Here is a 115,343-nt window from a genome sequence, read left to right on the forward strand (position 1 = left end):
TTACTTCCAGGCGCTGGGCCAGGATATGGCAATGCCGGAGGACGGCTACCACGGAAAAGATATCATCGGCATCGGACAGGCGATTGCGGATGAGTTTGGTGACCGCTTTGTTCATGAATCGGAAGAGGATCGCCGCAGCTTTTTCCGTGAATACGGCTTGAAATATGAAATGAAAAAATTACAGCAGGATCTGGAGGAGTTCCGTGTACGCTTCGACGTATGGTATTCCGAAACTTCCCTTTACAATAACGGCAAAATCAATGAAGCATTGTCGACGCTGCGTGAAAAAGGCCATATTTATGAAGAAGAAGGCGCGACATGGTTCGGATCCATGGAATTTGGCGATGACAAGAACCGTGTGTTAATCAAAAACGATGGCTCTTACACATACCTGACACCCGATATCGCGTACCATCAGGACAAGTTGAAGCGCGGTCATGATAAGTTGATCAACATTTGGGGTGCCGACCACCATGGCTATATCCCTCGTATGAAGGCGGCAATTGAAGCGCTTGGATACGGAAAGGACGCCTTGGAAGTGGAAATCATCCAGCTGGTTCACCTTTTCCAAAACGGGGAAAAAATGAAGATGAGCAAGCGTACAGGTAAAGCGGTAACGATGCGTGACTTGATGGAGGAAGTGGGCCTTGATGCGGTTCGTTACTTCTTCGCAATGCGCAGCGGTGACACACATCTTGATTTCGATATGGATCTGGCAGTTTCCCAGTCCAATGAAAATCCGGTATTCTACGCGCAGTACGCACATGCTCGTATCTGCAGCATGCTTCGCCAAGGAGAAGAGCTTGGATTGGACCTGAACGGTTCTTTCGCACTGGAGCATATCAATTCCGAAAAAGAAATCGACCTGTTGAAAAAGCTGGGTGACTACCCGCAAGCGGTGGCAGAAGCGGCACAAAAACGCATTCCGCACCGTATCACCAACTATATTTTCGAGCTTTCCTCCGCCCTGCACAGCTTCTACAATGCAGAAAAGGTATTGGATCCGGAAAATATGGAAAAATCCAAAGCGCGTCTCGGCCTGATGAAAGCTGTTCAAATTACGCTGAAAGACACACTCAACCTGATCGGAGTATCCGCTCCAGAAAAAATGTAATAGAAATTTAAGAAAAGGCTCACTTCCATTACGAGTAGTGAGCCTTTTTTTGGTGAAAAATAGAGAAATAAATACAGAACACAAAAGGAGTTTTTCAACTATGAAAGAAAGCATCTTAGCACTCATCACCGGCATGGTCGTCGGATTCATATTCGCCCTATTCCGCCTGCCAATACCGGCACCACCAGTATTCTCCGGCATCATCGGGATCGTCGGCATCTACCTTGGCTACAAACTATTCTCCTGGATCGCACCAATGTTCCAGAGTACAGGCAGTTGACATAACAACAGGGGTCTGGCCCAATTTGGGTAAAACATCCAAATGGGGCCAGACCCCTCTTTGCCTTTAGGAATAGGTTAAAGGGAAGGATGGTGTAATTCTGTTGATTTGTTCTTTTAAGGTGCCTGAAATGGCTGTGATAAGGTACGAAAGCAAGCGCTTCGTACCGTCACAGCGAGCAAACCCCCGAAGAGACGGCATCGACCCCCATCCTCATCACAATCTACCACTCCACCGTCGCCCCGCCCATCCGCTTCACCCCGCGAATCGCCGCCACATCCTCGACCAGCTGCAGGGCCGCTTCGTCCTTGCGCTTGGCCTCGATCATGAAGTCGACATCCTGACCAAGTCCAACGACGACCTTCAAAAACTCCGCTAAGAACTGCAGATCCACATAGTCCGCGTGATGCCGCAACTTTTTTTCGGAAATAGGGGAGGAAACATGGATTTTCGGGATAATGCCGATCCCGCGCCACGTTTCATACACCCTTGGCAGAAGCTCCTCCCAGGATACTGCGCTCGGGTTTGCATATTCATGGTGATAGTCGAAAGCAAGCGGTATGCCGAGCTTTTCGCACAGTACCAGTGTTTCCTCCGTCGTGTAGGTTTTATCATCGTTTTCCAGCGTCATCCGCTTGAACACATCAGGAGGAAGCTGCTTGATATTCTCATAAAAGCGCTCCAAAGCAGCCTCCTTATTTCCGTAAGCCCCGCCGACATGAATATTGATGGTTCCGCTGTCCGCGAGACCCATTGCCTCAAGCATTTCATAATGGTACACCATATCCACGACTGCATTCTCGGTAATGTGAGGCTTGTCGCTTGTGAAGAGGGTGAACTGGTTCGGATGGAAGCTTGTACGCATCCCATACCGCTTCACCAGGTCACCGATCTCCCTGAACTCCGCGCCGAACTCCGAAACGAAATCCCATTTCACCTCAGGATGCGTCGCAAGTGGCACGATGGAGGAGGAGAAGCGGAACACCTTGATTTCGTTCGCGATGCAGAGATGGATGGTGCGCAGTGTATTCTCCAGGTTTTGGCGAGTCACCTCAAGCAGCTTGGCACGTCCTTCCTCAGGTGACATCTGCTTGAATCTTGTATAGGTCAAAGTCTTGCCAGGTGAGGCGTCCCAAAGTTTCCAAGATTGTGAAACAAAGCCAAAACGTATTCGCAATGGGAATACCTCCTTTCTTTTACAGCAATGGTGAAACAAGTTTTGCTAGCTGTTCACGCCCTTTATCCAGGAAGGACCGCTCCCGGATGTATTCAAGCGTCAGTTTCTCGGAATTTTGAATATCTTTCTGGATTTCGTGGATCGTCGCTTTTACAAACTCCGGATCGTAAATCAGGCAGTTGATTTCATTATTTAAAAAGAGACTGCGTTTGTCAAAATTGGCTGTGCCGATATCGCACATCTCCTCATCGATGACTATCACTTTTGCATGATAAAAGCCTATATAGAATCGGTAAACCTCTGCACCAGCCTCCAAAAGGGATGGGAAATAAAGAAATGCAGCATCCCTTACTAACGCATGGTCTGCTTTGTCTGGCAGAAGGACCGTTACCTTTACACCGCGCCCAAGCGCCTTCATCAGCTCGTCAAAAAGCTGCTGATCCGGAATGAAGTAAGGCGTACAGATAATCACGGACCGCTGTGCCTTCTGGAGCAACTCGATGAATGTTTCCTTCAGAAAGCCGCCGTTTGTCGGAACGAATTGATGCAAGCTTTTTCCCGGTTCCAAGGGAGGATAATAAGCCGCTGTTTCCGAGCGGGTTTTTGATGTGCAATCATCCCAGTTCTCGAAAAACTGCGATTGAAGATCCTGCACCCCTTCGCCTTTCAGCTTCAGGTGGTAATCGCGCCAGACCCCGAACTCCGGATCCTGGCCGAGATACTCCTTGCCGATGTTAAATCCGCCGACATAGCCGATTTTCCCGTCAACAACCGTGATTTTACGGTGATTTCGCTGGTTGATGCTGAAAAAGATGAAGGGAAAGGAGGGCTTGCGGCAGTATTCCACTTCAATGCCATGTTCACGCAGCTCTTTCACCTGTTTTCTTTTCATCTTATGGGAACCGAGATAATCCAGAAGAAGGCGAACCTCGACGCCTTCCTGGGCCTTTTGTTTCAGGATGGTGAAGAATTCCTCACTGACATGGTCCCCATTAACGAGATAAAAGAGGGAATGGATGTGATGGGTGGCGCGCTTCATCTCCGCAAAAAGATCCTCATACAGCTTGTTGCCGTCGGAATAGAGGAGGAAGTCGCTCCTTCTTTTCGGGAACTCGAGTCTTGTAACTTTCTTTAAATGCATCTTTCGTCCCAGCTGAAAATCAATGACAATCCAAATAAGAATAAGAAGAATTGCTAAACCGATATATAATGCGATAGTCATGTTTACCCCTCCGTCATCCGACTGTTTCTAGTTTCTACCGAACGGCCCTGACTTATCCTTTTTACAGGTCCATAGGTACAGGTTAGGCCCAAGTTCCTAATGCCGTCTCCAATCCATACCCACCACACATAAAGCATAAGCAAAATTTTCATCAAATGTGTTGACTGAATGCTCATTCACAAATAGAATAGAGTTAAAATAAAGTTCTGAAAATTAGATTCTTTCCAAACATTGAGGCTCTTCGCATAAAACAAACAATGATTTTCGCGAATGCAGCCGACATCAAAAAGGGACATACGAAAGGAGTGGAGAGATATGGGGAACGGTTTGTTAATAGCCAATTGGATTTTAACGATAATTGTAACCGCTTACGCAGTATCGCTATTTGTTTATTTGATCAGAACAAGAATACAATTCATCAAGCTCGGCAAGAAGGTCGAGTTTGATAAAAAGGTAAAAGAAAGATTGGATAAGGTCTGGGTCAATGTTTTTGGCCAGAAGAAGCTCTTGAAGGATAAGAAGAGTGGAATCATCCACGTTATGTTCTTCTATGGGTTCCTGATGGTTCAGCTTGGCGCGATCGACCTGATCATCAAAGGGCTGTTCCCGGGATCGCACCTGCCGCTGGGACCGCTTTATCCTGCGTTTACGTTTTTCCAGGAGCTTGTAACCTTGATGATTCTAGTTGCAGTCCTCTGGGCGTTCCATCGCCGTTATGTGGAAAAGCTTGTCCGATTGAAGCGCGGCTTTAAATCGGGTCTTGTCCTTATTTTTATCGGAGGATTGATGGTTTCCGTACTATTCTCCAACGGTATGGGACTTATCTGGCACGACCATGGCCAGACTTGGAGTGAACCTGTTGCAAGCGGCGTGGCATTCCTGTTCGGCTGGATCAATACGACAGCTTCCATCGCCCTGTTCTATGTCGGCTGGTGGATTCACTTATTATTCCTGCTTGCATTCCTTGTTTATGTACCGCAGTCCAAGCATGCGCATTTGATTGCAGGCCCGGCGAACGTGTTTTTCCATCGCACGACAAACCCTGGCAAGCTTGAGAAGATCGATTTTGAAGATGAAACACAGGAATCCTTCGGGGTCGGGAAGGTCGAGGACTTCACCCAATACCAATTGATCGATATGTATGCCTGTGTGGAATGTGGGCGCTGTACGAATATGTGTCCGGCAACAGGAACAGGGAAAATGCTCTCTCCGATGGATCTTATTTTAAAAATCCGAGATCACCTGACAGATAAAGGAGCGGCGATTACGTCCAAATCCCCTTGGGTTCCGACGTACGCGTTCAACAATACGCAAGGCAATCAGCTGGCATTGGCTTCTGCCGGAAAAGGTGCAGAGGAAAGTGCGGCAACGATCGAGTACAGTCCTTCCTTGATCGGCGATGTCATCACGGAGGAAGAAATCTGGGCATGTACGACCTGTCGAAACTGTGAGGACCAGTGTCCGGTTATGAACGAGCACGTTGATAAAATCATTGACCTGCGCCGTTATCTTGTACTGACGGAAGGTAAAATGGATGCCGATGCACAGCGTGCAATGACCAACATCGAGCGTCAGGGAAATCCATGGGGCTTGAACCGCAAAGAACGCGAAAACTGGCGTGAAGCGGCACCGGAAGTGAATATCCCTACAGTAAAAGAAGTGAAAAAAGCGGGCGAAGAGTTCGAATTCCTATTCTGGGTCGGCTCCATGGGCTCCTTTGACAACCGTTCCCAGAAAATCGCGATTTCTTTTGCAAAATTGCTAAATGAAGCAGGCGTGAAATTTGCGATTCTTGGAAACAAAGAGAAAAACTCCGGAGATACGCCGCGCCGCCTTGGTAACGAATTCCTGTTCCAGGAGCTTGCGACAGGCAATATCGCCGAGTTCGAGAAAAATGAAGTGAAGAAAATTGTTACGATCGACCCTCATGCCTACAACATTTTCAAAAACGAGTATCCGGATTTCGGACTTGAGGCAGAGGTTTATCATCATACAGAACTATTGGCTCAGCTTGTAAAAGAAGGGCGCCTGAAGCCGCAGCACGCGGTGAACGAAACGATCACCTTCCACGATTCCTGTTACCTGGGAAGATACAACGAAGTCTACGAGCCGCCTCGTGAAATCCTGAAGAGCATCCCTGGTGTGACGCTTGTCGAGATGAAGCGCAACCGCGAAACAGGCATGTGCTGTGGAGCAGGTGGGGGTCTGATGTGGATGGAAGAAGACACAGGAACGCGCGTCAACGTCGCCCGTACCGAACAGGCACTCGAAGTGGCACCAAGCGTCATCAGCTCCGGCTGTCCTTACTGCCTGACGATGCTATCCGACGGAACGAAAGCGAAGGAAGTCGAAGAAAAAGTCAGTACCTATGACGTTGCCGAGCTCCTCGAGAAATCGATTTTCGGAGATGTAAAAGAAACTGTAGCATAAAGAGATTACTAGCTTCATAGAAAATAAATGGGTGTACGCGATATATCAATTGCGTACACCATACCCTTTTAACGGAACTGAGCGAGCGTTCAGTCGCTATTTTTGAAAGCGTTGTCAAGTTTTTGGGGTAAAGGTAAAAGTAGATGTCAAATCCAAACGATCTCCCCTGTTGATTGAAGTGCAAGGGGTGAGACTCCTGCGGGAGCAGCGTGTCAAGGGAGACCCCACAGGCGCATTAGCGCCGAGGAGGCTCTCGAGGCCGCCCGCGGAAAGCGAACCCCTGGAACGGAAATCAACAGGGTGTTTAACAGATTCATTTTATTTTCAGGTTCGATATACAAAAATAGAGGAGGAACAAAAATGGGAAAAACAGTGATCGTCAGTGGAGTACGTACGCCAATCGGAAAGTTTGCCGGAGGATTAAGCTCCTTGACCGCTTCAGAACTTGGGGCTGTTGCAATCAAGGAAGCGCTGAAAAGAGCCAACGTTTCAGGTGACGAGGTTGGCGAAGTGATTCTTGGTACAGTGCTCCAGGGAGGCCAGGGTCAGCTTCCTTCCCGTCAGGCATCACAAAAAGCAGGGCTTCCTTGGAACGTCAAAACAGAAACCATCAACAAGGTATGTGCATCAGGGATGAGAAGTGTAGCGCTTGGCGATATACTGATCCGTTCAGGTGAGGAAGAGGTCATCGTCGCAGGAGGCATGGAATCGATGAGCAATGCGCCATACATCCTCCCAAAAGCGAGATGGGGACTTCGCATGGGCGACAGCAGCGTGAAGGATCTGATGGTTCATGACGGACTGACTTGCACCTTTACAGGCGTGCACATGGGAACATACGGAAACAGTGTTGCCAAGGAAATGGAAATCTCCCGCGCGGACCAGGACGCTTGGGCATACAGAAGTCATCAGCGTGCAGTCGAAGCAATCGAAAAGGGCATTTTTGCAGAGGAAATCGTGCCTGTTGAAGTTCCGCAGCGCAAAGGGGAGCCTGTTGTCGTGAGCAAGGACGAATCGCCGCGTAAGGACACATCCATTGAAAAGCTGGCAAGCCTTAGACCGGCATTCGACCATGACGGAAGCATTACAGCCGGAAACGCACCAGGAGTGAATGATGGGGCAAGTGCGCTTGTCCTGATGAGTGAGGACCGCGCAAACAGGGAAGGCAAGCAGCCGATCGCAACGATCCTTGGGCATGCATCCATCGCCGTAGAAGCAAAGGATTTTCCGAAAACGCCTGGACTGGTTATCAACGAGCTACTTAAGAAAACAGGTACTCAACTTGAAGAAATCGATCTTTTTGAAATAAATGAAGCTTTTGCAGCAGTGGCATTGGCATCTGCCAACCTTGCCGGGTTGGATCTGGAAAAAGTGAATGTAAACGGCGGGGCAGTAGCACTTGGCCACCCGATCGGAGCTAGTGGTGCACGCATCATAGTATCCCTGATCCATGAGCTGAAGCGCCGTGGCGGCGGGCTTGGCATCGCGTCAATCTGCTCAGGCGGCGGCCAGGGCGATGCAATCTTGATTCAAGTTTAAAACTGAAGGGGGACTACAAACATGACAATTCAAAAGGTAATGGTAATCGGAGCAGGACAAATGGGATCTGGCATCGCGCAGGTTTGTGCGATGGCGGGCTTCAACGTATATATGAATGATTTGAAACAGGAATTCCTGGATCGCGGGCTTGCATCCATCACGAAAAACCTGACAAGAGCGGTGGACAAAGGACGTATGACAGCGGATGAGAAGGAGCAGGTGCTTGGAAGATTGACCCAGACAACCGCTCTTGAAGACGCAAAGCATGTTGATATCGTCATCGAAGCGGCAGTGGAGAACATGGACATCAAGAAAAAGATTTTCGCACAATTGGACACTATCGCTCCAGCACATGCGATTTTAGCAACAAACACATCCTCCTTGCCGATCACGGAAATCGCCGCGGCGACAAACCGACCGGAAAAAGTGATAGGGATGCATTTTATGAACCCTGTACCGGTGATGAAACTGGTAGAAATCATTCGCGGACTGCAAACAGCGGATGAGGTATATGGCGCGATTGAAGATATGACGAAAAAGCTTTCCAAGGTGCCGGTTGAGGTTAATGATTTCCCAGGCTTCGTGTCCAATCGTGTGCTTATGCCGATGATCAATGAAGCGATCTTCACGGTATATGAAGGGGTGGCAACACCGGAAGCGATCGATGAAGTGATGAAGCTTGGCATGAACCATCCGATGGGGCCGTTGACATTGGCTGATTTTATCGGACTCGATACTTGCCTATACATTATGGAAACATTGCACGAAGGCTTTGGCGATGACAAATACCGCCCATGCCCATTGCTTCGAAAATATGTAAAAGCTGGCTGGCTGGGACGTAAGACAGGACGCGGATTCTACACATACGAGACATAAGGACAGCAGGAAAGGGGTCGAGCAGAATGAACTTGAGATTCACGGAAGAACAGGAAATGGTACGGAAAATGGTGCGCGATTTTGCGGAAACGGAAATCGCCCCGTTTGTGGAAAAGATGGAGGACGGCGAGTTCCCGAGGGAGATTCTGAACAAGATGGCCGACCTTGGCTTGATGGGCATGACAATCCCTGAGGAGTACAGCGGAGCGGGCATGGACTTTCCATCCTACATCATTGCGATCAATGAGCTGTCACGCGTCAGTGCAACGGTCGGCGTCATTTTATCCGTTCATACGAGTGTCGGAACGAACCCGATTCTTTATTTTGGAACAGAGGAACAGAAGCAGAAATACGTCACCAAGCTTGCTTCGGGAGAGTACCTTGGCGCTTTCGCCTTGACTGAGCCAAGTGCCGGATCGGATGCGGGAAGCCTGAAGACGCGCGCTGTGAAAAAGGATGACCATTATGTGCTGAACGGAGCGAAGGTGTTCATCACAAATGGCGGCGAAGCGGATACGTATATTGTGTTTGCCGCGACCAATCCGGAGCTTGGAACGAAGGGCATCAGCGCATTTATTGTGGAAAAGGACACTCCAGGATTCATCATCGGAAAAGACGAGCACAAAATGGGCTTGTATGGTTCCAAAACGGTGCAGCTGACATTTGAAGATGCGAAGGTGCCGGCAGAAAATCTGCTTGGTCGGGAAGGCGAAGGATTCAAAATCGCGATGGCAAACCTTGACGTCGGACGGATCGGGATTGCTGCGCAGTCACTTGGAATCGCAGAAGCGGCCCTGCAGCATGCAACCGCCTATGCAAAAGAGCGCGAGCAGTTCGGCAAGCCGATCGCACTTCAGCAGGGAGTCGGCTTCAAGCTGGCTGATATGGCAACGGCGGTAGAAGGGGCAAAGCTGTTGACCTATCGTGCGGCGAACCTGCGTGCACTTGGTAAGCCTTGCGGCAAGGAAGCGTCGATGGCAAAGCTTTTCGCGTCACAGACGGCAATGAATGTCGCAACGGAAGCAGTACAGGTATATGGCGGCTACGGCTACACGAAGGACTATCCGGTCGAGCGCTTCTTCCGCGATGCGAAGGTATGTGAAATCTACGAGGGTACAAGTGAGATACAGCGATTGGTTATTGGAAAACATTTACTAAACTAAAGCTCTTTTCAAAAAGTTAGTTGCATTTGTCCGTAAAAAATCGGCTTTTGGATTTTTTACAGCGATAAGAACAAAAAATCGAAATAAGAAAAGATGCTTTCAAACCGGAAAAAAGCACGAAAGTAAAGAATGTAGCGTGTGTATGTTGCATACGTCAAAAGCAACAATGTATGCGAAAACAACTTAAACTAACAAACTTGGGGGATGAAACAGATGAATTTTTTACTTAGCGAAGAACATGAAATGATTCGTAAAATGGTGCGCGATTTTGCCAAAAATGAAGTGGAGCCTACAGCAGCTGAGCGCGACGAGGAAGAGCGCTTTGACATGGAGATATTCCGCAAAATGGCCGATCTTGGATTGACAGGGATTCCTTTTCCGGAAGAGTACGGCGGAATCGGCAGTGATTATCTGGCATATTGCATCGCAGTCGAAGAACTTTCCCGCGTATGTGCATCAACTGGGGTTACATTATCCGCTCACACGTCACTTGCGAGCTGGCCGATCTATAAATACGGTACAGAAGAGCAGAAGCAGAAATACTTGGTGCCACTTGCGCAGGGAACTAGCATCGGCGGCTACGGCTTGACTGAGCCAGGCTCCGGTTCAGATGCGGGCGGAATGAGAACGACGGCGAAGCTTGATGGCGATCATTATGTGCTGAACGGTTCGAAAATTTTCATCACAAACGGAGGCATTGCCGATATCTATGTGGTGTTCGCGGTAACAGACCCATCCAGCAAGCATAAAGGTACAAGTGCATTCATCATTGAAAGTGGTTTTGAAGGCTTCAGTGTCGGGAAGAAGGAAAAGAAACTCGGGATCCGTTCCTCACCGACAACGGAAATCATTTTTGAAGACTGCCGTGTGCCTGTAGAGAACATGCTCGGTGCAGAAGGGGAAGGCTTCAAGATCGCGATGACGACGCTTGACGGCGGACGTAACGGAATTGCCGCGCAGGCTGTCGGAATTGCACAAGGTGCCTTGGATGCAGCGGTTGGCTATGCAAAAGAGCGCGTGCAGTTCGGGAAGCCGATTGCCGCTCAGCAGGGTGTAAGCTTCAAGCTGGCAGACATGGCGACTTCGGTCGAAGCTTCCAGACTATTGACCTATCAGGCTGCTTGGAGAGAGTCCGAAAATCTTAGCTACGGAAAAGAGTCCGCCATGTCGAAGCTTTTTGCAGGAGACACGGCAATGAAGGTGACAACCGAGGCGGTTCAGGTGTTCGGCGGCTATGGCTACACGAAGGACTATCCGGTAGAGCGCTATATGAGGGATGCAAAAATCACGCAAATCTATGAAGGAACACAAGAAATCCAACGTCTCGTCATCTCTAGAATGCTTACCAAGTAAGTAGGTGGAAAAAGGGATGAAAAAACGTCAAGTACATGCATCCGTCAAAGATGAAAAGCTGATTGAAAAACGGCGCGACCAGATGATCAAGGGTGCGGTGAGCCTTTTTAAGGAAAAAGGCTTTCACCGCACGACCACCCGTGAAATTGCCAAGGAAGCGGGCTTTAGCATCGGTACGCTTTACGAATATATCCGCACGAAGGAGGATGTGCTCTACCTTGTGTGCGACCGCATCTATGACCAGGTGGGGGAGCGGCTGCAGGAGGAGCTCGATATGAAGCGGGGCAATCTTGAAAGCTTGAAGGCTGCCATCTCCTTCTATTTTCGTGTAATGGATGACATGCAGGATGAAGTATTGGTGATGTATCAGGAGGCAAAATCGCTATCCAAGGATGCCTTGCCATATGTTTTGAATAAAGAGCTTGAAATGGTCGCGATGTTCGAGCAGGTGATCCGCAACTGCATGGCAGCAGAGGGGATGAAGCTTGCGGAACGCGAAATCCAGCTGATGGCCCATAACATCTTTGTCCAAGGGCAGATGTGGGGCTTCAGACGCTGGGTGCTCCATAGGCATTTCCAGCTCGAGGATTATATTGCTGGCCAGATTGAACTGTTATTAAACGGACTTACAAAGGGGGAGAACGTGAAGCATGGAAGTATATCGTCCAACTAACCATATCCGATTTGTCACGGCTTCAAGTCTATTCGATGGGCACGACGCATCGATCAACATCATGAGACGCATTCTGCAGGCGAGCGGGGCAGAGGTAATCCACCTCGGCCATAACCGTTCGGTGGAGGAGATCGTCAACGCCGCAATCCAGGAGGATGTCCAGGGAATTGCGATTTCATCCTATCAGGGCGGACATGTCGAGTATTTCAAGTACATGTTTGATTTGCTGAAAGAAAAAGGTGCTTCTCATATAAAAATTTACGGCGGTGGCGGTGGCGTTATCATCCCGAGTGAAATCAAGGAACTGCATGAGTACGGAATCGCCCGCATCTTCTCTCCGGAGGACGGCCGCGAGCACGGTCTTCAAGGCATGATCAATTCGATGCTGAAGGACTGCGATTTTGTGACAGCCAAGAGTTTGGGAGATGAAGTCGTGCGCCTGACCGCAGATGACCACCAGACAATTGCCAAGCTGATCACGCTTGCCGAGCTTCAGGTAACAACGAACGAAGAAGTGGCAGCAACCGCACAAGCTGCCTTAAGCAAGGTAAAAGAAATGCAGAAAACGGTACCGGTACTGGGAATCACGGGTACTGGGGGAGCAGGGAAAAGCTCGTTGACCGATGAACTGATCCGCCGCTTCATCAATGAAGTACCGGACAACAAGGTCGCGATCCTTTCCATCGACCCGACCAAACAGAAAACAGGCGGCGCACTGCTTGGGGACCGCATCCGCATGAACGCGATTTTCAACCCGCGCGTCTACATGCGCTCCCTTGCAACCCGCGGCTCCCGTTCCGAGCTGTCCTTGGCAATCCAGGACGCGATCGCTGTTACGAAGGCGGCTGGTTTTGACCTGATCATCGTCGAAACAAGCGGAATTGGGCAAGGGGATGCAGGAATCACGGAAATCTGTGACATCTCGATGTACGTCATGACAAGCGAGTTCGGTGCTCCTTCCCAGCTTGAGAAAATCGACATGATCGACTATGCCGACCTGATCGTCATCAACAAATACGAGCGCAAGGGCTCCGAGGACGCCAAGCGCCAGGTGCAAAAGCAGTACCAGCGCAGCCGTCTTCTATGGGACAAAGAGCTCGACGAAATGCCGGTATATGGAACCATCGCGAGCCAGTTCAACGACTTGGGCACCAACACGCTTTTTGCAGCGTTGCTTGGCCTGATCAATGAAAAAACAGGCTCAAGCCATACAACGAATCTGCCGACTTCCAAGGACGTGGAAAAGCAGAACGTCATCATCCCGAACGACCGCCGCTACTATTTACGCGAGATCAGTGACACGGTCCGCAACTACCATAAAGAAGCACAGGAGCAGGTGGAGCTTGCTCGCAAGCTATTCCAACTCGATGGTGCGATGGAAGCAGCGATGGATAAGGCGGAGCTGGTCGACGCGCTTCAGGTGATTCGCAATGAGTACGATGAAAAGCTGACCGCCGACTCCCGCAAGATTTTGGCAGGATGGGCCGAGAAAAAAGAAAAATACAGCGGCGACCAATTTGTCACAGTGATCCGCGATAAGGAAATCATCACGAAATTGACGACCAAGAGCTTATCGGGTCTTGCGATTCCAAAAGTGGTCCTTCCGAAATATGTGGACTACGGGGAGATTTTGAAGTGGGTGTACAAGGAGAACGTACCAGGCGAATTCCCTTACACTGCCGGCGTATTCCCGTTCAAGCGTGAAGGCGAGGATCCAAAGCGACAGTTCGCAGGAGAGGGCACACCTGAGCGTACCAACCGCCGTTTCCATTATTTAAGTAAGGATGACGACGCAAAACGCTTAAGTACCGCATTCGATTCGGTTACTCTATACGGCGAAGATCCGGCACCTCGTCCGGACATCTACGGAAAAGTCGGAAACAGCGGCGTAAGCATCTGTACGCTTGATGACATGAAAAAGCTTTATGCAGGCTTTGACTTGTGTGCACCAAGCACCTCTGTATCCATGACAATCAACGGACCGGCACCGGTCATCCTGGCAATGTTCATGAACACGGCCATCGACCAGCAAGTGCAAAAGCGCGAGGAAGAGCTGGGCCGCGTCTTGACAGTGGAGGAGTTTGCCGAGGTGCGTGCGGTGACGTTGCAGACGGTGCGCGGAACCGTACAGGCAGACATCTTGAAAGAGGACCAGGGCCAGAACACCTGCATCTTCTCAACAGAGTTCGCGCTTCGCGTGATGGGCGACATCCAGCAGTATTTTATCGATAAAAAGGTACGAAACTACTATTCCGTTTCGATCTCCGGCTATCATATTGCCGAAGCGGGAGCGAATCCGATCACGCAGTTGGCATTTACGCTTGCGAACGGCTTCACCTATGTTGAGTACTATCTGAGCCGCGGCATGAACATCAACGACTTTGCACCAAACCTGTCGTTCTTCTTCAGCAACGGACTGGATGCAGAATACACCGTAATCGGCCGTGTGGCGCGCCGCATCTGGGCTACTGTTATGAAAAATAAATACAAAGCCAACGAGCGCAGCCAAAAGTTGAAGTACCATATCCAGACATCCGGTCGTTCCCTGCACGCACAGGAAATCGACTTCAATGATATCCGTACGACGCTTCAGGCTTTGATGGCATTGCAGGACAACTGTAATTCGCTTCATACGAATGCCTATGATGAAGCAATCACGACACCGACAGAGGAATCCGTTCGCCGCGCGATGGCCATCCAGATGATCATCACAAAAGAGCACGGCCTCGCGAAAAACGAAAATCCGCTGCAAGGATCGTTCATTGTCGAAGAGCTGACAGATCTAGTTGAAGAAGCAGTACTGCAGGAATTCGAACGCCTGAACGACAGAGGCGGCGTACTTGGTGCCATGGAAACACAATACCAGCGCGGCAAGATCCAGGACGAATCCATGTATTACGAAATGAAAAAGCACACTGGCGAACTGCCGATCATCGGCGTGAACACATACCAAAATCCAAATCCTCCATCCGAAGACGAGCTCAACGACATCGAGCTGGCCCGTTCCACGGAAGAGGAAAAAGAAACACAAATCAAAAACCTGCGCGCCTTCCAGGGCCGCAACTCAGACAAAGTAGAAGAAGCCCTGAACCGCCTCAAACAAGTAGCCATCAACGGAGAAAACATCTTCGAAGAACTCATGGAGACAGTAAAAGTAGCGAGCTTGGGCCAGATTACAACTGCTTTGTATGAAGTAGGCGGGCAGTTTAGAAGGAATATGTAGTAGGTATTAGTGAAGGGCAGGAATAGAAGTTTCCTGTCCTTTTATGTAGGCTTTTATTAGAAAGACCAGCAATATCATTCCACTCTCCCCTGTTGGTTTCAGCGCAAGGGGTGAGACTCCTGCGGAAGGAGCGTGTCAAGGGAGACCCCACAGGCGCTTTAGCGCCGAGGAGGCTCCCGAGGCCGCCCGCGGAAAGCGAACCCCCTGAAGCAGAAACCAACAGGGTGTTTAATGTGGACACCTTATTTTCCAGGTTGCCTAACCACGTTCATCAAAAATTTCCCCAAAGAATTAATTTATACTGGATTAAACATAAAGGATTTGTTTATAATGAATGGTATGGATTTTTCTAGAAATCTTTAATATTATAGACCTTTTACATATACAGAAAGGATGTGCAGACATTGGCATTAAACCACTTAACGGCAGAAGAAGTAAAAGAAATGTCGCTTATCGAAATCACGTACGCATTATTCCAAGACCAGAAACAATCTGTGACATTTGGAGAACTACTTACGGAGATCAAAAAGCTTACAGGCTTCACTGATGAAGATCTTCGCAGCAAACTATCACAATTCTACACGGACTTAAACGTTGACGGCCGTTTTATTTGTATTGGAGAAAACCAATGGGGACTACGTGCATGGTATCCTTATGATCAAATAGAAGAGGAAACGACTCCTCAGGTTAAAACGAAGAAGAAGAAGGCAAAGAAAGCATCCGACGATGACGATCTTGATGCGGACGAGTTCGAGGAGCTGGATGAAGAAGAGCTTGAGTTCGACGACCTTGACGACTACGAAGAGGATGAAGCCGAAGAGGAAGACTTTGACGACGTCGATGAAGATGATGCAGACGACGATGACGACGAAGAATTCGAAGAGGACCTTATCGAAGACGAGGATTACGACCTTGAAGACGATGAGGAAGAAGAGGAAGAAGATTTTGATGAAGATGACGAGGAAAAGTTGTAACAAATCTCTCATCCTTGCTGAACCCCCTTGCTATTTGAGGGGGTTTTTATTTTTGGTCTTCTGATGGCTGGTTATTGATGGGGACGGGCCTCATTTTTTGCAATAAAAGGTGAGAATTCGTTCACTTTGTGGCATAGGTGCGCTGCACGGGGGGGGGGCTCTCGCTCCATTTTCATCAGAATTTGAGGCTTTCGCCCGGAAAATAAAAAATACGCCGGTAATTGAGATTTGCGCCCGAAAAATAAAAAATACGCCCGGAAATAATGATTTGCGCCCGAAAATCCATTGTTTTCGCCCGAACTACTTATTTCGGCAAATTTCGCCAGCCGAAGCCAACCAAAAATCCTCCTTGACTTTTCCCCTCAAACTGAGTAGAATCTTTTTTGGGCTCCTTTTAAAAGGACATGAATGATTCGGTATATCAGATACACGCTCCCTTTGCCAGAGACACTGGCAGGAGGAGCGTTTTTTTATTTTATTGGTCAAAAAACAGAAGATGGAAATTCCATGCTGTACCTAAACCATATTAGGAACAGCTTCATTTTTTAGTAAATGATTTTCGCACTTTTGACTAATGATAAAAACATTAAATGCCTCTCTAGAATCAGGGTAGTTATGTAAATATCAGTAAAATACATTTAATCGAGGGGGAGACAGCATGACAAAGTATATTTTTGTAACAGGTGGGGTTGTGTCATCTCTAGGTAAAGGGATCACAGCAGCATCTTTAGGAAGATTATTGAAAAACAGAGGATTGAGTGTAACGATCCAGAAGTTCGATCCATACATTAACGTGGACCCGGGTACAATGAGTCCTTATCAGCATGGGGAAGTATTCGTAACGGATGATGGCGCGGAAACGGATTTGGACCTAGGCCACTATGAGCGTTTCATCGATATCAACCTGAACAAATTCAGCAACGTGACTACTGGGAAAATCTATTCCACGGTCTTGAAAAAAGAGCGTCGCGGCGATTACTTGGGTGGAACGGTGCAGGTTATTCCACATATCACAAATGAAATCAAAGAGCGCGTATTCCGTGCCGGCAAAGAAACGAATGCGGATGTTGTCATCACGGAAATCGGCGGAACAGTAGGGGACATCGAGTCCTTGCCATACTTGGAAGCAATCCGTCAGATCAAGAGTGATATCGGCCGCGACAACGTTATGTACATCCACTGTACGCTTGTTCCTTACATCCGTGTTGCAGGTGAGCTGAAAACAAAGCCGACTCAGCACAGTGTAAAAGAGCTTCGCGGTTTGGGAATCCAGCCGAACATCATCGTATTGCGTTCCGAAATGCCGATCTCTCAAGACATGAAGGACAAGATTGCTTTGTTCTGTGATATCGATGAGAAGGCGGTTATCGAGTCCATCGATGCGGAAACGCTATATGAGGTTCCATTGGCGTATCAGGCGCAAAACATGGACAACATCGTTTGCGAACATTTGAAGCTTGATGCAGCAGCGCCTCAGGCGGACATGACGGAATGGACGAAGCTTGTTGACAAGGTGAAAAACCTTTCCAAGAAGACAACAATTGCGTTGGTCGGGAAATATGTCGAGCTTCAGGATGCGTACCTCTCTGTGGCAGAAGCGCTTCGCCATGCAGGCTACCAGTTCGATGCAGATGTAAAAATCAACTGGATCAATGCAGAGAACGTGACAGCCGAAAATGTTGACGAACTGCTTGAAAACGCAGATGGAATCCTGGTTCCTGGTGGTTTCGGAGATCGTGGTGTGGAAGGTAAAATCGAAGCGATCCGCTATGCTCGTGTCAACAAAGTGCCATTCTTCGGGATTTGCCTAGGCATGCAGCTTGCATCAGTAGAATTTGCACGCAATGTTCTTGGAATGCAAGGTGCGCACTCTGCTGAGTTGAACCCGGAAACTCCATTCCCGATCATCGACCTATTGCCGGAACAGAAGGATATTGAAGATCTAGGCGGTACGCTTCGTCTTGGCCTGTATCCATGTAAACTGAATGACGGTTCCCTTGCACAAGCGGCATATAACGACGGCGTTGTGTACGAGCGTCACCGTCACCGCTATGAGTTCAATAATCAGTATCGCCAGCAGATGGAAGAAGCAGGATTTACGTTCTCCGGTACAAGCCCGGATGGCCGCCTGGTTGAAGTAATTGAGATCAAAGACCACCCTTGGTTCCTTGCATCCCAATTCCATCCGGAGTTTACGTCTCGACCTAACCGTCCGCAGCCGTTATTCCGTGACTTCGTGGAAGCTGCAATCAAGAACACAACAGTGTTAGCTTAATTTTATAGATAGAAAAAAGGAGAAGCCGTCTCAATTGGGAACGGCTTCTCCTTTTTTAATGCACATGCCATTCAAACAGATAATGGTCATGAACCTCTTTTACTAAAATGAATCCATGCTTTTCGTAAAAAGGTCGAAGGTAGGAACTGTAGGCGACACAGTCCAGACGGATCGTATCCACCTGCATGGACTTGGACTGATCCTTGATCCAGTGCATCATAAAATCCCCGACATGCGCTCCTTTCCTATCAACAGACACGGCAAGCTTATGCAAATAGACGATGGACCCGTCATTGCCATCCTCCTTGCCCCACAGGTTCACATCCCATTCATCCTGAGCACGTGAAAGAAGGAACGTGGCGACTGTATTTCCTCCAGTTGGATCGACCACCTTGTAAAATAACCCCGCTTCCACGTTACGGACGATTTCTTCATCCTCGAGCCCTGTCAACAGAAAGTTCCACTGCGTTGATCCTTGTTCCTTCAGCAAGGTCGCGCGATCTTTCAAAATTTTTATGATAGCGGCACTATCCGCGGTGGTTGCCTTTTTAACCTCATAGAATATTGTGTTATTCAAAGAATCCCGACCTCCCAAAATGTTGTACGAAATATGATTCGATATCCGGGGAAGTTTTTCCTCTATAGCTCGTCCTGTTCCTCCAGAATTTCTTTGATGGTAAAAGAGAGACCATAATAGACATATAGCGCCGTCATGCTGCTCGGAAAGCCGAAGCGTTCTCCATCATCACCGGGAATAAGCGGCTTTTTCAGCTTCATGTCGATATGTACATCTGCGATGGAATCCAGCGTTTCGTTCGCATCGTCCTCCATCACAGTGGATATCCCGACAATCTCGATCCCAAGCTCCTTTAAAGCCTTCGCCGTCTCTATCGCCTCTTCATCCGTCGAAAAGCGTGACACAATCAACGCACGGTCCGTATCGGTAAGCTCATGATAGCTGTCCAGATCGGATAGCAGCGTCGACTTAGGCAGCGGCTCCGCTCCCTCGGTCGCTTCAAACTCCACCGCCTTCATTTCCTTCACCCCATGTATGTAAATGCGCCCATCACCGACCGCAGCCTGTGCAAGCAGCCGCGCACCATCCTCAAAGGAAAAATCCTCATTACCAGCAATCCTCCCGAACACACCCTGAAGCTGCGTCGTAAAAATCTTCAACATAAAAAAACCTCCTATACTTACTACCTGCAGTATGACACAAGTGGGGAAATTCCTGCCGGGGTCTGGCCCCAAAATGTACAATTTAACGGGACATTTTACCCATAAAATTCCCCCAACCTAAATTCTATTCCCTAAACGAAAAACTCATATAAAATGAAAGGTATGATATAAGTAGGGAATTCCTGTGGGGATCGATTATCCCGAAAAATATTTTTTATTATCCCCAGCTATAGAACTTATTAAAATCCTACTAATTGTTAAAATAGAATTCGTTATAAGTTAATATGTAGTCGTAATAAAAAATAATTGTTGGGGAAAAGCAGGAAATAAGTCTATTATAGTAGAAATAGGTGGATGGGTGGAAACGGATTTACTATTTTCTAGGAATGAGGTGGAATGATGGGTCAAAAATTGCTGATTGTGGATGACCAGTATGGGATACGCATTTTGTTAAATGAAGTATTTCAGAAAGAAGGGTACCAGACGTTCCAGGCTGCAAATGGTTATCAAGCGTTAGATATCGTAGAAAAGCATTCACCTGACTTGGTCTTGTTGGACATGAAAATTCCTGGAATGGATGGAATTGAAATCTTGAAGAGGCTGAAGGCGATCAATGCAGATATCCAAGTGATCATTATGACAGCGTATGGAGAACTGGACATGATCCAGGAGTCCAAGGATCTGGGTGCCATCACGCACTTTGCGAAGCCTTTCGATATTGACGAAATACGGGATGCCGTTAGAAAAAATATGCCGCAGTCTACCGAAAAATAATCGGGTTTGTGACTGAAAATTAAAACATTGATAGTGTTACCGCTTACAACGAAAAAGGGGAATGTTCAGTAGTTGTAGTTTTCTTTCAGAGTTGGTATGCTAGGTACTGGATAATATCTTCCGACAAGTTTTACAGTTTGTTTCACTCTCATACATAACTAGTTTTTCATTTGGTCAAGCTAGATTTGATATTGGTGAAACTGTTACATATAAGAAGGGGTATCCGTAATGCGAGCGGAATTCCATGTGTTTTCCTGGCTCGGAATGTGGGTTTGCCATCTTGTAAGAACGGGAAAAACTTTTCGGAGTGAGTATAATACGAAGGAGGATTTTACCATGCCTTTAGTTTCCATGACAGAAATGCTGAAAAAAGCAAATGCAGAAGGCTATGCAGTAGGTCAGTTCAACTTGAACAACCTCGAATTCACACAAGCAATTCTACAGGCGGCACAGGAAGAAAAATCACCAGTGATTCTTGGTGTTTCTGAAGGTGCAGCTCGTTATATGGGTGGCTTCAAAACAGTTGTTACAATGGTTAAAGCGCTAATGGAAGAGTATAAAGTGACAGTTCCGGTTGCGATTCACTTAGACCACGGTTCAAGCTTTGAATCTTGTGCAAAAGCGATCCACGCTGGATTTACATCAGTTATGATCGATGCTTCTCATCATCCATTTGAGGAAAACATCGAAACAACTTCCAAAGTAGTAGAATTGGCACACTTCCACGGAGTATCTGTTGAAGCAGAGCTTGGTGTAGTCGGTGGACAAGAAGACGACGTTATTGCTGACGGCGTAATCTATGCAGACCCTAACGAGTGTGAAGAGCTTGTAAAACGCACTGGTATTGATTGCTTGGCTCCTGCATTAGGTTCCGTACACGGCCCTTACAAAGGCGAACCGAACCTAGGCTTCAAAGAGATGGAAGAAATCAACAACCGTGCTGGTGTTCCTCTAGTATTACACGGTGGTACTGGAATCCCTACACATGACATCCAAAAGGCGATTTCTTTTGGAACTGCGAAAATCAATGTAAACACGGAAAACCAAATTGCGTCTGCAAAAGCAGTGCGTGAGACTTTAGCGGTGAAAACGGAAGAGTATGATCCACGTAAATATCTTGGACCAGCTCGTGACGCAATCAAGGCTACAGTTCAAGGCAAAATGCGCGAATTCGGTTCTTCCAACAAAGCATAAGACAACATAACACATTTCAACAACAACAACCATTCAACCAACAACAAGGCAACAATAGTGCAAAACCGCCACCTCAGGCGGTTTTGTTTATTTCTTATATGAAAGCGTGCACACTATAAAAAGGCAATGCTAAAACAGATTAAAAGGAGAGAATAACATGAAATTTTTCATCGATACAGCCAACCTGGAAGAAATTAAAGAGGCACATGAACTTGGAATCCTTTCAGGAGTAACAACGAACCCAAGTCTGGTTGCAAAAGAGAACATCACATTCGAAGACCGTCTTCGCGAAATCACTTCTTTTGTAACAGGATCAGTTTCTGCAGAGGTTATCGCGCTTGATGCGAAAGGAATGATTGAAGAAGGCAAGGCGCTTGCTGCGATTGCTCCGAATATCACGGTAAAAGTTCCAATGACTCCAGACGGCTTGAAGGCGGTAAAAGTGTTTTCCGAGCTGAACATCAACACGAACGTAACCCTGATCTTCAACGCAAACCAAGCACTATTGGCAGCTAGGGCAGGAGCAACTTATGTATCCCCATTCCTGGGTAGACTTGATGACATCGGACAGAACGGCATGGACCTGGTTTCCACCATCGCTGACATTTTTGCGATACATGACATCCCGACAGAAATCATCGCAGCATCAATCCGCCATCCAATGCATATCACGGATGCAGCATTAAAAGGTGCTCATATTGCAACAGTTCCTTACAAGGTCATCATGCAACTGTTCGGTCACCCTCTGACAGACCAGGGAATCGAGAAGTTCCTGGCAGATTGGAACAACCGCCAACAATAATCCTTGTGTAAAAATTAGGAATAAAGTACGAAATATTACGTTTCGATAAAGAATTAAGCTTTTCCATATAAGTATTCAAAAATATCGTGTAAACTAATGTATAATGAAAATTTTAAGATTGGTAATAATTGTGTATAATGAAAATAACACTCTTGGAAACCAACCTCGCCTTGAAGGGAGACCTATATGGAAAAGTTAAAAATTCTTGGTGGCAATAAGTTAAATGGAACAGTGCGTGTAAGTGGTGCGAAAAACAGCGCAGTTGCACTTATTCCTGCAACAATCCTAGCAGATTCACCCGTAACAATTGAGGGATTACCGAAAATATCAGATGTAGAAATTTTAAGCAGCCTGCTTGAAGAGATTGGTGGAACAGCATCCATGGACGGGGAGGACTTAACAGTCGACCCATCCAAGATGATCGCCATGCCTCTGCCTAGCGGAAAAGTGAAAAAGCTTCGTGCTTCCTATTACTTGATGGGAGCGATGCTCGGCAGATTCAAAAAAGCGGTGGTAGGTTTACCAGGTGGATGCCATCTTGGCCCAAGACCAATTGATCAGCATATCAAAGGTTTTGAGGCATTAGGGGCAGAAGTAACGAATGAACAGGGTGCAATCTATTTGCGTGCCGATGAGCTTCGCGGTGCACGCATCTATCTTGATGTCGTGAGTGTTGGTGCAACCATCAACATCATGCTTGCTGCAGTAAAAGCAAAAGGCAGAACGATCATCGAAAATGCAGCAAAAGAGCCGGAAATCATTGATGTTGCAACCCTGCTGAGCAGCATGGGTGCGAAAATCAAGGGAGCAGGAACAGATGTGATCCGTATCGATGGAGTCGAAAGCCTTCATGGATGCAAGCACACCATCATCCCGGACCGTATCGAAGCAGGTACATATATGATTATGGCCGCTGCAACAGGTGGAGAAATGATTATCGACAACGTTATCCCGACTCACTTAGAGCCATTGATTGCCAAGCTGCGTGAAATGGGCGTACGCATTGACGTCAATGACAACCAGGATCAGCTGCTTATCGTCCCGGGCGAAAAACTAAAGTCGGTCGACGTGAAAACGCTCGTTCACCCTGGATTCCCGACAGACCTGCAACAGCCGATGACGACCCTTTTGACAAAAGCGGAAGGGACAAGCATCGTTACCGACACCATCTATTCTGCGCGATTCAAGCACGTTGATGAACTTCGACGCATGAATGCCCAGATCAAAGTCGAAGGTCGCTCAGCCATCATCAACGGACCTGTACAGCTGCAAGGGGCAAAGGTAAAAGCAAGTGACCTGCGTGCAGGTGCTGCGCTTGTCATAGCTGGCTTACTGGCAGATGGACTAACCGAAGTGACAGGCCTAGAGCATATCGACCGTGGCTACAGCCATCTCGAAGAAAAGCTCGAGGGACTTGGAGCAACTATCTGGCGTGAATCCATGACCGAAGAAGAAATCGAGCAGATGCAGAATTCTTAAGATGTTTTTGTATTCTCACAAGTAGACAATAGAAAATATCACAGGTAAAACTAGCTGGTGATTGGAGCAATAGGCGAAGACTCCTGCGGGAGGTAGCGGTAGACTGGAGACCCCACAGGGCAAAGCCCGAGGAGGCTCCAGCACCGCCCCGCGGAAAGCGCAGCCTAATGCGGAAATCACCAGCGGTTTTAGAACCGTCTAATAAAAACCAAAAGCAGAACCCCCACCTAACCCGGGAGTTCTGCTTTTTTCATGAAACCACTTTCTCTTTTCGTCAAATGTGATATACTATTAACGAAAAGTATATCACAATGCCATCTTTTGCACATGCGAATGATGGCTTGACAATAAATTGCTAGATTCATAGTGAACAGAAGGAGTGGGAAAAATGGAAAGAAGTTTATCCATGGAATTAATTCGAGTAACAGAAGCAGCAGCTCTATCATCAGCACGTTGGATGGGTAGAGGCGATAAGGACAGTGCTGATGGAGCGGCAACCTCTGCGATGCGCGATGTATTTGACACCATTCCGATGAAAGGTACGGTTGTGATCGGTGAAGGTGAAATGGATGAAGCACCGATGCTTTATATCGGCGAGAAGCTAGGAACAGGATATGGCCCGCGAGTGGACGTTGCGGTCGACCCGTTAGAGGGAACGAGCATCGTTGCTTCCGGAGGCTGGAACGCGCTTGCTGTTTTAGCGGTGGCGGACCATGGAAACCTTCTGCATGCGCCTGATATGTATATGGATAAAATTGCAGTAGGTCCTGCGGCGGTCGGTAAAATTGACATCAACGCTTCTGTGCTGGACAATCTGAAGGCGGTAGCGGAAGCGAAAAATAAAGAGATTGAAGACGTGGTTGCAGTTATTTTAAACAGACCTCGTCACGAAAAGATCATCTCCGAGCTGAGAGAAGCAGGAGCACGTATCAAACTGATTGATGATGGTGATGTTGCAGCAGCGATCAACACGGCATTTGACCACACAGGTGTAGACATCCTATTCGGTTCAGGCGGAGCACCGGAAGGCGTAATCGCTGCAGTTGCCCTTAAATGCCTTGGCGGAGAGATTCAAGGGAAGCTATTGCCACAAAATGAAGAAGAAATGCTTCGTTGCAAGAATATGGGAATTGAAAACATAGATGCAGTATTAAGAATGGAAGACCTTGTTCGCGGGGATGACGCCATTTTTGCAGCAACTGGAGTGACAGATGGTGAGCTTCTGCGAGGGGTCCAGTTCAAAGGCACCAACGCAACGACTCATTCCGTGGTTATGAGAGCAAAGTCCGGAACGGTGCGATTCATCGATGGACAGCATAATATCAAGAAAAAACCGAACCTTGTATTCAAGCCATAAACATCTTAGACCGTAAACGCGTTTGCCGTTTACGGTTTTCCTCTATTTATAGGTCAAAAAAATCCACCTCGTTACGAAATCTATAGGGCGTAGAGCTTTTATTCGACACAAATCGAGGGGATTGTGGAATATTCCCCAGAAAATAATAGAATTGCACTAAGCCTGTCTATAGAAAGTTGTTGCTTAAAAGTATAAAATGTGGGTAAAATATTATATGCTACGCGTTTTATGTTAAAATCTATCCTTTTCTTCCTAGCGATTCTTCTACAATTTCTTCAAAAGGAGAGTTTATCCCACATGTAAAACGGGAGTAAGTCCTCACCCTTTACCCAATTCATCCGATTTATCATGGTGCAGGAACTTACATTAGATCCGACTGCCGGATTTCCCATCCTTCGAACTTATTTCAGCTTGAATCAGTTTTGGAAGACAAATGAACAAACTTTTTCCCATTGATACTAAATAAAAGAATAGAGTGGTGTTTTCTTTTTATGGATTTAACTATTTCTCATTTAGAAAATTTAAAGCTTAAAGAATTATATGAATTTGCCCGTCAGCATAAAGTTTCCTACTACAGCAAACTGACGAAAAAAGAACTTATTTTTGCCATTTTAAAAGCACAGGCAGAAAAAGACGGCCTTCTCTTCATGGAAGGTGTACTTGAAGTAATCCAATCGGAGGGCTTTGGATTCCTGCGCCCAATCAACTACTCCCCAAGCTCGGAGGATATTTATATTTCGGCTTCCCAGATTCGTCGTTTTGACTTGAGAAACGGGGACAAGGTATCCGGTAAGGTACGTCCTCCAAAGGAAAACGAGCGCTATTATGGGCTATTGCATGTAGAAGCGGTGAATGGTGACGATCCGGAATCGGCAAAAGAGCGCGTCCATTTCCCTGCATTGACGCCTTTATATCCGGATAGACAAATTGTCCTGGAGACAAAGCCTAAAGGTCTTTCTACACGCATCATGGATCTGATCGCACCAGTCGGATTCGGTCAGCGTGGTCTGATTGTTGCCCCTCCAAAAGCGGGTAAAACAATGCTGATCAAAGAGATCGCCAATAGCATTACAACCAACCATCCTGAAGCGGAATTGATTGTCCTTCTTATCGACGAGCGTCCTGAGGAAGTGACGGACATCGAACGCTCTGTAGCAGGAGATGTAGTAAGCTCCACGTTCGATGAGGTTCCGGAAAATCACATCAAGGTGGCAGAGCTAGTACTTGAGCGCGCATTGCGCCTTGTCGAGCATAAACGTGATGTCATCATCCTGATGGACAGCATCACGCGTCTTGCACGTGCATATAACCTGGTCATTCCGCCAAGCGGACGTACACTTTCCGGTGGTATCGATCCGGCAGCATTCCACCGTCCGAAGCGCTTCTTCGGTGCAGCGCGTAATATCGAAGAGGGCGGCAGCTTAACCATCCTTGCGACAGCGCTTGTGGAAACAGGATCCCGTATGGATGACGTAATTTATGAAGAATTCAAAGGAACCGGAAACATGGAATTGCATCTTGATCGCAACCTGGCGGAGCGCCGCATCTTCCCTGCGATCGATATCCGTCGCTCCGGAACCCGTAAAGAAGAACTTCTTATCCCGAAAGACCATCTGGACAAGCTATGGGCCATCCGCAAAACGATGTCCGATACACCGGACTTCGCAGAAAAGCTCCTAAGACGCCTGCGCCAATCCAAGTCCAACCAGGAATTCTTCGATATGCTCGAAGAAGACCAAAAGGCAGGAACGGCGAAGCGATAAGTATGGGTATTTGAAAAAGTGTTACTTTGCCCCCTGTTGGTTGTAGCGCAAGGGGTGAGACTCCTTGAAAATGCAAGCATTTTCTGCGTGCGATGTATCGCTGTCGAAGCGTTCCTTGTCCTGCGGGAGAAGCATGTCAAGGGAGACCCCACAGGCGCAAAGCGCCGAGGAGGCTCCCGAGGCCGCCAAGGATAAGCGAACCCCTGGAGCGGAAACCAACAGGGGAGTTTAATGTTAACACTCATTTTCAAAAGCGTAACAAGTAGACATTCACGTTTCTTTTACATGGAAAATATTGCGTGCCGATTTGGTAAATATAAGTCCAAAAGTAAGGTTGCAAAACCAAACATTACTTGATATAATTTCATCAGTGTGTTTTTAAGATAAATGATGTCGAACTTTGTTTGGTATCATTTGAAACCTAACTCTGTTTCGAAAGACTCAGGGCAAAAAGGAGATGACAAGAATGAAAGCTGGAATTCATCCTAATTACCGTAAAGTTGTATTCATGGACATCAACACTAGTTTCAAATTCATCACTGGTTCTACGATGAAAACAAACGAAACTATCGAATGGGAAGACGGTACTACTTACCCTCTAATCAAAGTTGAGATCTCTTCAGATTCTCACCCATTCTACACTGGACGTCAGAAGCATGCTGCTGCTGATGGACGTGTTGAGCGTTTCAACAAAAAATACGGCCTTAAGTAATAAAGTAAAACAGGCAGGTTATCCTATATCTTGCCTGTTTTTTTTTACTTACCTTACATATTTGATAAAAATGTGCTTATGTCTCTCTTGCTTGGACTAAGCACTTTTTATACGCTTATAAACAGAAGGGGGAGGCCGTGCATGTACGTAATGAAACATTCGGGTTGGGTAGAAGTGATTTGTGGCAGCATGTTTTCTGGTAAATCAGAAGAACTGATTCGCCGCATGCGACGCTCCCAATTTGCCAAACAAAACATTCAAGTATTCAAACCAGCAATTGACAACCGTTATGCCGATGAGGCAGTTGTTTCTCATAATGGGACATCCATCATTGCGATGCCAGTTCCATCTTCAAAAGATATCCTCTATCAAGTGGAGGAGCAGACAGAAGTGGTGGGCATTGATGAAGTGCAGTTTTTTGATGAGCATATTGTGGAAGTGATTCAGGAATTAGCAAACAGAGGCTACTGTGTAATTGCTGCAGGACTTGACCAGGACTTCCGTGGAGAGCCATTCGGGAAAATGCCGGAGCTGTTGGCGATCGCTGAAACTGTGACAAAGCTGCAAGCGGTATGTGCCGTATGTGGATCACCTGCAAGCCGTACACAACGTCTGATCAATGGAAAGCCAGCATGCTACGATGACCCAATTATTTTAGTCGGCGCTTCTGAATCTTACGAACCTCGCTGTCGTCATCATCATGAAGTTCCTCTAAATGTGTCCGTGTTGCAAGAAGTGAAAAAATAAAGCTTTTGCGAACTAGCTAAAAATAACAACTTTTCCTATAATTTGTCCGAAGAAATTTTGAAGAAGAGGATACGCTAAAGGCAGGAGGTGTTTGCATGAAACATGCAATCCTGGCAATAGTCGTATGCTCTTTTTTAATAGCTGGATGCGGGGCGGACAAAGACCTCACAGGCCAGCGTGAAGTGGAAAATGGAACAAGGCTGATTGGAACATCCGGCGATGATGGCTTCTACGAACGCCACCAAGATTCCAATGATTTCAACACCAATCAAAACCCGAATTTCCTTGATTTGACGGAGGACCGTCCCGACTACGGGGATGATCAGGAGAAATTCGCCGAAGTCATCACCTTAAACAGTAACCTCGAGCCTGGCCCTGTCTACATTACCGGCGACAACGCCCGGGTGACCGCCTATTCGAACGGCTCCCTTTCAGATGAAGAAAAAGACAAACTCCACTCCAAACTTAAGCGCAAATTCATTGATGTCGTCCCCAGATACAGAGTACATTTAACAATTAAGGAGCGGTAGTGTGGTGGTGCCTGAGTCGTCAGGCACCTTTTCTTTTTGCATACATATTTATTTGTCCACTTTAGAAAACTAACAGGTACATATTACAAACAAGAGGAGTTCCGCTATGGATTTAAAACTGTTTCTGGCAATTAATAGGCTAGCTGGCCGCTCGTGGTTTTTGGACAGATGTATGATACTGGTCTCGCAAAAAATGCGGTATATTTATTTTCTTATTCTATTTTTTTTATGGTTGAAAAAGGGGCGAGAAAGAAAAATGGCGATCGATGCCGGTATTTCCGTTCTGATCTGCTTGGTTTCAAACCGTTTGATTAAGTTGCTCTGGTTCAGGCCAAGGCCATTTTTGAAAAGAAGGATTGGTATTCTTATCCCTTCCTTGATGGATTCCTCCTTTCCGAGTAAGCATACCATTCTTGCTTTCGCTGTCTCGACCATCATCTTTCTTCACCATCGCGTTCTTGGCATCATCCTGCATGGATTGTCATGGTTAACAGGCTTTTCCCGGATATGGATAGGGCATCATTATCCATTTGATATTATAGGGAGTGCTTTTTTAGGTACTTTCACAAGTGTATTGCTCCATCAACGTCGGGAATTGGAGGGATGGGAGGAATAACTTTTTCAAATACCTAGATGGAAGGAGGTGGATAGGTTGTTGGTACGTTCTTTACTTATCCTATTCATCAGTACAGTGATAATAGGGTGTGCGAATCATGAGGAAGGTAAGCAACAAATAGAGGCAAATCCAATTGCTTTCAAGAATTCTGATTCAAAAAAAGTGGTTCTTATCATGATGGACTCGTTGATGGATACCCCTTTAAAGAGAGCGATAGAGGAGGAAAAAGCCCCTGCATTGGAATTCCTGATGGAACATGGCAGCTATAGTGACAAGCTGGTGAGCTCTTATCCGACCATGTCTGTCGTAATCGACAGTTCGATCATTACAGGGGCCTATCCAGATCAGCATAGAATACCTGCCCTGATATGGTACAACGAAAAAAACAAGCAGATTGTCAGTTATGGTAACGGTTTATTCGAGATTTTGAAGCTCGGTCCGTCCAATGTTGCTGTAAACAGTCTGAATCACTTCAATAATAGGGATCTGGGCAAAGAAGTCTCCACCATTCATGAGGATCTCCACAAAGTGAAAAAGCAGTCGGCATCCATCAACACCTTCATCTATCGCGGCAATCAAGCTCATACCCTTCATGTACCGGATGCCATATCAAAAATGACCGATTTAAAGGAAGAATATCAGACCATGGGACCGAAATATCTCTCCATCGGTTCACTGGCCAAACTTGATCCTGAAAACAAGCACACAATCAAAAGGCTGGGAATAAATGATACCTTTGCAACGGAGGAACTGATTTATTTGCTGAAAGAAAATATCCTTCCTGATTTTACGATTGTTTATTTTTCTGAGAACGATCATACAGCCCATAAAAAACCAGCTTCCTTCAAGGGCGTTGTAAAGATGGATCGGCACCTCCAGGATGTGCTGAATGCTTTCCCATCCTGGGAGCAGGCACTCGAAGACATTGTCTGGGTCATCATCAGTGATAGCAATCAATCCTATGTGAAGAAAAAGAAAAAGGAAGCATTGATTGATTTAAGAAAACCTTATGCGGATTTTAACATTCTTGAACTAGGCGAACCTGTCCGTCAAAAGGACGACTTAGTGATTACAGCGAATGAACGAATGGCATATATTTATAAAATAAGTGATAAATCCACCTTAAAAAAACTGGCCCAAAGCCTTGAGGGCGACCCGCGAATTGCCTGGGTGGCGTGGAAAGAGAACCAGATGGTCCATGTGATATCCGAAGGCCATGATGGAATGCTTTCTTTTGATACCGGTGGGAGCCTTGTGGACATCTATCAACAAAAATGGACGGTTGAAGGCAATGCTGACATCCTTGATTTGAAAATGGAAAACGGCAAAATAGCGTATGGGGAATATCCTGATGCCCTTGCAAGACTTTACGGCGCTATGCATTCCCAAGATGGAGAATTCATCATTGCGGATGCAAAACCTGGCTACGAATTCGTAGGTGAAAGCTCCCCTGAACACTCAGGAGGCGGAGCGCACGGCTCCTTGCATCAAGTCGACTCCCTAAGCCCCATCATCGTAGCAGGTACCGATAAAAATATAGAAAACCTGAGGAGTGTCGACTTGAAAAAATGGGTCCTGGAGGTTTTGAGTGGGAAATGAGGGCAATGCCGGGAGTCCTGTCTCTAGCTGCAACAGGACTCCGCCTTCCACCCCCCTTTTCCATCTATTTGATTTTGACGCCTCGCCTAACCTATACTATAATTAGAATGTTATAGGTAGGGACAAAAATACAGATGCTGACCGATTAAGGTTTGCACACATTACATAGAGGTGAATGCACGTGTTTGATCGTTTGCAGGCAGTAGAAATGCGTTACGATAAATTAACGGAGCTATTGAGTGACCCGGAAGTTATCAGCGATACGAAAAAGCTTCGCGAGTATTCTAAGGAACAGTCCGATATCCAGGAGACCGTGGAAGCATACCGTGAATATAAGGATGTCAAAGAGCAGCTGGAAGGTGCGAAAGCGATGCTCGAGGACAAGATGGATGCGGACATGCGCGAGATGGTGAAAGAGGAGATTTCGGAGCTTGAGGAGCAGCAGGAAGCATTGGCTGACCGTCTGCATATCCTTCTTTTACCGAAGGACCCGAACGACGACAAGAACGTTATCATGGAAATCCGCGGTGCAGCAGGTGGAGACGAGGCGGCATTATTCGCAGGCGACCTTTACCGCATGTACAGCCGTTATGCGGAAGCGCATGGCTGGAAAACCGAAGTGATGGAGGCAGCATCAACAGGTGTTGGCGGCTATAAGGAGATCATCTTTATGATTACCGGAAAAGGTGCGTATTCCAAGCTGAAGTTCGAGAATGGCGCACACCGTGTACAACGTGTACCTGAGACGGAATCCGGCGGACGTATCCATACTTCCACAGCGACGGTTGCGGTATTGCCAGAGGCGGAAGAAGTGGAAATCGAGATTCATGACAAGGATATCCGTGTTGATACGTTTGCATCCAGCGGTCCTGGTGGACAGTCGGTAAATACGACAATGTCGGCGGTCCGTTTGACTCACATTCCGACAAACACAGTGGTTTCCTGTCAGGACGAGAAATCACAGATCAAAAATAAGGAAAAAGCTATGAAGGTTCTTCGTGCACGTGTGTATGATAAGTTTCAACGTGAAGTCCAGGCTGAATATGATGCCAACCGTAAGCAGGCTGTTGGTACAGGTGACCGTTCCGAACGTATTCGTACGTACAATTTCCCGCAGAACCGTGTAACCGACCACCGCATCGGCTTGACGATCCAGAAGCTTGACCAGATCCTGCAAGGGAAGCTTCAGGAAATCGTGGACGCCTTGATCATGGAAGACCAAGCGCTGCGAATGGAACAGATGGAGAAATGATGAAGGCCATGAAGGTTTACGAAGCCCTGAACTGGGCTTCTTATTTTTTAAAAAAGAATGAGCGCGACGAGAATGCGGGAGAATTATTGTTGCGCCATCATATGAAGCTCGATCGGGCCCAGCTTTTCAGCAGAATGCAGGAAATGATGCCGATGGACACTCAAAGCTCCTTCGTTTTCAATGTCCATAAGCATGCAGCGGGAATTCCAGTGCAGTATCTGATGGGAAAAGAAGAGTTTTACGGCCGCAGCTTTTTTGTAAGCGAAGAAGTGCTGATTCCAAGACCGGAGACGGAAGAATTGGTGGTCGGCTTGTTGGATAGAGTGAAGAGGCATTTTGCTGACACTACAGAAAAATTGAGTGTCGTCGATGTTGGGACAGGCAGCGGCGCAATTGCGGTGACGCTGGCGCTTGAAAATAGTAACCTGAACGTGATGGCAACGGATATTGCCGGTGAATCCCTGGAGGTCGCAAAGGATAACGCAGAGGCTCTTCATGCAGATGTGGAATTTTTGCAGGGTGATCTGCTCTTGCCGTTCATTGAGCAAGGCATCAAAGTGGACGTCGTGGTTTCCAACCCTCCATATATTCCGGAAAAGGAATACGAAGGCCTGTCAATAGTAGTGAAAGACTTTGAGCCGTATCGTGCGTTGGTCGGCGGTGTTTCCGGATTGGAATTTTACGAGCGGTTCATGGAAGAATTGCCACAGGTGTTGAAGGACCGTGCCATTGTTGCGTTTGAAGTGGGAATGGGACAAGGGGAAGCGGTGAAAAACTTGCTGCTTACGACTTTCCCTGATGCTCGTGCGGAAGTGGTACTGGACATCAACGGGAAAGATCGAATGGTATTTGCGGAAATTGGATGATGGTAGTTGGCGAGTCGGTACGATACGATCGCCATCATAATATATAAGGGAATAAGGAGCGGCACCTTGCAGCTTGGTGTGGGGCAAGGTGTTGATGGATTGCTTGGTTTAGATGATTGCTCCTTCTTCCGTATGGGGTCTGGCTAGGGTCAGCCCCCTATTTGTTTTTTCTTCCACATAACGGATGATGGCTTGGCGGATTTCTTCCTTCTGCTCCGCTTTTGCAAAGTTTATCAATTGGGATAGGTTGGAATCGTAAGAGATGCTGCGGTGATAATGATGGTAGAATGCCTTGCCATTCATCCACCGGCCGCCTACTAAGATTTCGAAATCAATAGGAATGCTGATATGGTTAAAAGCACTCTTCATTTCCCCAATGCGAAAAGATTCAATGTTGCACGTAAACGATCTCATATTGCGTCTTCCTTTCCTGAGAGTTGTATCCTTATCGTGCTCCGGAAACGGGATGCACGTCCTATTTCTATACCCCCTCATTCATGGTACAAAACCTCCAAACTAGCAAACTATCAAAAGAAAAATCTTCCTCAAAAAATTAAATTTGCTAGTTTAGGATTTTCAACTTTTGACCAGACTGTTTCCTAGAGGGGAGAGGGATTGAGATGAGAACATTAAAAAAGAATGTAATCTTTTTATATATAGTATTGCTGTTTATGGGCGCGTATGTGACGGTGGCCGGGGAGCAGGCTGCAGCCGGTGTGGAAGTGAAGAACGGGGCAATGGTCATTCCGGATGAGGCGATCAGGCTTCGCATCCTGGCCAACAGTGACAGCACAGAGGATCAGGAGCTGAAAAGAAAGATCCGTGACCGTGTGAACGAGGAGATCACGGTTTGGGTGGAGGGCCTCACTTCCATGGAAAATGCCCGTGAAGTCATCCAGGGGAACATCCCGGAGATCGAGAAGATTGTAGAGGAAGTCATGGTGGAAGAAGGTATGATTCAGGAGTATAATGTAGACTTCGGCAGAGTGGATTTCCCGACGAAAATGTACGGCAAGTTCATCTATCCTGCTGGTGACTATGAAGCGATTCTGATCACACTCGGTAAAGGAACGGGAGCTAATTGGTGGTGCGTGCTGTTCCCGCCATTATGCTTCCTTGACTTCTCCAATGGGGAAGCGACTGCGACACCTTTTGAAGAAGAAGAAACAGGTGCTGCTGCAAAAGAAAGCAAGTCCAAAAAATCAGCAAGAGCAAGCATCCTTGAAAATGAAACAGAAATGAGCGTAACAGCCGCATCAGTGGAACCAAAGGAATTTGTCGTCGATGAAGAGCCGGAGGAAGTGGAAGTGAAATTCTTCGTATTCGAGGCTCTATCATCTCTATGGGAAAAAATCACGGCATAATCGTTCTACTTTTTCATCCACCTCAATAGAGTAGTAGTATAAAAAATACTAGAAGAGGTGGATGAGATGAAAAAAATGCGCGCTGCAACAAAAGAAGATCAATGGGCCATGCAGGTCTTTTTAAGACAAGCAAATATTAGTACAATAGGATTGGAAGACAAAATTGAGGATTACATCATCTTGGAGGAAGAGGAAACTGGCATCTGCGGAACCATCGGAATTGAAACGATAGATGGTGACGGCCTGTTGCGCTCCCTTGTCATCGGTCCAACCGTCAAAAAGATGCACCTGCTGCAGCTATTCGAACACACTCAGCAGCATGCCCGCAGAAAAGAACTCGACCGATTATTCCTGGTGACCAACAAGACCGACTACATACAATTCTTCGAGCTCCTGGGCTTCTTTCAACAAGAAATCCACAACGTCCCGAAGGAAATCACCCAATCGGCCCACCTAAAAGAAACACTCGAACAACAAACCTGTACCTTTATGATGTGTAAACTATAAAAATGAGGGGGGCCAGACCCCATTTGCTTTAGTACGCTAATGCGGAGCGGGTCAGGCCCCCTATGATATTCACAAAGTTATCCACCGAACACACAACATTTATCCACAATTTGTGGATAAATGTTGTGTAATGTAGGTAATTTGTTTATATTTGATGGAACGAATCCTTTTCTATTCACATGTTGATAGATTTTTAAAAGAGGTAGATAAGATGTTGACGAAAAAGTGGACTGTGGATAACGTAGATCCTTTGAAAATGAATTATCCACAGCTGAAAGAGGCAGCCGCACTTCTTCAACAGGAAGAGGTTGTGGCTTTTCCTACTGAAACGGTATATGGTCTTGGGGCGAATGCTTTGTCAGATCAGGCCGTACAAAAGATTTTTGAGGCAAAGGGACGTCCAGGTGACAACCCTTTGATTGTGCATATCACGAAAAAAGAACAACTCACAGACCTTGTGGATAACCTGCCGGAAGTTGCGGAGAAATTGATGCAGGCTTTCTGGCCAGGGCCGCTTACGCTTGTGTTGAAAAGCAGGGATAGTGTTTCCAAGTATGTGACTGCCGGTCTGGATACGCTTGCAGTGCGGATGCCGGATCACCCGGTAGCCCTTGCTCTGATGGAAGTGTCAGGCCTTCCGCTTGCTGCGCCGAGCGCCAACCTTTCCGGCAAACCGAGTCCGACAACCGCTGCACATGTTGACGAGGATCTCGACGGAAAAATTGCCGGAATTGTGGATGGCGGACCAACAGGGGTCGGCCTGGAATCCACGGTGGTGGACTGCACAACGGAAATTCCGATCATTTTGCGGCCGGGTGGCGTGACAAAAGAGCAGCTCGAAGCGGTCGTCGGACAGGTCGAAGTGGATCCTGCCCTGACCTCGCAAGATCAGGCGCCAAAATCGCCGGGAATGAAATATACCCATTACGCCCCGGTTGCACCAGTCTTTTTAGTGGAAGGCGGGTTGGATTTTCTGAAAGAAACGATCCTCAGAGCACAGAAAGACGGCAAAAAGGTCGGCTTGCTCGTGACAGAGGAGACGAAATTCGAATTGGGTGAAGCAGGAGATGTGATGCTGACCTGTGGAACCAGAAGCGATTTATCCACAGTTGCCACAAACTTATACGATGTGCTTCGAGCATTCAATTCAACCGATGTGGATATCATTTTCAGCGAAACCTTCCCGAAGACAGGGGTAGGTGCAGCGATTATGAACCGTCTGGATAAGGCGGCAGGCCAAAAAATCATCAGTGAGAGGTAAGTTCCCATTTAGCGGAACTTGCCTCTTTTTTTGCCTTCTAATCGGGATTTCCCGTGCATATCTTGGAAGTAGACAAGTCCTAGGGAGGGGTATGCGGGGGATGGCAGTGATGGTTGGAGAATGGATGACACTCTTTTTAATGGCAATAGCTCTAGGAATGGACGCATTTTCAGTGGGTCTCGGCATGGGGATGATCAAACTGAGAGTGCGCCAGATCTTTTACATAGGCGTTACCATCGGGGTTTTCCATGTTATGATGCCACTATTCGGCATGAGTATCGGAAAAGTACTGTCGGAGCAGTTCGGCTCCATTGCCACGTTGATAGGAGGGCTGCTCCTCATCATGCTCGGTGTCCAAATGATGCTATCCTCGTTCAAGAAGGAGGACGGTCCGCTGATCACCCCGGTCGGAATGGGGCTGATCGTCTTTGCGCTCAGCGTCAGCCTCGACAGTTTTTCGGTGGGTTTAAGCCTTGGCATTTATGGGGCTCGGACGCTATTGACGATTCTCATGTTTGGTGCAGTCAGCATGATGCTCACCTGGATGGGGCTCTTTTTTGGCAGAAAGCTGCAGGGATGGCTCGGTTCGTATAGCGAGGCGCTTGGCGGGAGCATTTTGCTTGGTTTTGGATTGAAGCTATTATTTTTTACTTAATGGAGACCTTTTGTAGGTCTTTTTTCATTTCTGGGTTAAAGGTTGGAGAGGGATAGCCGAAATAAAACATGTAAACTATTTTTCTTCTCCATCCTTTTGTCTATAATGAGGTAAAAAGGAGGAGTAGGGACATGAATATTTTGTTTGTATGTACCGGAAATACGTGCCGGAGCCCGATGGCAGAGGCAATATTGGCAAGCAAAAAGCTTCCCGATGTAGAGGTGCGTTCTGCAGGGGTTTTCGCCATGCAGGGCAGTGCGGCGTCCCATCATGCTCAGGAAGTGCTAAAGGAAAACGGTATCCCGTCCAATCATGCTTCTTCTCTTGTGACGGAAGAGTCAATCAGCTGGGCCGATTTTATTTTGACGATGACAAGCCAGCACCGGGCATTGGTGGAGGAGCGTTATCCGCATGCTTCCGGTAAAACCTTTTCGCTGAAAGGTTTTGTCGGCGAACCCGGCGAGGTATCAGACCCTTATGGAGGCAGTGTCCATACATATCGCAACACGTTTGAAGAATTGCAGGAACTGATTGAGTTGGTAATGAAAAAAATCATATAAAGAAACCTTGGTGATGCTTTCTTTCTTTTGGACTGCAGCAGCAAGGGAGGAGGAAGCATCATGGGGGAAAAGCGAAAGTATAAGTTTGGGTTGCGCTATAAGCTGGTTTTATTTGCGACAATCCTTGCTGCAATTACGTATACAGTAAGCGGGATTTTTATCTATGTAGTCGTAAATTATGTGGAAAATTTTATAAATGCGAGTTTGTTTACGGTTATTACACTCGTACTTGGTGTGGCATGGTCCGGTATTCTTGCGTTCTTCGCTGCACGATTTATAACAAAGCCGCTGCAACAGCTTGAAGAAGTGGCGCAAAAGGTGGCGAATGGCGACCTATCCGAAGATGTGCCTGTCACGAATTCCCGCGATGAAATCAGTGCGGTAGGTGACGCGTTCAATCTGATGCTTCACAATCTGCGCGAAATGGTTACGTCGATCGACCAGCATTTCCAGCAGACGAACCGTAAAGTGGAAGAGATTTCCGACGTATCGATGCAAGCATCCGAGCAGGCGGATAATATCTCCATGACGATCGAGGAAATTGCAAAAGGTGCCGAGAGCTCCGCGGCCTCGATTCAGGATACTGCTGAATCGGTGGAAGAAGTAATCAAGATTGCGGACGAGGTGCATGAGAAGGCGACATCCTCCCAATCCTTATCCGAAGAAATGGTAAAAGACCTCGAAGAAAGTAAAGAGGTCATCCATTCCCTTGTTTCCGGCATTCAACGTCTCGCAGGGGAAAACAAGCAATCGCTCGATTCTGTAGAACGTTTGGAGAAGCATGCAAAAGAAGTCGAAAATATCATCTCCCTTGTTGGTGATATCGCTGGCCAGACTAACCTGTTAGCATTGAATGCTTCCATAGAAGCGGCGCGTGCAGGCGAGCATGGACGAGGATTTGCGGTTGTCGCAGAAGAGGTCCGTTCCCTGGCTGATGAAAGTGCCAAGGCGGTTCAGGGCATTTCCGAACTGATCAAGAACATCCAGGAAGAAGTGAAAAATGTGGTCACCCAGATCACAAGCCAGGTAAAAGCGGCAAATGTGGAAGCGGAAAAAGGCACCGCCACCAACACCGTCATCGCAGAAATGACAGATTCCGTTCTCGAAGTGGCAGCCGCGGTCAAGCAGATCGCAAGCCTCGTCGACCAGCAGATGGATAGCATCCGCGTAACGGCCCGACAATCCCAGGAAGTCGCAGCCATCGCAGAAGAAACATCAGCCGGAGCCGAAGAAGTAACAGCCACCACCCAAGACCAGGCCAGCATGATCGCAAATGTGGAGAAGATCTCGCAGGAGCTTGCAGCGCAGGCAAGTGAGCTGAAGCGTACGATTTCGAAGTTTCGGGTTTAGGTGTTTGGGGACAGGTTCCTTGTCCCACACGCCTGCATAATGGCGAAACGAATAGATAGCATTTTGCTTGGGGCCGAAGAGAACAATCTCTTCGGCTTCTTTTTTATCTTCATGTGGTAGTGTTGCGGCGCGGGTCGGCTCCGCTCCGTGTGAAGGGAATTGTAATTTTTTGTAAAGTGGATAGATTAAGGATTTCGCCAGTCTCCTTAATATTGAAAAGCTGCTAGGATCAGCCCAAAAACGGAACTCTAACCCAACATAATAAGTTAAGCCTTTTTAAAACAGGTAATTGATCTCTTTTTACTAGGATTCAGGCAAAATCCAACCACAACAATGGATTTTTTCGCAGAGCAAGGGTAAGATGTACATATAATAAATCTTCAAATTTGGAGGATGAAAAGATGAGAGTGGCAATTGCGTCAGATCATGGCGGAATCAATATTCGTGAAGAGATAAAAGGACTTTTAAAAGAGTTGAATATAGAATTTGAAGACTTTGGCTGTGAATGTGAAACGTCCGTAGATTACCCGGATTATGCATTACCGGTTGCGGAAAAAGTGGCAAGTGGCGAATTCGACCGCGGCATCCTGGTTTGTGGAACCGGGATCGGCATGTCGATTGCGGCAAACAAAGTGAAGGGCATTCGCTGTGCGTTGGTGCATGATCTGTTCAGTGCAAAAGCGACCCGTGAGCATAATGATAGCAACGTTCTGGCAATGGGCGAGCGCGTAATCGGGCCGGGCCTTGCACGTGAAATCGCAAAAGTTTGGCTGACTACGGAATATGAGGGCGGACGCCATGCGAACAGAGTACAAAAAATTCACGATATCGAAAAGTAATGAGGAGCCCATGGGTGTCAGCGGATAGGGACATTCGTGGGCTGTTTTGTTTATCCCAGTCGTGAAAGGAGAGGGATCTTATGCAAAATGAGTGGAAAGAGCAATTAAGTCAGGCGCTGACTGACCTGCAGGCCCAAGCGTCCTTGCGAAGTAGGCAGGTGCTTGTGATCGGGTGCAGTACGAGTGAAGTGATTGGCGAAAAAATAGGCACGGCGGGTACGGAAAACGTCGCGGAGACCATCTTTGCAGCTTTGGCAGAGTTTCGTGCCAGTACTGGGGTCGAGCTTGCCTTTCAATGCTGTGAACATTTGAATCGTGCGCTTGTCGTGGAGCGGGCTACAGCAGAGCGGCTCCAACTCGATGAAGTGACCGTCATTCCTGTTCGCCAGGCCGGCGGGGCCATGGCATCTTATGCGTATCATCAGCTGAACGATGCGGTAATGGTCGAGCACATCAGAGCCGACGCCGGCATCGACATCGGCGACACACTGATCGGCATGCACATCAAGCATGTTGCGGTTCCGGTCAGAAGTAAAGTCAAGTCCATCGGCGAAGCGCACGTCACCATGGCAAAAACACGGCCGAAGCTGATCGGCGGAGCGCGTGCGGTGTATTCGGTGACAGGTCCTTTGTCCCACTCATAAACGTTTTTTTCCGAAGGCTCCCAATCAACGGAGCCTTTTTTAGTAGTTGGGCGGGACGCGGGACCTGTCCCTCTGTCCCACGCTTCGGACCCGACCCCATGGGCAACTCGGGACAATGGACCTGTCCCCAATGTCCCAAACCGAAAGTTTTTCATAGTAAGCGCTACCAATCTTCCTTTTCTGTTTCTATTGTGTGGACACCGTGATAAAATGATAGAGGTAAAGGTTGAAAAACCGAATGAGAAGAAGTTGTGGCAATATTAAACTAATTAATAGGATGTTTATTTCTAAAGGGGGATACCGGAGTGAAGTTAGCGCAACAGGATCAACAAGTGTTTCAATCGATTCAAGATGAGTTAGGAAGACAACGTACGAAGATTGAGCTGATTGCATCTGAGAACTTTGTGAGTGAAGCGGTAATGGAGGCGCAGGGTTCTGTGCTTACCAACAAGTATGCAGAAGGATACCCAGGTCGTCGTTATTATGGTGGATGTGAACACGTGGACGTTGCGGAGAATATCGCCCGCGATCGCGCGAAGGAAATCTTCGGAGCGGAGCACGTCAACGTTCAGCCGCACTCTGGTGCCCAAGCGAACATGGCCGTTTATTTTACAATTCTTGAGCAAGGCGATACGGTTCTTGGGATGAACCTTTCCCATGGCGGTCACTTGACGCACGGTAGCCCGGTTAACTTTAGTGGAATTCAATATAATTTCGTCGAGTATGGAGTGGACAAGGATACTCATACGATTAACTATGAAGATGTGGCGGAAAAAGCAAGACAGCATAAGCCGAAACTGATCGTGGCTGGAGCGAGCGCGTATCCTCGTGTCATCGATTTTGCGAAATTCCGTGAGATCGCGGACGAAGTGGGAGCGTACCTGATGGTCGATATGGCGCATATCGCTGGCCTGGTTGCAGCAGGATTGCATCCAAACCCGGTTCCTTATGCTGATTTCGTGACGACTACTACGCATAAAACATTGCGCGGACCTCGCGGTGGGATGATCCTTTGCCGTGAAGAATGGGCGAAAAAGATAGATAAATCCATTTTCCCAGGTATTCAAGGTGGTCCATTAATGCACGTAATCGCAGCAAAAGCGGTGGCATTCGGTGAGGCGTTGCAGCCGTCATTCAAGGATTATGCGCAAAAAATCATCGACAATGCTGCCCGTCTTGCGGAAGCGTTGAAAAAGGAAGGCTTGTCCCTTGTTTCTGACGGAACGGACAACCATTTGCTATTGGTGGATGTGAAATCCATGAGCATCACAGGTAAAATCGCGGAGAAAGTGCTGGACGAAGTGGGAATCACAGTGAACAAGAACACAATTCCATTTGACACGGAAAGCCCGTTTGTAACTAGCGGAATCCGTATCGGTACTGCTGCAGTAACAAGCCGCGGATTTGGCTTGGAGGATATGGACGAGATTGCGTCCCTAATTGCCTACACGCTGAAAAACCATGAGGACGAGGCGAAGCTTGAAGAAGTGAAGTCCCGTGTAGAAGCACTTTCTGGAAAATATGAATTGTATCCTTCGCTAGGATAATAGCTTTATGGAAGAGGTCTGATGTTAGACCTCTTCTTTTTGCGTAAAAAAACGAAAGATTAACTTGAATCGCCCCCCCTTTTTATGTAGAATCAATGGAAGTGTGATTAAGAAGCCAGGCCACAAACCGGCTTATGAAACCAATTAAAAAGGAGAGATTTCGAATGGCAAAAGTGTACGTCTTTGATCATCCATTAATTCAACACAAACTTACATACATCCGAGACAAGAATACTGGTACGAAGGAATTTCGTGAACTGGTTGATGAAGTAGCAAGTTTAATGGCATTCGAAATTACTCGTGATCTTCCGCTTGAGGAAGTAGAAATTGAAACTCCTGTTTCTGTTTCAAAATCCAACGTTCTTGCAGGTAAGAAGCTGGGAATCATCCCTATCCTTCGCGCAGGCCTTGGAATGGTGGAAGGGATGCTAAAGCTGATCCCGGCTGCAAAAGTTGGACACGTCGGCTTATACCGTGACCCGGAAACATTACAACCGGTAGAATACTATGTGAAATTACCTTCTGATGTGGAAGAGAGAGACTTCATCGTGGTAGATCCAATGCTTGCAACAGGCGGATCTGCAGTAGAAGCCATCAACTCCCTGAAAAAGCGCGGAGCGAAGAACATTAAGTTCATGTGCCTCATCGCATCTCCAGAAGGTGTAGAAGTCGTAAAAGACGCTCACCCGGACGTAGACATCTACATCGCAGCCCTCGACGAAAAACTGAACGAAAAAGGCTACATCGTACCTGGACTAGGCGATGCTGGAGATAGATTGTACGGAACGAAGTAAATGGTAGGGGCCTGACCCTCAGTGCTTTAAAGCGATAAAACAACGGGGGCCTGACCCTCAACACTTTAAAGCATTAAAATAACGGGGCCTGACCCCCACCACTGTGAAGCACTAAAACAGTGGTGGGGGTCAGGCCTTTTTTTGTTCTCTATATAAATTAAATTTTTCGGCAAGAGGGATTGCGAGGTTGTTTGCGGTACCTTCTTGTGCATATTTCCGACCCTTAAGCAAATGCTATTTGTTAGAGGTGAGGGACGTGAAATTACGGAATTTGATGATGACAGTTTGTTTAGCGAGCGGAATCATATCGACTGCTCTGCCTACATATACGATTGCGTCAGATAGATTGCAGATAGATGCATTACATAATTTTATTCCGGCCCAGGTGGAGCCGTCACCGCAGCCCCAATATCCGGAGCGTCCGCCGCTACCTGCAGCTGGATCAGAAGAAATGGACAAAGAGCAGACAGTCATACTCATAGTGGAAGAGTCCGAGCATGAAAGAATGCGACGGAAGATAACTACCGACTATCCGAAACTCCATATCAAGCGGACCTACACCGCGGTGTTCAAGGGATTTGCAATCAAGGGTCCCACAAAGGATCTGGAGCGGTTGCAGCAGGAGGATGGCGTGGTGGAAGTGTCCCCGGTTACGAACTATACACCGATGATTGATGAGAGTGTGCCTTTCATCGGCGGCGACCGGATGCGGAGCTTTTACGATGAGGATGGCCATAGACTGACCGGAGAAGGCGTCAAGGTCGGAATCATCGATACGGGGATTGATTATACGCATCCGGATCTGAAGCATAGTTATGGTGGTGGCTATGATTTTGTCGATGAAGACGAGGATCCGATGGAGACGAAGAAGTCACAGGGTATCCCGACGCTCCATGGGACCCATGTTGCGGGGATCATTGCGGCGAACGGCCATCTGAAGGGAGTAGCGCCGGAAGCGAAGATCTATGCCTACCGGGTGCTTGGTCCGGGTGGCCATGGGACGAGTGAACATGTGATTGCCGCGATTGAAAAAGCGATTCATGATAAAGTGGATGTGCTGAATCTGTCGCTTGGCAATACGATCAACGGTCCGGATTGGCCGACAAGCCTGGCCCTCGACAAAGCGGTGGAGCATGGTGTAGTGGCGGTGACCTCAAGCGGCAATTCGGGACCGAATCTTTGGACGGTCGGGTCGCCGGGTACCTCGACACAGGCCATCTCGGTGGGTGCCTCGACGCCGCCCTTGAACATACCGCATCTTTCAGCGTTTCTTTCCAAAAAGGAAATAGAGATGCTTCCTCTTCAAGGGTCGGCGAAATGGATTTTCAACAACAGGCCGGTCAAGATGGAATATGTCGGACTTGGGGAAGATGACGATTTGAAGGACGTCGACCTGAAAGGGAAGATTGTCCTCATGGAACGGGGGAAGATCCCTTTTTCGGAAAAAGCGTGGAATGCAAAGGAGAAAGAAGCTGCTGCACTTGTCATCTACAATAATTTGGAGGGGAATTTTACAGGATCCCTCGAGGTGGAGATGGACCTGCCGGTTGTATCCATTTCAAGGGAGGACGGCCTTTATCTGAAAAAGCAGGTCAATAGGAAGTTTTCCTATGTGAGGACGACCTATAAGTGGCATAAAGACGACATCGCAAGCTTCAGTTCGCGGGGTCCGGTGACGCACAACTGGGAGATAAAGCCCGATGTGGTCGCACCAGGAGTCGCGATTGACAGCACAATCCCGAATGGCTATCTTGCCTTGCAGGGAACCAGTATGGCGGCGCCGCATGTGGCAGGTGCCAGTGCGCTGCTCAAGCAGGCACACCCAGACTGGTCCCCGAGTCAAATCAAGGCCGCGCTCATGAATACAACCAAGCCGCTTCAAAAAGAGGACGGCACCCGATATTCCGTCCTCGAACAGGGCACAGGGCGGATTCAGCTAGAGGAAGCCATGAACACAAACAGTCTCATCTACCCTGGAACGCTCAACTTCGGCATGTTTGAGAAAAAGGACACACGTAAGGAAAAAGAGATTGAGATCCAGGTGGAGAACGTATCGGACCGCGATATAAAGTACACCTTCACTCCGCCGAAAGCGTCAAAAGGAATCCAGTGGAAGGTCCCGATCTCTTTTACCCTAAAGCCTAATGAAAAAAGGAAGACGACCATAACACTCGATATCACCCCTAATCAGCAGAGCACCGGAATGCATGAAGGCTCGGTAACCGTAAAAGCGAACCACCAGGAGCTAAGGCTGCCTTTCCTCTATATAATAGAAGAACCTGATTATCCAAGGATCATGGGCTTCCAGTTCGGCTACGGCGACAAGGAAGGGGAGTACCAGTATGAAGTGTATCTACCCGAGGGGGCAGAGGAGCTTGGCATTGCCCTCTATGAGGCGGATACCCTTCATTTCATCAAATACCTAGACTGGGAACGCGACCTGCCAAGAGGACTCTTCAAAAAACAGATCTCAGCCGATAAAGTAAAAGTAAAAGGCCTCGTGAAAGCCGTTGTTTTCGCAAAAAAGCTCGAAAAGGAAGACTCGGTCGAAGCGGATCTTTATTTTGAATGAATACTTGGACACATTTCCCCAAACCGGTCAAGCAACCCGACCTAAAAACCGTGAATAGTCACATAATGTTCACAAACGACAAAGTTAAACCCGACAATATCTATGTTAAAATATTGATATACAACAGCCGAATGAGGAAAACGTTCATCATTTGGCTGTTTTTTTCTGGGTAATAATAGGAGAGAAATTGAAGCGCTTCACCTGCAAATCTTACCAAGAAAACTTTGTCGATTTTTTCCGTATAACACATTGACATTGAATTTTGGCTATTGTATGCTTACAAAGGGTATAAAATGATAAGGTTTTCATAAACCTTTTGCAACCATTTTTATACATATTTAGCATCGTTTTTGAAGCTAGACCTCAGTATTTTACCGCATGAAAAACGGGGTGTTTTCTATGAATGATAAACGCCGCCCATTCCAAGCAATGGCCTTGATGTCCGCGATCCTTTCCTACCTTGTCGGCCCAACCTTAGTCGGATTATTTGGAGGAAGATGGCTGGATGGAAAAATAGGCACAGAACCATTATTTCTGGTCATTGGACTTCTATTAGGACTAGCAGTCGGAGTTTACGGCGTGTTGTATGCAGTCCGCCAATTCTTCTCAGGAGAGTCATAATATGCCTGAATCAAAAGAAAATCTCTTAAGGCACATAAAGTACTTTTTGTTCTTATTAGCCTTATATGTTCTCGGTTGGGGTTTTACACCTTACCAGGACTGGTTTCTGGGGTTGATCCTCGGGACCGCGGTAAGCTTCTATAACCACTGGCTTCTGTACCAGAAGGTGAAAAAGTTCACAGACGCAGTTGCATCTGGGGCGAAGGCTTACACATTAGGATCATTTTCAAGAATGGCTGCTGCAGTCCTTGCTGTAGTCATCGCTGTGAGATTTCCGGAATACCTGAATCTCTACGGTGTCATCATAGGGATTATGACATCCTATATTGTCATTATCATAGATTCATTTGTTAAACTCTTTACAAGCAGTGGGGAAGAGAGGTGAGTAGTGTTGAATCACAGTGCTCCAATACGGACGCTTGAAATATTTGGCTTTGACCTACATTTCAATTTGTCTAATATTTTAATGACAACAATTGCGGCAACGATTGTGTTCCTGATAGCTGTACTGGCTACAAGAACGCTTGCGTTGAGACCTACAGGCATGCAGAACTTCATGGAATGGCTCGTAGATTTCGCAAAAGGAATCATTAGCAGTACAATGGATTACAAAACAGGCGGAAGATTTCTTGCGTTGGCATTGACTCTATTGATGTATGTATTCGTATCAAACATGCTAGGGTTACCATTCGCAATCATCCTGGGCGACGAACACACTTTATGGTGGAAATCCCCTACAGCCGACCCTGTAATCACACTTAGTCTCGCGGCAATGGTCGTTGCCTTGACGCACTATTATGGGATTAAGATGAAAGGCTTCAAGGAATACGGGAAAGACTTCTTCAGACCGATGAGTTTCTTATTCCCACTGAAGATCATAGAAGAATTTGCAAACACCTTGACGCTTGGTCTTCGTTTATACGGTAACATCTTTGCAGGGGAAATCTTGCTCGGGTTACTGGCAGGACTAGCAGTTACAGGCTATGAAACAGGTATCCTATCCGGGGTTCTTGGAACATTGGCAGCTTTCATACCGATGTTGGTATGGCAGGCCTTCAGTATTTTCGTAGGTACTATCCAAGCATTTATCTTTACCATGTTAACAATGGTTTATATGGCACACAAAGTGAGTCATGACCATTAATTTATAAATCTTCAATAACCAAAAAACAATTTTTTTAAACATAAGGAGGAAATAATCAATGGGTGCTTTAGCAGCAGCAATTGCAATTGGTTTAGCAGCACTAGGTGCAGGTATCGGTAACGGTCTAATCGTAAGTCGTACAGTAGAGGGTATCGCTCGTCAACCTGAGCTTAAATCCGTACTTCAAACTACAATGTTCATCGGGGTAGCACTAGTTGAGGCTGTTCCTATCATCGCGGTAGTAATCGCGTTCATGGTAATCGGTGGTTAATAACACCAAAATATTTCTTTTGGTTCAAAATGGCGAAGTCCGTCTCGGTAGAGAACCTTCGCCTTTCCTTTATATCACTATGAAGGAATGTTAGATTCAGCAAGTAAAAAGTAACTCTAGATAAAAGCAAAACGTTTAGCAAAAGCGCCATGTTTTGAATCTTTAACAATCGCAAAACATCTTAAGGTGCTTGCGCTTTTCTTATGTATTCCTTGAAGGGAGTGAAAGCATTGTATAGCTTAGATCACTTAGTTCTTGGTGCAGGAGCCCTTACTTTGGGGGACGCACTATACCAACTGATTGTATTTTTAATCTTACTATTCTTACTTCGTAAATTCGCTTGGGATAAGCTTATCGGGATGATGAAGCAGCGTGAAGATCACATTGCAACAGAAATTCAGTCAGCGGAACGAAGCAATGAAGAAGCTCGCGTTCTTGTAGAAGAGCAACGAGCATTATTGAAAGAAGCACGTCTTGAAGGCCAAGCGCTTGTAGAGAATGCCAAGAAAGTTGCAGAAGATCAAAAGGCAGACATCATCAGAGCTGCACAAGAGGAATCTGCACGTCTTAAAGAATCTGCAAGAAAAGAAATCGTACAAGAGAAAGAGCAAGCTGTCATCGCATTACGCGAGCAAGTTGCTTCCTTGTCTGTACTGATTGCTTCTAAAGTAATCGAAAAAGAATTAAACGAAAAAGATCAGCAGAAGCTTATCGATGATTATGTGAAACAGGTAGGCGAAGCGCGATGAGCAAAAACGTAGCAGCAAAGCGTTATGCACTCGCTCTTTTCGAACTTGCAAAAGAACATAATCTTTATGGGCAATTCGATTTGGAGCTTGCGGAAGTGAAAAAGGTATTTGAAAGTAACCATGATCTGATCACGGTGCTTGGCAATCCTAAGATCCGCAAAGATTCCAAAAAGCAGATCATCCAGGAAGCATTTGCAACTGCTTCTCCATTTATCGTCAATACGTTAAAGCTTTTAATAGATCGTCACCGTCAATCCATCGTGATCGACATGATTGATGCGTACCAAACGCTTTCCAACGAAGCCCGCAATGTGGCAAACGCTACGGTTTATTCCGTACGCGCGCTTTCGGATGCAGAACAGGCGACGCTTTCCTCTGTATTCGCTGCGAAGGTTGGTAAAGCATCCTTGAACATCAGCAATATTGTAGATTCCTCATTAATCGGCGGTGTGAAGATTCGCATCGGGAACCGGATTTTTGACGGAAGTGTCAGCGGAAAATTAGAACGTCTAGGACGTCAACTTACAACGAATAGATAGTAGATAGGGGTGAAATTCATGAGCATCAAAGCTGAAGAAATTAGTGCACTGATAAAAAAGCAAATCGAAAACTATCAGTCAGAAATCGAAGTTAGCGATGTTGGTACTGTTATCCAGGTTGGTGATGGTATCGCTCGTGCTCATGGTCTCGACAACGTCATGGCTGGAGAGCTAGTTGAATTTTCTAACGGAGTTATGGGTCTTGCCCAAAACTTGGAGGAAAACAACGTCGGTATTATCATCTTAGGACCATACCGAGAAATCCGCGAAGGCGATGAAGTACGTCGTACAGGCCGTATCATGGAGGTACCGGTAGGTGAAGCACTTATCGGCCGTGTAGTAAATGCTTTAGGACAACCGGTTGACGGATTGGGTCCTATCGAAACTTCAAAAACTCGTCCAATCGAAGCACAAGCTCCTGGTGTTATGGATCGTAAATCCGTTCATGAGCCGCTTCAAACTGGGATCAAAGCGATCGATGCGCTTGTACCAATCGGACGTGGACAACGTGAGTTAATTATCGGAGACCGTCAAACAGGTAAAACATCTGTTGCGATTGACACGATCCTTAACCAAAAAGACCAGGACATGGTGTGTATCTATGTTGCGATCGGTCAAAAAGAATCCACAGTTCGTGGAGTAGTTGAAACACTACGTAAAAATGGTGCCCTTGATTACACAATAGTTGTAACGGCATCTGCTTCTGCACCAGCTCCAATGCTATTCCTAGCACCTTACACTGGAGTAACAATGGGTGAAGAATTCATGTACAACGGCAAGCACGTTCTTGTTATCTATGATGACTTAACGAAGCAAGCTGCTGCATATCGTGAGCTTTCCCTACTATTAAAACGTCCTCCAGGTCGTGAAGCTTACCCTGGTGACGTATTCTACCTTCACTCCCGCCTTTTAGAGCGTGCAGCGAAGCTTAGTGATGCAAAAGGCGCTGGATCCCTGACAGCTTTACCGTTCATCGAAACACAAGCTGGTGACGTATCCGCGTACATCCCGACAAACGTTATTTCCATCACTGATGGACAAATTTTCTTACAATCAGACCTATTCTTCTCCGGTGTTCGTCCTGCGATCAACGCTGGTCTTTCCGTATCACGTGTTGGAGGATCCGCTCAAATCAAAGCGATGAAGAAGGTATCAGGTACATTACGTCTTGACCTTGCATCTTACCGTGAGCTAGAAGCGTTCGCGCAGTTCGGTTCTGACCTGGATAAAGCTACTCAAGCAAAATTGAACCGTGGTGCCCGTACTGTAGAAGTACTGAAGCAAGGTTTGAACAAACCGCTTAAAGTAGAAAAGCAAGTTGCGATTCTTTACGCACTGACTAAAGGTTTCATCGATGATGTACCTGTACAGGACGTTACTCGTTTCGAGGACGAAATGTTGACTTGGTTGGAGCACAACCGTAAAGAACTATTGGAAGAAATCCGCACAACTAAAGGATTACCAAGCGACGAAGCGATGGCTGAAGCAATCACTGCATTCAAAAAGACTTTCGTAGCTACTGAAAAGTAATAGATCGACAAAGCGAGTTTCGCACATAGTAATGGAGGAAACCGAATACCCTTCGATTCCTCCTTTCCATGTGTCTGACCGCTCTGAATAGGGTTAAAAAGGTGGTGAGAACCTTTGGCATCATTACGCGACATAAAAACGAGAATTACCTCGACGAAGAAGACAAGTCAAATCACCAAAGCCATGCAAATGGTATCCGCATCGAAATTAAATCGTGCAGAAACCAATGCAAAAGCTTTTGGTCCATATATGAATAAAATTCAAGAGGTTGTTGCAAGCATCGCACTGGGAAGCACAGATGTGACGCATCCAATGCTTCAGACCCGTCCGGTCAAGCGTACTGGATACATCGTCATCTCCTCTGACCGTGGACTTGCAGGTGCCTACAACAGCAACATCTTACGTACGGTTCATCAAACTATTCAAAAACGTCATAAGTCTCAAGATGAGTACGCAGTAATTGCCATCGGTCGTATTGGCCGCGACTTCTTCAGAAAACGCAACATTCCTGTGTTTTCAGAAATCACAGGCCTTGGAGACCAAGTCTCTTTTGCGGAAATCAAAGACATCGCAAACCGTGCAGTAAGCATGTTTGCTGATGGGACGTTTGATGAGTTATACGTGTACTACAACCACTTTGTAAGTGCCATCTCTCAAGAGGTAACGGAAAAGAAACTCCTTCCTCTTACAGATATCGCTCCTACAACAGGAAAAATCACATCCTATGAGTTTGAGCCTTCCCAGGAGGGCATCTTGGAAGTACTACTGCCACAATATGCAGAAAGCCTGATTTACGGCGCATTATTGGATGCAAAAGCAAGTGAGCACGCTTCTCGTATGACAGCGATGCAAAGTGCAACGGATAACGCGAAAGAGCTTATCCATGGACTTACACTTTCTTACAACCGTGCCCGTCAAGCAGCGATTACGCAAGAGATCACCGAGATCACAGCTGGTGCTTCCGCTCTGGAATAGAAACGAAAAGCGGAGGCGGCTCGCTCAGCCCCGACAAGCATAAGGCAGTTTTCGGAGGAGGTCGTTCTTTTGACCTCCGCAGAAAAATGACTTATGACCTCGAGGGGCTAGCCGCCGGAGCTAGACACCACGCAACATTTGAAGGACCGCTTTTAAATGCTGCCAAAAATTTTGCAAAAGTAAGTTAGGAGGGAATACGATGAAAGGTCGCGTTACTCAAATCATGGGTCCGGTTGTTGACGTTAAGTTCGACAGCGGACATCTTCCTGAAATATACAACGCTCTTCATATTAATCATAAAGCTCGTAGCGCTAACGAAGTTGATGTTACTCTAACGCTTGAAGTTGCTCTTCACTTAGGGGACAACACAGTTCGTACAATCGCTATGGCTTCTACTGATGGTGTCGTTCGCGGCATGGAAGTAGAAGATGCTGGTCATCCTATTTCTGTACCAGTAGGTGACGTAACACTAGGTCGTGTATTCAACGTACTTGGAGAAAACATCGACTTGGATGCTCCAATCCCAGCAGGTTCTCGTCGTGATCCGATTCACAGACAAGCTCCTACATTCGAACAATTATCAACTGCTGTTGAAATCCTTGAAACAGGTATCAAAGTAGTAGACTTGCTTGCTCCTTACATCAAAGGTGGTAAGATCGGTCTATTCGGTGGTGCAGGTGTAGGTAAAACAGTTCTTATCCAGGAATTGATCAACAACATCGCACAAGAGCACGGTGGTATCTCCGTATTCGCAGGTGTTGGTGAGCGTACTCGTGAAGGAAATGACCTTTACCACGAGATGACAGATTCCGGCGTTATCAAGAAAACTGCCATGGTATTCGGACAAATGAATGAGCCGCCTGGAGCACGTATGCGTGTTGCACTAACAGGTCTTACAATGGCTGAATTCTTCCGTGATGACCAAGGTCAGGACGTTCTTTTCTTCATGGATAACATCTTCCGTTTCACGCAAGCAGGTTCTGAGGTATCCGCGCTACTAGGCCGTATGCCATCTGCCGTTGGTTACCAACCGACTCTTGCTACTGAAATGGGTCAATTACAAGAGCGTATCACGTCTACATCCGTAGGTTCTGTAACATCGATCCAAGCGATCTATGTACCTGCCGATGACTACACGGATCCGGCTCCAGCAACAACTTTCGCTCACTTGGATGCAACAACGAACCTTGAGCGTAAGCTTTCCGAGATGGGTATCTACCCAGCGGTGGATCCTCTTGCTTCCACTTCCCGTGCACTATCACCGGAAGTAGTTGGAGAAGACCACTATAAAGTAGCTCGTGAAGTGCAATCCACTTTACAACGCTACAAAGAACTACAGGACATCATCGCCATCCTTGGTATGGATGAGTTGACGGATGAGGACAAGTTGATCGTTCAACGTGCTCGCCGTATCCAATTCTTCTTATCTCAAAACTTCCACGTAGCGGAGCAGTTCACTGGACAAAAAGGTTCTTACGTTCCTGTCCAAGAAACTGTGAAGGGCTTCAGGGAAATCCTTGACGGCAAATACGACCACCTACCTGAAGATGCATTCCGTCTAGTCGGCCGCATCGAAGAAGTAGTGGAAAAAGCGAAGCAAATGGGTGTAGAAGTTTAATTAAAGGGACCTAGGAGGGAATGAAATGAAGACGTTAAAAGTCAGTGTAGTTACTCCCGATGGCCCGGTTTATGAATCAGACGTAGAGATGGTAGTAGCACGAGCTCAAAGCGGAGAGCTTGGCGTCCTACCTGGACATATTCCTATGGTTGCCCCACTTCAAATCGGTGGCGTCCGCATGAAAAAAGGCGGAGTTACAGAACAAGTGGCTGTCAGTGGAGGATTTCTAGAAGTGCGTCCTGATAAAGTTACGATCCTTGCACAATCTGCAGAAGCAGCTGAGCAAATCGATCTTACTCGTGCTGAGGAAGCAAAAAAACGTGCGGAGCAAAGACTTCAATCCAAACAGGATGACGTCGACTACCGCCGCGCCGAGCTTGCACTCCAACGCGCAATCAACCGCATCAATGTAGCAAAAAGAGGGTAACTTCTGGTGACCCGTGTATAGATAGAGAGACCCCCACTTTTGGTAGTGGGGGTTTTTTGTTACGGGGGAGTGGGGGATGGAAGTGCATTGCGTGCGAAATTTGTAAAAGTGTGTAGCTTTTTGTCTATTCGTCGATATCCTGCTCCGATTCGTTGATAAATGAAAATTTTCGTTGATATGTGAGTAAAAACCTCTACGACCCCCTAATTCCTTTGGACACATTTGTACTGAAAACAGTACACTAGAGACATAAAATCACAGGAATTAGGGAGGGGGAATTTCAATGCCAAAGAAAAAGATTGAAGCCTTGGAGGAAGTCAAAAGAAACTATGTCCGAATGGCTTTAGAAAGTGGTAATTACTCGTCCATCGCCCGTCATGCAGGAATTTCTCGGACTACCCTTACGAAGTGGATCAAAGAGTATGAGGATGAGGTAAGGGAACAAATGGAGGATCCAACATCAGCTATTGTTTCTACTGAACCCACAAAAGAAGAGCTGAAGGCTAAATACGAACAGGCCATGAAACTCCTAGGTGAAAAAGAGCTGGAAGTTGCCATGCTTAGAAACATATTAAAAAAAACCCAGTACCGGCCCTGACGGTCTTGGAAGAGGTTCGACTATGGGCAAAGGAGGGGTTTCACATCACTAAACTTTCTGAGGTAACGGGGGTTAACCGATCCCTATATTACTACCATAATGGCATGGAAGAAGCTGCGGTAGCTAAGGAAAAAAGAGGACGTCCGATTCCAGGTTACTCTAAAACAAATAGAGGAGAAATCATTCCGGATGAGCAGATAGAAGAATTTCTAATGGAGGCCATCGAAGGGGACGGCGAAACATATGGTGTAAAAAATCTAACTCAATTTCTAAAAGATCACCACGACCTTCAAATTAATCATAAAAAGGTCGCTAGGTTATGCAGGAAATTAGGAATTCTCCTTCCCCAGCGAATGGGTAATCCGAAGTATCCAAAAAGATTTGTCCGCAATCGGCTCGTTACTGCCCCTAATCAACTTTGGCAGCTTGATATAAAATATGGGGCCATTTCTGGAAGCCGAAGGTTTTTCTTTGTCGCATGTGCGATTGATGTTTTTGACCGCGCCATTGTTGGATATTACAGAGGACCCAGATGCACAGCCAAGGATATAACGGGAATGCTTAATGAAGCCATTATTAGACGTGGGTTACAGGCTTTAGAGCAGACGGACGATCATTGTATTGTGATAAGAACAGATAACGGACCTCAATTTGTCAGTAATCTTTTTGGTGAATTTTGCGAGAGAAATAAGATTTTTCATGAAAGGATTCCTCCCAGATCACCAAATTATAATGCCTATATTGAATCGTTTTTTAGTATTTTAGAGAGAGATTTATTCAGGCGTTATGATTTCGAACTTTTTGAGGAGGCTTACTATGAAATTGATGAGTTCATGAAGTTTTATAATCACCGCCGATATCATGGTAGCCTGGGCAGAATGTCTCCCGTAAATTTCTATGAGAAATATAAGGATATTGGCTTCCCCGAAAAAATGGCCTTAAGCCTTTAAGAATGCAGGATTTCTCCTTCTTCACTTACTAATCCGCAAAGGTCAAAAGTGAAGAAGGAAATGAAAAAATGAAAAACTAAGAATCATTTAGCTTCTTGGAGAATTCGTCAGGAATTAGGGGGTCAAACCGAAACCGTTGATAAAAATAGAAAACCGTTGATATCCCGCCCAAAACCGTTGATATGTCAAAATGAGACTCCCTGCGGATACTATAAGACTAGAAAAATAATTCCCAAAATGAAAAATCACCCAGATTCATATCGTAAATAGACCCCGACCAACCAAAAATCAGGTAACTGTTCCTAAAAGATCTTCAATTACCTTGTTTTAATGAAAATCTGGTCAGTTTCTCCAACCTTACACATAGAGTGTAAGGAATTACACCACTTCAATTTAGAGAATTAGGTATTGCTATTTATTCATGTCAAATCTATAATTAATTGGTAAACTAATCCATTAGGGGGATATTACAGAATGAGTTCAATTTTACAAAAGCAAGGTTTGACGGCTGAGCAATTGGCCATGGTACAGTCTGAGATGGATAAAAAGAAAAAATCGAAGACGCTTGGTTACGTTTTATGGTGGTTTACTGGTACTTTTGCAGGACACCGCTTCTATGCTGGAGATACGGGCTACGCTGTTTGCATGCTATTATTCGGTATTTTTACTCTATTCATTTGGAATCTAGTAGACGTATTCTTCATTGGTCGTAGATTGGAAGAGAAAAACGATGAGATTGAAAGAAAGATCATCGAAAAAGTAAAGCTATATGCCAATGCACCAGGCAACGCAACTGCATAATAAACTATTGAAAGAAGCTCCTTATGGGGCTTCTTTCATTTGGAATCTCCAATCCTCCTACTCCATTAGACTCATTTTCACCCATTTACACAAAATTCATCCTAATTTTACAGCGGATGTTGTACGCTAAATATGCAGAACACACAAGGAGGCGGATTATTTGAACAGAAAAATCCTCAGCATCGTTGCTCTTCTTTTCTCTTTTACCATTGCCTGTGGCCAAATATCACCAAGTCAGATGAATGCAGATGGGTCAGGTTCCTGGACTTCTCCATTAACAGTCACCCAGGCAGTATCCAGTCAAAATGGTTCCACACAAACAGTGGAAGGATATATTGTGGGGCAGCCTACATCCACGACAACAGTCGTCACGAGTAATTTTCCGAACGACTATGCATTCGCATTGGCAGACACATCCACTGAATTGAATACCTCAAACATGATATATGTACAGATTCCTTCATCGTTCAGAACAAGCTTCGGTCTCAAAAGCAATCCCGACCTTTTAGGGGAGAAAATTAAAGTAACAGGCTCTCTTACGGCTTATTTCTCCCACCCTGGCCTGAAGTCGGCAACAGCATTCGAATTGATAGGAGAGGATGATCCGACTGATCCGCCGCCAACGGACCCTGAAGACCCGATAGATCCACCTCCTGTCTATGAAGAATACTATAGCGACGCAGAAGGCAAAACAGGCGCAGCGTTGAAAACGGCATTGCATAACATCATCGATGACCATCAGACTCTCTCCTATGACGCATTATGGGCAGCCTTGCGAGTAACAGATGAAGATCCAAACAATCCAAACAACGTCATTCTTCTTTATACAGGGCGCTCCCAATCGAAATCCTCAAACGGCGGGGGAGCAAATGATTGGAACCGCGAGCATGTCTGGGCAAAATCCCACGGTGACTTCGGTACAGCGAGAGGGCCAGGCACCGATCTCCATCATTTAAGACCGACAGATGCTTCTGTTAACTCCTCCCGAAGCAATCTCGATTTCGACAACGGAGGAAGGGAGCATTCTGAGGCACTAGGCAATTTTTACGACAGCGATTCCTGGGAGCCTCGTGATGAGGTGAAAGGGGACGTCGCGCGCATGTTGTTTTACATGGCAGTCCGCTATGAAGGGGACAGCGGGGAGCTTGATCTTGAGCTCAACAATCTAGTCAACAACGGAAGCGCACCGTTACACGGGAAAATGTCCGTCCTGCTAGAGTGGCATGAGGAGGACCCGGTGGATGCTCGGGAAATCAGACGGAATGATATCATTTTTGAAGATTACCAGGGGAACCGCAATCCATTCATCGACCACCCTGAATTTGCGGATATGATTTGGTAGAGGAAAGACGCTTGGGAATTGCCAAGCGTCTTTTTTCAATGGGTGTTGAGATTTTTATAGGTAATGAGACCACGACTGGTCGCTGGAAGGGATATCGCGGTCTCAAAAGGGCGGAATGAGACCACGATCGGGCGGAAACCAGGAAATGGTGGTCTCAAAGAGGCGGAATGAGACCACGATCGGGCGAAAAACAGGAAATGGTGGTCTCAAAACCACGATATGAACCCGCGATCGCTCACCAAAGAGGAAATCGTGGTCTAAAAAATAAATTTGGAACTACGGCCATCTAAATAATCATAAACAATACCTTATTCCCATTTAAATGTGAAATAACAAACAACAAACTTCCACTCCCGAAGCATTAATCATAATAAGGATATATGATGGTGACACAGATATTGGTATTTGATATAATTGTTATCGGTTACAAATTTAAATATTGAGAGCAGTCTGAAAAATAGAAAGCTTCGGAGGGGGCGGGCATGAATCTACTAAACTTATATCAAAATAACTATTTGATCGTGGTTGTATTCTTGGCTCTAGGGATTTTACTACCGGTCGTTGCGCTTGCGATAGGGAGACTGTTGCGTCCGCACAAACCGACTGCAGCTAAGCAAACGACCTATGAAAGCGGAATTGATCCCTTTCATGATTCACGTGTCCAGTTTAATGTTCGTTATTACATATTTGCTCTGTTGTTCGTCATTTTTGACGTAGAGACAGTTTTCCTTTATCCATGGGCGGTGGCATATGAGAAATTAGGTATCTTTGCATTGATTGAGATGCTTATTTTCGTAGTGATGCTGCTGATCGGATTAATCTATGCTTGGAAGAAGAAGGTGTTGAAATGGATCTAAATCTAGAGAGTATATCACCCGAGGAAATGGAAGAGCTCAAGCAGACCGTCTTCCTGACAACTTTAGAAGAGCTGAAAGCATGGGCGCGCTCCAACTCCATGTGGCCGATGACATTTGGACTTGCCTGTTGTGCAATCGAAATGATGGGGGTAGGTTCCTCTCATTACGATTTGGATCGCTTTGGGTCCTTTTTCCGTACATCCCCGCGTCAATCGGACTGTATGATCGTTTCAGGTACCGTGACGAAAAAAATGGCACCCGTCCTGAAACGCCTATATGATCAAATGCCTGAGCCGAAGTGGGTCATTGCAATGGGATCCTGTGCTACTGCGGGTGGTCCGTATATCAAATCCTATGCCGTTGTCAAAGGAGTGGACCAGATTGTACCTGTAGACGTGTACATTCCGGGATGCCCGCCAAATCCAGCGGCTCTTATTTATGGAATCAATAAATTGAGAGAGAAAATTCGCCACGAAGCTAAGACAGGGAAGCAGGTGATCTAGTAGTGAGCGATGAAAAAAGCCTAGAAGAACAAAAGAGGGAAGCCGCGGCGAAAGCGAAGGCAGCAGCCCTGGCAAAATTGAAAGCGAAACAGGAGCAGGAAGCGGGCGGCAACTCAGCTGACGACCAGGACCTTGCGAAAAAGAAAGCGGCAGCTGCGGCAAAAGCCAAAGCAGCAGCACTAGCCAAGCAAAAGGCGAAAGAAATGCAGGAATCTGCACCAGCGGAAGAAACCGCAGCACCAGCAGAAGATGACGCAAAAGAGCTTGCGAAAAAGAAGGCGGCAGCCGCAGCGAAAGCAAAGGCAGCTGCACTAGCGAAACAAAAAGCCAAGGAACAAGAAGCAGCCTCCGGAACAGCAGACGATTCAACCGACGATGCAAAGGAGCTGGCAAAAAAGAAAGCGGCAGCAGCAGCGAAGGCAAAAGCGGCAGCACTCGCCAAGCAGAAGCGTGACGAAGGCGGGGCGGAATCAGCCGACGCTGGAGCAGATGATGAAAAAGCAAAAGCGATCGCAGCCGCCAAAGCCAAAGCAGCCGCAGCCGCAAAGGCAAAGGCAGCAGCCCTGGCAAAGCAGAACCGCGAAGGTGGTGCCGGCGAAACAGCCGACGCTGATGACCTAGCCAAGGAAAAAGCGAAGGCAATCGCAGCGGCGAAAGCCAAAGCAGCAGCGGCAGCCAAGGCCAAAGCAGCTGCAGCAGCAAAAGCTGGCGGAGGGGCAGCAGAAGATGCAGACACACCACAAGCAGCGCCATCCCCGAACCAGAAGTACCTGGACAAGTACGTCAAAGTAATAAACGACCATCTCGGCGAGGACGTTTTAGAAGATTCCTATATCAATGCCCTGTCCAAAGATGTGCCGACTTTGGTTGCCAAACCGGAGACCTATTTTAAAATAGCAGAATTTTTAAGATATAATGAACAGCTGACGTTTGAATATTTGTCGGAGATGCACGGATCTGATTTTGAGACGCATATGGAGATCTACAATCATTTTTACTCCTATAAGAATCGTCAGTCGGTGGCATTGAAGGTGAAGATAGGTCGCGCGAATCCTGTCATTCCATCCCTGCAGCCATTGTGGGAGGGAGCAAACTGGCCGGAGCGAGAAACGTATGACCTACTTGGGGTCCAGTTCACCGGACATCCGAATATGACGCGAATCATGATGCCGGATGAGTGGGTCGGTCATCCGCTTCGAAAAGATTATGAGCCGTACGATGTGGAGGTGTAGCAGATGATTCGCACGGAGGAAATGCTTTTAAATGTAGGACCGCAGCATCCGAGTACGCACGGGGTGTTCCGTCTGGTGGTCAAGATTGATGGAGAAATAATCAAGGAGGCTACACCTGTCGTCGGATACCTGCATCGCGGGACAGAGAAGCTGGCGGAAAACCTGCAGTATACACAGATCATCCCTTATACGGACCGTATGGATTACCTGTCCGCGATGACAAACAACTATGTGCTCTGTCACGCAGTGGAGACGATGATGGGGCTTGAGATCCCGGACCGTGCCGAGTACCTTCGCGTGCTTGCAATGGAGCTTGGCCGTGTGGCGAGTCACCTTGTCTGGTATGGAACGTACCTCCTCGATATCGGGGCAGTCAGTCCATTCCTGTATGCGTTCCGTGAGCGCGAAATGATCATCAATCTTTTGAATGAGCTGTCAGGTGCCCGACTGACCTTCAACTATATGCGTGTTGGAGGAGTGAAGTGGGATGCGCCGGAGGGCTGGATCGAAAAAGTTGCCGAGTTTGTTCCTTATATGAGGGAGCAGCTGAAGGGCTATCACGACCTGGTGACAGGAAACGAGATTTTCATGAGCCGTGTAAAAGGGGTGGGCCGCTATACGAAGGAGGATGCTCTTGCATACTCACTTAGTGGTGCGAACCTGCGTTGTACCGGCGTAAAATGGGATCTGCGCAAGGATGAGCCGTATTCGATCTATGACCGCTTTGATTTTGATGTGCCGACCCGTGATGGCGGGGATGCATGGGCACGTTACCATTGCCGCATGGAGGAAATCGAGGAGTCCTTAAAAATCATCGAACAAGCGGTGGAACAGTTCCCGGCAGAGGGCGAGATCATGGCAAAGGTGCCTCGGATCATCAAGGCGCCAAAGGGTGAGGCGTACGTTCGAATCGAATCTCCTCGTGGGGAGATCGGCTGCTATATCGCCAGTGACGGTAAAAAAGAGCCTTACCGCCTGAAGTTCCGTCGCCCATCGTTCTACAACCTGCAGATTTTACCGAAGCTGCTTGAAGGGGAGAACATGGCGAACCTGATCACCATTTTGGGGGCAATTGATATCGTTCTTGGGGAGGTTGATGGTTAATGGTACAAAATCTGCTGGAATCATCACCGTCCTGGACGAATTTTTTCATATTCTTCGGACTGGCAACAGCCCTTTTACTTGCGGTGCTGGGCTTCGTTACATACGGAATCCTCGCTGAGCGTAAAGTAATGGGCTTCATGCAAGGACGTATGGGACCAAACCAGGTTGGGGGTTCATGGGGCCTCCTGCAAACTGTGGCGGACGTCCTGAAACTGTTAATTAAGGAAGATACCATCCCTAAGGATGCGGATCGACCATTATACATTTTGGCGCCAGTCATCGCATTTACACCGGCATTCCTGGTGTTGGCTGCGATTCCGTTCACCGACAAATTTCAATTTGCCGATATCGGGGTCGGCTTGCTGTACTACATCGCCATTTCCGGTATCACGACGGTCGGGGTTGTGGCGGCAGGCTGGGCGTCCAACAATAAATACTCGCTTCTTGGGGGCATGCGTGCTGCGGCACAGATGATTTCCTATGAAGTACCGCTTGTCATGAGTGTGATCGGGGTGGTTCTTTTAGCGGGAAGCTTGAACCTCAACGAAATCGTGGCAGCGCAAGGCGATACAACCTGGTTCATCCTTTTGCAGCCGGCGGCATTCCTGATCTTCATGATTGCTTCTGTCGCAGAGTTGAACCGTACACCATTCGACTTGCCGGAAGCGGAGTCGGAGCTTGTAGCGGGTTACCATGTCGAATATTCCGGCTTCCGCTGGGCATTCTTCATGCTTGCTGAGTATGTGTACCTGTTCGCAATGGCATCCTTGACAACCGTTCTTTTCCTTGGCGGCTGGCTGGCTCCATTCGGCGGATTCCTGGACTTCATTCCTAGTGCCATCTGGTTCGCGTTGAAGTTCAGCTTAGTCGTATTCTTCCTTATCTGGATTCGTGTTACGTTCCCTCGCCTCAGAGCGGATCAACTGATGGAATTCGGTTGGAAAGTACTACTGCCGGTTGCTTTGGCAAATATCTTTTTCACAGCGATCATTAAGGAAATCTTCTTTAAATAATGTTTTATTTGTTGCTTTAAACAAATTGATCTTCTGAAAATAAGGTGTCCACATTAAACACCCTGTTGATCTCCGTTCCAGGCTTTCGCTTATCCAGGAAGGCCTCGGGAGCCTCCTCGGCGCTTGTGCGCCTGCGGGGTCTCCCTTGACACGCTGCTCCCGCAGGAGTCTCAAGCCTTGCACTACAATCAACAGGGGAGAATAAATCAATAATGTGCTCTAAAAAAGCGCAACAAAGTATGCGAAAACAGCTTTAAAAAATGTTTAAAACCGTGAGTTGATTGTAGCGGAAGACACTTGACTCCTGCGGGAAAATAGAGGGCATGGGAGACACCACAGGCAAAGCCGAGGAGGCTCCCATCGCTCCCCGCGGAAAGCAAGTGTCTGGAGCGGAAATCAACGGGCAAACTTTTACCAATAACCAATAAAAATGCCTTTCTTACTTAGCGTAACGGAAGAATAGGGGTGAAGCGAAATGCGCGGTCTTGCAAAAGGTTTGAAATATACCCTACAAAACTTATCCAAGAAAAAAGTGACATACAACTACCCGAAGGAGCCGCTTCCACTACCGGACCGGTTCCGCGGTATCCAGAAATTCTACCCGGAAAAGTGTATCGTCTGCAATCAGTGTGCAAACATCTGTCCGACAGACTGTATCCAGCTTACCGGGAAAAAACATCCGGATCCGACGAAAAAAGGGAAAATCATCGATACGTACGATATCAACTTTGAAATCTGTATCCTGTGCGACCTTTGTACAGAGGTATGCCCGACAGAAGCGATCATCATGACAAACAACTTCGAGCTTGCGGAATATAGCCGCGATCGACTTTTCAAGAATCTCGAGTGGCTTGATGAAAACGATACGAACCTCAGAAGGGAGAATAAAGCATGAGTATATCCGGTGAATTTATTGCCTTTATAGGCCTCGCGCTTGCTGCGATTGCCGGTGGCGTGCTCATGCTGAACTTGACGAAGGTGGTGCACATGGTCGTCGCCCTTGTGTTCACCTTCATCAGCATCGCCGGCATTTATGTGATGCTTTCCGCTGAGTTCGTGGCGTTTGTTCAGATTCTCATCTACTCAGGTGCCATCACAATCATCATGCTGTTCGGGATCATGCTGACGCGCCATAACGATGAAACCGAAACTGCGGGACTCACTCGGAAAATCCTTGTGGGCCTCGGTGTCCTTGGTTTCGCCGGGTTGATGTATTTCGGCGTGTACAACCTGGACCTTGGCAGTGGTGCCGCTGACCTGCACGTGGATAACACAGAGCAGATCGGTCTTGCAATCTATGCAAAATACGTGATTCCATTCGAGCTGACATCGGTGCTATTACTAGTGGCGCTTGTCGGAGCGATCATACTGGCAAAACGTGATGATGAAGAAGAGGAGGCGACAAAGGAATGACAACAGTTCCATTATCGGCCTACCTGGTATTAGCGCTTATTCTTTTTTGTATCGGCCTTTACGGGGCACTGACGAAAAGAAACACGGTCATCGTGCTGATCTGTATCGAGCTGATGTTGAATGCGGTGAATATTAACCTAGTTGCATTTAGTAAATTTGGTATTAACCCGTCGATTACAGGGCAAGTGTTTTCTCTGTTTACCATAACGGTCGCAGCAGCTGAAGCAGCGGTAGGGTTAGCTATCCTGATTGCGCTATATCGCAACCGGAAGACGGTAAATATCGATGAAATGAATTCGTTGAAAAATTAAAGGAAGTTTAAAAAGTCCGGTAAAAAGCTATAGAATTTCTGCGTCAGCTTAGTCTCTCCGCTCCTCATGTATCTCAAAATACACTGCGGTGCTCGAGCCTTCGCTTCCTTGAACTTCTTTGCTCTTTTTATCCTCCTTTTTGAACCCGGAATTAACGAACTTGCTTGATAAAAGCGTGGGAATAATACAAGCCCGCGTAAGAGAAGGGGACTTGATACGATGATGGAAAATGCTTGGATCATCCCGCTTTTTCCGCTGATCTCCTTTATCCTACTCTTGTTCATTGGGAAAAAACTGAAAGAATCGAGTGCATTTGTTGGAATCGCGCTCATCGGACTTTCTCTCATTTTTTCGGTAATGGCACTATGGGAGCGGTTTTCGGCACCAACCTTCAAGGCCACATTCGAATGGCTTAAAATCGGCGATGTGACTTTGACGGCGGGATATGAAGTAAATCAATTGAATGCCTTGATGCTTGTCGTAGTATCACTTGTCAGCTTATTAGTACATATCTATTCCAAAGGGTATATGCACGGAGATGAGCGTTTCCACATCTTCTACGCCTACCTCGGGCTCTTTACCTTTGCCATGCTGGCTTTAGTGATTTCGCCTAACCTCATCCAGCTCTATATTTTCTGGGAGCTCGTGGGACTGGGATCGTTCTTGCTCATTGGATTCTATTTCTTTAAAGAAGATGCAAAAGCTGCTGCCAAAAAAGCGTTCATCATGACGCGTATCGGGGATGTCGGATTGTTCATCGGGATCATCCTATTATTCTGGCAGGTTGGAAGCTTTGAATATGATGCGATTTTTGCTGCTGTAAATGCAGGAGTGATCTCAGCAGGCATGCTGACCCTCATCGCGATCCTGATATTCATCGGGGCGATGGGGAAATCCGGTCAATTCCCGCTTCACTCGTGGCTTCCGGATGCGATGGAAGGTCCGACTCCGGTTTCCGCCCTCATCCACGCCGCGACAATGGTTGCGGCAGGGGTCTACTTGGTAGCCAGCCTGTTCCCGCTATTCGCAGCGAGTGAAACGGCCTTGATGACAGTTGCGATCGTTGGTGCGTTCACCGCGATTTTTGCCGCATCGATCGGCCTTGTTCAAAAGGATATTAAAAGAGTACTAGCCTACTCGACTGTGAGTCAGTTAGGCTTCATGATGCTGGCGCTAGGCTCTGCAGGCTATGTGGCTGGAGTCTTCCACCTGACCACACACGCCTTCTTCAAAGCCCTGCTATTCCTTGCAGCAGGTAGCGTCATCCATGCCGCACATACCCAGAATATCGATGAGATGGGCGGACTATGGAAAAAAATGCGTACAACCGGAATCCTGTTTCTGATCGGAACGCTCGCGATCACTGGGGTTCCATTGTTCTCCGGATTCTTCAGTAAGGAAGAGATTCTGATTGCCGCTTGGGTAAACGGGAATCCGTTCCTTTTTGCACTGGCATTGATTGCAGCATTCTTTACAGCGTTCTACATGTTCCGCCTCTTTTTCCTTGTCTTCACAGGCGAGGCACGCGGGGACCAGCGCCAGACCTGCGAGTCGCCGTCCGTCATGACCTTCCCGATGATGGTGCTTGGCGTCTTGGCAGTCGTGGCTGGGTACATGAATACCCCGTGGTTCGGTCATTTCCTGGGAGATTGGTTGACAGAAGGAACAGACATGTACGGCCCGTCCCATATTGAAGGCCCGGCATGGATCATGGTCGCTGCAATCCTCGTTTCCGTCGCTGGAATCGGCATTGCGTACCTGATCTACTATCGCCGTTCCATCGATCGTGCGACGTTCAGCACAGGGGCACCGCATGTATATGGAATCTTACGAAACAAATACTTTGTCGATGAGTTTTATAAAATGACATTCGTCTACGGTACGCGCGTAATTAGCCTATTCCTGAAGTATGTCGATGAATTCCTCGTTCACGGGACGATGAAGGGCATCGCCTATGCGACCCAATCCATCGGACGCCTTGGCGCGAAGATGCAGAACGGCCAGACACAGGTCTACAGCGCTGTTGCATTCGTCGGCCTCGCAATCCTATTGATTATTTTTGCATTCACAGGGGGGTACATAGGATGAACAGCATGTTCTTGACAATCTTGATTTTCGCCCCTCTATTAGGTGTACTGGCATTATTGTTCATACCAAAAACAAATGAGAAGCTGATCAAGCTCGTCGGCTTCGCGGCTACCTTGCCTTCCTTGATATTCGCTATTATCGCATTCTGGCAGTACAAGGTTGGAGCGGGGCTGGAGCAATTCGCGGTTAAAGCGGAATGGTTCAGCTTCGGTAACAAGAAAGCGATGCAAGGCCTATATGGAATCGAGCTCTACCAGCCGATTTCCTATGAGCTTGGCATCGACGGATTTTCACTGGTGATGATCCTTCTGACCGCCGTGCTCTCGACGCTTGCAGCGATTGCTTCCATCCATATCAAAAAGGAGTGGAAGGGATATTTCATCCTGTTCCTTCTATTACAGATCGGGATGCTGGGAGTCTTTGCTTCTGAAAATCTATTATTATTCTTCTTTTTCTTTGAACTGACCTTGATTCCGATGTTCTTTCTGATCGGGAAGTGGGGCTATTTTGAAAAAGAGAATGCCGCATACCGTTTCTTGATTTACAACGGACTTGGATCTGCGATATTGCTTATCGTCTTTGTCATTCTTTTTGCAAAAACAGGAACGATGAACATTGCAGATATCACATATCTGTTCCATTCGGGCAACGATGCATTGATCGGCGGCATGACGGATGATTTCCGACTTGGCCTGTTGATCGCGTTGCTTGTTGCATTCGGAATCAAGCTGCCAATCGTGCCCTTGCACAGCTGGATGCTGAAAGTGCACGTTCAGGCGCCGCCATCAATCGTGATGCTGCATGCCGGAGTGCTCCTGAAAATCGGGGCATTCGGTCTGATCCGTTTCGGGGTGGGAATCTTCCCTGAGCAGTTCCAACAGCTAGCGTTCATCCTTGCAATCCTTGGTGTCGTGAACCTACTGTATGGAGCGTTCCTTGCACTGATTCAAACAGATTTCAAAATGGTACTGGCATATTCCAGTATCTCGCATATGGGAATTGTGCTGGTCGGACTCGCTTCCATGAACGAAGCGGGCGTCCAGGGGGCCATTTTCCAAGTCGTTTCCCACGGCTTCATCGCAGCACTCCTGTTCTTCCTGATCGGTGTGATGCATGAGCGTGTTGGCACGACAACGATTGACAAGCTTGGTGGCTTGGCAAAAGTGATGCCGCTTACGGCGGGCTTTTTCCTCGTCGCCGCAATGGCGTCCCTTGGCTTGCCGGGAATGTCCGGATTTGTCAGTGAGTTCCTCGCATTCCTTGGACTGTTCAAGGAAATGCCGGTTGTAGCGGCAATCGGGACCCTTGGGATCATCCTGACCGCGGCCTACCTGCTGCGCGCAGTGATGGGCATGACCTTTGGAAAGACGGCGGCTTATGGGGAAAAGGTGTTCGACATTCGCGGAGTGGAATTCATTCCCGTGGTTGCGATGCTGTTCTTCATCGTATTGATCGGTGTCTATCCAAGCATTCTGGCAGAGCCGCTTCAAGCCACCATCGAAGCCATTATTTTAGGAATAGGAGGGTGATGAAAGATGGATTTAGATACGCTGCTCAGCTTTGAGTGGGGAGCAATGGCACCGGAATTCATCATCCTTGGTGTAATCACTCTTTTAACTCTGTTAGATTTATTTATGCCAAAGGACGTGGACCGACGCATCCTCGGATGGATCGGGTTTGCAGGAATTTTGGCTGCGATCGTCTTTGTGGTACTGTCCTACTTTGATGAGGGCGGGGTCACAAGCATCCTTTTTGAAACCTATCGATTGGACAGCTTTGCAAAAGGCTTCAAGCTGCTGTTGTTGGCAGGATCGGCACTTGTCATGCTGATGGCAGTCAGCTACGAACCGAAGGAAGGCTTGAAGGAATATCGCGGAGAATTTTACTATTTACTATTGGCAGGGACCCTTGGCACGATGTTCATGGCGTCAAGCGGAGACCTGATCACCTTGTTTGTGGGATTGGAGCTATTATCCCTATCCTCTTACGTGCTGGCTGGACTGCGTAAAAAGAACCTGAAGTCCAATGAAGCAGCGATGAAATATGTCATCAACGGCGGAATCGCCACTGCCATCACGCTTTTCGGGATGAGCTATGTGTACGGATTGACAGGCACAACCAACCTGTTGGAAATGCAGCAGATTCTGATGCAAACCCGTGCCGGTGACATGCAATTCCTGTTGATGATCGCATTTGTCATGATGTTTGTCGGATTGTCCTTTAAACTCGCCACCGCCCCATTCCATATGTGGGCGCCGGACGTGTACCAAGGTTCACCGACACCTGTTACAGCATTCCTTGCGGTCGTTTCCAAAACTGCGGGCTTTGTCATCATCGCACGATTGTTCATTTCGCTGTTCCTGATGACGCCTGCTGCAGAAGGGCAGAATTCCATGCTTTTCTCGCTGAAAGATATGATCGCATTGCTTGCAGTCGTTTCAATGGTGGTCGGGAACGCAGTAGCTTTGCGTCAGCGCAACGTCAAAAGAATGCTCGCCTATTCTGGGATCGCACATGCAGGTTACCTGCTTGTCGCTATCAGCTCGATTAACCTATTGTTCCTTTTTGAGACAATGTGGTTCTACTTGGCGGCATATCTTCTGATGAACATAGGGGCATTGGCAGTCCTGCAGGTGCTTACATCCAAGGAAGATTCAGAAGATCTGAGCCAGTTCGCCGGGTTGTACCGACGCTCGCCGGTGTTGGCTGTGCTGATGAGCATTTTCCTATTATCACTTGCCGGAATCCCGGGAACAGCCGGATTCATCGGGAAGCTGGGGATTTTTGTCGGCGCGATCACAGAACCATCCAAGGCATACGTCCTTGCATCGGTTCTGATCGCAACCACCGTCATTTCGTATTTTTACTATTTCGGTATCATGACCCAAATGTTCTTCCGTCCAGCAGCAAGCCAAGAGAAAATCACCGTACCAGTGGGGATCTGGATCACGGTCATCCTCTGTGCGCTCGGGACCATCGCACTTGGAATCATGCCAGGCCTGGCACTCGACTTCTACAACGGAAACCTCGACGTGCTCATGGACTTCTTCGCGCCAGGCAGATGATAACCGCTAATAGGCGCGATCTCACGGTTTGAATGTAAAAAGGGGAATATGGTTTAATGGAGGAGGAGCATGGGGATATGCTCCTTCTCTTTTTTGTAGGGGCCTGACCAGCTGTGCGTTAAAGCGATAAAGCGTCAGATTTCCCTTTATGAAAATCACACTTATATCTTTTCAAGTGCGGAAAGAAGTATACATAAATAACATTCACGAATGGAGAAAGGAGATGCAATATGGTTGATATTGGCGTACAATCATTGATCAGCATCCTGTCGCATCTGCTTTTCATCAGCATCACCTGGTGGGCGCTGCAGTCCATCCACTACGAAAAATGGATGAAGCCGAATCGTGTGGTGCAGATGAGACTGCTGCTTATTCTGGTGACAATTGCAATTGGATCAGCGGTGAGCAATTTCTTTTTGGATTACCTGTTCTTATCGCAGCGTTTGCCGATGATGTGGTAGGTAGGAGTCTTTGGAATAAATAACGGAAAATAGGGAGCCGAGGCTAAGTAATATGCCTCGGCTTTTCTCGGAGGATGACGTGTTTTGTTGATAATTGCGTTTTGTGCATAAGCCTTTGATTTTTGCATGCAAATCTAAATTTTTCTGCAAACCAGGGTTATTTTTGCGTAAATCGAAAAAAATGTGCATACCTGCACCATTTTTGTGCATAAGCCTTCAAAAGACATCGCTTTTTACAATCTCATCCAATTGAACAATGCTCAAAACACGAAAAACAGTTACCCAAACCTGTTTTTTACTGTCGATACTCGCTTTCAAAAGCAAACCAATAAAATACTTGGTAATATATCCCTCGCGAACGCAAACCCATGAAAAAAGTCCTGCCATTTGCTGACATCAGTCAACAAGAAATAAAAAATCTAAAAAGTGTGCGCCTTTCGACATATGTCGAAAATTCCCTGCCGGGGTCTGGCCCCTATTTGATGTTTTTTTAACAAATTCCCTGCCAGCTCCCTATGAGAAATTTGACGATTATTCCCATGTATGACGCGGCTTTTGGTGGTAAGAATGGATAGTAAGGAGAGAAGAGAGAAAGGGACGTGGGGGATATGACAAGAGATAAGATTTGGAGCGGTGAAACGGGGAAGAAGACGGTGCAGCGGGTAATTAGTTTGATTTTTATTTTGTTAATATGTTTTACTGGGGTAATTCTTGGGAATGAAAGAAGCAGAGCTCAATTACCAAACGAAATCAGTACTGAGATACTTGAAATTGCTCAAGTTTTTCAAGAGAAAAAAATTAATATTAGAGAGTGGAAACTTTATGGCAGAAACAACGTCTATAAAATTAGGGATTTAGTAGGTTTTCAAAAAGAGGTAAATGGTTTAAAACAGAAGATGGGCCATTTAAACTGGACTGTGGAAGTGGAAGAGGATCAATGGAAAGCGATTGGAACTCATTATAATGATTCATTAAAGCAGGAAGAATCCCTTCAGCTCATCACAACCCACACAAACTCAGCCCCAACATCGTACTTATTATATGAAGTCACTGGATATGGTTGGGAAAATACCTCGGCTAGGGAGATACTAAAGGACTTCCATTCTAATCTTACCAATATTTCTCAAGAGAACATTGAAATATTTAGTTGTATGACAGGCGATTTCAGTGATAAAATTGAAGGTGGTTTGCAAAATACGACAAATATTTTGCTGGACGCATTTTCAGCAAGAGTAATCGAAGAGTTGAATGAAGATACCTTTGTTTCAGTTTCAGCATACACTGAATTATGGAATAATGTTCTTCCGACACATCATGGAAAGATGAACTTACAAATTGGGTTACGAAAACAAGGATTGGGCGATAAGACTACCGTGATTGTAGGCACGCCAATTATTACTGTTGAATATTAATATATAGAACATATGACGCGGAGGGGAAAATTTTGGAAAAAATTATCGTCCGCGGCGGACAAAGGTTGAAAGGTACTGTAAAAGTAGAGGGAGCAAAAAATGCAGTACTACCTGTTATCGCCGCAACACTATTAGCTAGCAAAGGCAAATGCGAAATCTTAAATGTACCAGAGCTCTCCGACGTTTATACGATTAACGAGGTTTTGCGTTTTCTTAATGCCGATGTTGATTTTGAAAATAATCGTATAACTGTCGATGCAACGAGAGAGTTGAATATCGAAGCACCGTTTGAATATGTAAGAAAGATGCGTGCATCTGTACTTGTAATGGGTTCATTGCTTGCCCGCAACGGAAAAGCGAAAATTGCTCTACCTGGTGGATGTGCAATCGGCTCTAGACCGGTTGATCAGCATTTAAAAGGATTCGAAGCGATGGGTGCGAAAGTGAAAGTAGGAAATGGTTATATCGACGCTGAAGTAGACGGAAGACTAAAAGGCGCGAAAATATATTTGGATTTCCCAAGTGTAGGGGCTACGGAAAACATCATGATGGCGGCGACGCTTGCAGAAGGTACGACGATCATGGAAAACGTAGCAAAAGAGCCGGAAATCGTGGACTTGGCGAACTTCTTGAACTCCATGGGAGCGAAAGTTCGTGGCGCGGGAACTGGAACATTAAGAATCGAAGGTGTGTCTGAGCTTCACGGCTGCAAACACGACATCATCCCTGACCGTATTGAAGCAGGTACTTTCATGGTAGCAGCTGCAATCACTGGCGGAGACGTAATCGTTGAAGGCGCAGTGCCGGAACACTCCAGTTCACTTATTGCCAAAATGGAAGAAATGGGCGTTAAATTCGAAGAAGTCGAAAATGGATTACGTGTTATCGGACCAGAAAAGCTGAAGGCTATTGACATCAAAACAATGCCTCACCCTGGATTCCCTACTGATATGCAGTCCCAAATGATGTCTCTTTTACTAGCGGCTGAAGGCACAAGTATGATCACGGAAACTGTATTCGAAAATCGCTTCATGCACGTGGAAGAATTCCGTCGCATGAACGGTGATATCAAGATTGAAGGTCGTTCTGTTGTCATAAACGGACCATCAAGCTTACAAGGTGCAGAAGTAGCGGCGACAGACTTGCGTGCAGCAGCAGCATTAACCTTGGCGGGATTAATTGCAGATGGATATACACGCGTTACAGAACTGAAACACCTAGATCGCGGCTATGTGAACTTCCACAACAAGCTAGCAGGACTTGGTGCAGACATCGAACGTGTAAGCTCAATGGAACAAGAACAAACAGTCATCCTTGAGCAGATCAAAGAAGCATAAACCTTCCTAATAACATATATTCTACGAAGAGGGTCAAACTCCTGCCGGGGTCTGGCCCTCATTTTATTTTTTTTCACCTCATTTATTATGGATTGTTCTATTATTTTTATTCCACTTTTTTTAAGAAAATGCATTTTTATAGGAATGTAACATTTACCAGTTATGCGTAATGTGTTCGAAATATTTTTCCCCCCGCTTTCTTTCTATACAAACGCCTCGCCAAAACTTGCCCAGTTTTTAGTCATAATTGCTTGTCCGCTCCCATAAGAATGAAAGAGTAAAGGTGCTAACAACTACTCAAAATTTTTAACGGAGGCTCGACGCTATGAGAAACTTAAAACCATTCATCGTACTAACATCCATCCTTTTCGTCATGGTATTAATGATACCAACATTGCTAGTCATGCCGTTCACCGACAAAGTGAGTGGAAAACTCGCCGAAGAACTCCAGAACAAACAGCAGGTCCAGTCATCAGTAACGGAATCACCCATTGATGTAGCGGTGTACCGTGCGAATAAAGATGCAATAGAAAACATTCCATTGGAAGAGTACGTGGTGGGAGTGGTAGCCTCAGAAATGCCTGCAGAGTTTGAAGAAGAGGCATTGAAGGCACAGGCGCTCGCTGCTCGAACATTTATTTTAAGGCACCTGTTGGCGGGGAGAAGATTGGGACTCCTGAGGGGGCTGATGTGACGGATACGGTGGCACATCAAGTGTATAAAGGGCAAGAGGAACTTAAAGCGATTTGGAAAGACGATTATGCATGGAAGCTGGCAAAAGTGACAGAAGCCGTGAAAGCCACAGCCGGCCAAATCCTTACCTATAACAATGAACCCATCACCGCAAGCTTCTTCTCCACAAGTAACGGGAAAACGGAAAACTCGGAGGAATACTGGCCAAACGAAATTCCTTACTTGCGAAGCGTTGAAAGCCCATGGGACATCGATACGCCTAAGTTCCTGAAGCAGGTCAGCCTATCTGTTGCCGATTTCCAAAATAAACTCGACGTTCAGCTGGGCTCAGATGGCACGATAGGGAAGATCACCGCACGCACAACCGGCAATCGTGTCGACACGGTCGAGATCAACGGCAAGCAGCTGACTGGAAGGGAAGTCCGCGAAAAACTGAAGCTGCAATCAAGCGACTTCAGTTGGGAGCGAAAGGGCGACAATATCGTCATCACCACTAAAGGCTACGGGCACGGTGTCGGGATGAGCCAATACGGCGCGAACGGCATGGCGCTTGAGGGGAAAAAGCATTCGGATATTGTGGCTCATTATTATAAGGGCGTTGAGATCGGGAGTGCAGAGCAGTATTTGACGAAGCTGACGGCGAAGCAATAATATAATAGAAAAAAGCCCGTATCATTTATTTCAGTGATACGGGCTTTTTGAATTTGTTTTCGATTTTTCTTAAAAGGGCGCCGAGTTGCTTGAAGCGGTTTCCAAAGTAAGCATGATGAATAAAGAAAAATGCTATGAGTACGCCGATTGTGTCCTTCACGAAGTCGATCACGGTTGCAGACCGGGCAGGGGCGAAGGATTGGTGGATTTCGTCTGTTAGGCCGTAGGCGATGGCGATGGCTGCGCAGAGGATGTTTGTTTTCGTTGTGAGTTTACCGTCTATAAGGAAGAATAGAGCGAGCATAACGTACAGTATCCCGAATTCAATGAGATGGAGTGATTCCTTGAAAGCATTGTCCCAGGACATTCCGGTGTCGACGAACGCGTCTGCGGGATTACTGGATAGGAACCAGATGAATGCCATGTAGGCGAAAGGTGCGAGTTTTAAAGAAAATCTGATTGTATTGCGAAACATATTTTGCGCTCCTTTATTATGGATAAGCTGTTGTGACTTCTTAATGGGAGAGTTGGTGTTATCAAAGAAGGTTTATAAGACCATCTAATCATACCAAAACTCTAAACTATTCGACACCCATCCCGCATCTCCTGCAGGGGTCTGGCCCCCTTAATAATTTTCTCCCTAAAAAAACTTTCCCCCCTCATGCATAATTCCGCACACTTTGAAGGAAAATAAGTTTTTTAAAATTTTTTTCGACTGTGTGTATATTATTCTCTGATTCTGTTCAGAATGATTGCTGAGGTGATGATACAATGAGAGAGGAAGAAAAGAAACGGACTTCTCAAAATTCAAATTGGCAGCGTTTAATGAAAAAGCGTTGGGTATTCCCGGCAATCTATCTAGCAAGCGCAGCAATCATTTTGACAGCGGTTTTAATGTTCCAAGCAGGTAACACGGAAACAAATCCAGAGAATGAAAACAACAACGGACAAGGACCAACTACTTCATACAATGAAGACGATGCAGTAGAGGTGAACCGTCCAGTCGAAAACTTCGTAATGCCGGTAACGGACAAAAATTCCGCAGTGATCGAAAAGCAATTCTGGGATGCAGATGCATCCGAGGAAGAGCAAGAGGCATCTTTCGTATACTACAATGGTATGTACCATCCAAACACTGGGGTAGATATCAAAATGAAAGATGGCGAAACGTTTGACGTCGTAGCATCTTTAAGTGGAACTGTAACTCGTGCAGAAGAAGACACGCTTTTAGGTAATGTTGTAGAAATCGAGCATTTGAATGGTGTTAAAACTTACTACCAGGCACTTTCCAATGTAACAGTTAAAGCTGGTGATTTCGTAGACCAAGGCCAAAAGATCGCAGAAGCGGGTACAAGCCTGATGAACAAGGATTCCGTCCACGTTCACTTTGAAATCCGCAAAGATTCTGTAGCAGTAAATCCTACTGAGTACTTTGACAGACCGGTAACAGCACTTCTTGACGAAGAGGGACAAGCTTCCGAAGAGAGCAGCGAGCCGGCTGACGAGCAGGAAAAAAAGCCAGCTGAAGGCACAGACAAGCCTGAAGATGGAGAAGAAAAAGAAGGCGACGAAGGAACTGACTCTGAAGAGGAAGAAGAAAACGTCAGCTATCTAACTTAATACGAAGTCTTGTTAAATAAATGATTGCGAGAGCACCCCTCCTGTTGAGTGGGTGCTCTTTTTTCTTGTCACTTTTCCCTTTCTTTAAAAATGTCAACAACCACATTGCCAAATAGGACTTTACTATCAGTGGATTAACCAATGAAACCGCTTTAATATAAAGATAAGAAATGACAAGGGGGGCATAAAATATGAGCTCTAATAATTCAAATTCTAATTATAAAGTGAAAATACAGCGTTTTGGGAGTCATCTTAGTGGCATGATCATGCCGAATATCGGAGCATTTATTGCTTGGGGGTTGATTACGGCATTATTTATTCCAACCGGTTGGTGGCCAAATGAAGAATTGGCAACATTGGTTGGACCGATGATCAATTACCTGCTGCCAATCTTGATTGGTTTTACCGGTGGACGCATGGTCTATGACTTGCGAGGTGGGGTAGTTGGTGCCACCGCCACAATGGGTGTTATTGTTGGGGCGGACATCCCGATGTTCCTTGGGGCTATGGTAATGGGACCTCTTGGTGGTTATGCGATCAAGAAGTTCGACAAAGCCATTGATGGAAAAGTGAAGCAAGGATTCGAAATGCTGATCAACAACTTCTCAGCTGGGATTATCGCAGGGATTCTTACGATTATCGGATTCAAGGCAATCGGACCAATCGTATTAACGCTGAACAAAACATTGGCAGCCGGAGTAGAAACACTGGTTGATGCAAACCTGCTGCCACTAGCGAGCATTCTGATTGAGCCGGCAAAAGTACTTTTCTTGAACAACGCAATCAACCATGGAATCCTGGGACCAATCGGAATTGAACAGGCTGCCCGTGAAGGAATGTCCTTACTGTTCCTACTTGAAGCAAACCCTGGACCAGGTCTTGGTATCCTCTTAGCATTCATGATTTTTGGAAAAGGAATGGCAAAACAGTCCGCTTCCGGTGCGACCATCATCCATTTCTTCGGAGGGATTCATGAAATCTACTTCCCGTATATCCTGATGAAGCCGGCACTTATTTTAGCCGCAATCGGAGGGGGAGCATCTGGTGTATTCACCTTACTATTGTTCAATGGTGGATTAGTCGCAGCGCCGTCACCAGGAAGTATTTTTGCAGTAATGGCCTTGACACCAAGAGGCGGATTCCTGCCAGTTATCGCAGGAGTGCTAGTTGCTTCTGTTGTATCGTTCCTGATTGCATCCGTTATTTTAAAAGGATCAAAGGAAATCGACGAAACAGAACTTGCAAAAGCGACAGAAAAAACTTCCGAATTAAAAGGAAAAGAAAGCAGAGCCTCTGTACTGGTTAAAAAAGAAGAAACACCTGTCGAAGAAAAAGAAGTAAACAAAATCATTTTTGCATGTGATGCCGGAATGGGCTCGAGCGCAATGGGCGCCTCCATCATGAAGAACAAAATGAAAAAGGCGGGACTTTCCATTGATGTCGCAAACTCGTCCATCAATAATATCCCGATGGATGCCGACATTGTCATCACGCATAAAGATCTAACCGATCGTGCAAAAGCAAAACATCCAGAAGCTAAGCATATTTCTGTAGAGAACTTCTTGAACAGCCCTAAATATGATGAGCTTATCGAAAAATTGAAATAACCACAAAAGAGGGGACGGAGCTTAGAGCTCTGTCCTTTCTTTTTGCACCTGGAACGAAATTCTTTTTAAAAAATGGCAACAACTATTCCGCCGAATCTGCATTTTCCTTTTGTTGAACCTATAAAAATGCTGGCGTATGATTAAACTATCAACATAGTAATTAAATTTTGTCATCATCCAAGTGTATTGGAGTGAGCGCTATGTACGTTACTGCCAGAGAACGGCAGATACTCGAGATACTGTTATCGTCGGAGAAAGAAATGACGGTGAGGGATCTCGCGGATGAAATCGATGTCAGTACCCGCACCATCCATCGGGACTTGAAGGATGTTGAGGATATTTTAAAGAATTATGACCTGTCACTGGTTAAAAAATCAGGTGTGGGTGTACAAATCATAGGGGATAAAAAGAATATAGAAGATTTAAAGCTGTTCCTGTTCAAGGTGGACCACAATCAATATACCGCTGAGGAAAGGCATGTCATTATTTTATGCACACTTCTTGAGTCAGTGGAGCCGGTCAAGCTCATTGCCTTGGCCAACGATCTGAATGTCACCATCGCGACCATCAGCAATGATCTGAACAAGGTCGAGGAGCGGTTGCACGGGACGGGCAATTTATCGCTCATCCGTAAAAGAGGGTATGGAGTCGAGATCACAGGCGATGAATCGGCGAAAAGAAAAGCGATGAGCAAGGTCATCACAGAAAATGTGGATGAATATGAACTTCTTTCCCTGATACGGGAGAATATCCAGAAGAAATCCACTCCAAGTGACTCCATTTCGGAGCGGCTGCTCGGCCTGGTGGATAAAAATAATCTGCTTATCGTGGAACGTGCCGTGGATGATATTAATAGGGAGCTTCCTTATTCGATAGCAGACAGTGCCTATATGGGTCTGGTCGTCCACCTAGCCCTGGCAATGGAACGAATCCTGCGTGGAGAGAATATCTCCATGGATCAGCACTATTTGGCGACACTTCAGGAAACACCCGAATTCAAGGTCGCGGAGAAAATTCTCGACAAGCTGGAAAGGGTGTACCAAAAGGTGATTCCAACAGCGGAGACAGGGTATATTACCATGCATCTCCTTGGTGCCAAACTCCGGCAGGACAAAGAATATTTTATAGAAGATACCGGAATGCAAGATGCAATAAGGGCAAAGAACCTGATCCGCTTTGTGGAGAAAAAGGTGCACCAGGAGCTGTCGGATAACCAGTCTCTCCTGCAGGGATTAATGACGCATTTAGGTCCCGCGCTTTTCCGAATCAAACAGAATATGGGAATCAGCAATCCTTTATTGACGAGAATCAAAATGGAATACACCGAGTTGTTTTCCATCGTCAAAGAGGGCGTTGCGGTTGCTTTCCCGGATCTTGATGTGCCAGAAGAGGAAGTTGGTTTTCTGGTGATGCATTTCGGGTCTGCGCTGTTGAACATTCATCAGCGGAAGCCAATGCGTGCTCTCGTGGTGTGCTCTACAGGTATCGGAACGTCCAAGATGCTGGCTACGAGGCTGCAAAAGGAAATTCCTGATATCAAAATCTGTAAAAATGTTTCCCTGTTTGACATGCAACAGACCGATTACGAAAACTATGACCTTATCATTTCCACGATTCGGCTTCCAGAGATTGAAAAAGAATATTTGATCGTCAATCCGATGCTGACAGAAAAAGAAGTCGAGAAGATCAAACAGTTTATCCATCAGCAGACGAAAAAGAAGCTGCTGGAAATAGGGGACTATCAGAAAATCGCACAAGAGCTGCAGGAGCTGCCCAGAGAACTTGTGGCCGAAAACATGAACAAACTATCTCGCTATGCAGAAACGATTTCCACGGTTCTCGCAGGCTTTACTGTTTTAAAGAATGATCAAGCACTTTCTATTAAAGACGCGTTAAGCGAGACCTGTCATCACCTGGAGATAAAAGGGGCTCTCTTGTCGGCTGATGAAGTTCTAAGTGACCTGCTGGAGCGGGAAAAGCTTGGCGGACTGGGGATACCGGATACCAAGTTGGCGCTATTCCATGCAAAAAGCGGTGCGGTCAAAGACCCGGCATTTTCGGTATATGCCCTCCACCAACCACTTGCAACAAAAGGAATGGATCAATCCGAGATGGAAGTGGAGTCCCTTTTGGTACTGTTGTCTCCGGAAAGCATCCAGCACGAGTCATTGGAGGTGCTAAGTCAGATAAGCGCCATCATCATCGAAAACGAACAAAGCATTTCCCGGTTCGAATCACAAGATGAACAACAAATGGGAAAATTCCTGGCTGCAAAGCTGCATCAATTTTTTCAAGAAAAACTAACAGAACTAAGGAGTGTTTAGCTATGGCATTACCAATCTTGGCAAAAGAAAACATCGTATTGAACGCATCAGCAGGAACAAAAGAAGAAGCAATTGAAATGACAGGCAGACTGCTTGTACAACGAGGATATGTAGAGCCATCCTATATCGGAAAAATGCTCGAGCGCGAAGAACTGACTTCCACTTATATGGGCAACTTTGTCGCGATTCCACATGGCACGGAAGATGCGAAAAAAGCGGTAAAAGAATCCGGAATTGCCATCCTGCAAGTTCCAAGTGGTGTGGAGTTCGGCACAGGAAATGAAGTGAAGCTCTTGATCGGCATAGCTGGAAAAGACAATGAGCACCTGGACATCCTTTCCCAGATTGCCATTGTTTGTTCCGAAGAGGAAAATGTCCAAAAAATAGTGGAGGCAACCTCCGCAGAAGAAATCCTGGAACTATTCGAAGGGGTCAACTAATATGCAGGCACTTCATTTTGGGGCAGGAAATATCGGGAGAGGATTTATCGGCGCCCTTTTATATCAAGCAGGCTACCATACTACCTTTGTCGATGTGAACAGCGAAATCGTCGATCTCATCAATGACAGACAAGCCTATCGCGTCGTGTTGGCGGACCAGACACAAGAGGAATTGCTGGTAAAGAATGTTTCTGCCATCAATAGCATGTCGGAGCCTGAAAAGCTGGAAGAGGCCATTGTAAAAGCGGATATCATTACGACCGCAGTAGGTCCGGCGATTCTGCCTATCATTGCAAAAGCCTTAGTAAAAGGACTTCGCAAAAGAATAGAAAACAACCGGCCCCCACTTAACATCATCGCATGCGAAAACCTGATCGGTGGAAGCTCCTTGCTGAAAATGCATGTGTATGAGCAGCTGGCACCGGATGAGAAGGAGGCGTTCGACCAGTCCTTGGCATTCCCGGACGCTGCCGTGGACCGAATCGTGCCCAACCAGACGAACGAAGACAAGCTGCTGGTAACAGTAGAACCATACTACGAGTGGGTAGTGGACCGTTCCGCAATCATTGGCGAAACACCGGACATCAAGGGCATCACCTATGTGGACGACCTGACTCCCTATATAGAACGCAAGCTTTTTACCGTTAACACCGGGCATGCCGTAACGGCCTATATCGGCTACCAAAAAGGGTTCGCTACGATAGATGAAGCCCTGCAGGATGAAACGGTGAAAAAATTAGTGGAGTCGGCATTGAATGAAACAGGAATGGTACTGATCGGCAAGTATAGATTCGATAAAGCCGAGCACCAGGCATACATTCATAAAATCCTGGCACGCTTTTCGAATCCCTACATTACCGACGAAGTAACCCGTGTTGGTAGAGCCCCGATGCGAAAGCTGAGCGAAAATGACCGACTTATAGCACCAGCCAAGCAATACCAGGAGCTATACGGCCACTCGCCTGCAAGTCTTGCAAAAGCCATCGCTGCCGCACTCACCTACGATGTAAAAGATGATGAAGAAGCAATGGTCATCCAGCAGATTATCCAACAAAAAGGCCTCGACCAAGGCATAGAAGAGATTACAGGACTTAACAGAAGTTCAGATCTAGCTAAGAGGATAGTGGCGGAGGTAGAAAAGCTATAGTTTAAAAGGTCACAAAAAATACAAAATAAATCGCTACTTACAGGCATAAATCAAAACACAACTGGGTATAATTAAATTACCGATACAAAGCAACACAACAGCGCAACAAATAGAGAATGTCTCGACCGCCGAACGAGGGTACCGTTCAGCGGTTTTTTTCTGTTTTCATGGGGGAGGACGAGGGATTTTAAAAAAACATCAAATCGGGGCCAGACCCCAGCAGGATTTTCCTCCCCCATGTAGAACCTATAACAGTTCAACACCAATATACTTAACCCAAAATAGAAAGGACGATGTCACAAAGATGCCTAGAAAACAAAGATTGTGGTTCAAGGGAGCGAAGTACCACGTTACCACTCGGGGGAACCGCCAGAGCAATATTTTTATGGAAGCGGACGATTACATCATGTACCTCTACACCATCAAACAAGCCAAAAAGAAATTTCACTTCTACCTTCACGCCTACTGCCTCATGTCTAACCACACCCATCTCCAAATCGAAACCACCAACACCGACATCAGCAAAATCATGCACTATATCAACACTAAATACGCCGTGTACATCAACCGCAAGTACAAATGGAACGGCCATCTTTTCCAAGGGCGATTCGGCGAAAAGCTGATCATGGACCTCGTCTATGAAATCGAGGTCAGCAAATATATCCATCTGAACCCCGTCCGAGCCAAACTCGTCACCAAGCCCGAAGAATACCCCTGGAGCAGCTACCGTACCTACTTTTACAACCGCAAGGACGACCCCATCATCACCACAAGTCACATCCTGAAATACTTCTCCGACCACCCATCAGGATCCTACGCCAACTACATTCAAACCCCCAACACCAGAATCCATTTCACACCCAACCGAAAAGTTGAATTTTCTATTTTGAAAAAATAAAGAAAATTAAGTATAATAGGTATTAATTCGAAATGCGAAATAATAGGGGGAACTTACATAATGCACAACATCGACTACTTGAATAATCCATACCCATCCCAACGCAACACCGTATTCGCCAAAAACGGGATGGTCGCAACCTCACAACCGCTTGCAGCACAAGCAGGCCTCGATATCCTGAAAAAAGGCGGTAATGCCATTGATGCAGCAATCGCTACAGCGGCCTGCCTGACTGTCGTGGAGCCGACTTCCAACGGGATCGGTGGCGACGCCTTTGCACTTGTCTGGACTAAGGGTGAGCTTCACGGCCTGAATGCAAGCGGCCCTGCGCCTCAATCCATATCTATTGAAGCGGTAAAAGAACTCGGACACGAAACGATGCCGAAAATGGGTCTTATCCCGGTAACGGTACCAGGTGCACCTTCCGCATGGGCAGAGCTTTCGAAAAAGTTTGGTAGATTACCATTATCCGAAGTTCTTCAGCCTGCCATCGACTATGCGGAGAATGGCTATCCAGTTTCGCCAATCCTCGGCAAGTACTGGAAAGGCGCTTACAATGCCTACAAAAAAGCCTGCACCACAGAAGAATTCGCCCACTGGTTCGAAACTTTCGCGCCGGACGGCCGCGCACCTGAAATCGGAGAAATGTGGTCATCTAAAGGCCATGCAGAAACTCTCAGACAAATCGGGGAAACAAATGGGGAATCCTTCTATAGAGGGGAGCTTGCGCATAAAATTGCCGACTTCAGCAAGCAGCACAACGGCTTCCTGACCTATGAGGATCTTGCAGCCTACCAACCGGAGTGGGTGCAACCGATCAAGGTCAACTACAAGGGCTATGATGTATGGGAGATTCCGCCGAACGGCCAGGGAATCGTGGCGTTGATGGCACTGAACATGCTGAAAGAAGACACGTTCACAGAAAGAGACTCTCTCGAAACCTACCATAAACAAATCGAAGCAATGAAACTGGCATTTGCCGATGCAAAAAAATACGTGTCAGATCCTTCAACCATGACACACACATCCGAAGATCTGCTTTCCGACTCCTTCGCCAAAGCGCGCCGCGATCTAATCGGAGACACAGCCCTGGCGCCGGAACCAGGCACACCACCAAAAGGCGGAACTGTCTACCTGGCAACAGCGGATGGGGAAGGGAACATGGTATCTTTTATCCAGAGCAACTACATGGGCTTCGGCTCAGGAGTAGTCGTCCCTGGAACAGGAATCGGTCTGCAAAACCGTGGTCATGACTTCTCCCTAGACCCAGAGCACGAAAACGCGCTGGCGCCAGGAAAGAAGACATACCACACGATCATCCCAGGCTTCCTGACAAAGGACAACGAGGCAGTCGGACCATTCGGCGTCATGGGTGGCTACATGCAGCCACAGGGCCACATGCAAGTCGTCATGAACACCGTAGACTTCCACCTCAACCCGCAAGCGGCACTCGACGCCCCAAGATGGCAGTGGATGGAAGACAAAAAGGTCGTGGTCGAACACCACTTCCCACAGCACCTTGCCCAAGCCCTTGCGCGCAAAGGCCACCAGATCCAAGTCACCCTCGACGGAGGCAGCTTCGGCCGCGGCCAAATCATCTGGCGCGACCCGAAAACAGGCGTACTAAGCGGCGGCACGGAGTCACGTACTGATGGAGCGATATTTGCGTATTAAGGGTATTCTATATTCTTTCTGTTAGATTCTTTAATTCATTAAAGAGGGGCCTGACCCCCACTGCGGTAATGTGATAAAGAATGCAGGGTAAACCCGCATTCTTACAACACCTACTTTAGTGCTTTACTATAATGGGGGTCAGGCCCCCTACAAGTATTAGGAGGCATCACACCATGCATCAAACACAAATCTTCCTTTCCTTCTTCCGCATCGGCATGCTTGGCTATGGCGGAGGTCCGGCGAGCATTCCGCTTGTACATAAAGAGGTTGTAGAGAAAAATAAATGGCTGACGGACGATGATTTCTCGGATATCCTCGCCATGGCCAATACGTTACCTGGTCCCATCAACACGAAAATGGCAGGATATATCGGCTTTCGGGTGGCGGGCTATACAGGAATGATAAATGCTTTATTGGCATCCATCATCCCGACCATCATCCTGATGATCGTCCTGCTTACCACACTTGCGAGCTTCAAAGACCAGCCATGGGTGCAAGGAATGACCAAGGCAGTTCTGCCGGTGGTCGGCGTGATGCTTGCGGTTCTTACGTGGGATTTCTTCGACAAATCAAAAAAAGGCTTAGGTTGGATGGCAGCGGCCATACTCATCATAATCAGTTTCCTGACCATCGGACTGTTGGGAATCCACCCAGGTTTCATCATCGCAATTCTCCTTGCAGCAGCCATTATCAAAAAAGATAAACCGAAGCCGGCGCAGGAAAAGGGAGGGGAGGCATCATGATCTATTGGGAGATATTCCTCGCCTTTTTCATACCGGGCATCCTGGGGTACGGGGGAGGCCCCGCTTCAATACCCCTTGTAGAAAACGAAGTGGTCCACCGCTACGGGTGGCTCACCGTAAGTGAATTCAGTGAGGTCCTCGCCCTGGGGAACGCCCTGCCAGGACCGATCGCCACAAAAATGGCCGGCTACATCGGCTACGAGCAAGGTGGTATTCTTGGAGCGGCTGTAGGAGTTTTCGCCACCGTCGCACCATCACTAATCTTGATGATCGCGCTAATGAGCCTGCTCTACAAATTCAGGGATTCGCCAAAAGTAAAAAGAATGTCCAATTACGTGCGCCCGACCATTGCCCTGCTCCTTGGAGTCATGGCATACCGCTTCTTCTTCGAATCCTACGAAGGATCAGGGGCACTTCAAACACTATTCCTGGTCGTCGCAAGCTACCTGCTGCTAGAGCGGTGGAAAGTGCACCCTGCCTACGTAATAAGTGGAGCGTTGGTTTATGGAGCGATTGTACTTAGTTGACATAACAACAGGGGTCTGGCCCCCACCATCTGTAAAGTTAACATAACAACAAGTGCCAGACCACCCTCATCACATAAGGAGGCCACACAAAATGAAAAAACTACTCTTAACAGGATTCGTCCCGTTCCTCGACTTCCCTGTGAATCCCACAGAGGAGATCGTAAAGTCACTGGACGGAACTACAATAGGAGACTACCAGATTATCAGCAAGGTGCTGCCTGTTGACTTTCAGCAATCTGAAAAGGACATCCTGCAGCACTACACGGAAATCCAGCCGGATGCAGTCGTCTCGCTGGGTCTTGCTGCCGGCCGCACGCACATTACACCGGAGCGCATTGCCATCAACTGCAAGGACGGCGCACCTGACAACAACGGCGTCACGTGCCAGGACGAGCCGATCAACCCCGACGGTCCAGACGGCTACTTCTCGACCCTGCCGATTCGTGCCATGGTGAACCACCTCACAGAAAACGGCTATCCAGCAAAAGTTTCGAACACCGCCGGAACCTATCTTTGCAACAACGTCATGTACGCCATCCTGCACAAAATCGCAGAAGAACACAAGCAAGACCAAATCAAAGCCGGCTTCATCCATATTCCGGCATCACATGACCTCGCCATCCAGCTGAAAAACAGCCCGAGCTGGTCGCAGAGGGATCTGACAGAAGCAATCCGCTTAGCATTACAAACGCTATAATATAGTAGGCAACCATAATGACCTATTCCATTATTGGTTTTGACCCGAAAGAAAAAGAGTGGGGGATTGCTGTCCAATCGAAGTTTCTCGGTGTCGGGGCAGTAGTTCCTTTTGCTGAGGCCAACGCAGGAGCTATTGTTACCCAGTCTTACGTGAACACCACATATGGGCCCGAAGGCCTCAAGCTTTTAAAAGAAGGGAAAACAGTGCAGGAAGTGGTTGACCTTCTTACGGAAGCGGATGATGACCGGGCATCTCGACAACTAGGTGTAATCGATGCACAAGGCAACGCCGCTACCTACACTCACTGGTGATAAATGCTACAACTGGGCTGGTGGGCAAACTGGTGCTTTTTATGCTGCACAAGGCAACATCCTCGTAAGTGAAGAAACTGTGAATGCAATGGGAGAAACGTTCACCAAAACGGAAGGCACCCTGGCCGAACGGCTTCTAAAAGCTCTGGAAGCTGGACAGAATGCAGGGGGAGACAGCAGAGGGCAGCAATCCGCCGCGCTGTTAGTGGTATAAGAAAAAGGGGGATATGCGGGATTCAACGACCGCTATATCGACTTGAGGATGGATGATTCTCCTCAGCCAATTGGAGAGCTGATCCGAATCTATCAGCTGCAGCAGTTATATTTCGCCCCCACAAAACAGGAGAACATTCTCTAAATTACATGGGACTTAGAACAGACTCTCCAAACACAGCTCGGAAATCTTGGCTACAAAACTGACAATCTGCAAGCGTCGCTCACCACCTACATCCATACAGAGAACTTCAAATGCCGCGAGCAAGCGAAGGGGTACATCGATAAGGAAGTCCTGGACTATATTCTGGCACAAAAATAGAGCGTTCCTTCAACGGACGCTCTTTCTTTTATAGTTGAACAAAAGCTACGATAAGCTTGACCCATCCAAAAAACGAAAGCCATAATGGTATACTAAACGCCGTTCCCCAAAACATTCCTATCAAAAAGTTGTTTTTGACCATTTTTAGCATCCTCCTAAATAACCGTTTCTGTTTCTATAGTTATTAACCTTAAGAGTGACCTTTAAACATGTAAGCGTTTACTAATGTATACCCATCATTATGAAGGATGAAAAGTGAAAAGTTCGCAATAATTTGTCTATAAGATACACTATTTTCACAATAATTTTAGACAAATTTCGTAAAATGAAAAAAGATCCTTAAAAAAGGATCTCCCAAAACACATTTATGAAAGTAATTAGCTGAATAGACCTTTGAAAAACGAACCAATGGATACAAAAAAGTTTCTGATTGATACACCGAGTTTTCCAGACTCTTTCTCTTCAGAACTTACTTCTACTAGTGGGATTTCAGAAGTCTCGCTCAATACAACCTCTTCCGTTTCTTCCTCTTTTTCCTCACTAGGTGTTTCCTCCACTTCGACCACTACTTCAGAAGCTGATTCGAACGCAGATTCAACTTCCTGACGAAGTTCATCAAAGTTCATGGTTGAGACAAGTTCTTCATTTTCCAGGAAAAAGAGAAGTTCCTCAAGCTCAGGCTTTGTGAGAAAGTCGAGAGAAGGTATGATTTCTTCTTCAAGATATTGTTTTAGAACATCATAGAGTATGGGAAGTGGAAGCCGCTGAAGATCTTTTTTCCATGACCATAGTACCTCTCCATGTTCTTCAATATTTATTACTACAATTTCTTCCTCTAAGATTTCCTCTTCTTCCTCACTAGTAACTTCCTCTTCCTCCTCAGTTGGTTCTACCGGAGTGTAAGGAGTTGTAGTAGGAGGTTGAGGGTTAGTAGGCCTACTTGGTTCACTAGGAGGATCAGGCTTAGGTGTAGGAGGCTCAGGCTGTGGCTCAGGTTCCGGCTGTGGTTCCGGCTCTGGCTCTGGTTCTGGTTCGGGCTTTGGTTCAGGCTCAGGTTCAGGTTCAGGTTCAGGTTCTGTCACAGGGGGCTTAGGCGGGTCCTGTGGACTTGGAATCCTCGGTGGTTTCGGAGCAGATGTTATCCCGAATTGTAGTATAGCATCACTATTATCTTGATTCCGGGTGGTATCAGCATTCATATGTAAAGGATTCGAGATTATCAATAATAGTAAAATGATAACGGTAATTAATTTTTTCATGATTTCCCCCAAATAAAAATAGTTTATCAATGTTAGTTGTCTCTATTATATAGGTAATCTAGTAATATTTACATATATTTTCTATAAAAATCCATCATTTAGACCCTGTATTTGTACTAATACAGTGCATTGGAAAAAACCAAATGGTTATTAATTTGGTAGTTGACTAAAGCGATAGCATGTTTCATAATCTAATTATTAGAATTATTATAAAATTCTGTTTTATAACAAATCAGACTTTTAACGAAAAGAAGGGAGGCCTGCAACCGCAAAATAAAAGCGCTTACAAAAAGAAAGAGGTGGAAGCCCAATGTTTTTCTTCTATGCATTCCTGGTCGTCATCGTTCTCTGCATATTCTTCGCCATCAAAAAACAACGGCCAATCCTTCTGTCCGTACCGGTATTCGCACTCGCATTCTACGTGCTCGTGGAAATCGCGCTTGTGCCCGGATCATTCATTGACACCGTCAAGTTCATCTTTACCCTGCAATAACAACTTATTATTTTTTTACTTTATTTTATTTATTTTAGGTGCCTGACCCCGGCAGGGATTTTCCCATCCGTGTCGAAACCCCAAAAATCCATGAAGGAGGTTTTCTTTTGAAGAAGATTGATAAGTCTGTTGCTGATGCGTATTTTCGTGAGAAGACGAGGTATATTTTCATTTATCTAGCGATTTGGTTTGTTGTTTCTTTTGGAGTGGTGATGTTCGCGGATTCGCTCGATTTCAATTTTATCGGCGGCTTTCCTTTCCACTATTATATGGGTGCCCAAGGTTCTATTCTGGTCTTCATCATCTTGCTTTTCGTAAATGCGAAGGTGAGCGACAAGATCGACCAGAAGTATGGCATCGACGAAAAGGCCAACGAGCAGATGAGCTATGGCAAAACGCTCGACCACTAAATCCTGCAAGCAGCACACATCACCATGCATCAATCCAATCGTAACTCTAGCCACTGGATCTATTCCACCCAAGACCCTCACAATGAAGAATCTCGGTTTCAAACAATCGACAAGCCGTAATAATGGCACTGTTTGAAAAAGAAATCTCTACTCAACTAACTCAAGCTAAAAACCACAGAACCATCACATACAAAGGGGGATGTACAGTTGGATAATCAGTTTATCGTATCGCTATCATTGATATTGGTTACCTTTGCGCTTTACATCGGAATCGCCATTTTCAACAAAGCACGCCAGACCTCGGATTTTTACGTAGCCGGTCGCGGGGTGCCACCGGTATTTAACGGGATGGCCATCGGAGCGGACTGGATGAGTGCGGCTTCATTCATTGGAATGGCAGGAACGATCATGCTACTTGGTTATGACGGACTTGCTTACATAATGGGTTGGACCGGGGGCTACCTGCTCCTCACCTTCCTGCTTGCACCGCAGCTCCGCAAATCTGGACGTTATACGGTGCCGGAGTTTATCGGGGACCGTTTTGACTCCCACACCGCCCGCGTCATAGCGGCAATCTGTACCATCATCATCAGTTTCACATACTCCATCGGGCAGCTTTCCGGCTCCGGAGTGGTAATTGGCCGTCTTCTTGAAGTGGATGCAAAAGTAGGAACGATGATCGGGGTTGTCCTGATTGCCTTCTACGCAGCCTTCGGAGGGATGAAGGGAATCACATGGACACAGGTTGCCCAGTACATCGTCCTGATCATTGCGTACTTGATTCCGGTAATCTTCATGAGTCTTCAGCTTACCAATAATCCGCTGCCGTGGCTGACTTACGGAAACATCGTCAATGAACTCGGTGCGCTCGACCGCGAGCTCGGTATATCCGAATATTTCGCTCCATTCACCAACGGAACAAAGTGGCAGTTCCTTGCGCTTATGTTCACGCTGATGGCCGGTACTGCGGGACTTCCGCACGTTATCGTCCGCTTCTACACCGTTTCCACGATGAAAGCGGCGCGTTGGTCAGGAGCTTGGGCACTTCTTTTCATCGGACTTTTATACCTTTCTGCCCCAGCTTATGCGGCATTCTCCCGTTTCATCCTGATGAAAAATGTGGCAGGACAGCCGATTGACCAGCTGCCAGCTTGGACGGAATCATGGGTCAACACTGGTAAACTGCAGGTGGCTGACACGAGCGGTGACGGCATCCTTCAATGGTCAGAGCTGATCATTGCCAACGATATCGTCGTAATGGCAACACCGGAAATCGCCAACCTTGGCGTGTTCATCATCGGACTAGTGGCAGCGGGAGCCATGGCGGCAGCCCTATCCACAGCAGGCGGACTGATGATCGCTATTTCATCTTCTTTTGCACATGACATTTATTACCGAGTGTTAAAACCGAATTCCACGGATTCAAACCGTCTGATGGTCGGTCGTATCACCATTGTGACAGCAACCGTACTTGCGGGACTTGTGGCGCTTAACCCGCCTGGCGCAATCACGCAGATTGTCGCATGGGCCTTCGCGCTCGCATCCGGAACATTCTTCCCATCCCTGCTTCTCGGAGTATGGTGGAAGCGCGCCAATGCACCAGGCGTCATCGCCGGAATGCTCGTCGGTCTAGCCGTCACGCTTTCCTACATCTTCGCGGCAAAATATGGCGGCTTCACGATTCTTGGAATCATCGACACTGGAGCAGGAGTCTTCGGCGCAGCATCCGCAATCCTGACCATCGTCATCGTGTCACTGATGACCAAAGCACCATCACAAAAAATCCAGGACGAAGTGGCAGACCTTCGTTACCCGGAGCAGATGACATACAAGAACGGAGACGTCTGGTTGAATAAATAAACCTTAAGCCCGAGGAGCAGTCCCACCCGCTGCTCCTCTTTTTCTACTACAAGAAAAAGGAGGCCACCAACATGCACCATCCCCTTTTCCACAACCTCACCAACGATGAGAGAACAAGTCTGCTCACCCGCTGCCAAACCCACTCCTTCACCCACCACCAGCCTATCCTGAAAGCAAATGAAACACGGGAAGGCCTCTTTCTCATTCAGTCTGGAACAGTAGAAGTCTATCTTCCTACGAACATTCACGACGAAGTCTTGGAAATTATCAAAAAGGACCAACTGATCGGCCTCTCCCATTTCATTCATTTTCTCTCGGATTCGGATTCATACACCATCGACGAGGTGTCCTTACTCCAGGTACGGGCCATCGATGATGTGACCGCCCTCTATATCCCTTTCTCTGTGTTAAAAGAAAGATGGAGCGACCCAACCGTACGCGAATATCTGCTCACCCAGGTCAGCGCACGCCTTCATGATGTCTATCAATCTCTCGCCGAACAAGTCCAGCTTGGCAGAAAGCTCACAGATTCCGACACAACTACGCTCAGAGTGCAGGATGTCATGAAAGAAACCTTCGTCCAAGCGACCACAACCGACACGATCCAATCTGTTGCAAAAAAGCTCTCTGAAACTAATCACACCGCCGCTATCATTACAGAGGACAACAACCTCACTGGCATCATCACCATGCACGATTTCGTCAACCGGGTCATCACAAACGGGCAAAGTCTCACCCAGCCCGTCCACACCTTCATGACGCCAAACCCGATCACCATCGAACGCACCGCCTACTTCTATGAGGCTATCACGACCATGCTGCTCCATGGCATCAAACACCTGCCTGTTACAGACGGCCAAAAAACTATCGGACTCGTCACCCTGACCGAGCTCCTCCAAATCAAAAGCGCCAATTTCCTGAAAGGTACAACACAAATATCAACAGCAAACCATGAAAACCTGCCAACCATCAAGACGGCACTATACTCCACACTCGGCACCATGCTGCAACAGGAAGTCCCGACCCTACACGCCTTGGACGTCATGAACACCCTGTACGACCAGCTCATCCAGCGTTGTATCGAGCTTGCCATCGAGGAGATGCCAGCAAGCCCGCCGACCAGATTCTGCTTCTACCTGATGGGCAGCGCTGGCAGAAGAGAGCAGTTCCTCCTCACCGACCAGGACCACTTCCTCGTCTATGAGGACGACAGCAAGAAGGAGTACTTCCAACAGCTCTCGGAAAAAATCGTCGCAAACCTCGAGCTGGCAGGCTACAAAAGATGTCCGGGAGACATGATGGCCTCCAACCCACAGTGGAGCGGCACCCCGGAGCACTGGAACAACCGCTTAAGAGAGTGGGTGCTACACGCCACCAACGACCGGCTCCTGCTCGCACAAAACTTCTTTTCCTACCGGCTCATCTACGGGGACGACACGCTACACGAGCAATTCAAAACCAACATCGAACAGTCCCTAGACAGGGCGAAAATCTTTTTATATCGCCTGTCCCAGATAGAACGCGAGAATCCAATTCCAGCCTTGGAACAGCCCATCCGCTCCATTTTCCGGATGCAAAAGAAAATAATCGACCTGAAAAAGCACATTCTTTTTCCGTTTCACCATAGCCTGCAGATCCTCGCACTGATGAACGGGATCACTTATGGCACGCCAATCGAGAAAATCGACCAGCTCCACGAGAAAAAGATCCTTTCCAACAGCTTTCAAAAGGATCTCAAAGCATCTGTCGAATCCATCCTGGACTATTACGTGAAAAACCGCTGGAACCAGCATCAAAAAGGGGAGAAGCTGACCTCGACGCTTGATTTGACAACCCTGACAACCCGTGAAAAAGAAGAACTCATGCTCAGCATCCGGCTCATCAAGGAGCTGCAAAGCCACATGCTATCGTACTACTAGAAGGAGGGATTATACCGATGTTTCCATTCGCCCGAAAGGATTATTTCCCGAGCAATTTAGTAGAAAACCTACCTCTTTCTACACCAATCGACAAACTGGAATTCATCGTTTTTGATACAGAAACGACCGGATTCAACCTGGCAAAGGAGGACCGACTAATCGAAATCGGTGCCGTAAAGGTGAAGGGTATGGAGGTGGTCGAGGAGAGTGCCTACCAAAGCTACATCAACCCGAATCGACAAATCCCTCGGGAAATTACCGAGCTGACCGGAATCGCCAATGAACAAGTGGAAAAAGCGCCTGACGCTATGCAAGCGATACAAAAACTTACTAGTCTCGCCAACCAGACGTCCGCCTGCTATGTCGGGCACTACGTCTCCTTTGATATGCACGCCATCAAGTACGAGCTCAAGCGCCGCAACCTGCACTGGAAAGCACCGAAAGCAATCGACACACTCAACCTGATTGGCTATATCGCCCCTAGCTACGACATGCGTGACCTCGAAAAATACGCACGGGACTTCGGGACACGAATCTATCAGCGCCACTCGGCGAAAGGTGACGCCCTCACAACTGCCTACCTGTTTGTTGAACTCCTCCATATTTGCCATGACCGAGGAATTAAAACCTGGGGAGACCTGCTAATGGTGGGGGAAATCCTGTAAAAAAAGTATGCGGATATGGAATACTGCATATTTTTTTACAAGCTATCCTTCACAGTTCGCTGTCCTCAACTTAAATTCGCCTCATCCTATACGCAGGGGAATTTTCTTTGACCTCATTTTATAAAAGTGTGACCGTTAAAGATAAAGACTATTTCGACAATTAGATTCTATAATGGAGTGGAAAATAATAAGGAGAAAGAAGGTGGTTTTTTGTCAAATATCAAAGAAATATGGATCTATCATCACAGTCATCTTGATGTGGGATATACCCATCCACAACCTGTATTATGGGAAATGCAGCGTAAATATATTAGTCAGGCAATAGTATTATGTGAGAAAACGGAGCATGAAAGTGAGGAAAATAAGTTCAGGTGGACCTGTGAGGCTACATCACCTGTCATGAAATGGCTTGAAACGTCGAGCGAGGAGGAGATTGCGAAATTTGCACGTTTTGTGCAGAATGGTCAGATCTGTCTGGCTGCTCTGAGCATGCACACGTCTCCACTAAGTAACGTTGAACAGATTGCTAGATTGCTGTATCCTGCTAAAAAGCTCCGCGAAAGATTCGGTTCAAAGGTAAATACGGCTATCAATCATGATATCAATGGTCAGCCGTGGACCTTTGCCCAGCTATTGCTTGATGCAGGTGTCGAGCTTTATACGACAGGGGTAAATATTCACTTTGGCGGGATTCCGTTGCCAAGACCGCAAATATTTAGATGGAAGACTCCAGATGGCAGGGAACTATTCACTTTCAATGGGGAGCATTATTCCATTTTCACGCAATTTACGGAGCTTTGGGATAAAGATCTGGAGAAGATGAAAAAGGGAATTGATGCTTATATTGATAGGATTGAAGGAGATAACTACCCTCATGATTTTATTTACTTATCTTCAACCAACATACCACTTTTAGATAATACGCCTCCAGATGAAGAGTTGATGGAGATGGTCCATCGTTGGAATGCTTCCGGACTTGGACCGAAAATCCGCCTCGCTACTCCTGAAATGCTGTTAGAAAGAATCAAAGAAATGCAGATTGAAGACATTCCCGTCTATGAAGGGGATTGGACGGATTACTGGAATTTTGGTGCAGCAAGTTCTGCTCTTGAAACGAAGGTAACGAGAAGAACGAAGCAATCCCTTAAAGCTGCAGAGCTTTTGGCGTCTTTTTTAGGAACCAGGGATAATCATGAGAAACGACTTTATCAGGAAGCATGGGATCAGCTGGAGCTTTATGATGAACACACATGGGGAGCAAATGTCTCTGTGACAGATCCAGATTCCCTATATACAAAATCGTTATGGATGCATAAAGCACATACCGCCTATCAGGCAAATAGTGTAAGTGGGTATCTGCTGGCTGATCAATTGGAAAAGCTTGCTGAAAATCCATTGCAGTCCCAGGAACCGGAGGGTTTACTATTGGTAAATCCAACCCATGTTAATCAAAAAGTGGATGTTAGAGTGTCGGAGGAATATACCTATAAGGGAAGACATGCCCAGACGAACCGTTATAAATTCCAACAGAATAATCAAGATTCAAATTGGTGCGATTCTGTTTTAGGGACAGTAGAGCTTCAACCTTTCTCTTGGAAAAAGGTGCCGTATGCTTCCCTGAATAAGGAGAGCCAGGAGACTGTTAAAGTAACAGATGCCACCATTGAGAGCCCATTCCACAAATTAGAGTTTGATAGAAAAACAGGTAGAATAATAGGGCTTTTCGATAAGCGGATGGAATGGCAAATGCTTGATCAAGAAAGCGAATGGACCATGTTCCAATATGTCCAGGAGAAAGTAGATCCATTAAAGCAGGAAGAGAACCGCAAAGCTCTGTTCCCAAGAGATGTAGAAAAATGCAACAACAGCATCAGCTGCTGGAATCACGATTGGGCACCGCAACGCATGGGGGCTTCTGAAACGATGGAATGCAAAGTCGAAGAACATGATTCAGGAGCGACGCTAGTATTGAAGTGGCAAGCACCAGGAGTGGATTGGCTGGAGCAGAAGATTACTTTGTTTGCTGCCAAGCCGGAAATTGAGATGGTTGCCAACATGAAAAAGCAGGATATCAGGACGCCGGAGTCTGTGTATTTTACTTTCCCTATGAATCTGAAAGAGTGGAAAGCGAAGTTTGATAGTGCAGGGACGTTTGTGGAATTGGATAAAGAGCAGCTGCCAACCGCATGTAAAGATTGGGTCACGGTGGATAATGTCGTTTCGATGTTTGATGAGAACCGGGGGATAACGCTTGCTTGTCCGGATGCCCCTTTAGTACAAATAGGAGACTTCAATTTTGGGAAAGAGCAGAAGGTAGTCCCTCGTTCTGAACGTCCCCTTCTGTTGGCGTGGCCAATGAACAATTACTGGGATACGAATTTCTGTGCCACCCAACCGGGAGTGGTGTCATTCAGGTATGTCCTATCATCCTTTGGTGCCTATGATTCTAAGGAGGCGTTACGTGTTGGAGTAGACTCTTTTTATCCAGTACAAATTCATCCTGTAATAAAATGCGATTCAAAAGAGGAGGGCACCTTCCTTAAAGTAGATAACTCCGCTATAGCTGTTCAGCATGTAAAGCCTGCAGAGGATGGCAGGGGAATCATTGTAAGGTTGCAAAATCTATCGGAGAACAAGCTTGAAACAGCTCAACTTTCCTTGCCTGGCAGAGAGATTCATTCTGCAAGAATCACTGACCTGCTGGAAAATAATTTGCAAGAGAACTACCTCGAGGACAATAAGGTGGAAATCTCCATTCGTGCCAGAGGAATCGTTTCTGTTCGAATGGAGTATAAGTAAAGTTAAGTATGATACTGTTTGAATTTTTGTTTGAACTTTCCAGGTGGCATTCCCATTTCTGTTAAAAAAACACTGGAAAAATAATGTACAGTATCAAACCCCGTTTTTTCCGAAATCTCTTTTATACTCAGGTCGGTATCTGAAAGAAGGATACCGGCCTTTCTTATTTTTTCTTTCCTGACATAGCTGGAGAAGGATTGACCCAGTTCCGCCTGAAATATCCTGGACAAGTGTCGGCCTGATATATGCAGGAACTCTGCCACATCATTTAGGCGCAGTGGTTCTGATAAATTATCATTTATGTAGAGCTTTGCTTTATACACCAAGGTCGAAGAAACGCTGTACCTATTGTTTTTATTGGATTTTTTATGGTTGATCTGAAAATCCTTGAAGAGACTGCCGAAGATGGAGTAGCAAACTCCTGAAAGACTTTCTTCCAATAAAGGATTGGATTCATTCGCCATGACAAGCAAAGTGGTCCACATCCTGACGAAAGAGGAAGATTCTGCTTGATTATGAAAATAGGTGTCTACACTTTCAAGACTTGAAAAAAGCTGTTGAATTTTTTTAGTGGTTTTTCCTTTGTTGATCTCGAACCCGATAAAAAGGATGTCCAGACCGGTTTCGCTTTGGATTTGATGTTTATGGTAGGGGCGTGAAAGAAACAAGGAGCCCGAACCTATCGTATGCCTATGATTATTATCTATATAATGGCCTTCTCCATTTATGATATAGCAAATTTCGAAAAAGGAATGTTGATGAGGCTTATTATTTTTATGCCCGGATTGTGCACCCCAGTAATGGATGTTTATGGAGGCCTCCTTTCCTTCCAATTGACTGGCTTTTTGGTTTAGGAAAATGGCCCCATCCACAAATGAATCTGTCCACTCCAACTTTATTCCCCCCAATCAAATTCATAATAACGCTTTCATTTTAGCACACAAATATCACTATATGTCTGAATTTTATAAAAAATTGACTCTTTTATAAAAAGACAAAGAGACTGGCATATTTTAAACTTGTATTAAATAAAGCGTTTTCATTGTAAGGGGGGATGTTTTTGAAAGCAAGACGAAGATTAGGAAAGCTAATTATCTATTTAATCATTATCGCAGGAAGTATTTTATTATTAATGCCGTTGGTCTGGATGTTGTCAACATCACTGAAGGGCAACGTTGGACTCTTTGATCTGCCGCCAAAATGGATTCCGGAAGAAATCCAATGGAGCAATTATAAAGAAGCGGTGAATTCATTTCCTTTCTTACGCTATACGTTCAATACCACGGTTATTACAACTTTATCTGTGGTTGGAGGAGTCCTTTCTTCTTCCTTCATCGCATATTCCTTTGCGAAATTGAGGTGGCCGGGGAGAAACATTTGGTTTATCATCCTGATAACCACGATGATGCTACCCCCACAGGTAACGATGATTCCCCTGTTCGTCTTTTTTAAAGAACTGGGGTGGATCAATACTTACCTTCCTCTGACGGTTCCTTACTTCTTTGGTAGTGCTTTTTATATCTTTCTGATGCGTCAATTCTATATGACGATACCTAGAGAACTAAGTGAAGCCGCGAAAATTGACGGCTGTTCGGAATTCAGGATCTGGTGGAATATCTATGTTCCCCTCTCCAAACCGGCGATGGCAACCCTGGCAATTTTCATATTCATGTTTGCATGGAATGATTTCCTTGGACCATTGATCTACTTGAATGATCCAAATGATTTTACCTTGGCTTTAGGTTTAAGGGGATTCCAGCAACAGTTTGGTACAAGATGGAATGTCATGATGGCAGCCTCCATCATTGTCATGCTGCCGACTCTTCTCCTGTTCTTCTTCTTCCAGAAGTACTTCATCAAAGGTGTTGCCATGACAGGAGTAAAAGGGTAAGTGGTGTATTCCGGATATCGGAAGGAGGGGGTTGGTTTTTACTGCAATTATTTCGGTTAGATCTGTTTTCGCTTAATGTGCTTTGAAAAAACTTTTATTTAATAACGGGGGGTCAATTATGAAAAACTGGAAAGCAATGAAGGCATTTTCTGTAATGTTCCTAACGTTTCTTTTAGTGGTAGGCTGTTCCAACAGTTCTTCTACTGATAAAGAGTCATCCAACGATTCGGATAAAGAGCAGGTTTCCATCTCATTCTGGCATATTCATTCTGATGGTCCAATGAAAGAAACAATGACCGAAATACTGGATGATTTTGAAGCCGAGAATCCCAACATTAAAGTTGAAGAGCTCGGAATCAACTTCTGGGATTACTGGACAAAACTTTCTACGGCAATGGCTGGTGGCAGCGGCCCAGATTTGGCGCTGAATGATACAAGTACCTTACCTGCGCGTGCAAAATCAGGAGCTATTATGAATATCGATTCTTTCATTGAAAAGGATAAATTCGATACGGATGTTTTCTTCCCTGTATTAACAGAAAAAATGAAGCATGAAGGCAGCTTCTACGGCCTGCCGAGTGATACGGATGTGCGTGTGCTTTACTACAATAAGGATCATTTCCGTGAGGTTGGACTTGACCCTGAAAAGCCCCCAACCAATTGGGCCGAACTAGAAGAGTATGCAGAGAAACTGACAAAATGGAAATCAGATGACTTGCTCGAGAGAATAGGGTTTTCCCCTTCCGTAGGGAACCTTCACATGTGGACGCTAGCTTGGGGCAATGGAGGGGATTTCTGGGATGAAGAAGGAAATCCAACATTCATGAAGCCTGAGAACCTGGAGGCGCTGGAGTGGATTGCAAAAATGCAAGAAAACTATGGGACGAAAGCGATGTCGGCTTTCAACTCGCAAGCAAGCTCCCTACAATACAGCCCGTTTATTGCAGAGCAGGTTTCTATGGTTGTTGATGTGAACAACTTGTACCAGGATATTAAAACTCATGCTCCTGATATGGATTTTGGTGTAGCAGCCATTCCTTTCGAAAAAGAGCAGGTTACATGGTCTGCTGGATTTGATTATGAAATGACGAACAACAAGGATGAAAAGAAAGCCGAAGCAACATGGGAGTTATTGAAGTACATGACAAGTAAAGACGTTCAAATGAAAATTCATGAAGTATCAGGATCACTTGTATCCAATATGGATGCAGCGAAGGATCCTAAGTTTACGGAAGACCCAATCTGGAATTTGATGGTGGAGCAAATGCAGTATTCTAGATTCATAGAATATGTGGACGCTCTTCCTTCATGGCATGCAAATCTTGATCCAGTAGAACAGGCTGTAGTGAACTCCGGTGTAGATCCGAAGCAGGCGCTGCAAGAGGCGCAGACCGCAGCGGAAAATGCCGTGAAGAATCATTAATTCCCTGTAGAAGATCACATTTAATTAGGCATTCTCTCCTTTTGCTGGGGGAGGGTGCCTAGATTATAAGGGAGAGTAGATTAGGGATGCGATGGACACGCAATATGAAAATGAGCACAAGAGAGGCAATAACCGGTTATTTGTTTTTTTCACCTGGCCTAATAGGGCTGCTGGTATTTATGGCCGGTCCCATTTTGTACTCCTTCTATTTAAGTTTCACCACCTATAACATTTATGAGCCGCCGCAATGGGTCGGTTTCAAGAACTATGAAATCATGCTGACAGAGGATCCATTATTTTATAAAAGTCTCTATAACACCTTGTACTATGTGGGACTGAGTGTTCCCGTCAATACCGCGATGGGGATCCTGCTGGCTGTGCTGATGAACCAGAAAGTTAGGGGCATCCGCCTGTTCAGAACCATTTACTTCCTGCCAAGTATCCTCTCCGGGGTGGCAGTAGCATTGCTATGGCAATGGATATTGGATCCGAATTTCGGGTTGATAAATACGTTTCTTGCAAATTTCGGTATATCCGGTCCTGGCTGGTTGTTGGATGAAGCCTGGTCCAAACCTTCGCTTGTCCTGATGAATCTGTGGGCTGTCGGTGGCAGTATGATCATCTATTTGGCCGGTTTACAAGGGATTCCACAATCTCTTTATGAGGCTGCCACGGTGGATGGAGCTGGACCAATCAGGAAATTCATCAATATTACACTGCCGATGCTTACCCCAACCATCTTCTTCAATGTTGTCATGGGTGTTCTTTCCGGATTCCAGGTGTTCTTACAGGCATTTATCATGACAGGTGGAGGGCCAAACAACTCGACGATGTTCTTTGCTTTCTATTTGTACAATAAAGCATTCAAGGACTTGCAGCTGGGCTACGCATCAGCAATGGCTTGGATCTTGCTTCTCATTACACTCTTATGTACATTGATCATCTTCAAAACAAGTTCACGCTGGGTCTACTACGAGGGTGGGGACAACAGATAACCATTACTAGATTTAGGGAGAGAAAAAATGTTTAATGTGAATCCGGTTAATCCGATCAGGCTTAATCAAGAACTAGTATGTGTAGCAGAAACCAACGAAATCATAGAATCCGTCATAAAAAAAGCAAGAGAGAAGAAAGCGAACAGAATAATATTGGACGGTACGCATGGTGTACCCTTTGCCAGTTTTGTAGAAAAGCTATATGAAAAATTGCAAGAAAGAGAGTACAGCCCGGCAACGGTTGATACGAATGCCTACTTAAAATCAAGTGATGAACTTCACATGCAGTTCCGGGACAATATCACGGACAACCGGGCATTCGGTTACATGGTGGAAGGAGATATCTCCGCTTACTTTAAAGAAGATGCAAAGATAAGCTATAAAAAAACGGTTGCACCTTCCGGAAATTTCACCATCGAATATGGGACAGGATCGTACTGGTTGAACAATGATTCGAAGGAGGACTGCCTGTACATCTATTTGGATATATCCAGGGAAAAGCAGCAGGTTCTTTACAAGGATGGACTCTCGAATTTCGGGGACAATGCCTCAGGGGACTTTGTGGAAAAATATAAAATTTCCTTTTTTGTTGAATGGCCGATTCTTGAAAAATATCGAAAAGAAACACTGAAGAATTTCGATTATTATATAGATTTCAATCAAACCGAAAAGCCGGTCATGACCTCAGTTTCCGATCTGTTTGCGATGGCCGAAGACATTTCCAACCACCCATTGAGAGTGAAGCCCTTCTTTGCACCGGGTGTGTGGGGAGGCCAGTTCCTGAAAAATTTGGCAGATTTGCCGGAGGACTGGGTGAACTGTGCCTGGAGCTTTGAACCGATTGCACCCGAGAATTCCATTCTGATAGGCTGTGGGGACCAGGTGTTGGAGGTTCCATTTTTGATTATCATGGACCTCGCCCATCAACCGATATTAGGCGATCGCATTGTCGGCCTCTTCGGTGACTACTTTCCGATTCGGTTCGATTATCTGGATACGATGGACGGGACAAATCTTTCCTGCCAAGTACACCCAAAGCAATCCTATATTCGTGAGAAGTTCAACTACCCATTGGAACAGCAAGAATCCTATTACATGATGGAGAAAAAGGAAGGATCGAAGGTGTACCTCGGCTTGACGGAGGACTGCAGTCCAACCGGGTTTCTGCAAGAGGTGGAACATTCCCAGATGTCAGGTGAGCCTATCGAATTTACGAAGTATGTAAAAGAGTGGGACTGTGAGAAGGGTGATCTTTTCCTAATCCCAACAGGAACTGTCCATTGCTCCGGTTCTGATAACCTTGTGTTGGAGATTTCCGCCACTACCTGGTGGTTCACTTTCAAAATCTATGATTATGTTCGGAAGGATCTGGACGGTAAACCGCGCCCGATCAATATCGACCATGCAAAAGAAAATATCGATTGGTATAAAAAAGAGAATTGGGTAAAAGAGAACCTCATTCAACACCCCCGCCTCATTCAGCAGCAGAAAGAAAATCAAGAGTATGTACTAGGGGCGAGGGAGGATCTTCTGTTCTATGTAAACCGTATTCACCTTCATGACTGCTGGAGGGATGATACAAACGGGGAAGTTATGCTTCTTAACCTGGTGGAAGGGGACAGAATCTCTATTCGTTCCACGCAGAATCCAGATGTCCAAGTGGAGCTTGGGTACGCAGAGTCCTATATTATACCGGCTGTTTTCGGTGAATTTGAAATCATCAATATCGGTACTACTCCATGCAAAATCATTAAAGCAGGCGTTTCGCCGCAGTGGGATGTGAAGATTCTAGATGAATAGCTACACAATCGCCTTTGACGTGGGGGGCTTGTTTATTAAGTCAGCCGTCTTAAATAGCACAGGGGAAGTATGTTCGGATTCTTTTGCGATATTCCCGGCGAAATCAAAGGATACAAAAGAGAATATTATTGAAAATTTGGTGTATCTCATTCAGCAGCAAGCGAACCGGATACTGGATAAGGATTTCAAAATTGCAGGAGTCGGCTATGCCTTTCCCGGTCCATTCGATTATGTGAATGGGATAAGTTATATCAAAGACGTGGATAAGTTCGAGGACCTGTACGGAGTGAATTTGCGTGTGGAGATAGAAAACAGGCTGAAAAAAATTCCTTCTATCCGTTCCAAAATGAATGAGCATTTCCCCATTGTGTTTGATAATGATGCCAATTTGTTTTCACTGGGCGAACAGATGGCAGGGAAAGCACGGAATTATCAGCGCTCCGTCTGTATAACCATTGGGACAGGGGCTGGTTCCGGATATTTGGAGAATGGCAGATTAGTAACGAGCCATCATGCTGTTCCTGAAAACGGATGGATCTATAATCAACAGTTCGGAGGCTCTGTTGTGGATGAATATATCTCCAAGCGGGGAATTTTGCGGATAGCGGAAGAGCTGGGGGTTCCTGTCCCGGATAAGGAAGTGAAAACTTTAGCGGAAATGGCACATAGGAATCACCCAAATGCGCAGGAGGTCTTTCGTCGATTTGGAAACAATATTGGCAGTGTCATCAACCAGTATGTCCTTCCGTTCCAACCTGATGGCGTCATCTTAGGGGGACAGATTGCCAAAAGTAAGGATCTGTTTATCCATGGAATCTATGAAACACTGCAAAAAAAATCTTTGCTTATTGAACGTTCAGATGATACGTCCCTAAGTACATTTGTCGGGGTGGCAAATCTGCTGCAGCAGACTATGGAAGCAAAGGATTGCATTTCATAACACGATAAGGTGGCAAAAAATGAAGAAACCGTTAAGAAAATGGAGATGGTTGCTTGGTCTTAGTATTGTGGTCCTAATACTTGTGATATCTGTCAAATCTTTTTCTTTGTCACAAGAGAAACCGGCAGCTTCCGGTCTTGGTCCTATCATTCCCATTGCTTCGGTCCATGCTGATTTTGATGAAGGGTATGATGCCAAAAACGTGGCAAACAACTCCGGCATGTCCGGAACGGATGGCACAGCAAATACCCACTCAACTGAGGGAAAGACGATGTGGCAGGTAACAGCAAAAGAGGATAATGAGCACATCTCCCTTATCCTTGATCTTGGCCACATCCAGCCCCTCGGAGAAATGTGGGTCTGGAATTACATGGCAAAGGACGGGGAACAATCACTTTCCCACCGTGGCTTGAAGAATGTACGAATCTATTATTCCAACGATAACAAGGAGTGGACCGAATGGAAGGGAGAAGGCTACCCTTTCCGTTTTGCTAAAGGGAAAGATTCCGATTCTATGCAGGCTACAAATCTGTCAAACTCTCAATTACCGATCCAATTCAATGGCGTACCAGCTCAGTATGTGAAAATAGAAGCGGATACAAATTCCGGTGAAGGTAATTGGTCCGACTCTAAAGGGGAAAGGATATTTGGACTAAGCGAAATCAGAATATTTCGTCATAATGTGGGTGTGGTTGAAAATGGGCAGATCATTCCGTTAGCAGCGACACCTGATGAGGATTCAAACACTATCCAAGGTCCTGAAAATGTGATTAATCATCATGGGATGTTTAAAGAAGAAATCACCGAAACACATGGTACAGACCCCGACACGATGTGGCTCGCCTCATCCGATAACAAAGAGCCACCTACCATAACAATTGATTTAGGTGGTACCTACCCCCTACAAGCAATGGAAATCTGGAACTATAACGAAAAAGGCAAAGAATCACGAGGCATAAAAAATGTCCAGATCTTCCATTCCCTTGACGGTGAAAACTGGACTGAGCTGAAGGGGAGGGGTTATCCATATGAACTTGCCGAGGGGACAGGTTCCGTGGACCTGCAGGCAACCAATCTGAACGACGACGAACATACCCCGATTCTTTTCGATGGAACTCAAGCAAAATTCGTCAAGCTCATCCCGCACCAAGAAGAAGGGAATTGGGGAGCAGAGGAGCAGGGTAAGCACTTGTATGGCTTGAGCGAGGTGAGGTTCACGGCTGCAGCAGGAATAGCGGTGGAACCGATGTACGAATGGGATGCCCTGTTCAGCAGATACGAGGGCTGGAGTGGTGCGGACGGCATCTTTTCCATTCCTTTTGATGGATACGATGTTCCTGGAAAAGCGAAGGATAACAAAACCCTGTTTTTATTCAGTGATACCTTTATCGGAAATGTCCATCCCGTCACCAAGCAGCGTCTGCAATCCAATATGCTGAATAATTCATTGGCAGTATTGGAGGGGGAGAAGCCAAATCCGAACAATATGGAATGGATTACCATGGCGAATACTGCAGATGTAAATCTCTTCACCCCGAAAACTCCAAATGCACCTGCAGGAAGCTGGTACTGGCTGCAGGATGGAGTGGTGATTGGGGACCATGTGTATATTTTTCCTCTATTGATGAGTAAAGACCTCCAGGGGGAAGCAGGTTTCCTCTTCGCCATTTCAGGTGTTTCGATGGTAAAGCTGCCGGTATCAGAGGATGGACCGATCGTAGAAGAGCAGGAGCAGATGGATACACCGTTGTTTGCAAGCCTGCCTGACGGGTCGGGAAATATTGTATTCGGAGCAGGAATCCTTGATAGGACGGAAAAATCGGGCACTACCAATCCAGATGGATATCTATATGTATATGGTTATAAGGATCTGAAATCCGGCACAAAGGAATTAGTCGTGTCACGGGTACTCGCGGAGAATATCGAGCAGTTTGACCTGTGGGAGTATTGGGACGGAGATGGATGGTCTTCTGATATCCAAGAAGTTGAATCCCTAGTCACAGGCGTTTCTCCCGAGCTCAGCGTCACCTTCATGGAAAATGCCCCTTATAAAGGGAAATACTTGCTGGTCGTGGAGAGGGAGACATTGAGCGGCTATATTGCAGTGAGCCAAGCGGACAGTCCGGCCGGACCTTTCTCGCCTTTGGAGGACCTCTACCATGTACCGGAAGCAAAACTCGGTAATGGCGTGATCACCTACAACGCAAAAGCCCATCCACATTTGTCAGAGTCGGGTGAATTATTGGTGACTTACAATGTCAATACCACCAATCCTACAGGGAACAACACCAATGCGGATATCTACCGTCCAAGATGGTTGAAGCTCAGGGAAATCAAGCCTGAAAATCAGGAATAAAAGCGGAAAGGGGAAAAACGATGATTGAAACGAAGATACAAGCACCAAAAAGTGTGGGAGATATCATCCCTGTAGAAAAAGTGTATGGTACACCGGACGCCTTCGCAGGAACGCCTATGAGCAACCTGTTGACTAGAGTACAAGGACCGATCGGAAAACAGGATGTCCAGCATAATGATGCCTCTGGTAAGGGGATGTGGCTGACCGAAGGAGAGGATGAAGTCTTTGTGACCTTCGAATTTGGAGGAAGCTATCCAATTGGGGAAATGTGGGTGTGGAACTACAATCAGCAAAGTACCACCTATCCCGGCCTGTTTTACCGGGGGTTGAAGGAGGTTAAGCTGGAGCACTCCCTGAACGGGGAGGATTGGACCGAGCTGAAAGGGCAAGGGTATCCATTCAAGCTGGCTCCAGCGACGGGAAGCAATCAACAAAAGGCTACGAATCTCGATGATGGGAATAATAGTCCGGTAGATTTTGGCGGCGTCCTAGCCCGCTATGTCAGACTATCCGCAAGAGCTAATCCGGATATCGGGAACTGGGGTGGGTATGAAGAGAATGAGAAACTGTTTGGACTCAGTCAGGTCAACTTCTACGCAGGAAAAGGCTTTGCGGTGGAAGCGGCGGAGGAATGGACGAACCTGTTCCACCGCAAACAGGGCTGGAGCGGATCAGATGGCATATACGCCATCCCGTTCAATGGCTGTGACAGACAAGGGACTGCGGATCAGACAAAAACGATCTTCATGTTCGGCGACACCTTTATCGGGTCGGTGGATGAGGCGACTGACTACCGGATTTCCACAAAAATGATCAATAATACACTTGGCATTTTAACTGGGGCGGAGCCTAACGAAGATGCCCTTGAGTTCCGTTGGAAACAGGATGAAAACAACGAACCAGCAAGCAATATCGTTCCAAACACAGAAAAGACAAGGAGTGTGGAAGGGGCCTACTATTGGCTTCAGGATGGAGCTTCGATCAATGGGACGTTCTACTGCTTCCCGATGATTGTCGGACCAAATCCTGACGGGCCGGAAGGTTTTGCTTTTTCTATCCATGGCATTACACGTGTTTCTGCACCGATCGGGGAGGATGGCCCGAATCTTGATTTGCAGGACCAAATCGATACCTCCCTCTACTTTACAGCGGCAAACGGGAAGACTACCTACTTTGGAGCAGCTATCATGGCTAATACGGAAGAGAGCGGCAATCCGAATCCTGATGGCTATGTCTATATTTATGGACTGCAAAACTGGGAAAAAGTAAAGCTTGTGGCAGCCCGTGTAAGAGAGGAGGACTTTAACGATTTGGATAAGTGGCACTTCTGGAATGGGGCGGAATGGGCCGCAGAAAAAGAACAGGTGGTACCGATAGCCGAAGAAATTTCTTGTGAATTGAGTGTTTCCCCGATGGTTGGCGGAAGCCTGGATGGAAAATATATCGCTGTTTTCCAAGAATCAAGCACCGGAAACTGGATTTCAATATATGCGGGGGATACTCCGGTTGGTCCATTCAAAGACCCGGTCAGACTCCATTATTGTCAGGAACCAAAAGGCGGGGAGGGGATCTACTCTTATAACGCAAAGGGACATCCTCATCTTTCCAAGCCTGGCGAGATGCTGTTCAGCTACAATGTCAATACCACAAGCTGGGCCATGCATGAAAAGCATGCAAGCATCTACCGCCCAAGATTTATGAATGTCAGAGAAATAAGCTAAAACTGTATAGTGCTATAAAAGAGGGCGGGGGAAAAACATCCACATTTTCCTGCCTTCTTTTTGCTTTTTTTAACCCTCTTCTCAATGTTGTCTCCAAATTATAAAAGATTGACTCTACCTCTTAAAGACGCTCTTACCATATATTTTTATAATATTCTTAATAGAAAGAAATATAGGGGTGAGAGCATGAAGAATCAGGAATTCAAGGGTAAAGTGGCTGTGGTTACAGGGGGATCGCTCGGAATAGGTTTTGCAGCGGCAAAACGTTTGGCCGAAGGAGGCGCACAGGTCGTAATATGCGGATCACGCGAAACCGTTGTAAATGAAAGTGCCGAGAAATTGCAAGCGGAAGGATATGAGGTCAAGGGATATAAGACCGATGTCCGCAACGCCTTGGAAGTGGAGCGCGTCATGCAATATGCAGTGGAAACGTTTGGTGGGATAGACATTCTGGTCAATAGTGCAGGAGTCCAAAGATATGGGGACGTAGTGCAGACCAGTGAGGAAGTTTGGGATGAAGTGATAGACATCAACCTGAAGGGGATGTTCCTATCTACCAAGTATGCCATCAAGGAAATGCGGAAACGTGGAGGAGGTGCAGTCATCAATATTTCGTCCGTCCAGGCATTTGCTTCCCAAAAGGGGGTCGTCGCCTATACTGCGAGCAAAGGCGGTATTAATGCGATGACAAGAGCGACGGCACTTGACCATGCACATGAAAATATTCGTATCAATGCTGTGTGCCCGGCCTCTGTTGATACCCCGATGTTAAGAGGAGCGGCCGATCTGTTCAAGGCTGACTCCACGCAAGGGAAAATCCTCCATGACTGGGGAAAAATGCATCCAGTGGGCAGGGTGGGGACACCGGAGGAAGTGGCAGAACTGATCGCCTTTCTTGCCAGTGAAAAAGCAAAATTCATCACTGGAGCAGAAATGAAAATCGATGGTGGAATGTTAGCTGCCCTGGGCGTCAGCTTACCTGAATAAGAGGAGGAATTGTCGGTGAAAATCACGAATCTGAAAGCCACAACGGTTACTCTGCCACTCGAAAGCCCATTAAGGCACAGCAATGGGGCTCATTGGGGTAGATTTGTAAGAACCATTCTGGAAGTTGAAACAGATGAAGGCATAACAGGTTACGGGGAAATGGGGGGAGGCGGCGAGAGTGCGGAGTTGGCTTTTGCCGGATTAAAGCCCTATATTATCGGTCATGACCCTTTCCAACTGGAAGCGCTACGCTTTAAAATATGCAATCCGACCGCAAGCCTCTATAACAACCGTACACAGCTTATGGCAGCAGTGGAATTTGCCTGTCTGGATATCATCGGGAAGAAATTGGACGTTCCGGTTTATCAACTGTTGGGAGGAAAAGTCCGTGATGAAGTGAAGTTTGCGAGCTATCTATTCTATCGTCTGCCTAATGAACAAACAGGAGCGGGGGAGGTCAGAACAATTGAGCAACTGCTCTCACATGCCAAGGATCTGAAACAGAAATATGGATTCACCTCTCACAAGCTGAAGGGAGGAGTATTCCACCCTGATTATGAACTGGAATGCTACAAGGCCCTTGCTGCTGAATTCCCGGAGGACCGCTTGAGATATGACCCGAACGCTGCACTGAGTGTCGAGGACTCGATCCGCTTCGGACAGGAAATTGAAGGGTTGAACAATGATTATTTCGAGGACCCTACCTGGGGGTTGAACGGAATGCGGAGAGTAAGGTCCATGGTCCGGATTCCAACCGCGACCAACACGGTTGTCGTCAACTTTGAGCAGCTGGCAGCAAATGTACTGAACCCTTCCATTGATGTCATTCTACTGGATACGACCTTTTGGGGAGGAATCCGTCAATGCATCAAAGCGGCAGGTGTGTGTGAAACCTTCCAGCTCGGGGTGGCGGTCCATTCCTCCGGCGAATTGGGCATCCAGTTGGCAACCATGCTACATCTTGGAGCAGTATTACCGAACCTGGCATTTGCCGGGGATGCTCATTATCACCATTTACAGGATGATATTTTAGTAGGCGGAAAACTCCGTTATGAAAATGGGGCTATCAAAATTCCGGAAGGACCGGGACTTGGTGTGACAGTGGACAAGGAAAAGCTAGCGGAATATGCGGAGCTGTACAGGGAGCTTGGCGGATATACATACGATCGTGACCCGGCACGTCCGGATTGGTTCGCCTATGTTCCGAATCAGATCTGGGCCGATCATGTATAGAGAATGGAGGAGGAAAAAATGAGTAAACCCACTTGGAATGGAATGACAGCAAAATTGGCTGCAGAGAAGATGGAAGTCTATTTCGATGGAACCTTTACCTCGCCCCAGCTAAATCATCCGGAGGGTCTCGCCTTTGACAACAAAGGTGATATCTGGTGTGGCGGAGAAAAAGGGGAGATTTTCAGGATTTGTGACAATGGCGGGAAGATAGAACAGATAGCCTGCACAGATGGATTTATTCTGGGACTCGCCTTTGATAAAAGTGGATTTCTATACGCTTGTGACTTGAAGCATTCCTCCGTTTTTAAAATAAATCCTTCAAATGGGGAGGTCACCCTGTTTGCTGATGGAGACGGGAAAGAGCGGAAGATGGCCATCCCGAATGCCATCGCTGTAGATGATGAAAATAACTATCTATATATTACCGATAGTCATGACTCGAACAAGCCGGGCCCGGGTATTTGGAGGTTTAATCTGGAAAGCGGAAAGGGGGAAATGTGGTTCAGCCAAAATCTCTCTTTTGCCAATGGAATTGCGCTGGATTCCCAGAACTCCTGCCTATATGTGGCGGAAACATTCGGTAAAAAGATCAGCAGAATTCTGATCAGTGAAAAAGGGGAGCCAGGGGAAAAGGAAACGGTAGTAGAAATGGATGCCCTTCCGGATGGTCTCTGGATCGGCCATGATGGAAAGCTGTATATTTCCTGCTACGAGCCGTCTCTCATCTATTGCTGGTCGAATGATACCGGATTGGAGCTCCTCTGCTATGATACGACCGCACATACCTTATGTCATCCGACCAATTGTGTGCTGCGAGGAACAGACCTGTACACGTCCAACCTTGGAAGATGGCATATTACTAGAATAAAAGACGTAACAGGTTGAAGGGTAGGAGGAACAAATCATGCAAAGATATCGCCGACAACGTAACTTCGGCTGCCGCATTCATGACCAGTATTCCTATTTCGGCATGAGGACACTTGTTCTTGAAAATGAAAAGCTACGTCTCTCTCTCTTACTGGATAAAGGCGGGGAGATCTTTGAATGTCTCTATAAGCCGCTTGATCTTGACCTGATCTGGCTGTCAGAAAATGGGGTGCAGAACCCGATGGATTACCTATCGACCTCGGCAGATCCAACCGCTGCGTTCATCGACTATTATCCTGGTGGTTGGCAAGAGGTCCTTCCAAACGGCGGTCCGACCGCTTCGTACCTCGGGGCCCAGTACGGCCAGCATGGGGAAGTGGCCCATATGCCATGGGATTACGACATCATCAAGGATACACCTGAAGAAATTGAGGTTAAACTATCCGTCAGGACAAAGAAAATACCTTTTCATGTATCAAAAACATTCATTCTTACGAGCGGCAGTTCACAGATCCAAGTGAAGGAGCAGCTTAAAAATCTCGGAACGACGAACCTCCACTATATGTGGGGTCATCACCTTGTATTTGGAAAGCCATTTGCCCTTCCCGGAAGTAATATAGGACTTCCAAATGGAGTGGAAATAATAACCGAGTCAAAGGATTCAGAGGTAGCGGCCCCGGGCCGGATCGTCCGCGGAGAGACCTACTACTGGCCGCAAGCGGATACAGAAGACGGTTCTCTCGACTTATCCATTCTTCCGGAAAGAGATACACGATCCGATATCATCTATCTTACCAATTTTGGACAGAATGGCTGGTATACACTTGAAAACCTGAACCTCTATTTGGGTGTGAAAGTGGAATGGGATTCCACGCAATTCCCGTATTTATGGTATTGGCAGGAATTCGGTGGTACCAAGACCTATCCGTGGTATGGAAGGCATTATAACGTTGGCCTGGAGCCGTTCAGCAGTTATCCGACGCATGGTCTCGAAGAAGCGATACGAAATGGCTCTGCTGCAGAAATTGCTCCCTGTGAGATAAAAAGCTTCTGGATGAAGCTGACCCCCTATATTCCAAAACCTAAAACATAAACGGAAAGGAGGCTGATGAGAATGCGTTTAAAAGACAAAGTGGTACTCATCACAGGTGCAGGTTCAGGCATCGGAAAGAGCACAGCCCTACTTTTTGCAAAAGAAGGTGCAAAAGTTGTGGTTAATGACCTATCAGAGGCACATGGCAAGGAGACGGTTGAAGAGATACAGGAACAGGGAGGAGAAGCGGTTTTTCTACAGGCTGATGTCACTATTGCCTCAGATGTGAAAGAGATGGTTCAGCGTGCATTGGAACGGTACAAAAAGATCGATGTTCTATTCAATAATGCCGGGATTTCCGGCGTAGGTGCACTTCATGAGACCTCAGAGGAGTTATGGGACCGTGTCGTCGATGTCAATTTGAAAGGTGTGTTCCTTCCGAGCAAATACGTCCTGCCACACATGATTGAAAGACAGGAGGGCTGTATCATCAACATGTCCTCCTGTGTGGCGGAACTGGGCTTAATGAAACGAGCTGTATATTCCGCCACAAAAGGAGCTGTCCTCTCCCTTACAAAAGCGATGCAGGTGGATTATGCCCCCTATAATATACGAGTGAATGCCCTGCTGCCTGGAACGATCCTGACACCATTTGTGGAAAACTATCTGCGCAATGCCTATGAGGACTATGACGAGGCACTGGAAACCATTAAAAAGCGCCAATTAAGCGGCAAACTCGGGACACCGGCCGATGTTGCACAGGCCGCCCTGTTTTTAGCCTCGGATGAATCCAAATTCATGATGGGATCCCCTCTTTATATAGACGGCGGTGCCACCTTCGGGAAAATGGCGTAATGGTAAACAAAGAAAGGTGATTATATGAAACTATTAACCTTTTATAAAGGGAACCAATGGAAGCTTGGAGTCAGTACGAATCGCGGTGTGCTGGAGCTTCCACAAGACTTTGAGGATGTATTGGAAAAAGGGGAAGAAGAGCTTTCTCGAATATCCCGTTTTGTCGATGAAGCTCTCCTTCAAGAATCTGACACGCATTTCATCCAAAAGGAAGATTTGCACTGGGGTCCCTGCGTACCGAACCCTGGGAAAATTATTTGTGTCGGGTTGAACTATCAAAAGCATGCAGAGGAGACGAACTCGCCGATTCCCGAATACCCAATACTTTTCAATAAATTTTCCAACACAATAACGAGTCATAACAGCCGAATCGTGATACCAAAGACGACAGATCAATTGGATTATGAGGCCGAGCTAGTCATCGTCATCGGCAAGGAAATGAAGAATGTTGACAGACAGAACGCCCTTGATTACGTCCTTGGCTATTGCATCGTCAACGATTTATCAGCCAGGGACCTTCAATTCCGGACCAACCAATGGCTTTTAGGGAAAACTTGCGATGACTTCAGTCCCATTGGTCCGTATCTGGTGACAGCAGATGAAATTGTTGACCCTAACAATCTATTTGTGAAAACGTATGTGAACGGGGAGCTTAGACAAAACTCCAATACGTCCGATATGATTTTTGACTGCTCCTATATCCTGAGATATATCTCGCAGTATATGACACTCTCTCCAGGAGATATCATCTTGACAGGTACCCCGGAAGGAGTCGTGTTGGGTAATCCGGCTGATCAGCAGCAATACCTGAAGGATGGCGATACGGTGACCATCGAGATAGAAGGACTGGGAGTGCTAAGGAATACATTTATTTCAGAGAAATAGCAGAAAGGATGAATACAATGCCTATATTGGATCTGCCGTTAAATGAGCTATATGACTATAAGCCTGAATCGACAGCGAAAAATGATTTTGATGCTTTTTGGGAAACACAGAGAAATCGATCAGCAGAGAGACCGTTGAATGCTCGACTGAACAAAATCGAATACCCGGTTAAAAATGTGACCGTCTATGAAGTGGTCTACGATGGAGTGGACGGAACACCAATTCATGGCTGGTATACAGTCCCCAACAAATCGATTGCTCCCACACACATGCCGGTTGTAATCGGGTATCATGGCTATTCATTTGACAGGGGCTACCCTTGTGACAACCTACATTGGGCAGTCATGGGCATTGCGTCCTTCACTGTGGACACACGCGGCCAGGCGGGGAAATCACCAGACTATGCAACTTACCCTCAAGGAAGTGTTCCGGGATTTTTAACGCTTGGCATTCTAGATCCGGAAACCTACTATTACAAAAATGCCTATATGGACTGTGTAAGAGCAGTAGACTTTGTCTGTTCGAGAGATGAAATCGACCCGGAAAAAGTGATTCTTTCCGGAGGAAGCCAAGGCGGCGGACTCGCCTTGGCTGTCGCTGGAATCGATCATCGTCCAAAGTTGATGCTGAACATCTTTCCATTTCTCTGTGATTTCAAAAGAGCGGTGGAGATGCATACACAAGGTCCCTACAGTGAAATAAAGGAATGGTTCAGACGGTACGACAAGGAGCAGAAATTAGAAGAAAAAGTCTATGATACATTGAGCTACTTTGATGGAATGAACTTCGCGTCGAGAGTCCAGGCGAAAACACAGATGGTCATCACTCTTCAGGATCAGGTTTGTCCACCATCGACCTGTTTCGCAGCGTATAACCATCTGGCAGGCGAAAAAGAGTTGCTTATATATAAAGAGTACGGTCATGAAGCGTTATTTGGGCATAATGATCAGATGTTGAAGTTCGTTGCAAATAACATTTAAAGGAACACAGTAGATTTTCAATAAATGCAAAAAGTGCGTCCACCACGCAGGCAGACGCACTTTCTCCTATTCCTCTTCCAGAAAAACATCGACCTTATATTCTTCAGCAGTATCGGAGAAAAGTCTTTCATGCTTTTCGAATTCTTCGACCGATAAATCATAAGCGGCAGTTGCCTCTTCCGACATTTCGAAGTTCCCGCTTCTCATATCCTCTGCATAAATGACATAGCTTTCAAGCAACTTTTCATTCGAAAGAATCAAGGCCTCGTGGGACGCCTGCAGCGGCTCAAAATCCACAGTCACCTCTTTGGTCTTTTGGAGCAACTTTTCCAAAGCGGGAATGGTGCTTTCGGTTAGAAACGCGAGTGCTTTAGCGTCATCCTCTTCGGCCCAGAAACCTGTTTCTGCGGCAACTTCAATGTCGTAACTATCCTCTATGATTGGATTAGTGGCATTCAGATAATCCAATATCGCAGTCTCCGCATCGAGGTGATCCGTTAATTTCACAGCTGTCTCTTCCATGAGCGAACATCCTGCCATCAACATTGCCACTACAAACACCAAACCTGACTTCCATATAATCTTACGCATTTCCCATACCCCTTTATATTTAAAAGATTGTACATTCCAATTAAATATAGCCGACAAGCATCAAAACCGTCTATAGCAAAAAAAGAGTCTACGAATCAAATCGTAAACTCGAGTTCTGCGCGTGCTTTCGGCCAATTGCCGCCAGTCAGCCAGACTTTTACCTTATAGTTTCCGGGAGTCAGGTTCTTCAGGGGGATGTCGAAGCCCATTTCATCCCCTGGTGCCACCATAATCTCTTCATAGATCATGATGAAAAACTTCCCCTCGGAAAACTGCTCTACCCGCTTTCCATCACGGTAAAGTATATAGTCATATCGCTGACCGCTCGTGAAGGTCACCTTTTCGGGTTTATTACTGGTATTTTCCACAATGAAGTGGAGCATAACAGAATCCGGACCACTTTCCGAATAGCTAAGAATCGCTTCCATCCCCATATTCACCACTCCTATCCATAAATCAGCATAATATGTATATTCTACAAAACTGAAACTATACCTTTATCGATAAAGGAATGGCACTTCCGCACCAGTGTGATGGTTATTTTTTAACCCGGATTGAAAATATATAGAGGGGAAATAAAAAAATGAAAATAGGATAGGAAATATTTCTCTTGCTTTCTCTGAAGTGATAGATGACTATTATCAATAAAATCATTATTATTTTTATTCTTCAGCTCTGATACTTTACATACAAGTGGAGGAAATTATGAAAGCTTTAAACAAAGAAAGAGACGAACGAATCGATATATTAAGGTTTATTGCCATTATTGGTATTCTTGTGGCTCATAGTTACCCGGATCCTTGGCTGTTTCAATTAAGGAATTTTGATGTAACGCTTATGGTCCTTCTATTGGGGACATCTTTTTACCTCAGTCAAAGAGGAAAAGAGTTGAAATACCTGCCATATTTGAGGAAACGCTTTAACAGGCTGGTTGTTCCTACGTGGCAGTTATTGGTCATCTTCTTCGCCGTGTTTTATCTGATTTCCAAGCTATTCGGGGACGAGTACTACTTTACCATAGAGGAAGTCATCGCCTCTTTCACTCTGATGGAGGGGATCGGGTATGTCTGGATTATGAGGGTGTTTTTCCTCATAGCACTAATAAGTCCGTTATTATTGGCGATTAGCAACAGAATCAAGAATAATACGGTGTATTTCTTGTTTCTGGTGGCAGGATACTTCTTATATATAGGCCTATTACTGATTAATGGTAAGTTGGAAGGAAATATGGGTATGGTGTTCCAGAATTTTGTTGTCTATGGAGTGGGATATGGCCTAGTCGCAGCATTTGGAATGAGGTTAAAGCAATTTTCCGTAAAAGAAATTTGGTTTTACTTTTTATTTTTCCTGGGGATATTCCTGTATCTTATGTTCCAGAATGATTTCGCACAGACGCAAGCATTTAAATACCCGCCACAGCTTTATTATTTCGCTTACGGTTTGATGGGAAGCTTGTTCCTTTATATCCTGTTGGATGTATCGTTCATTAAGAAAATATTTATGAACAAATTTGTGGCGTTCGTTTCCAGAACCTCCTTATGGCTATATTTATGGCATATTATCTTTGTGGAGTTCATGAAACTGTTTGAATCGGAGATGTCCATCATTTCTGATTCGTTTATTACAAGGTTTTTATATATCTTTATCACTTCCCTGATTGTCACGTATATCCAGGAGATGGTAAAGAAGTATATGAAAAATAGAAAGAGAAATCAAGCATCAATCAGTTAAGGGCCAACTCGTTCGGTCCTTTTTTTACGGATTCATACGAAAAATTCAAAAAAATCGAACAAATCCCTTGTCCCACTTGACATTATTAGCATAAAGCACGACCCAAGCTAATAAACTGTAACTAACCAAACATACAAAGAGAGTGTTTGAGGTGAGG

General features: G+C 46.4%; 105 protein-coding genes and 2 pseudogenes (1 of these 107 running past the window's edge). 96 read left to right on the top strand and 11 right to left on the bottom strand.

Annotation, left to right across the window (positions count from 1 at the left end):
* Together argS and ABN702_RS21370 are read left to right on the top strand one after the other, a co-directional pair.
* On the top strand, positions 1-1,114 hold the 3' portion of the coding sequence (gene argS, locus ABN702_RS21365) for an arginine--tRNA ligase (protein ID WP_417898602.1). It extends 557 nt beyond the left edge of the window; only the last 1,114 of its 1,671 coding nucleotides appear in the window; the start codon falls outside the window, past its left edge; its stop codon occupies positions 1,112-1,114.
* A gap of 100 nt (positions 1,115-1,214) precedes the next feature.
* Positions 1,215-1,394 carry a XapX domain-containing protein gene (locus ABN702_RS21370; RefSeq protein ID WP_417898603.1) on the top strand — a complete coding sequence of 60 codons (180 nt, stop codon included), beginning with the start codon at positions 1,215-1,217 and terminating at the stop codon, positions 1,392-1,394.
* A 66-nt stretch (positions 1,395-1,460) separates the two neighbouring features.
* Here the strand turns inward: ABN702_RS21370 and ABN702_RS21375 are convergent, their stop codons facing one another.
* From ABN702_RS21375 to cls, 3 genes are read right to left on the bottom strand one after another with little or no spacing between them, the layout of a single operon-like run.
* Entirely contained in the window at positions 1,461-1,595 is a 135-nt protein-coding gene (locus ABN702_RS21375) for a hypothetical protein (protein WP_417898604.1), read from the bottom strand.
* A gap of 22 nt (positions 1,596-1,617) precedes the next feature.
* Entirely contained in the window at positions 1,618-2,571 is a 954-nt protein-coding gene (gene uvsE, locus ABN702_RS21380) for a UV DNA damage repair endonuclease UvsE (RefSeq protein ID WP_417898605.1), read from the bottom strand.
* 19 nt (positions 2,572-2,590) lie between these two features.
* Positions 2,591-3,793 (bottom strand): cardiolipin synthase, encoded by a 1,203-nt coding sequence (gene cls / locus ABN702_RS21385; RefSeq protein WP_417898606.1) that lies wholly within the window; start codon positions 3,791-3,793, stop codon positions 2,591-2,593.
* A gap of 315 nt (positions 3,794-4,108) precedes the next feature.
* Here cls and ABN702_RS21390 point away from each other — a divergent pair, with 315 nt between their 5' ends.
* From ABN702_RS21390 to ABN702_RS21430, 9 genes are all read left to right on the top strand, one after another.
* Complete coding sequence (locus ABN702_RS21390) at positions 4,109-6,223, top strand: heterodisulfide reductase-related iron-sulfur binding cluster (RefSeq protein WP_417898607.1); 2,115 nt, start codon at positions 4,109-4,111, stop codon at positions 6,221-6,223.
* Positions 6,224-6,583: 360 nt separating this feature from the next.
* Entirely contained in the window at positions 6,584-7,762 is a 1,179-nt protein-coding gene (locus tag ABN702_RS21395) for an acetyl-CoA C-acetyltransferase (RefSeq protein WP_417898608.1), read from the top strand.
* 21 nt (positions 7,763-7,783) lie between these two features.
* Positions 7,784-8,638 (top strand): 3-hydroxybutyryl-CoA dehydrogenase, encoded by an 855-nt coding sequence (locus ABN702_RS21400; RefSeq protein WP_417898609.1) that lies wholly within the window; start codon positions 7,784-7,786, stop codon positions 8,636-8,638.
* A 26-nt stretch (positions 8,639-8,664) separates the two neighbouring features.
* Positions 8,665-9,801, top strand: coding sequence for an acyl-CoA dehydrogenase (locus tag ABN702_RS21405; protein ID WP_417898610.1), 1,137 nt, complete (start codon positions 8,665-8,667; stop codon positions 9,799-9,801).
* A gap of 213 nt (positions 9,802-10,014) precedes the next feature.
* On the top strand, positions 10,015-11,154 hold the full coding sequence (locus ABN702_RS21410) for an acyl-CoA dehydrogenase (protein WP_417898611.1): 1,140 nt from the start codon (positions 10,015-10,017) through the stop codon (positions 11,152-11,154).
* Positions 11,155-11,170: 16 nt separating this feature from the next.
* Positions 11,171-11,827, top strand: a complete 657-nt coding sequence (locus ABN702_RS21415; RefSeq protein WP_417898612.1) for a TetR/AcrR family transcriptional regulator — start codon at positions 11,171-11,173, stop codon at positions 11,825-11,827.
* Positions 11,805-15,050 carry a fused isobutyryl-CoA mutase/GTPase IcmF gene (icmF, locus tag ABN702_RS21420; RefSeq protein WP_417898613.1) on the top strand — a complete coding sequence of 1,082 codons (3,246 nt, stop codon included), beginning with the start codon at positions 11,805-11,807 and terminating at the stop codon, positions 15,048-15,050. Before ABN702_RS21415 ends, icmF begins: the two co-directional genes overlap by 23 nt.
* 395 nt (positions 15,051-15,445) lie before the next feature.
* Complete coding sequence (rpoE, locus tag ABN702_RS21425; RefSeq protein ID WP_417898614.1) at positions 15,446-16,024, top strand: DNA-directed RNA polymerase subunit delta; 579 nt, start codon at positions 15,446-15,448, stop codon at positions 16,022-16,024.
* A 658-nt stretch (positions 16,025-16,682) separates the two neighbouring features.
* A complete protein-coding gene (locus ABN702_RS21430) occupies positions 16,683-18,299 on the top strand; it encodes a CTP synthase (protein WP_417898615.1) in 1,617 nt (538 codons plus the stop codon).
* A gap of 55 nt (positions 18,300-18,354) precedes the next feature.
* Here ABN702_RS21430 and ABN702_RS21435 read toward each other — a convergent pair whose 3' ends face one another.
* On the bottom strand, positions 18,355-18,876 hold the full coding sequence (locus tag ABN702_RS21435) for a GNAT family N-acetyltransferase (RefSeq protein WP_417898616.1): 522 nt from the start codon (positions 18,874-18,876) through the stop codon (positions 18,355-18,357).
* Positions 18,877-18,938: 62 nt separating this feature from the next.
* A complete protein-coding gene (locus ABN702_RS21440; protein WP_417898617.1) occupies positions 18,939-19,478 on the bottom strand; it encodes a DUF2529 domain-containing protein in 540 nt (179 codons plus the stop codon).
* A 396-nt stretch (positions 19,479-19,874) separates the two neighbouring features.
* Between ABN702_RS21440 and ABN702_RS21445 the strand changes: the two genes are divergently transcribed.
* The 13 genes from ABN702_RS21445 to prmC all read left to right on the top strand — a co-directional run bounded on the left by ABN702_RS21445 (position 19,875) and on the right by prmC (position 33,169).
* Complete coding sequence (locus tag ABN702_RS21445) at positions 19,875-20,252, top strand: response regulator (protein ID WP_204413068.1); 378 nt, start codon at positions 19,875-19,877, stop codon at positions 20,250-20,252.
* A gap of 336 nt (positions 20,253-20,588) precedes the next feature.
* Entirely contained in the window at positions 20,589-21,446 is an 858-nt protein-coding gene (locus ABN702_RS21450) for a class II fructose-bisphosphate aldolase (protein WP_417898618.1), read from the top strand.
* Between the two features lie 157 nt (positions 21,447-21,603).
* Positions 21,604-22,248: a fructose-6-phosphate aldolase gene (fsa, locus tag ABN702_RS21455; protein ID WP_417898619.1), complete on the top strand. Its 645-nt coding sequence runs from the start codon at positions 21,604-21,606 to the stop codon at positions 22,246-22,248.
* A 186-nt stretch (positions 22,249-22,434) separates the two neighbouring features.
* Positions 22,435-23,727 carry a UDP-N-acetylglucosamine 1-carboxyvinyltransferase gene (locus ABN702_RS21460; protein WP_417898620.1) on the top strand — a complete coding sequence of 431 codons (1,293 nt, stop codon included), beginning with the start codon at positions 22,435-22,437 and terminating at the stop codon, positions 23,725-23,727.
* A 388-nt stretch (positions 23,728-24,115) separates the two neighbouring features.
* The gene (glpX, locus tag ABN702_RS21465; RefSeq protein ID WP_417898621.1) at positions 24,116-25,084 is read left to right on the top strand and encodes a class II fructose-bisphosphatase; all 969 of its coding nucleotides are present in this window, start codon (positions 24,116-24,118) and stop codon (positions 25,082-25,084) included.
* A gap of 491 nt (positions 25,085-25,575) precedes the next feature.
* Entirely contained in the window at positions 25,576-26,847 is a 1,272-nt protein-coding gene (gene rho / locus ABN702_RS21470; RefSeq protein ID WP_386642121.1) for a transcription termination factor Rho, read from the top strand.
* A gap of 466 nt (positions 26,848-27,313) precedes the next feature.
* Positions 27,314-27,559 (top strand): type B 50S ribosomal protein L31, encoded by a 246-nt coding sequence (locus tag ABN702_RS21475; protein WP_204413054.1) that lies wholly within the window; start codon positions 27,314-27,316, stop codon positions 27,557-27,559.
* Positions 27,560-27,700: 141 nt separating this feature from the next.
* Positions 27,701-28,306 carry a thymidine kinase gene (locus tag ABN702_RS21480; protein WP_417898622.1) on the top strand — a complete coding sequence of 202 codons (606 nt, stop codon included), beginning with the start codon at positions 27,701-27,703 and terminating at the stop codon, positions 28,304-28,306.
* 95 nt (positions 28,307-28,401) lie between these two features.
* Positions 28,402-28,836 (top strand): hypothetical protein, encoded by a 435-nt coding sequence (locus ABN702_RS21485; protein WP_417898623.1) that lies wholly within the window; start codon positions 28,402-28,404, stop codon positions 28,834-28,836.
* Positions 28,837-28,942: 106 nt separating this feature from the next.
* Entirely contained in the window at positions 28,943-29,452 is a 510-nt protein-coding gene (locus ABN702_RS21490) for an undecaprenyl-diphosphatase (RefSeq protein WP_417898624.1), read from the top strand.
* 36 nt (positions 29,453-29,488) lie between these two features.
* Entirely contained in the window at positions 29,489-31,051 is a 1,563-nt protein-coding gene (locus ABN702_RS21495; RefSeq protein ID WP_417898625.1) for an alkaline phosphatase family protein, read from the top strand.
* 181 nt (positions 31,052-31,232) lie between these two features.
* Positions 31,233-32,303, top strand: a complete 1,071-nt coding sequence (prfA, locus tag ABN702_RS21500) for a peptide chain release factor 1 (protein ID WP_417898626.1) — start codon at positions 31,233-31,235, stop codon at positions 32,301-32,303.
* Between the two features lie 8 nt (positions 32,304-32,311).
* On the top strand, positions 32,312-33,169 hold the full coding sequence (prmC, locus tag ABN702_RS21505) for a peptide chain release factor N(5)-glutamine methyltransferase (protein WP_417900995.1): 858 nt from the start codon (positions 32,312-32,314) through the stop codon (positions 33,167-33,169).
* Between the two features lie 108 nt (positions 33,170-33,277).
* Here the strand turns inward: prmC and ABN702_RS21510 are convergent, their stop codons facing one another.
* Entirely contained in the window at positions 33,278-33,583 is a 306-nt protein-coding gene (locus ABN702_RS21510; protein WP_417898627.1) for a hypothetical protein, read from the bottom strand.
* Between the two features lie 206 nt (positions 33,584-33,789).
* Here ABN702_RS21510 and spoIIR point away from each other — a divergent pair, with 206 nt between their 5' ends.
* The 40 genes and pseudogenes from spoIIR (at position 33,790) to spoIID (ending at position 72,967) form a co-directional block, all read left to right on the top strand.
* Positions 33,790-34,533 carry a stage II sporulation protein R gene (spoIIR, locus tag ABN702_RS21515; protein ID WP_417898628.1) on the top strand — a complete coding sequence of 248 codons (744 nt, stop codon included), beginning with the start codon at positions 33,790-33,792 and terminating at the stop codon, positions 34,531-34,533.
* 66 nt (positions 34,534-34,599) lie between these two features.
* Positions 34,600-35,040: a GNAT family N-acetyltransferase gene (locus ABN702_RS21520; protein WP_417898629.1), complete on the top strand. Its 441-nt coding sequence runs from the start codon at positions 34,600-34,602 to the stop codon at positions 35,038-35,040.
* 211 nt (positions 35,041-35,251) lie between these two features.
* Complete coding sequence (locus ABN702_RS21525) at positions 35,252-36,301, top strand: L-threonylcarbamoyladenylate synthase (RefSeq protein ID WP_417898630.1); 1,050 nt, start codon at positions 35,252-35,254, stop codon at positions 36,299-36,301.
* Between the two features lie 100 nt (positions 36,302-36,401).
* Positions 36,402-36,956 (top strand): manganese efflux pump MntP family protein, encoded by a 555-nt coding sequence (locus ABN702_RS21530; protein ID WP_417898631.1) that lies wholly within the window; start codon positions 36,402-36,404, stop codon positions 36,954-36,956.
* Positions 36,957-37,087: 131 nt separating this feature from the next.
* Complete coding sequence (locus tag ABN702_RS21535; RefSeq protein ID WP_417898632.1) at positions 37,088-37,516, top strand: low molecular weight protein arginine phosphatase; 429 nt, start codon at positions 37,088-37,090, stop codon at positions 37,514-37,516.
* Positions 37,517-37,576: 60 nt separating this feature from the next.
* Positions 37,577-38,866, top strand: a complete 1,290-nt coding sequence (locus tag ABN702_RS21540) for a methyl-accepting chemotaxis protein (RefSeq protein ID WP_417898633.1) — start codon at positions 37,577-37,579, stop codon at positions 38,864-38,866.
* Between the two features lie 401 nt (positions 38,867-39,267).
* Positions 39,268-39,705, top strand: coding sequence for a ribose 5-phosphate isomerase B (gene rpiB / locus ABN702_RS21545; protein ID WP_386642155.1), 438 nt, complete (start codon positions 39,268-39,270; stop codon positions 39,703-39,705).
* Positions 39,706-39,785: 80 nt separating this feature from the next.
* Positions 39,786-40,349, top strand: a complete 564-nt coding sequence (locus ABN702_RS21550; RefSeq protein ID WP_417898634.1) for a TIGR01440 family protein — start codon at positions 39,786-39,788, stop codon at positions 40,347-40,349.
* A gap of 305 nt (positions 40,350-40,654) precedes the next feature.
* Entirely contained in the window at positions 40,655-41,896 is a 1,242-nt protein-coding gene (glyA, locus tag ABN702_RS21555; RefSeq protein WP_417898635.1) for a serine hydroxymethyltransferase, read from the top strand.
* 164 nt (positions 41,897-42,060) lie between these two features.
* A complete protein-coding gene (gene upp / locus ABN702_RS21560; protein ID WP_204413021.1) occupies positions 42,061-42,690 on the top strand; it encodes a uracil phosphoribosyltransferase in 630 nt (209 codons plus the stop codon).
* Positions 42,691-42,946: 256 nt separating this feature from the next.
* On the top strand, positions 42,947-45,262 hold the full coding sequence (locus ABN702_RS21565) for a S8 family serine peptidase (protein WP_417898636.1): 2,316 nt from the start codon (positions 42,947-42,949) through the stop codon (positions 45,260-45,262).
* Between the two features lie 399 nt (positions 45,263-45,661).
* Positions 45,662-45,883 (top strand): AtpZ/AtpI family protein, encoded by a 222-nt coding sequence (locus tag ABN702_RS21570; protein ID WP_417898637.1) that lies wholly within the window; start codon positions 45,662-45,664, stop codon positions 45,881-45,883.
* A gap of 1 nt (position 45,884) precedes the next feature.
* Positions 45,885-46,268 (top strand): ATP synthase subunit I, encoded by a 384-nt coding sequence (locus ABN702_RS21575; protein WP_204413017.1) that lies wholly within the window; start codon positions 45,885-45,887, stop codon positions 46,266-46,268.
* 6 nt (positions 46,269-46,274) lie between these two features.
* Positions 46,275-47,027: a F0F1 ATP synthase subunit A gene (atpB, locus tag ABN702_RS21580; protein WP_417900996.1), complete on the top strand. Its 753-nt coding sequence runs from the start codon at positions 46,275-46,277 to the stop codon at positions 47,025-47,027.
* Between the two features lie 58 nt (positions 47,028-47,085).
* Entirely contained in the window at positions 47,086-47,298 is a 213-nt protein-coding gene (gene atpE / locus ABN702_RS21585; protein WP_417898638.1) for a F0F1 ATP synthase subunit C, read from the top strand.
* Between the two features lie 203 nt (positions 47,299-47,501).
* A complete protein-coding gene (gene atpF, locus ABN702_RS21590) occupies positions 47,502-48,047 on the top strand; it encodes a F0F1 ATP synthase subunit B (protein ID WP_417898639.1) in 546 nt (181 codons plus the stop codon).
* Positions 48,044-48,586: a F0F1 ATP synthase subunit delta gene (locus ABN702_RS21595; RefSeq protein ID WP_417898640.1), complete on the top strand. Its 543-nt coding sequence runs from the start codon at positions 48,044-48,046 to the stop codon at positions 48,584-48,586. Before atpF ends, ABN702_RS21595 begins: the two co-directional genes overlap by 4 nt.
* Before the next feature lie 18 nt (positions 48,587-48,604).
* Positions 48,605-50,116 (top strand): F0F1 ATP synthase subunit alpha, encoded by a 1,512-nt coding sequence (atpA, locus tag ABN702_RS21600; RefSeq protein WP_417898641.1) that lies wholly within the window; start codon positions 48,605-48,607, stop codon positions 50,114-50,116.
* Between the two features lie 114 nt (positions 50,117-50,230).
* A complete protein-coding gene (locus ABN702_RS21605) occupies positions 50,231-51,091 on the top strand; it encodes a F0F1 ATP synthase subunit gamma (RefSeq protein ID WP_204413008.1) in 861 nt (286 codons plus the stop codon).
* A gap of 199 nt (positions 51,092-51,290) precedes the next feature.
* On the top strand, positions 51,291-52,709 hold the full coding sequence (gene atpD, locus ABN702_RS21610; RefSeq protein ID WP_417898642.1) for a F0F1 ATP synthase subunit beta: 1,419 nt from the start codon (positions 51,291-51,293) through the stop codon (positions 52,707-52,709).
* Positions 52,710-52,734: 25 nt separating this feature from the next.
* Complete coding sequence (locus tag ABN702_RS21615) at positions 52,735-53,136, top strand: F0F1 ATP synthase subunit epsilon (RefSeq protein ID WP_386642195.1); 402 nt, start codon at positions 52,735-52,737, stop codon at positions 53,134-53,136.
* 283 nt (positions 53,137-53,419) lie between these two features.
* Positions 53,420-53,734: a helix-turn-helix domain-containing protein gene (locus ABN702_RS21620; RefSeq protein ID WP_417897840.1), complete on the top strand. Its 315-nt coding sequence runs from the start codon at positions 53,420-53,422 to the stop codon at positions 53,732-53,734.
* A 5-nt stretch (positions 53,735-53,739) separates the two neighbouring features.
* Positions 53,740-54,684, top strand: coding sequence for an IS3 family transposase (locus ABN702_RS21625; protein ID WP_417898643.1), 945 nt, complete (start codon positions 53,740-53,742; stop codon positions 54,682-54,684).
* Positions 54,685-55,158: 474 nt separating this feature from the next.
* Positions 55,159-55,485 (top strand): TM2 domain-containing protein, encoded by a 327-nt coding sequence (locus tag ABN702_RS21630; protein ID WP_417898644.1) that lies wholly within the window; start codon positions 55,159-55,161, stop codon positions 55,483-55,485.
* A gap of 160 nt (positions 55,486-55,645) precedes the next feature.
* A complete protein-coding gene (locus tag ABN702_RS21635) occupies positions 55,646-56,827 on the top strand; it encodes an endonuclease (RefSeq protein ID WP_417898645.1) in 1,182 nt (393 codons plus the stop codon).
* Positions 56,828-57,309: 482 nt separating this feature from the next.
* Entirely contained in the window at positions 57,310-57,684 is a 375-nt protein-coding gene (locus ABN702_RS21640) for an NADH-quinone oxidoreductase subunit A (protein ID WP_417898646.1), read from the top strand.
* Positions 57,675-58,187, top strand: coding sequence for a NuoB/complex I 20 kDa subunit family protein (locus ABN702_RS21645; RefSeq protein WP_204413003.1), 513 nt, complete (start codon positions 57,675-57,677; stop codon positions 58,185-58,187). The genes ABN702_RS21640 and ABN702_RS21645 overlap by 10 nt, the downstream gene beginning before the upstream one ends.
* 2 nt (positions 58,188-58,189) lie before the next feature.
* Entirely contained in the window at positions 58,190-59,419 is a 1,230-nt protein-coding gene (locus ABN702_RS21650) for an NADH-quinone oxidoreductase subunit C (protein WP_417898647.1), read from the top strand.
* Positions 59,420-59,422: 3 nt separating this feature from the next.
* Positions 59,423-60,523: an NADH-quinone oxidoreductase subunit D gene (locus tag ABN702_RS21655; RefSeq protein WP_224839742.1), complete on the top strand. Its 1,101-nt coding sequence runs from the start codon at positions 59,423-59,425 to the stop codon at positions 60,521-60,523.
* Positions 60,523-61,536 carry an NADH-quinone oxidoreductase subunit NuoH gene (gene nuoH, locus ABN702_RS21660; RefSeq protein WP_417898648.1) on the top strand — a complete coding sequence of 338 codons (1,014 nt, stop codon included), beginning with the start codon at positions 60,523-60,525 and terminating at the stop codon, positions 61,534-61,536. Before ABN702_RS21655 ends, nuoH begins: the two co-directional genes overlap by 1 nt.
* 475 nt (positions 61,537-62,011) lie before the next feature.
* Entirely contained in the window at positions 62,012-62,431 is a 420-nt protein-coding gene (nuoI, locus tag ABN702_RS21665) for an NADH-quinone oxidoreductase subunit NuoI (RefSeq protein WP_417898649.1), read from the top strand.
* On the top strand, positions 62,428-62,949 hold the full coding sequence (locus ABN702_RS21670) for an NADH-quinone oxidoreductase subunit J (protein ID WP_224839740.1): 522 nt from the start codon (positions 62,428-62,430) through the stop codon (positions 62,947-62,949). Before nuoI ends, ABN702_RS21670 begins: the two co-directional genes overlap by 4 nt.
* Positions 62,946-63,260 carry an NADH-quinone oxidoreductase subunit NuoK gene (nuoK, locus tag ABN702_RS21675; protein ID WP_386642220.1) on the top strand — a complete coding sequence of 105 codons (315 nt, stop codon included), beginning with the start codon at positions 62,946-62,948 and terminating at the stop codon, positions 63,258-63,260. Before ABN702_RS21670 ends, nuoK begins: the two co-directional genes overlap by 4 nt.
* 219 nt (positions 63,261-63,479) lie before the next feature.
* A complete protein-coding gene (gene nuoL, locus ABN702_RS21680; RefSeq protein ID WP_417898650.1) occupies positions 63,480-65,348 on the top strand; it encodes an NADH-quinone oxidoreductase subunit L in 1,869 nt (622 codons plus the stop codon).
* Positions 65,345-66,877 (top strand): complex I subunit 4 family protein, encoded by a 1,533-nt coding sequence (locus ABN702_RS21685; RefSeq protein WP_417898651.1) that lies wholly within the window; start codon positions 65,345-65,347, stop codon positions 66,875-66,877. Before nuoL ends, ABN702_RS21685 begins: the two co-directional genes overlap by 4 nt.
* Before the next feature lie 6 nt (positions 66,878-66,883).
* Positions 66,884-68,413 (top strand): NADH-quinone oxidoreductase subunit NuoN, encoded by a 1,530-nt coding sequence (gene nuoN / locus ABN702_RS21690; protein ID WP_417898652.1) that lies wholly within the window; start codon positions 66,884-66,886, stop codon positions 68,411-68,413.
* A gap of 230 nt (positions 68,414-68,643) precedes the next feature.
* Entirely contained in the window at positions 68,644-68,874 is a 231-nt protein-coding gene (locus ABN702_RS21695) for a DUF1146 family protein (RefSeq protein WP_417898653.1), read from the top strand.
* 608 nt (positions 68,875-69,482) lie between these two features.
* Positions 69,483-70,286 carry a YwmB family TATA-box binding protein gene (locus tag ABN702_RS21700; protein ID WP_417898654.1) on the top strand — a complete coding sequence of 268 codons (804 nt, stop codon included), beginning with the start codon at positions 69,483-69,485 and terminating at the stop codon, positions 70,284-70,286.
* Between the two features lie 32 nt (positions 70,287-70,318).
* Entirely contained in the window at positions 70,319-71,623 is a 1,305-nt protein-coding gene (gene murA, locus ABN702_RS21705) for a UDP-N-acetylglucosamine 1-carboxyvinyltransferase (RefSeq protein WP_417898655.1), read from the top strand.
* 325 nt (positions 71,624-71,948) lie between these two features.
* Positions 71,949-72,967 (top strand): annotated as a pseudogene (gene spoIID / locus ABN702_RS21710) (stage II sporulation protein D).
* Positions 72,968-72,992: 25 nt separating this feature from the next.
* On the opposite strand, the gene ABN702_RS21715 reads toward spoIID, so the two are convergent.
* Positions 72,993-73,442 carry a VanZ family protein gene (locus ABN702_RS21715; RefSeq protein ID WP_417898656.1) on the bottom strand — a complete coding sequence of 150 codons (450 nt, stop codon included), beginning with the start codon at positions 73,440-73,442 and terminating at the stop codon, positions 72,993-72,995.
* A 296-nt stretch (positions 73,443-73,738) separates the two neighbouring features.
* Between ABN702_RS21715 and ABN702_RS21720 the strand changes: the two genes are divergently transcribed.
* The 11 genes and pseudogenes from ABN702_RS21720 to ABN702_RS21770 all read left to right on the top strand — a co-directional run bounded on the left by ABN702_RS21720 (position 73,739) and on the right by ABN702_RS21770 (position 85,493).
* Complete coding sequence (locus ABN702_RS21720) at positions 73,739-74,587, top strand: peptidoglycan DD-metalloendopeptidase family protein (protein ID WP_417898657.1); 849 nt, start codon at positions 73,739-73,741, stop codon at positions 74,585-74,587.
* A 191-nt stretch (positions 74,588-74,778) separates the two neighbouring features.
* Positions 74,779-76,194 carry a PTS mannitol transporter subunit IICB gene (locus ABN702_RS21725; protein ID WP_417898658.1) on the top strand — a complete coding sequence of 472 codons (1,416 nt, stop codon included), beginning with the start codon at positions 74,779-74,781 and terminating at the stop codon, positions 76,192-76,194.
* 200 nt (positions 76,195-76,394) lie between these two features.
* Entirely contained in the window at positions 76,395-78,518 is a 2,124-nt protein-coding gene (locus ABN702_RS21730; protein WP_417898659.1) for a BglG family transcription antiterminator, read from the top strand.
* A gap of 2 nt (positions 78,519-78,520) precedes the next feature.
* Positions 78,521-78,958 (top strand): PTS sugar transporter subunit IIA, encoded by a 438-nt coding sequence (locus ABN702_RS21735; RefSeq protein ID WP_417898660.1) that lies wholly within the window; start codon positions 78,521-78,523, stop codon positions 78,956-78,958.
* A gap of 1 nt (position 78,959) precedes the next feature.
* Positions 78,960-80,105 carry a mannitol-1-phosphate 5-dehydrogenase gene (locus tag ABN702_RS21740; RefSeq protein ID WP_417898661.1) on the top strand — a complete coding sequence of 382 codons (1,146 nt, stop codon included), beginning with the start codon at positions 78,960-78,962 and terminating at the stop codon, positions 80,103-80,105.
* Between the two features lie 385 nt (positions 80,106-80,490).
* Positions 80,491-81,003 (top strand): transposase, encoded by a 513-nt coding sequence (locus ABN702_RS21745; RefSeq protein WP_417900997.1) that lies wholly within the window; start codon positions 80,491-80,493, stop codon positions 81,001-81,003.
* Between the two features lie 60 nt (positions 81,004-81,063).
* The gene (locus ABN702_RS21750) at positions 81,064-82,677 is read left to right on the top strand and encodes a gamma-glutamyltransferase family protein (RefSeq protein ID WP_417898662.1); all 1,614 of its coding nucleotides are present in this window, start codon (positions 81,064-81,066) and stop codon (positions 82,675-82,677) included.
* A gap of 173 nt (positions 82,678-82,850) precedes the next feature.
* Complete coding sequence (locus ABN702_RS21755; protein ID WP_417898663.1) at positions 82,851-83,420, top strand: chromate transporter; 570 nt, start codon at positions 82,851-82,853, stop codon at positions 83,418-83,420.
* Positions 83,417-83,947 carry a chromate transporter gene (locus tag ABN702_RS21760; RefSeq protein WP_417898664.1) on the top strand — a complete coding sequence of 177 codons (531 nt, stop codon included), beginning with the start codon at positions 83,417-83,419 and terminating at the stop codon, positions 83,945-83,947. The genes ABN702_RS21755 and ABN702_RS21760 overlap by 4 nt, the downstream gene beginning before the upstream one ends.
* A 91-nt stretch (positions 83,948-84,038) precedes the next feature.
* Positions 84,039-84,644 carry a pyroglutamyl-peptidase I gene (gene pcp / locus ABN702_RS21765; protein WP_417898665.1) on the top strand — a complete coding sequence of 202 codons (606 nt, stop codon included), beginning with the start codon at positions 84,039-84,041 and terminating at the stop codon, positions 84,642-84,644.
* A gap of 17 nt (positions 84,645-84,661) precedes the next feature.
* A pseudogene (locus tag ABN702_RS21770) lies at positions 84,662-85,493 on the top strand (DUF1028 domain-containing protein).
* 377 nt (positions 85,494-85,870) lie between these two features.
* Here the strand turns inward: ABN702_RS21770 and ABN702_RS21775 are convergent.
* Positions 85,871-86,752 (bottom strand): hypothetical protein, encoded by an 882-nt coding sequence (locus ABN702_RS21775; RefSeq protein ID WP_417898666.1) that lies wholly within the window; start codon positions 86,750-86,752, stop codon positions 85,871-85,873.
* Between the two features lie 310 nt (positions 86,753-87,062).
* Between ABN702_RS21775 and ABN702_RS21780 the strand changes: the two genes are divergently transcribed.
* The 6 genes from ABN702_RS21780 to ABN702_RS21805 all read left to right on the top strand — a co-directional run bounded on the left by ABN702_RS21780 (position 87,063) and on the right by ABN702_RS21805 (position 94,898).
* Positions 87,063-87,245 (top strand): hypothetical protein, encoded by a 183-nt coding sequence (locus ABN702_RS21780; RefSeq protein ID WP_386642271.1) that lies wholly within the window; start codon positions 87,063-87,065, stop codon positions 87,243-87,245.
* Between the two features lie 107 nt (positions 87,246-87,352).
* Entirely contained in the window at positions 87,353-87,655 is a 303-nt protein-coding gene (locus ABN702_RS21785; protein ID WP_417898667.1) for a DUF4212 domain-containing protein, read from the top strand.
* Between the two features lie 207 nt (positions 87,656-87,862).
* On the top strand, positions 87,863-89,515 hold the full coding sequence (locus ABN702_RS21790) for a sodium:solute symporter family protein (RefSeq protein WP_417898668.1): 1,653 nt from the start codon (positions 87,863-87,865) through the stop codon (positions 89,513-89,515).
* 71 nt (positions 89,516-89,586) lie between these two features.
* Entirely contained in the window at positions 89,587-91,434 is a 1,848-nt protein-coding gene (locus ABN702_RS21795; protein ID WP_417898669.1) for a DUF294 nucleotidyltransferase-like domain-containing protein, read from the top strand.
* 17 nt (positions 91,435-91,451) lie between these two features.
* Complete coding sequence (locus ABN702_RS21800) at positions 91,452-92,099, top strand: PolC-type DNA polymerase III (protein ID WP_417898670.1); 648 nt, start codon at positions 91,452-91,454, stop codon at positions 92,097-92,099.
* Positions 92,100-92,309: 210 nt separating this feature from the next.
* Complete coding sequence (locus ABN702_RS21805; protein WP_417898671.1) at positions 92,310-94,898, top strand: glycosyl hydrolase-related protein; 2,589 nt, start codon at positions 92,310-92,312, stop codon at positions 94,896-94,898.
* Between the two features lie 2 nt (positions 94,899-94,900).
* Here ABN702_RS21805 and ABN702_RS21810 read toward each other — a convergent pair whose 3' ends face one another.
* Positions 94,901-95,791, bottom strand: a complete 891-nt coding sequence (locus tag ABN702_RS21810; RefSeq protein WP_417898672.1) for an AraC family transcriptional regulator — start codon at positions 95,789-95,791, stop codon at positions 94,901-94,903.
* A gap of 161 nt (positions 95,792-95,952) precedes the next feature.
* Between ABN702_RS21810 and ABN702_RS21815 the strand changes: the two genes are divergently transcribed.
* The 14 genes from ABN702_RS21815 (at position 95,953) to ABN702_RS21880 (ending at position 112,864) form a co-directional block, all read left to right on the top strand.
* Positions 95,953-96,789 carry a carbohydrate ABC transporter permease gene (locus ABN702_RS21815; RefSeq protein ID WP_417898673.1) on the top strand — a complete coding sequence of 279 codons (837 nt, stop codon included), beginning with the start codon at positions 95,953-95,955 and terminating at the stop codon, positions 96,787-96,789.
* A 118-nt stretch (positions 96,790-96,907) separates the two neighbouring features.
* Entirely contained in the window at positions 96,908-98,212 is a 1,305-nt protein-coding gene (locus ABN702_RS21820; protein ID WP_417898674.1) for an ABC transporter substrate-binding protein, read from the top strand.
* Positions 98,213-98,298: 86 nt separating this feature from the next.
* Positions 98,299-99,207 carry a carbohydrate ABC transporter permease gene (locus tag ABN702_RS21825; protein WP_417898675.1) on the top strand — a complete coding sequence of 303 codons (909 nt, stop codon included), beginning with the start codon at positions 98,299-98,301 and terminating at the stop codon, positions 99,205-99,207.
* A 27-nt stretch (positions 99,208-99,234) separates the two neighbouring features.
* Positions 99,235-101,007, top strand: a complete 1,773-nt coding sequence (locus ABN702_RS21830; RefSeq protein WP_417898676.1) for a class I mannose-6-phosphate isomerase — start codon at positions 99,235-99,237, stop codon at positions 101,005-101,007.
* Positions 101,000-101,947: an ROK family protein gene (locus ABN702_RS21835; RefSeq protein ID WP_417898677.1), complete on the top strand. Its 948-nt coding sequence runs from the start codon at positions 101,000-101,002 to the stop codon at positions 101,945-101,947. Before ABN702_RS21830 ends, ABN702_RS21835 begins: the two co-directional genes overlap by 8 nt.
* A 19-nt stretch (positions 101,948-101,966) precedes the next feature.
* Positions 101,967-104,303: a discoidin domain-containing protein gene (locus ABN702_RS21840; RefSeq protein WP_417898678.1), complete on the top strand. Its 2,337-nt coding sequence runs from the start codon at positions 101,967-101,969 to the stop codon at positions 104,301-104,303.
* Positions 104,304-104,323: 20 nt separating this feature from the next.
* On the top strand, positions 104,324-106,024 hold the full coding sequence (locus ABN702_RS21845) for a DUF4185 domain-containing protein (RefSeq protein ID WP_417898679.1): 1,701 nt from the start codon (positions 104,324-104,326) through the stop codon (positions 106,022-106,024).
* Positions 106,025-106,210: 186 nt separating this feature from the next.
* Positions 106,211-107,011: an SDR family NAD(P)-dependent oxidoreductase gene (locus tag ABN702_RS21850; RefSeq protein WP_417898680.1), complete on the top strand. Its 801-nt coding sequence runs from the start codon at positions 106,211-106,213 to the stop codon at positions 107,009-107,011.
* A gap of 15 nt (positions 107,012-107,026) precedes the next feature.
* Entirely contained in the window at positions 107,027-108,244 is a 1,218-nt protein-coding gene (locus ABN702_RS21855; RefSeq protein ID WP_417898681.1) for an enolase C-terminal domain-like protein, read from the top strand.
* Positions 108,245-108,262: 18 nt separating this feature from the next.
* Complete coding sequence (locus ABN702_RS21860) at positions 108,263-109,129, top strand: SMP-30/gluconolactonase/LRE family protein (RefSeq protein WP_417898682.1); 867 nt, start codon at positions 108,263-108,265, stop codon at positions 109,127-109,129.
* Between the two features lie 19 nt (positions 109,130-109,148).
* The gene (locus ABN702_RS21865) at positions 109,149-110,204 is read left to right on the top strand and encodes a DUF4432 family protein (RefSeq protein ID WP_417898683.1); all 1,056 of its coding nucleotides are present in this window, start codon (positions 109,149-109,151) and stop codon (positions 110,202-110,204) included.
* A 21-nt stretch (positions 110,205-110,225) separates the two neighbouring features.
* Positions 110,226-110,999 carry an SDR family NAD(P)-dependent oxidoreductase gene (locus tag ABN702_RS21870; protein WP_417898684.1) on the top strand — a complete coding sequence of 258 codons (774 nt, stop codon included), beginning with the start codon at positions 110,226-110,228 and terminating at the stop codon, positions 110,997-110,999.
* A 24-nt stretch (positions 111,000-111,023) separates the two neighbouring features.
* Entirely contained in the window at positions 111,024-111,884 is an 861-nt protein-coding gene (locus ABN702_RS21875) for a fumarylacetoacetate hydrolase family protein (RefSeq protein ID WP_417898685.1), read from the top strand.
* Between the two features lie 17 nt (positions 111,885-111,901).
* Positions 111,902-112,864, top strand: a complete 963-nt coding sequence (locus ABN702_RS21880) for an acetylxylan esterase (RefSeq protein WP_417898686.1) — start codon at positions 111,902-111,904, stop codon at positions 112,862-112,864.
* A 66-nt stretch (positions 112,865-112,930) separates the two neighbouring features.
* Here ABN702_RS21880 and ABN702_RS21885 read toward each other — a convergent pair whose 3' ends face one another.
* Both ABN702_RS21885 and ABN702_RS21890 read right to left on the bottom strand, forming a co-directional pair.
* Entirely contained in the window at positions 112,931-113,455 is a 525-nt protein-coding gene (locus tag ABN702_RS21885; RefSeq protein WP_417898687.1) for a hypothetical protein, read from the bottom strand.
* Positions 113,456-113,550: 95 nt separating this feature from the next.
* Entirely contained in the window at positions 113,551-113,889 is a 339-nt protein-coding gene (locus tag ABN702_RS21890) for a BsuPI-related putative proteinase inhibitor (RefSeq protein WP_417898688.1), read from the bottom strand.
* Positions 113,890-114,160: 271 nt separating this feature from the next.
* Between ABN702_RS21890 and ABN702_RS21895 the strand changes: the two genes are divergently transcribed.
* Positions 114,161-115,186 carry an acyltransferase family protein gene (locus ABN702_RS21895; protein WP_417898689.1) on the top strand — a complete coding sequence of 342 codons (1,026 nt, stop codon included), beginning with the start codon at positions 114,161-114,163 and terminating at the stop codon, positions 115,184-115,186.
* Positions 115,187-115,343: the final 157 nt, after the last annotated feature.

The sequence above is a fragment of the Bacillus haimaensis genome, from assembly GCF_048270625.1.
GTDB lineage: Bacteria > Bacillota > Bacilli > Bacillales > Bacillaceae_I > Sutcliffiella_A > Sutcliffiella_A haimaensis.

What these genes read in the sequence shown, in the direction of transcription:
- ABN702_RS21540 (WP_417898633.1), top strand. Translation starts at nt 37,577, where the DNA reads ATGGGGGAAAAGCGAAAGTATAAGTTTGGGTTGCGCTATAAGCTGGTT.
- rho (WP_386642121.1), top strand. Translation starts at nt 25,576, where the DNA reads ATGGATTTAACTATTTCTCATTTAGAAAATTTAAAGCTTAAAGAATTA.
- ABN702_RS21645 (WP_204413003.1), top strand. Translation starts at nt 57,675, where the DNA reads ATGGATCTAAATCTAGAGAGTATATCACCCGAGGAAATGGAAGAGCTC.
- ABN702_RS21700 (WP_417898654.1), top strand. Translation starts at nt 69,483, where the DNA reads ATGACAAGAGATAAGATTTGGAGCGGTGAAACGGGGAAGAAGACGGTG.
- ABN702_RS21445 (WP_204413068.1), top strand. Translation starts at nt 19,875, where the DNA reads ATGATGGGTCAAAAATTGCTGATTGTGGATGACCAGTATGGGATACGC.
- ABN702_RS21490 (WP_417898624.1), top strand. Translation starts at nt 28,943, where the DNA reads ATGGATTTAAAACTGTTTCTGGCAATTAATAGGCTAGCTGGCCGCTCG.
- nuoL (WP_417898650.1), top strand. Translation starts at nt 63,480, where the DNA reads ATGATGGAAAATGCTTGGATCATCCCGCTTTTTCCGCTGATCTCCTTT.
- ABN702_RS21575 (WP_204413017.1), top strand. Translation starts at nt 45,885, where the DNA reads ATGCCTGAATCAAAAGAAAATCTCTTAAGGCACATAAAGTACTTTTTG.
- ABN702_RS21825 (WP_417898675.1), top strand. Translation starts at nt 98,299, where the DNA reads ATGCGATGGACACGCAATATGAAAATGAGCACAAGAGAGGCAATAACC.
- ABN702_RS21895 (WP_417898689.1), top strand. Translation starts at nt 114,161, where the DNA reads ATGAAAGCTTTAAACAAAGAAAGAGACGAACGAATCGATATATTAAGG.
- nuoK (WP_386642220.1), top strand. Translation starts at nt 62,946, where the DNA reads ATGACAACAGTTCCATTATCGGCCTACCTGGTATTAGCGCTTATTCTT.
- ABN702_RS21695 (WP_417898653.1), top strand. Translation starts at nt 68,644, where the DNA reads ATGGTTGATATTGGCGTACAATCATTGATCAGCATCCTGTCGCATCTG.
- ABN702_RS21475 (WP_204413054.1), top strand. Translation starts at nt 27,314, where the DNA reads ATGAAAGCTGGAATTCATCCTAATTACCGTAAAGTTGTATTCATGGAC.
- ABN702_RS21840 (WP_417898678.1), top strand. Translation starts at nt 101,967, where the DNA reads ATGAAGAAACCGTTAAGAAAATGGAGATGGTTGCTTGGTCTTAGTATT.
- ABN702_RS21375 (WP_417898604.1), bottom strand. Translation starts at nt 1,595, where the DNA reads ATGCCGTCTCTTCGGGGGTTTGCTCGCTGTGACGGTACGAAGCGCTTG.
- ABN702_RS21795 (WP_417898669.1), top strand. Translation starts at nt 89,587, where the DNA reads ATGCACCATCCCCTTTTCCACAACCTCACCAACGATGAGAGAACAAGT.
- ABN702_RS21775 (WP_417898666.1), bottom strand. Translation starts at nt 86,752, where the DNA reads ATGAAAAAATTAATTACCGTTATCATTTTACTATTATTGATAATCTCG.
- ABN702_RS21640 (WP_417898646.1), top strand. Translation starts at nt 57,310, where the DNA reads ATGAATCTACTAAACTTATATCAAAATAACTATTTGATCGTGGTTGTA.
- ABN702_RS21595 (WP_417898640.1), top strand. Translation starts at nt 48,044, where the DNA reads ATGAGCAAAAACGTAGCAGCAAAGCGTTATGCACTCGCTCTTTTCGAA.
- ABN702_RS21800 (WP_417898670.1), top strand. Translation starts at nt 91,452, where the DNA reads ATGTTTCCATTCGCCCGAAAGGATTATTTCCCGAGCAATTTAGTAGAA.
- ABN702_RS21725 (WP_417898658.1), top strand. Translation starts at nt 74,779, where the DNA reads ATGAGCTCTAATAATTCAAATTCTAATTATAAAGTGAAAATACAGCGT.
- atpD (WP_417898642.1), top strand. Translation starts at nt 51,291, where the DNA reads ATGAAAGGTCGCGTTACTCAAATCATGGGTCCGGTTGTTGACGTTAAG.
- ABN702_RS21530 (WP_417898631.1), top strand. Translation starts at nt 36,402, where the DNA reads ATGGCAGTGATGGTTGGAGAATGGATGACACTCTTTTTAATGGCAATA.
- ABN702_RS21870 (WP_417898684.1), top strand. Translation starts at nt 110,226, where the DNA reads ATGCGTTTAAAAGACAAAGTGGTACTCATCACAGGTGCAGGTTCAGGC.
- spoIIR (WP_417898628.1), top strand. Translation starts at nt 33,790, where the DNA reads ATGAGAACATTAAAAAAGAATGTAATCTTTTTATATATAGTATTGCTG.
- prmC (WP_417900995.1), top strand. Translation starts at nt 32,312, where the DNA reads ATGAAGGTTTACGAAGCCCTGAACTGGGCTTCTTATTTTTTAAAAAAG.
- fsa (WP_417898619.1), top strand. Translation starts at nt 21,604, where the DNA reads ATGAAATTTTTCATCGATACAGCCAACCTGGAAGAAATTAAAGAGGCA.
- ABN702_RS21835 (WP_417898677.1), top strand. Translation starts at nt 101,000, where the DNA reads ATGAATAGCTACACAATCGCCTTTGACGTGGGGGGCTTGTTTATTAAG.
- ABN702_RS21415 (WP_417898612.1), top strand. Translation starts at nt 11,171, where the DNA reads ATGAAAAAACGTCAAGTACATGCATCCGTCAAAGATGAAAAGCTGATT.
- ABN702_RS21885 (WP_417898687.1), bottom strand. Translation starts at nt 113,455, where the DNA reads ATGCGTAAGATTATATGGAAGTCAGGTTTGGTGTTTGTAGTGGCAATG.
- nuoH (WP_417898648.1), top strand. Translation starts at nt 60,523, where the DNA reads ATGGTACAAAATCTGCTGGAATCATCACCGTCCTGGACGAATTTTTTC.
- icmF (WP_417898613.1), top strand. Translation starts at nt 11,805, where the DNA reads ATGGAAGTATATCGTCCAACTAACCATATCCGATTTGTCACGGCTTCA.
- ABN702_RS21890 (WP_417898688.1), bottom strand. Translation starts at nt 113,889, where the DNA reads ATGGGGATGGAAGCGATTCTTAGCTATTCGGAAAGTGGTCCGGATTCT.
- ABN702_RS21750 (WP_417898662.1), top strand. Translation starts at nt 81,064, where the DNA reads ATGCACAACATCGACTACTTGAATAATCCATACCCATCCCAACGCAAC.
- ABN702_RS21405 (WP_417898610.1), top strand. Translation starts at nt 8,665, where the DNA reads ATGAACTTGAGATTCACGGAAGAACAGGAAATGGTACGGAAAATGGTG.
- ABN702_RS21740 (WP_417898661.1), top strand. Translation starts at nt 78,960, where the DNA reads ATGCAGGCACTTCATTTTGGGGCAGGAAATATCGGGAGAGGATTTATC.
- ABN702_RS21875 (WP_417898685.1), top strand. Translation starts at nt 111,024, where the DNA reads ATGAAACTATTAACCTTTTATAAAGGGAACCAATGGAAGCTTGGAGTC.
- ABN702_RS21685 (WP_417898651.1), top strand. Translation starts at nt 65,345, where the DNA reads ATGAACAGCATGTTCTTGACAATCTTGATTTTCGCCCCTCTATTAGGT.
- nuoN (WP_417898652.1), top strand. Translation starts at nt 66,884, where the DNA reads ATGGATTTAGATACGCTGCTCAGCTTTGAGTGGGGAGCAATGGCACCG.
- ABN702_RS21430 (WP_417898615.1), top strand. Translation starts at nt 16,683, where the DNA reads ATGACAAAGTATATTTTTGTAACAGGTGGGGTTGTGTCATCTCTAGGT.
- ABN702_RS21480 (WP_417898622.1), top strand. Translation starts at nt 27,701, where the DNA reads ATGTACGTAATGAAACATTCGGGTTGGGTAGAAGTGATTTGTGGCAGC.
- ABN702_RS21370 (WP_417898603.1), top strand. Translation starts at nt 1,215, where the DNA reads ATGAAAGAAAGCATCTTAGCACTCATCACCGGCATGGTCGTCGGATTC.
- rpiB (WP_386642155.1), top strand. Translation starts at nt 39,268, where the DNA reads ATGAGAGTGGCAATTGCGTCAGATCATGGCGGAATCAATATTCGTGAA.
- ABN702_RS21535 (WP_417898632.1), top strand. Translation starts at nt 37,088, where the DNA reads ATGAATATTTTGTTTGTATGTACCGGAAATACGTGCCGGAGCCCGATG.
- ABN702_RS21390 (WP_417898607.1), top strand. Translation starts at nt 4,109, where the DNA reads ATGGGGAACGGTTTGTTAATAGCCAATTGGATTTTAACGATAATTGTA.
- ABN702_RS21630 (WP_417898644.1), top strand. Translation starts at nt 55,159, where the DNA reads ATGAGTTCAATTTTACAAAAGCAAGGTTTGACGGCTGAGCAATTGGCC.
- ABN702_RS21620 (WP_417897840.1), top strand. Translation starts at nt 53,420, where the DNA reads ATGCCAAAGAAAAAGATTGAAGCCTTGGAGGAAGTCAAAAGAAACTAT.
- atpE (WP_417898638.1), top strand. Translation starts at nt 47,086, where the DNA reads ATGGGTGCTTTAGCAGCAGCAATTGCAATTGGTTTAGCAGCACTAGGT.
- ABN702_RS21410 (WP_417898611.1), top strand. Translation starts at nt 10,015, where the DNA reads ATGAATTTTTTACTTAGCGAAGAACATGAAATGATTCGTAAAATGGTG.
- ABN702_RS21450 (WP_417898618.1), top strand. Translation starts at nt 20,589, where the DNA reads ATGCCTTTAGTTTCCATGACAGAAATGCTGAAAAAAGCAAATGCAGAA.
- atpA (WP_417898641.1), top strand. Translation starts at nt 48,605, where the DNA reads ATGAGCATCAAAGCTGAAGAAATTAGTGCACTGATAAAAAAGCAAATC.
- ABN702_RS21570 (WP_417898637.1), top strand. Translation starts at nt 45,662, where the DNA reads ATGAATGATAAACGCCGCCCATTCCAAGCAATGGCCTTGATGTCCGCG.
- ABN702_RS21860 (WP_417898682.1), top strand. Translation starts at nt 108,263, where the DNA reads ATGAGTAAACCCACTTGGAATGGAATGACAGCAAAATTGGCTGCAGAG.
- glpX (WP_417898621.1), top strand. Translation starts at nt 24,116, where the DNA reads ATGGAAAGAAGTTTATCCATGGAATTAATTCGAGTAACAGAAGCAGCA.
- ABN702_RS21670 (WP_224839740.1), top strand. Translation starts at nt 62,428, where the DNA reads ATGAGTATATCCGGTGAATTTATTGCCTTTATAGGCCTCGCGCTTGCT.
- ABN702_RS21760 (WP_417898664.1), top strand. Translation starts at nt 83,417, where the DNA reads ATGATCTATTGGGAGATATTCCTCGCCTTTTTCATACCGGGCATCCTG.
- ABN702_RS21715 (WP_417898656.1), bottom strand. Translation starts at nt 73,442, where the DNA reads ATGTTTCGCAATACAATCAGATTTTCTTTAAAACTCGCACCTTTCGCC.
- ABN702_RS21735 (WP_417898660.1), top strand. Translation starts at nt 78,521, where the DNA reads ATGGCATTACCAATCTTGGCAAAAGAAAACATCGTATTGAACGCATCA.
- ABN702_RS21510 (WP_417898627.1), bottom strand. Translation starts at nt 33,583, where the DNA reads ATGAGATCGTTTACGTGCAACATTGAATCTTTTCGCATTGGGGAAATG.
- ABN702_RS21820 (WP_417898674.1), top strand. Translation starts at nt 96,908, where the DNA reads ATGAAAAACTGGAAAGCAATGAAGGCATTTTCTGTAATGTTCCTAACG.
- ABN702_RS21460 (WP_417898620.1), top strand. Translation starts at nt 22,435, where the DNA reads ATGGAAAAGTTAAAAATTCTTGGTGGCAATAAGTTAAATGGAACAGTG.
- ABN702_RS21850 (WP_417898680.1), top strand. Translation starts at nt 106,211, where the DNA reads ATGAAGAATCAGGAATTCAAGGGTAAAGTGGCTGTGGTTACAGGGGGA.
- pcp (WP_417898665.1), top strand. Translation starts at nt 84,039, where the DNA reads ATGAAAAAACTACTCTTAACAGGATTCGTCCCGTTCCTCGACTTCCCT.
- ABN702_RS21550 (WP_417898634.1), top strand. Translation starts at nt 39,786, where the DNA reads ATGCAAAATGAGTGGAAAGAGCAATTAAGTCAGGCGCTGACTGACCTG.
- ABN702_RS21720 (WP_417898657.1), top strand. Translation starts at nt 73,739, where the DNA reads ATGAGAGAGGAAGAAAAGAAACGGACTTCTCAAAATTCAAATTGGCAG.
- ABN702_RS21655 (WP_224839742.1), top strand. Translation starts at nt 59,423, where the DNA reads ATGATTCGCACGGAGGAAATGCTTTTAAATGTAGGACCGCAGCATCCG.
- cls (WP_417898606.1), bottom strand. Translation starts at nt 3,793, where the DNA reads ATGACTATCGCATTATATATCGGTTTAGCAATTCTTCTTATTCTTATT.
- ABN702_RS21440 (WP_417898617.1), bottom strand. Translation starts at nt 19,478, where the DNA reads ATGTTGAAGATTTTTACGACGCAGCTTCAGGGTGTGTTCGGGAGGATT.
- ABN702_RS21780 (WP_386642271.1), top strand. Translation starts at nt 87,063, where the DNA reads ATGTTTTTCTTCTATGCATTCCTGGTCGTCATCGTTCTCTGCATATTC.
- ABN702_RS21485 (WP_417898623.1), top strand. Translation starts at nt 28,402, where the DNA reads ATGAAACATGCAATCCTGGCAATAGTCGTATGCTCTTTTTTAATAGCT.
- ABN702_RS21880 (WP_417898686.1), top strand. Translation starts at nt 111,902, where the DNA reads ATGCCTATATTGGATCTGCCGTTAAATGAGCTATATGACTATAAGCCT.
- ABN702_RS21830 (WP_417898676.1), top strand. Translation starts at nt 99,235, where the DNA reads ATGTTTAATGTGAATCCGGTTAATCCGATCAGGCTTAATCAAGAACTA.
- ABN702_RS21845 (WP_417898679.1), top strand. Translation starts at nt 104,324, where the DNA reads ATGATTGAAACGAAGATACAAGCACCAAAAAGTGTGGGAGATATCATC.
- ABN702_RS21745 (WP_417900997.1), top strand. Translation starts at nt 80,491, where the DNA reads ATGGAAGCGGACGATTACATCATGTACCTCTACACCATCAAACAAGCC.
- ABN702_RS21400 (WP_417898609.1), top strand. Translation starts at nt 7,784, where the DNA reads ATGACAATTCAAAAGGTAATGGTAATCGGAGCAGGACAAATGGGATCT.
- ABN702_RS21615 (WP_386642195.1), top strand. Translation starts at nt 52,735, where the DNA reads ATGAAGACGTTAAAAGTCAGTGTAGTTACTCCCGATGGCCCGGTTTAT.
- atpF (WP_417898639.1), top strand. Translation starts at nt 47,502, where the DNA reads ATGTATTCCTTGAAGGGAGTGAAAGCATTGTATAGCTTAGATCACTTA.
- ABN702_RS21525 (WP_417898630.1), top strand. Translation starts at nt 35,252, where the DNA reads ATGTTGACGAAAAAGTGGACTGTGGATAACGTAGATCCTTTGAAAATG.
- ABN702_RS21520 (WP_417898629.1), top strand. Translation starts at nt 34,600, where the DNA reads ATGAAAAAAATGCGCGCTGCAACAAAAGAAGATCAATGGGCCATGCAG.
- ABN702_RS21815 (WP_417898673.1), top strand. Translation starts at nt 95,953, where the DNA reads ATGTTTTTGAAAGCAAGACGAAGATTAGGAAAGCTAATTATCTATTTA.
- nuoI (WP_417898649.1), top strand. Translation starts at nt 62,012, where the DNA reads ATGCGCGGTCTTGCAAAAGGTTTGAAATATACCCTACAAAACTTATCC.
- ABN702_RS21755 (WP_417898663.1), top strand. Translation starts at nt 82,851, where the DNA reads ATGCATCAAACACAAATCTTCCTTTCCTTCTTCCGCATCGGCATGCTT.
- ABN702_RS21865 (WP_417898683.1), top strand. Translation starts at nt 109,149, where the DNA reads ATGCAAAGATATCGCCGACAACGTAACTTCGGCTGCCGCATTCATGAC.
- ABN702_RS21730 (WP_417898659.1), top strand. Translation starts at nt 76,395, where the DNA reads ATGTACGTTACTGCCAGAGAACGGCAGATACTCGAGATACTGTTATCG.
- ABN702_RS21395 (WP_417898608.1), top strand. Translation starts at nt 6,584, where the DNA reads ATGGGAAAAACAGTGATCGTCAGTGGAGTACGTACGCCAATCGGAAAG.
- upp (WP_204413021.1), top strand. Translation starts at nt 42,061, where the DNA reads ATGGCAAAAGTGTACGTCTTTGATCATCCATTAATTCAACACAAACTT.